This window comes from Streptococcus sp. HMSC062B01 (genome assembly GCF_001811085.1).
GTDB classification, from domain to species: domain Bacteria; phylum Bacillota; class Bacilli; order Lactobacillales; family Streptococcaceae; genus Streptococcus; species Streptococcus gordonii.
The window spans coordinates 259,272-374,614 of the sequence record NZ_KZ672780.1; the positions used below are offsets into that span (position 1 = coordinate 259,272).

Consider the following 115,343-nt stretch of genomic DNA (forward strand, 5'->3'; position numbering starts at 1 on the left):
CTACGAACTGGTTCATGGCCTTAGAAAATGGCACCTACCGGAATCTTTTCTTTTAACCTTAGGAGTAATGATGAGATTTTTGCCAGCTATACCAGCAGATGCGAAAACGATTCATAGAAGTTTACGTCTTCGAGGGATTTTCCTTAGAAAAAGAGATTTTATCTTTCGTCCAGTGACCTACTTTGAGTATCTCCTGGTACCACTACTCATGTCACTCATGCGAACGGTTCAAGAGTTGACCATAGCTAGCCTTACCAAAGGATTGGCACTAGGAAAAAGACCGACAGAAACTTTTTCATCAACCTTTAATTTAGCAGATTGGAGTACCTGTGCATGGATGTTTATCATGACCTTGTGGATGATAAGGGGCTGATTACTGCGACCGGCTTTCGTTTTACTTATGAAAATAGCAGAGCTAGTATCTTGCTGGTTGAAGATTTACAAATCTCATCAGGCCAGTTGGTCGTCTTATGTGGCAAGAGTGGGAGTGGCAAATCAACCTTCTTAAGGTTGATCAATGGCTTAATCCCAGATTACTATGAGGGAAAATTAGATGGTCAATTAGAAATAGCCGATCAGTCAGCAGGAAAACAGACGGTTGAAGAATGTTCCAAGCGAGTTGCTTCAGTTTTTCAAAATCCCTCCAGTCTGTTTTTTCATAAATACGTTAAGCATGAATTGGTTTTGCCTGGTGAAAATCATGGTCAATCAGCAGCAGAAATTTTGAATAAATTAGAAAAATTAACTGCTGACTTTGCTTTAGAAGACTATCTTGAACGTGACATTTCTACTTTATCAGGTGGAGAAAAGCAGAGAATTGCCCTTTTAACGGCCCTGATGCAGGATACAGATATCTTGGTTTTAGATGAACCGACAGCTAATTTGGACAGGTCAGGGATTGAGCAAGTAGCTAGTTATCTTTCTATCTTAAAACAAGAAGGGAAAACGATTCTTATAGCGGAGCATCGCTTGGATTATTTAAAGGACTTGGCTGACCGCTATCTTTATTTTGATCAAGGTGCTCTTAAAAGAGATTATTCAAAAAAGGAGTTTGATAGCTTAACGGAAACAGAACGACATGATTTAGGGCTTCGAAGTCAGGATCTATCTAGCTCTATTTCTAAACTTGAGGCAAAGAAGCAAATTGCTCCTTCACCACTGACGGGGGATTTGACCATAAAAAATCTTTGCTTACAGTCAGGGGACCAGGAATTGAGTTTTCTTGAAGAAGCTAACTTCAAGTCAGGAGTGATTACAGCCCTTGTGGGTCCTAATGGGAAAGGTAAATCGACTCTAGATTTTTATCTGGCTGGTTTATTAGACGATGAAGATGCAACTTTTTCTTTAAATGGGCATGCTCTGTCAGCTCATGAACGTCTGAAAGACACTGCTTTTGTTCTGCAAGAAGTTGCTCTTCAGCTCTTTTCAGACAGCGTCCAAAAGGAGTTGACCTTGGGTTTGAAAAAAGCTGCCGATGCATCAAATATCTTAGAAAACTTAGGATTAAAAGGTTTAGAAGATAGGCATCCAATGACTCTATCAGGCGGAGAGATGCAACGGCTAGTCATAGCAAGTCAAGTCCTTACTAAAAAAAGAGTGTTTATCTTTGACGAACCTAGTTCAGGTTTAGATTACCAGCAAATGTTACAAGTGGCTGACTTACTGAAGGCATTAAAAGAGCAGGGAAAAATTATTCTGCTCATTTCTCATGATGAAGAATTACTTGAGAAAACAGCTGATTACTTTTTTACCTTAAATTAATTACTCGCTATACAAAAAAACTATAGCTTTTACAGTTGTTTATCTAGATTTCCCCTCCTATTTTTGGTATGATTGAAGAACAGTAATGTAGCTTCTGGCTTTGCTATTTTTCTGTTTCTAGAGTTGATTAGACTGGTAGGATAGTAGATAAATAAGTTAAAGTACAGGACTATAAGAGGGAGAATACATGAACAATTTACTTGTATTGCAATCGGATTTTGGTCTTGTGGATGGTGCGGTATCTACGATGATTGGTGTGGCTCTGGAGGAGTCTGCTACATTAAAGATTCACCATTTAACACACGACATTACGCCTTATAATATTTTTGAAGGTAGCTATCGTCTTTTTCAAACGGTCAACTACTGGCCAGAAGGGACAACCTTTGTTTCAGTGGTCGATCCGGGTGTCGGCTCTAAGCGGAAGAGCGTAGTTGCAAAAACAGCGCAAAACCAATACATCGTCACTCCAGACAATGGAACCTTGTCTTTCATTAAGAAACACGTTGGTATTGTGGCTATTCGGGAAATTTCTGAAGTCGAAAATCGTCGAAAGAATACCGAACATTCCTATACCTTCCATGGTCGTGATGTTTATGCCTACACAGGAGCTAAATTGGCTAGTGGCCACATTACTTTTGAAGAAGTAGGGCCAGAATTAAGTGTGGATGAGATTGTCGAGATTCCAGTTGTGGAGACCACCTTTGGCGAAGGTTCTGTCAGCGGTGCTATCGATATTCTAGACGTTCGATTTGGATCTCTTTGGACTTCTATTACTCGCGAAGAATTCCAAGAGTTAGAACCTCAGTTTGGAGAACGTTTTGAGGTAACGATCTACAATAACGATATGTTAGTTTACCAAAATCAAGTGACCTATGGGAAGTCCTTTGCGGATGTTCGCATCGGTCAGCCGATTATTTATATCAATTCGCTCTATCGGGTTGGTCTAGCAATCAACCAGGGTTCTTTTGCCAAAGCCTACAATGTTGGTGTGGGTGCCCAGTGGCATATTGAAATCAAGCGTATTGAAAATTAGCGATTTGTAAAGAGGAGATAAACATGAAAAAAATATTTGATACAACTTTTACGATTAAAGAAGTCGTGGCAACTGGTATTGGTGCAGCACTCTTCGTTGTGATTGGGATGGTCAGCATTCCAACGCCTGTTCCAAACACTAGCATTCAATTGCAATATGCTGTCCAAGCTTTGTTTGGCGTTGTTTTTGGTCCAATCGTTGGTTTCTTAACAGGATTTATTGGCCATGCCCTAAAAGACTCCATCCAATATGGAAACCCTTGGTGGACTTGGGTCTTGGCTAGTGGTTTGTTCGGACTTGTAGTTGGATTGCTTAAGAACTACCTCCGTGTGGCTCAGGGAGTATTTGAATCAAGAGATATCATTACATTTAATGTGGCTCAGTTTGTGGCTAATGCCTTGGTTTGGGTAGTCATTGCTCCACTTGGGGATATCTTGATCTATAATGAACCAAGCAATAAGGTCTTTGCACAAGGTGTTGTCGCAACCCTTGCCAATGGTCTGACTGTTGCAGTTGCCGGAACCATACTTTTAATTGCCTATGCACGTACTCAGACAAAGAGTGGTAGCCTTAAAAAAGATTAAATCACGCGATAAGAATAAAAAGATCGAGAGATATCTCGATCTTTTTCTGTTAAAAATAAAATACTTTTTGCAATTTATATATTGCATTTTGAAAAATATATTGTATAATAGACTTATAAAAATGAAGGGAGAACCGATATGAAAAACATCAAAAATATTTATTCACCACTTATTTGGCTTGTTTTGGGTGTAATTTTTTTGGTTATAGGACTGAACAATCAAAATCATACTTTTCTTATTTTTGCTGGCTGTGATATTGCAATTGGTTGTGCACTTTTAAGCATAGCAACTAAGAAGAAAAATGATAAGGACGATGATCATGGCAAAAAATCTTAAGCTAAAGATGGCGCGAGTGGAGCATGATATGACTCAGGGCGACTTAGCAGATGCTATCGGAGTGACCCGCCAGACCATTGGCTTGATTGAGGCGGGTAAGTACAATCCCAGCCTCAGTTTATGCATAGCGATTTGCAAATGTCTCAATAAAACGCTGGATCAATTGTTTTGGGAGTAAAAATGTCCGGGGGATATTTTTAGCCTGAGCCGAAAAACACGAAAGCGAGGGAATGTCCGGGGGACATTTTTAGCCCGAGCCGAAAAACACGAAAGCGAGGGAATGTCCGGGGGACATTTTTAGCCTGAGCCGAAAAACACGAAAGCGAGGGAATGTCCGGGGGACATTTTTAGCCCGAGCCAAAGAACTCGAAAGCAAGGGAATATCCTAGAATAGTTGAAGAGCAATTTTCGCATAAAGATTAAATGGGGATGAAATTTAAGTAAAAGAGGAGAATGCATATGAAATCTAAAAATAGACAAGAGATCTATAAAGATGAACGAATAGAGAAATTGGACGGAAAAGTTGCAGGAGAATTAGTGTTAGGAATGTTTTTCTTCTTAGCTATATCTGTGTTTTTCAAAGTCTATATTCTCCGTCTAAGCTTGCTAGCTTATCTGCCAGAAGGGACTCTCCTTATCCTAGTAGGTCTCTATGCTTTGCTTCGTCGCTTAAGCCTAGGCATTGATGTTCGTGATATGGTAAGAGAAGAAAAATGGCCAGAACGTGTCGGTAGTGGAATTATTTTTGCTTTAATTCTTGTGGCTATTGATTTCTTTGGACAGCGAGAAAGTATGGCTAGCATGCTGAGTATGTTGTATCTGCTTAAGATGTTTTTTGCAATGGTTCTTTTTATATTTGGAAGCTTGACCATGGACAAGGTTAGTCTTTTCCTAAACGGCAAACGCCAGGCAAAGTTAGAACAGGAATTGGAGGATGAAGAATGACTTGCTGGAAAAGATTGATGTGGGGTGGTTGTGCTTTCTTAGCCTTAGCCTTGTATGTGCTACCTATGGTATTTCAGCAGAAAGCAGAGACTTATCAAATTTCAAAACAGTGGACTATTGGAATTGGTATTTTGCTGATTTTCCTCGCTTTACTGGTCTTTATCGTGGTAGCAAAGAAGATAGGAATCTTATCTCAGACTGGGAAAGTATTTCAAAAAGGAGACGGAAAACGAATTTCTCTTAGCATCTTAGGCATGTTTCTTATATCTATCCTTGGAACGGCTTTATTACGGTGGCTAAATGGAGACGTTACAACGGCTAATCAGGCGTCTTTAATAGAGGAGTTTCAAAGAGGAAATGGGATTTTGTTACCCATCATGCTTGGAGTTTTAGCACCTGTTGTAGAAGAAATTATCTTCCGTGGAATCCTCCCACTAAAAATCTTTAAAGGCTATGAGGGCTGGGGCTATATCGTAGGCGGACTTCTCTTTGCGCTTTTTCACGGGCCAACCAATATCGTGTCTTTTGTGATTTATGCTGTTTCTTCTGTGATTTTGACATTGCTGGCCTATCGAACTCGTCGCTTGGAAGTCAGTATTGCAGTTCACATGATTAATAATGGACTTCCTGCCGTTATCATGTTGTTAATTGGTATTTTTGGAATGGAAGTATAGGAGCTTAAAATGATGATAAAACTAATTCATCGTCAAATTTTAGACGAACGTGAAGAGCAACTTGTCAACAAGGCTGGCATGGAAACTTTTAGTTTCCTGCTGTTTAGTAGTTTGGCCTTATATGTTGGATCGGTGGTTATGAATGCGGGAGCCATTCACTATCAACCATTCTTGATCCTGATTGCGATTGCAGGTCTATATTTTTTCTGTCGAGCTCAGTATCTGGGAGCTAATTATTACAATAGTTTCAGTCTGACTATCTGGGGTGTGCTGGCTGCAACAGGCTTTCTGACCCTTTTAATTGCCTGCCAGAATTTCCAACTGAATCATGCTATTTATCATAATAATGTTTTTCACCCCATGTTTCTATTTGTTATTTTAATTACTTTTGTCATTCACTTTCCCTTGATACTGGTGGTTAATATTTTCTTAGACGCTATAAGCAAGAATCAAAAGAAGCGTTTTGAACGCTATTTGAACCAACTTGAGGAGGAGTGAAGTATTTAGCAATTCAGCTCTGCTATTTTCCAAACAAATTTTTTGCCCAGTTTTTTCAATCAGGTTATAATAAATAGATGAATTAAAAATTCAGAAAATTTTATAGAGAAAAGAGAGTTGAAATCTTATGGCAAAAGATATTCGCGTCCTACTTTACTACAAATATGTTCCGATTGAGAATGCTGAGAAATTTGCAGCTGACCACCTGGCCTTCTGTAAATCTATCGGTCTGAAAGGCCGTATCTTGGTGGCAGATGAGGGAATCAACGGAACGGTTTCTGGTGACTATGAAACCACTCAAAAATACATGGATTATGTGCATTCCTTGCCGGGAATGGAAGACCTTTGGTTCAAGATTGACGAAGAAAATGAGCAAGCTTTCAAGAAAATGTTTGTTCGCTACAAAAAAGAAATCGTGCACTTGGGCTTGGAAGACAATGATTTTGATAATGACATCAACCCCCTGGAAACGACAGGAGCTTACCTATCACCTAAGGAATTTAAGGAAGCCCTCTTGGACGAAGATACTGTTGTCCTAGACACTCGTAACGACTATGAGTATGACCTAGGACACTTCCGCGGAGCCATTCGTCCAGACATCCGCAACTTCCGTGAGTTGCCACAATGGGTTCGTGATAACAAAGAGAAGTTCATGGACAAGCGCGTGGTTGTTTATTGTACCGGTGGTGTTCGCTGTGAGAAATTCTCAGGCTGGATGGTGCGTGAAGGCTATAAGGATGTCGGTCAGCTTCATGGCGGTATCGCGACTTACGGCAAGGATCCAGAAGTTCAAGGTGAGCTTTGGGACGGTAAGATGTATGTATTTGATGAGCGTATCTCCGTTGATATTAACCATGTTGATCCAGTTGTGATTGGGAAAGACTGGTTTGATGGGACTCCTTGCGAGCGCTATGTCAACTGTGGCAATCCAGAGTGTAACCGCCGCATCCTGACTTCAGAAGAAAATGAAGACAAGTATCTCCGTGGCTGTTCTCACGAATGCCGTGTTCACCCTCGCAACCGCTATGTGGCTGAAAACGGGCTGAGCCAGGCAGAAGTAGTGGAGCGTTTGGCTGCGATTGGAGAAAGCTTGGAAACACTGGTAGCTCAGTAATCGCATAGTAAAGACCAAAAACTTTAGACGATTCAAGCGTCTAAAGTTTTTTTCATCATTTATTTACAGGTAAAAGTCTTGTTGGACAGAGATTTGGGAAAGCGGACTATTTCATCATGTTCTTGGGACATCTCGTGGAGCATCACTTGATTTCAGATTTTCTTTCTGCGGTTTTGATTTTTTGTCCTTTCTTTTTGATGTGATATAATGGGCTTAATAAATGGGAAAGGAGCAAGTCTATGTCTAAAGCTATCATGGAAAAAGTGGCAGCCTATTTGCGTCAGCATGCAGATGAAGAGCTGAGTCTGACCGATTTAGCTCAGCATTTCCATTATAGTCCTTCCCATCTATCCAGAACTTTCAAGAAAAAGATGGGCTTTTCTATCAAGCAATATATGGAAGCTCTTAAGATGGAAAAAGGGATTCAGGAAATTGTGGAAGGCCAGCAAAATGTGACTGAGACATCTATGGAAGCTGGTTATGATAGTCTAGGCAGTTTTTCTAATACTTTTAAGCGGCATACTGGACTTTCGCCTAAAAAATATTATCAGGAATCAACCAAGGCTTATGATTTCATGATTAAACAGCTAGATGAGAAGGGAGCTTTCTTGCATCAGGATCCCGACTGTAAAAGTGGCAATCGCTTGACCGTGACGCTATCTTATCCTGAGGGCTATGAACCACGCATTAGCTGTGTTGGGCTTTTTAAAACCCGCATTCCCAAAGAAGAGCCGATTATCGGAGTAGCACTGAGTCAGAAGAGAAAGTTTACTTTTGAAAATGTACCGGATGGCCACTACTATCTTTTGGCCTGTGAATTGCTGGAGGATTTACGCCTAACTAAAAACTATGTCTTGAAGCATAACTTTCGCTGGGGCAGCGATGAGCCTCTAACTTTTTCAGGCGATAGCATCTATCAGGAGGAAATCAGCATGCGCAGGCCCTTGCCCAGTGATCCACCTATTACAGTTAATCTTCCAGTTTTAATCATGCGTTCCCTAGCCAAACAAGCGCAATTGAGAATAAGAAAATTTTTATCCTAATTGATAAACTGATACTAGAGATTTATTCTCAGATATAAAAAATTGGAGGAACAATAATGAAATTAGACGTGTTTTTAAGTTTTAATGGTCAGGCCGAAGAAGCTTTTCGTTTTTATGCAGATCTTTTTCAGACTGAGATAAAGGGACTTGCCCGAGCCAGTGAGATGATGGATCCAGCAGATCTTCTTGCAGAAAAACGGGATAAGCTTGCCTGGATTGCCTTAGATACGGAAAACTTAACTCTGCATGGTGAGGATGTAGGTGTTTTTAATGACCTGTCTATTCCTAGCAATCATCAGCCCAATCAATGGTTGGTTCTAAGCCCAGACGGTAGAGAAGAAGCCGATGAGCTCTTTGCTAAGCTTGCTGAAGGTGGGCAAATTCTCTATCCTTTAGAGGAACAAGCTTTCGCAGAGTTTTATGGCCGCTTGATTGACCGTTTTGGTATCGGCTGGGATGTGATGAAATGAGGTAGGAGGATGGCTTATAGTGAATCCTTAGCTCAACAGATTCGTACCATTTTAGCCACTGAACTGCCTCCTCATGTTTTTGAAGAAGAGGTAGAAGAGAAGAAGATGTTTGGTGGCTTGGCTTTTATGATCCGAGGTAAGATGACCGTGACTGTGAGTTCGAGAGGTCAAGAGCTTGTCATGGTCCGCATCGGTAAGGAAATGGAAAAGCAGGTTCTGCCTAAAAATGGTGCTAGTGTCACAGTGATGAAAGGCAGGCTTTATCATGGTTATATTGATTTAGATGGCGAAGCACAAAAGGAACTGTCTTACTGGATCAAGCTAGCTTTGTCCTACAATCAGGAGTTGAGCCAATTGTCTGAAACTTAATAAAGAAATAATAAAGAAGAAAGTCTATCTAAATTTTGATTCAGTAGGCTTATCTTCTTTTTTAGTACAAATGTTTATATACTTTTGCACTAGATCCCCCGTTAATCGAGAGTCTAGAAGATTATTAGAGTTGCGCTAGTATAAAAAATGAGTTTTATCTTACTATGATACGCTAAGAATAAGCAAAAACTATCCCAATCTCGTGATTTTAGGTATAATAGTAGCTAGAGGTGATCTTATGGGAATTCTAATATTTCTATTTCTTTTAGCTTTGATCTTTTTATTCTATTTTGTAGGTTTTATAATTAAGTTGATTCTAGGGATCGTCGTCTTTGTTATTGGTTTGGTTGTACTTTTATTTCTGCTGAATCGTTTTAGAAAGTAGAATAAATGACTGCTGTGAACCAATGGAAAATGAGAGGAGATCAATGTTAAAAATAGAGCAACCAATTACGATCGTTTCATTTCTCTTTGATGATTTTGAGACCCTAGATTTGATGGGGCCAGTAGAGTTTTTAGCTACTTTACCCAATGTAGAGACGAAATATGTCTCCCTTGCTGGTGGTCTGATTTCTAGTCGTCAAGGTTTTCAAATCATGACGGATAATTTTAAAAGCTTACCTCCCAATTCTCTTCTCTTATTACCTGGTGGTCAAGGTATCAGAAAGATGGTGGAGGATAAGATTTTCCTATCTTCGCTAGAAAAGGCTGTCCAGCAAGCTGAGTTGGTCTTAAGTATTTGTACAGGAGCAGCTCTTTTAGCTCAGATTGGTCAGCTCAAGGGGCGTAAAGCCACTAGCAACAAGCTCGCCTTGTCTTGGGTTGCTTCACATGATAGAGAAGTTCTTTGGCAAGATCAAGCACGCTGGGTCGTAGATGGGAAGTTCTACACTTCGTCAGGTGTCTCGGCTGGTATGGATATGTCCTTGGGCTTTGTAGCTGAATTTTGGGGTCAAGCCTTAGCAGAAGAATTGGCAAAAAAAGCAGAATACGTGTGGCAAAACAAGGCTGACCAAGATCCCTTTTTTAGTAAATAAAGAGCAATCTGAGGAGATAGGATTGTTTTTTGAGTGATTGTGTAATTTGTATTGCCATGTCAAAAGGAAGCATTAAAAATAGAAAAGCTTGTTTCAGATTCTTATTTTTCCCCATAGCAATTTATGATATAATATAGTAAAAATGTAATAGGAAGTTTATTTTATGAGTATAACATTTTCCGTTTCGAATAAACGAGGTTTTCTAGGATTTCAAAAAGTTTTAAAAATCAGTGAATTGCTTGGATTTGTTGATGGACTTGAACCCCACCCTATACAGAAAGAGTTTGTGTACCTTGGACTAGATAAGCTTGCTCTATTGAGATGCTGGGTTCCTGCAAAGTCTGGCCGCTATATTGACTTGGAATATGATAAGACTCAACAAACATACAATGTGCAGATTCTGACTCCTTCAACACTTGCCGATTGGTCTCAGGCTCTTACTTTGGTTTCTAAGTTATCAAGTCGCTTGGGGACAAGCATCCGTGATGAACATGGTAGAGAATATAGCAGTTCAAGTGTCTGGGATTACCCTTATCAAGAGGACATAGTTTTCGGCTTGGAGGACTTTCTAAAATCAGGATATCCCTTAGTGTATCAAGATGGAGTTCGCAGGAGAATTGCTCTGAGCCCTCAGATGGTGGAAGGATTCCTAAAAGAGGATAATCCTGCTCAGAGTTATAGCGATTTCTTCACTCTTAGACAGTACCTCGACGCTTACGATGCGCAAAGTAAATTTTATGGGAATGATCAGAATCAACAAATTTTAGGAGTATATACTCTAACTGCTGGTGTTGACACGATTCTACCCTTTGAACTTAGTCTAGCTCCGGAAGATGTAGAGTATATCGATGAGTCAAAATTAAGATGGTGTTGCAATCTTGTGGGATGTGATGATACGGATCCAGATAATGTTGAAAAGTTCTTCTTTTATAAGAGAATTTCTTATTCAGATTTCTTGGAAAGGCTCCCTAAGGATATGGCTCAAGTATTTGATGGTGAGAAAATTTATGTTCCTGCTATGACTTTTGCCCAAATGAAAGATCTTTTTGATAGCTGTCCTGAGCTTGTGTAAGAGAGACTGGGTCGTTCTACTCGATTCATTTTGCAAAGCCTTGTATAAGATACTCTAAAATTTCTTCCAAGCAGTTCGCTTGTCATATCAAGAAAAGCAATCTGTTCTATTCAGATTGCTTTTTGAGTTTATTTGAGATTACTTTTGTTAGGTTAGAGAGAAATGTTGAAGGTTATCCGACCTTTCTTGTAAGAAGCCCAGATTCTCCCTTTGAAGAGGCTGGTTAGATGTTGGGCCATGGAGAGACCAATGCCATAGCCAGAAACGGCTTGGTTATTGTGGGAAGTTTCGGCTCGGTAAAAGCGGTCAAAGAAACGTTTGTAATCAATCTTTGTTCCAGCAGCATAGTTATTTGAAATTTCAATGCGAATCTTGCGTCTAAAGGATCGACGGTTATTGTAGGCCTTGATCATAATCGTTCCTTTATCATCGCAATATTTACGCGCATTATCCAGGAGAATACTGATTAATTCGTAGCCTTCATCTTCTGACATTATAGCATTTAAATCTGGCTGGATATCTAGTTCTAGATGTTTGTTTTCCTGCTGGATGAGGGATGAATGATCTTTCCCAACTTTTTCAATCAATTCTGAGAGATTGACGCTGGTTAGCTCGAGATTTTCGTGTTCTTCCATCCGAGACAGCCTGATCAAGCGGGCAATTAGTTTGTTTAATCTTTCCGTTTGAGCCTTGGTACTTTCTGTCCATTCGTTTTCACCTGTCATCATCTCTTGCAGTTCAGTGTTGGCTGCGATAATGGCTAAAGGCGTTTTGAGTTCATGACCAGCATTGGTAATGAAAATACGTTGTTTTTCGTAGCTTTTTATATAAGGACGAATTACAATACCAGAGACCAAGGAGATAATGAGCGTTAGGAAAAAGAGGCTTGCAAGAGCAATCCAGGTAGAAAATTGAGCTAAAATACTCCGTTCACGGTTGTAGTTGGTCGTTTCTAAAAAGGCAACTAGGCGTTTTTGGCCTTTGCTACTAATTTGGTAGGAGAAGTAGCGATTGTTGGCTTGCATTTGGCCATATTTACCACCTGTTTTTAAGGCCTTTTGAGCCATCTGATAAATAGTATTTTCACTGAGTGATTGGATATTGCCTAGGTTGATGCTGGTAGCCTGCTTTGTTTGGCTGGCTGAGAAATATTGGAAATTGTAAATAATACCTTCTTGGATGTTTTTATCGGTCAAATCTTGCTTAATTTCTTCTGTCATGGGTAATTGGCCGTCATTATCTGTTAGGACAGACAAGACGGTTTGGATATTGCTCTCCGTTTGAGCGTAGACAGCAGAGTTAATCAAGAGCCAAAACATTCCCAATATTAAGGCGACAACCAGAGTGGCAAGTCCGATAAAACGAAGCTGGAGCTTACGAAACATGATCCTCACCTGCCTTTTCAGTAAGTTGGAATGGACCAGCTTCATCGCCAAGGATTTCTAGATTAGAATGGACGCTTTTCAATTTTTGACGAAGGTAGGATACATAAATAAAAGCAAGCTCTTGGTCTGTTTCTTCATCTGACCAGACTCGCTCAAGGATTTGCCTACGACTTAGTTCTTTATGTGAGTTCTGCATAAAGTATTGAAGAAGTTTGAGCTCTTTTCCGGCTAAGCGGATACTATTGGAAGCACGAAGTTCCTGTTCGTCCAGATGAAGCTCGGTGTTGCCAATCTGGAGCTGGACGGGACTATAATTATCTGCTCGACGAGCCATTGAGCGGAGGCGAGCCAAGAGTTCTTTAAGAGAAAAGGGCTTGGTCAGATAGTCATCAGCCCCAGCATCTAGTCCATTCACTCGGTCATCGACCTCAGCCATGGCAGTCAGCATGATGACATGGGTGGTATTACCGGTTGCTCTTATTTCTTTGAGCGCCTCTAATCCAGTCATGATGGGCATCATAATATCAAGAATAATAACATTGTAGGTGTTTTGATTAGCGAGCTTCAAGGCCTCTTGACCATTAAAGACACTATCAACTTGATAGCCGTCATGCTCAAGAGCAGCTAGGATAACACGGTTAAGTTGGGCTTCATCTTCAGCTAACAAAATTCTCATAACTTAGTCCTCTCTTTCGTTAGATTCTTGAATGAGATTGCGAATCGTCTGCATGGTCAAGTCGCAGGAAGCGAGTTCATCGGCACAGCGTTTTAGTTCCCGCTCGATCCGTTCTGAATTTTTGATCTCGTGCTTGTATTTCATCTGGTGCTCAAGGCTGGCCCAGGAGTCCATGGCAATGGTTCGTAGCTGGACCTCAATAAAGTACTTGCCTGGAGTCTTGCCATAGCAGTCAGGGTAGGGGGTCTCTACTTCTAAAATGAGGTGATAGGAGCGGTAGCCATTAGACTTGACTTGATTGATGTAGTCTTTCTCCTTGAAGATATGAATGCCAGGCATTTGACGGATAAAGTCAATAATTTGGTAAATATCATCCACAAATCCTGTAATAATACGAATGCCGATAGCATCCCGAATCTGTTTGAGAGCCGATTCAGCAGACAGAGGTAGATTTTTTCGTTGGCATTTTTCTGCCATGCTGTCAGCGGTCTTAATACGGGCGTGAAAATGTTCATAGAGTTTGAAAGAAGTTGTTTTTTTGTGCTCTAGTGCAGCTGTTTTGATTTTTTGAGTAAAGTCCTCTAGGATAAGAGGCAGGTACTGCTCGTAAGCTTCATAAATACTCGTCATGATTCTCTCTCTCTTTGCTTGCTTTAGTCTTTCTATTATACCACGAAAGACAGGTAAACATATCAGCCTTTAGCAGGAAGTGATTTACTTTAAGTTTTGTGAAAGGAAAGATTCGTCTTTTGCTCTGTTAATGGATGAATTTAATTGATAAAGCTGAAGGATCCAAGCTTTTTATGATACAATAGAAAGAACAAATGCGAAAGTGAAAGGACCAGGCGTGATACTAGAAGAATTTGACCAAAATCCCAAGGCCATTATCAATCCTGAAGATTTGATTGAGCCTATTCCTGATTTTCCTTCAGTAGCAGTTTCCTGCTTTGCTAGAGAAACTTTCAAAAGACTCTTGGGAAATTTTGATCATGAGCCTATCACAACAACAAGTATGGCCAATATAGAGATTCCAATATACAGAGTTTTTGTGGCTGATCAGGAACTAGCTTTTTTTAATGCTCCGGTTGGGGCCTCGGCCTGCGTTGCCATTCTAGAAGACCTCATTGCTTTTGGCATGAAAAAGCTAGTCCTCTTTGGCACCTGTGGCGTGCTGGACGAGGATATTAGAGAGACTTCCATCATTGTGCCAACAGTTGCCTTACGAGATGAGGGGACTAGTTATCATTACCAAGCAGCATCTGAAGAGATTGTGGTGAATGCTGGTCTGCAGGATTTTCTGCTAGAATTTTTAGATGAGCGAGGTATTTCCCACAGTCGGGGTAAGGTTTGGACCACAGATGGCATTTACCGAGAGACAGCAGCGAAACTCCTAAGAAGAAAAGAAGCGGGAGCTATTTGCGTCGATATGGAATGTTCTGCTGTTGCTGCTCTGGCAGCCTTTCGTTCTGTAACTGTCTGCCAATTTTTCTATGCGGCTGACCATTTGTCAGAGGAAAAATGGGATATGAGAAATCTGTCCAATCATGCCGACTTGGATGAAAAAGATAAGATAGCAAATCTGGCGGTGCAAATCGCCCTAGCTTTATAATGAGAATACAATGAAACAACCTATTATTCAGTTTGAAAATTTCACTTTTCAATATCAGGCCCAGCTGGAGCCGACCTTAAAAGATATTAATCTGACTATTTACGAAGGCGAAAAAGTCTTAATTGTCGGTCCTTCCGGGTCAGGAAAGTCAACTCTGGGCCAGTGTCTAAACGGTATCATTCCTAATATCTATAAAGGCCAAGCTAGCGGTCACTTAAAGGTTCAGGGACAGGATGTCTTTGCGTCTAGCATTTATGACAAGTCCAATTTAGTCAGTACAGTTCTACAAGATACAGATGGTCAATTTATTGGTCTCAGTGTGGCGGAAGACTTGGCTTTTGCTTTAGAAAACGACATGGTTGAATTACCCGTCATGAAAGAAAAAGTTCAGCATTGGGCGGAAAAATTAGACTTGGTGAACTTACTTCAGCATCGGCCTCAGGATTTGTCTGGCGGTCAAAAGCAGCGGGTCAGCCTGGCAGGTGTCTTAATTGATGAGAGTCCCATTTTGCTTTTTGATGAACCGTTAGCCAATCTAGATCCGAAATCTGGCCAGGATGCAATTGATTTGATTGATCAGATTCACAAGGAAGCTGGAACGACCACTATTATTATCGAGCACCGTTTAGAGGATGTCCTTTATCGCTCAGTAGACCGTTTGGTCTTGGTTAATGATGGTCGGATTCTCTTTGATGACCATCCCGATCTGTTGCTGAAGACAACTTTACTGGCTGAAAATGGGATACGAGAGCCCCTCTATCTGACTACCTTGCGCCAGTTAGGTCTTGATATAGCTGAGATGGATCATTTGTCTGATCTGGCCAGTCTAGAGTTACCAGCTTTGCCATTTTCAAAAGAGGCTGTTGTAGAGGCGACTCAAGAAAGGAATTCTAATCTATTTTCTGTTGAGAATATCAGCTTTTCTTATGGCAAGCGACCTGTTTTGCAGGATATTTCTCTTGAGATTGCTAAGGGAGAACGGATTGCTATTGTCGGCAAGAACGGGGCCGGTAAGTCCACTCTAGCCAAGGCTTTCTGTCAATTTATCCAGACAGAGGGTGCCTACAGTTGGCAGGGAAAAGATATCAAGGGTGATTCTATTAAGGAGCGAGCGGAACGGATAGGCTATGTGCTGCAAAATCCTAATCAGATGATTTCAGAAACCATGATTTTTGATGAAGTGGCCCTAGGTCTTCGCTTGCGAGGTCTCCCTGAGGAGGAAATTGAAGAGCGAGTCTTGGCAGTTTTGAAGACTTGTGGCCTGTATGAATTTAGGAATTGGCCTGTTTCAGCCCTGTCTTTCGGCCAAAAGAAGCGGGTGACAATAGCATCTATCTTGGTCTTAGGACCAGAAGTCATCCTGTTAGATGAGCCAACGGCAGGCCAAGATCAGCGCAATTATACGGAAATTATGAACTTCTTGGATGAGCTGAATCAAAAAGGGCATACTATTATCATGATTACCCATGATATGCAGTTGATGCTGGATTATTCTGACCGTGCGATTGTAATAGTGGATGGTCAGGTTTTGGCGGACAAATCACCTGCCCAAGTACTGACTGATAAAGATTTGATTGCGGCAGCGAATCTGAAGGAAACCTCAATTTTTACTCTGGCTAAAAAGTTGGGAGTTGACCCTCTAGTCTTGACAGAGTTTTATATGAAAGTGAAGGGAGCAAGCCATGTTTCAAGATAAGAAAATCATTGGTTATCATGCTGGAACTGGCTTTGTTCATAGTCTGTCAGGTGCCAGTAAATTATTATTTTTCATCCTTGTGTCTGTAGCAGCCATGATTAGCTATGATACGCGACTTTTGCTAGTGATTGCTATTCTGTCTCTATCCCTGTTTCGCTTGTCAGGAATTCGTCTACGTGATGTTAGTTTTGTCTTGGTTTTTGCAGGAGTCTTTGCCATCCTCAATATACTGATGGTTTATCTCTTTGCGCCCCAGTATGGTCAGGATATTTATGGGAGCAGTACGGTTCTGCTGAATGGTTTCGGAATTTATAATGTTTCCTTGCAGGAATTATTTTATCTCTTCAATCTATGTTTGAAGTACCTCTGTACCATTCCTTTGGCAATTATTTTTCTGATGACAACACATCCCAGTCAATTTGCTTCCAGTCTCAATCAGATTGGTATTCCTTATAAAATCGCCTATTCTGTCAGTCTGACTCTCCGCTATATTCCAGATTTACAAGAGGAATTTTACCTGATTAAGATGTCACAAGAGGCGCGTGGTTTAGAATTGTCAAGCAAGGCCAAATTGAGCCAGCGGATTAAGGGAAATTTACAAATTATTATTCCTCTGATTTTCAGCTCTTTAGAACGAATCGAAACGATTGCGACAGCCATGGAACTCCGCCGTTTTGGAAAAAATAAAAAGAGAACCTGGTATACCTACCAAGCCTTTACTAAGTTAGATGTCCTTGTTATTACTCTTTCTCTAGCTTTCTTGTTGATTAGTTTAGTTTTATTCTTTGTCAACCATGGACGATTTTATAATCCTTGGAGATAGAAAATGGAGAACAGAAGGTATGGGGAAAAAGGGACTTAAAGAAGAATACAGGTTACAGATTCAGTTTGTTTTGGTCATTTATCTGATTTGCTTTATACTACGGATTGCAGAATACCTGATTTTGAGGACGGATCAGACATTCTGGGGAGAATCATTTGTCCACAAGCTTCTGGGTCTAATGCTACTGGTTCCGGCTTTACATTTCTACGGTTTAAATTCAAAACAGATCGGCTTTGGGACAAAAGGTTTATTCTCCTATGTTAGTTTAGGTCTAGTCTGGGGGAGTCTGTTTTTTGCCTTAGCTTATCTGATAGAACTAGCTTTGTTGCTGAGTCAAGGCAATCTTTTAGGACTTGATTTCTATGTGTCTGCTTATTCAGTCAATGGTAATATTGGCCAGCAAAGAGGCTTTCTTTTTCTGTTGATCTGTCTGGTAGGCAATCTCATCAATGTCCTCATGGAAGAAGGAATCTTCCGTGGACTTTTTCAAAAAGTTTTTGAAAGAAAATACAGCTTTTTGAAAGCAGCCTTTTTTTCCAATCTTCTTTTTGGTTTTTGGCATATTATGGGGCCATTCAGAAGTTTTCTCGATGGGGAAATGAGCTTGACAGGATTCTGGATTAATAGTTTGATTTTAATTCTCACCAGTTTTCTGATTGGCTTTCAGTTTGCTCTTATGACCAAGATGACAGGTAGCCTTTATATGGGGATGGCTGTTCATTTTGTTAATAATACGGTGGTTAATCTCCTTCACGTCCTATCAAAAGGTGGAGTGGATCAGCTATTGAGTCTTCGAATCACCGTGGCTCAGACCTTGTCATTTTTGGTGCTTTTGATCATCTATCAAATACGAAAGCGATCGCGTAACGAAGTTCTTTAGTACATCGGATTTTTTCAACTAATCTCAACGAGACATTTAAAAAGCAGGCAATTTCTGAATTGCTTGCTTTTCTTCTTATAATGGTCTTTTGTTTGGCATGCCGGCTTTGCGGGGGTATTTATTGGGGGTTTCTTTCTTCTTTTCTACCACTGTGATAAAGCGGGGGTCGCCGTTTGGTAGGGCGTAGCTGAGATTGTCTTGGACCTTGCTAAAGAGTAAGTTGAGGGCGTTTTTTGCTTCATCCAGTTCCTCCGGAGCATTAGAAGCCTTGAGCGCCAGCAATTTTCCGCCAACTTTTAGATAGGGAATGGTCAGTTCAGACAGGACTTGCATGCGAGCGACTGCACGGGCAGTGACCAGGTCAAATTGAGCTCGAAAGGCCTTATCCTGAGCAAGGTCTTCTGCACGACCATGGTAGAAGTGAACCTTGTCCAACTTGAGCTCCTCTGCCAACAGTTTGAGGAAGTTGATTCGTTTATTGAGCGAGTCAATGATAGTCACATCCAGCTGAGGATAGATAATTTTCATAGGGAGGCTGGGAAAGCCGGCCCCAGCACCGATATCCAGCAGCTTAAGTTCTTGATTATCAATCAGGCCTTGCAAAACGGGGGCAATTGAATCATAGAAATGCTTGAGATAGACTTCGTTTTTCTCTGTGATAGCTGTCAGATTGATTTTTTCATTCCATTCGACCAAGAGTTCAAAATAACGCTCAAACTGGTCTTTCTGGCGGTCGGTCAGCTCGATTCCCTGCTGGATCAATAGCTGGTAAAATTCTTGCGGTGTCATAGTTTCTTCCTTGTCTGTCAATGTTCATTCTATTATATCATAAAAAGGAGACCCCAGTTCAAGAGGGAATCTTTTATATCATTCCGTATTAATCTTAGAAACATATTCGAGCTCCTTTATTGCGGGTTGGCGGTAGAGAAAGAGAGCGCTAATACTGATACAAAATCCTGCAAGGATGAGAAGAAGTCCATAACCTCGGCCACTTCCTGTTCCAATGATGGAGCCGATCCAAGTGGTCAATGCTCCTTTAGGTAGGAGGAGTGGTTTAAAGAATCTATCGGCCACCCAGCCCATGCTGGCATAGGCGATGACGTAGCCAAACTGAGAGATGATTCCGATTGTCCCCCAAGCTTTTCCTTGCTCACCCTTATCTATATTTAAGCGAATCAAATAATCAATAGCCGTATTCGCAAAAGGCAGAGACATAAACAGTAAGAAGCCAAAAAAGCAAATCCAGACTAGGTTTTCTTTACTGCCCATACCTGCCATAAAAATTCCCAATAAACCTAATGACAGACTAAGAATCAAATGAAAATGCCTTTTAATGGAAAAGATTCCTAAGATAAGTCCGCCAAGGAGCATACCGCTACTGGAAATGGCCATGGTCCAACCAACTTCCTGACTAGAGGCAAAGCCCAGAATCATAGGAGAAAGCAAAATCTCAACAGTCCCTAGAAAGAAAGAGAAAGCTGTTCCTAGTAGAACCAAGAGCCAGATTCCTCTTTTTTCATAGATGATTTGAAAGCCTCGCATAAATTCACTCCAGAAAGGATGAAATGTAGACTTTCCCGGACTTTTGATGTGACGGCGAGCGATCAGGCTACAAATAACAGTCACAAAAATAGTTGAAAAATCAATTAAGAGGATCTGACCGATTGTCCCCTGAGCTAAGATCAGTCCAGCGAGACTAGGGGAAATGAGATAACGAGCAATGCCGTTGATCTGTGACAGACCGGTTGCCTTGGAAATCTGATCCTCCGGAACCAGGTCGGAAATGGTGGCTCGAAAAGCTGGGTTCACTAAAGCGGAGAATACAGAACTGATTGCAGCACCAAGACAAATGTTTAGTAGGGAGGGTTGGCTAGTCTGTAAGCTAAAGTAAATCCAGAGGACTCCCAGACCTGATAAGCCATCACCCAGAGCCATTAGAATACGGCGGTCATAACGATCGGCTAGAATCCCTGCCAAGGGAGTCATTAAGAGGCCAGGTAAAAAAGCACAAAGGGTAACTAGAGCAGAAGAAGCAGCTTGACCAGTCAGCTGGTAGATGTAAATTCCTAGTGCAAAAGAGGTCATACCTGTTCCGATTTCCGAAATAAAAGTTCCTAGCCATATCAGGAGATAAATTTTAAAGCCACTATGTTTCATAAGGAGCCTCCTTTAGTGGATTAATTGTGCCAAAGAAGAAAAATACCCTTCTTTTGTTTGAAAAATTTTCTCTAATAGGTAGATGAAAGCTTGAATTTTATGATTTTTTTCTGCTTGGTCTAATGTCTGGAAGGAGCTGTTAAAAATCTGCAAGGAGTAAGTTAGCATCATCTCGATAGTCTCGTAAGGATAAGTCGTTTGCATCTCGCCTGTTTGAAAGCCTTCTTGAAAAAGGGGATAGAGGATTTCAGGAACCTTGCTCAATAAGATTTGATTGGTTTTTTCGTGAAGAAGTGCGTTTTGGGGCGCGTGTAAGTGGTCTAAAAGTTCTTGGCCATCTTTTTGCATATTCAATGAAGCTAGAGCACCCATTAATCTTTCAAGTATTGGAAGTTGTTTTTGCTCCACCCAAATGCGCACTTGCTCAAAAGATCGCTCAATCCAACGTTCAATGATGGCATCCATTATTTCTTCTTTTGAGGTAAAGTAATAATAGAGGGTTCCTTTTGCAATCTGGGTTGCATCTAGAATCTGAGCGATAGAAGTTTGGTCAAACCCTTGTTCGATAAACATTTTTTCTGCTACATCTAAGATAAATTCTTTTTTATTTGCCATGAGAAACTCCTAAAGTTTATAAACCGACCGTCGGTCGATTGTTTTCTATCTACAGAATACTCTTTTTGGAAAAGATTGTCAATAATTTAGCCACTTCTTCAAAATTTTGATATAATGACTACAACAGTAGATTTTCTGTTTATTTATATTTCTTAGGGATGGAGACTTACAGTTGCTATTCCATTCCTACAATGTTGTTAAAAAGGAGACTTCTTATGTCATTTATTATTACTATTGCAGTTGTTGTCGTTATAGTCTTGTTTGTGATTTCTGTTTATAATTCGCTTGTTCGGGCACGGATGCAGACACAAGAAGCATGGAGTCAGATCGATGTGCAACTTAAGCGTCGGAATGACTTGCTTCCTAACTTGATTGAAACTGTTAAAGGTTATGGGAAATATGAACAAGCTACTTTAGAAAAAGTGACTCAGTTGCGTGCTCAGGTTGCGTCTGCTTCTTCACCTGCTGATGCGATGAAGGCCAGCGATGCCTTGACTCGTCAGATTTCAGGAATTTTTGCTGTTGCGGAAAGTTATCCTGATTTGAAGGCAAATGAGAATTACTTGAAGTTGCAAGAAGAATTGACAAACACAGAAAATAAGATTTCTTACTCACGCCAGCTTTATAACTCTGTTGCTGGTAACTATAATGTGAAGTTGCAAGCTTTTCCAAGTAATGTTATTGCAGGAATGTTTGCCTTTAGACCTGCTGATTTCTTGTCTACTCCTGAAGAAGAAAAAGCTGTGCCTAAAGTTGATTTTGGTAGCAATGGTTTAGGTGAGTAATATGTTATTTGAACAAATTGCTGCAAATAAAAGGCGGACCTGGTTTCTCTTGGTCGCCTTCTTTGCTCTTTTAGCTCTTATCGGAGCAGCTGCGGGCTATCTTTGGATGAATTCTCCTTTGGGTGGGATGATTATTGCTTTTATTATTGGCCTTATTTATGCGATCACGATGATTTTTCAATCTACCGAGGTAGTCATGTCCATGAATGGTGCTCGACAAGTGTCTGAGCAAGAAGCACCTGAACTTTACCATATTGTTCAAGATATGGCGATGGTAGCTCAGGTTCCAATGCCTAGGGTTTATATTGTGCAAGATGATTCTCCCAATGCTTTTGCGACGGGATCTAATCCTGAAAATGCTGCTGTCGCAGCGACAACCGGTCTTTTAAGACTGATGAATCGCGAGGAATTAGAGGGTGTCATAGGGCATGAAGTTAGCCATATTCGCAACTATGATATTCGTATTTCAACTATTGCAGTCGCCCTAGCTAGTGCTATTACTATGATTTCTAGTATTGCTGGTCGGATGATGTGGTATGGTGGAGGACGAAGAAGGAATGACCGTGATGATGATAGTGGTCTTGGTCTTTTAATGTTAGTCTTTTCATTAATTGCGATTATATTAGCCCCTTTGGCAGCTACCTTGGTTCAGTTGGCCATTTCCCGTCAACGTGAATTTTTAGCAGATGCTTCGAGTGTTGAGCTGACTAGAAATCCTCAAGGAATGATTAGTGCCCTGCAAAAATTAGATAATAGTGAGCCCATGCATCGACATGTGGATGATGCTAGTGCAGCCTTGTATATTAGCGATCCGAAGAAGAAAGGTGGCCTGCAAAAACTTTTCTACACTCACCCACCAATCTCTGAGCGGGTAGAAAGATTAAGAAAAATGTAAAAAAAACTGGGATTTTTCTCAGTTTTTTTATTTTGGCAATGTTTCAAAGATGGGGAGGAGTTATTTGTTGATTGTATGGTCAGTGTTACAGACAGAAATACTTGTCGTAACAAAAAAGGATGAGATTAGCTGATGAATTGTGTAAGTGTTAATTACCTGGTATGTGCAGTTCTTTCTTTTGACTAAGGAAAACAAACAAGATTAGATATCTTTTATTGACGGAGATTAGCAAAAAGTCTTTTATAATACCACGTTTTCAGGTGTTTTAGTATCGAATTTAATAGGTTGGAATCACTGAGAAATCTTTTGTTGCCAGCCCTTAACATAACTGTAAAATAGGACTAGTATATTAAAAATAGATTTTTATTACATATATGCAAGTGAGGTATGCTTATCGTAAAGTCGTCGGGAAAAATTTTAAAAATCATTAGAGAATCAAAGAATATGTCCCTCAAAGAAGTGGCGGCAGGTGATATTTCTGTTGCCCAGCTGTCTCGATATGAACGAGGGATTAGTAGCCTTACAGTTGATTCTTTTTATAGTTGCCTTAGAAATATGTCAGTCTCTTTGGCTGAATTTCAGTATGTTTATCATAACTATAGGGAAGCTGATGATGTTGTGTTGTCTCAAAAACTTTCTGAGGCTCAACGTGAGAATAATATCGTCAAATTAGAAAGTATTTTAGCTGGTTCTGAAGCCATGGCTCAAGAATTTCCAGAAAAAAAGAACTACAAGTTAAATACCATTGTAATCAGGGCTACCTTAACGGCCTGTAATCCAGACTATCAAGTCAGTAAGGAAGACATTGAGTTTTTGACAGATTACCTCTTTTCTGTTGAAGAATGGGGCCGCTATGAGCTTTGGCTCTTTACAAACAGTGTGAACCTATTGACCTTAGAAACACTGGAAACCTTTGCCAGTGAAATGATTAACCGCACTCAATTTTACAATAACCTGCCGGAGAATCGTCGACGGATTATTAAGATGTTACTTAATGTTGTAGGTGTTTGTATAGAGGACAATCATTTACAAGTAGCTATGAAATTTCTTAATTATATTGATAATACAAAAATCCCTGAGACGGATCTTTATGACCGGGTGCTGATCAAATATCATAAGGCTCTTTATTCTTATAAGGTCGGCAATCCTCATGCTCGGAATGATATTGAACAATGTTTGTCAACTTTTGAATATTTAGATTCCTTTGCTCTTGCTCAAAAACTTAAAGAACAATTTGAGCGGATTCAACTAACAGTAGTTGCAGATTTGCAAATAGAATAGAACCTCCTCTGAAAAAGATTAAAATAAGGGTAAAACTTTATACTATTTTCAGAAGGAGGTTTTATGATGGAGAAAAAAGTTCATTATAAAATGCATAAGGTTAAGAAGAACTGGGTAGCGATTGCGGTTACCTCCCTGGCCCTTCTTGTGGCTCCAAAGGCCTTGGGGATTGAATCAGGTGTGATCTATGCGGATGATGCTAATCAAGTGGCCGATGTAAAAGAGCAGTCCGCTGTTCAGAGTAAGGACACGGAGCAAACTACTTCAGACAAAGCAGCTGAACCTTCTCAGCTGGAAGCAAAAGAACAGGCTTCTTCTAGCAAAGAAATCTATCAAGCTAGTGCGGCAACCAATCCAACTGCTAACGAACAGACGACGCAACAGGATAAAGAAGTTGAAACTACAAGAACTGACTCCAGACAGGAATTGACTCAGAAAACGAGTGATGACTCTTCTGAAAAGAATGATTCCTTCCAAGAGCCTAAAGTAGCCGATCAGGCTGAGGCAACTGGCAAAGCTCAAGATGCATTACAGGCTAAACAAGAAAGTAGAGCCAATGATCAGGAAGAAACTACCGAAAATGAAGCAAAAGCTACCGTTTCTGACAGGATTATAGCGACTCCAAAGAAAGGGCGTTTGCCAGAACCAGCCCAAAGAAAAGAATCAATAACCGAGAAAATGCTGGTTGCTCAAGCACAAGCTGCGCCGGTAAATACTGAGCATGATGACGATGTGTTAGCCCATATCAAGACGATTGATGGTAAGAAATACTATGTTCAGGATGATGGCTCAGTTAAGAAAAACTTTGCTGTTGAGCTAAACGGAAAAATTCTTTATTTTGATGCAGAAACCGGGGCTTTGGTTGATTCAAATGAATATCAGTTCCAGCAAGGAACCAGCAGTCTCAATAATGAGTTCACCCAAAAGAATGCTTTTTATGGTACAACTGACAAGGATATTGAGACTGTAGATGGCTATTTGACAGCTGATAGTTGGTATCGTCCAAAGTTCATCTTAAAAGATGGAAAAACATGGACGGCCTCGACAGAAACAGACTTGCGTCCTCTTTTAATGGCTTGGTGGCCTGACAAGCGGACTCAGATTAATTACCTCAACTATATGAATCAAGAAAATCTGGGAATCGGCGCTTTTGAAAGCAAGACCGAGCAAGTTCTTTTAACAAATGCTGTTCAGCAGGTACAGCGAAAAATCGAAGAAAGAATTAGTAAAGAAGGCGACACGAAATGGTTGAGAACTCTGATGAGTGCTTTTGTCAAAACTCAGCCAAATTGGAATATCAAGACAGAATCTGAAACAACTGGGACGAACAAGGACCATCTGCAAGGTGGGGCTCTACTCTATACAAATAGTGATAAGACATCTCATGCCAATTCTAGATATCGTCTGCTTAACCGCACACCAACCAGCCAGACCGGTACGCCTAAATACTTCATCGACAAGTCAAATGGTGGTTATGAATTCCTATTAGCCAATGATTTTGATAACTCTAATCCAGCTATTCAAGCTGAACAGCTTAACTGGCTACACTATATGATGAACTTCGGAAGTATCGTGGCCAATGATCCAACTGCTAACTTTGACGGAGTCCGGGTTGACGCGGTGGACAATGTTAACGCAGACTTGCTTCAGATTGCCTCTGACTACTTTAAGTCCCGCTACAAGGTTGGAGAAAGTGAAGAAGAAGCCATCAAGCATCTGTCTATCTTGGAAGCTTGGTCTGATAACGATCCTGACTATAATAAGGATACCAAGGGCGCTCAACTAGCAATTGATAACAAACTTCGTCTGTCCTTGCTTTATTCGTTCATGCGTAAGCTTTCTATCCGTAGTGGTGTAGAGCCAACGATTACGAACAGTCTGAATGACCGTTCTACTGAAAATAAAAATGGCGAGCGGACGGCTAACTATATCTTTGTCCGTGCTCATGACAGTGAAGTACAAACCGTTATTGCCGACATCATTCGGGAAAATATTAATCCAAATACAGATGGTTTGACCTTTACCATGGATGAGCTCAAGCAAGCATTCAAGATCTACAACGAAGATATGCGCAAGGCCGACAAGAAGTATACGCAGTTCAATATCCCAACTGCCCATGCTCTCATGCTCTCCAATAAAGACTCTATCACTCGGGTCTACTATGGCGACCTCTATACTGATGACGGCCAATACATGGAGAAAAAATCTCCATACCATGACGCTATTGATGCCTTGTTGCGTGCTCGGATTAAGTATGTAGCTGGTGGCCAGGATATGAAAGTCACCTATATGGGTGTGCCTCGCGAGGCTGATAAATGGTCATATAACGGTATCTTGACTTCTGTTCGCTACGGTACGGGTGCTAATGAGGCTACGGATGAAGGTACAGCAGAAACCCGTACCCAAGGGATGGCAGTTATTGCTTCTAATAACCCGAACCTTAAACTGAACGAATGGGATAAACTGCAAGTCAATATGGGAGCAGCCCATAAGAATCAATACTATCGCCCTGTACTTTTGACGACTAAAGATGGTATTTCACGCTATCTAACTGACGAAGAAGTACCGCAATCCCTCTGGAAGAAGACAGATGCCAATGGTATTTTGACCTTTGATATGAATGATATTGCAGGCTACAGTAATGTCCAAGTTTCTGGTTATCTGGCTGTTTGGGTACCAGTTGGTGCTAAAGAGAATCAGGATGCGCGCGTAACAGCCAGCAAGAAGAAAAATGCCAGCGGTCAGGTTTACGAATCTAGTCCTGCTCTTGATTCTCAGCTGATTTACGAAGGCTTCTCTAACTTCCAAGACTTTGCAACTCACGATGACCAGTATACCAATAAAGTCATTGCTAAAAATGTCAACCTCTTCAAGGAATGGGGAGTGACTTCATTTGAGCTGCCGCCTCAGTATGTATCTAGCCAAGATGGTACTTTCCTAGATTCTATCATCCAGAATGGTTATGCCTTTGAAGATCGCTATGATATGGCAATGAGCAAGAACAATAAATATGGTTCTTTAGATGACCTGCTCAATGCTCTCCGTGCTCTTCACAGTGTCAATATCCAAGCCATTGCGGACTGGGTGCCAGACCAAATCTACAACCTGCCAGGTAAGGAAGTGGTAACGGCAACTCGTGTCAATAACTACGGAACCTATCGTGAAGGCGCAGAAATAAAAGAAAAACTTTATGTAGCTAATAGTAAGACCAATGGGACCGACTACCAAGGTAAGTATGGTGGGGCCTTCCTAGATGAGCTTAAAGCTAAGTATCCAGAAATCTTTGAAAGAGTACAGATTTCCAATGGTCAAAAGATGACAACGGACGAGAAGATTACTAAGTGGTCGGCTAAGTACTTCAACGGAACCAATATCTTAGGTCGTGGTGCTTACTATGTTCTTAAAGACTGGGGAAGCAAAGAATACCTGTCTAACAAGAATGGAGAGACAGCATTACCTAAACAGCTGGTCAATAAAGAAGCTTCCACAGGATTTGTAAAAGACACAAATGGCTTTAAGTTCTATTCAACTAGTGGTAATCAAGCTAAAGACACTTTTATCCAGGATGAAAATGGCAATTGGTATTACTTTGATAATCAAGGCTATCTAGTAACAGGAGCTCGTGAGATTGATGGCAAGCAGCTTTACTTCATGAAGAATGGGGTTCAGTTGCGTGATGCTTTACAAGAAGATGAAAATGGCAATCAGTACTACTATGATAAGACTGGTGCCAAGGTTCTCAACCGTTACTACACTTCTGATGGCCAAAACTGGCGTTATTTCGATGCTAATGGTGTTATGGCTAGGGGTCTCGTCAAGATAGGCGATGGACAGCAATACTTTGACCAAAATGGTTATCAAGTTAAGGGTAAGGTTGTACGTGCTAAGGATGGCAAACTTCGATACTTTGACAAGGATTCAGGAAATGCTGTCATCAATCGTTTTGCTCAGGGTGACAATCCAAGTGATTGGTACTATTTCGGAGCAGATGGTGTCGCTCTAACAGGCCTTCAAAAGATTGGTCAGCAAACTCTTTACTTTGACCAAGATGGCAAGCAGGTCAAGGGTCAAGTAGTGACTTTAGCTGATAAATCTATCCGTTACTTCGATGCCAATTCAGGAGAGATGGCCGTCAACAAATTTGCAGAAGGTGCTAAAAATGAATGGTATTACTTTGACCAAGACGGCAAAGCTGTAACAGGTCTCCAAACGATCAACAGGCAGGTTCTCTACTTCGGTCAAGATGGCAAGCAAATCAAGGGTCAAGTAGTGGCGTTAGCAGACAAGAGTATTCGTTACTTTGATGCCAATTCAGGAGAGATGGCCGTCAACAAATTTGCAGAAGGTGCTAAAAATGAATGGTATTACTTTGACCAAGACGGAAAGGCTGTAACAGGACTTCAAACGATCAACAATCAAGTTCTCTATTTCGGCCAAGACGGTAAGCAGGTCAAGGGTCAAGTTGTCTATGTTAATGGTGCTGAACGATACTTTGATCCGAAGTCAGGTGATATGGTTCGCAACAAATGGATTCGTCTAGAAGACGGAACCTGGATGTACTTTGACCGAAATGGTAGAGGCAGACACTTTGGCAGAAACTAATCAAGAAAGAGCATAAGCCAAATGACACTTGATCTTTTAGCTTTCCATGACTCAAAAAAACGATAACTCCTTATTTGGAAGTTGTCGTTTTTTACTGTCTAAAATAAGACTGCTTTTAACTCAAAGTCAATAGAATTGCATTCATCGGATTTATTTTATCTCTTTCTTTTTTCAATAGATAAGAGCAGAGCGATTACGCCGATAAAGCTGAAGATTAGCCAGCTAGCATTCATATTCCAAAGAGCTAGACTGGAGAAAATCATAGTTCCCAGAGGAACGGAGAAGGAAAAGAGCAAACTTAGAAAGCTGGACGTCTGAGCGAGAACATCGGAAGGTAGCTTACTTAGCAAGAGGGTGTTGATTTTGGGATTGATCTTGCCGGAAGCATAAGCAAGAAAAAATCCAAAAATAATACCGACGAAAACGGGCAGATGTAAGAAGTTGCTGATAGCAAGCAGAATCATCATAACAGCGGCCCATATGATGAGCTGATTTAGTGATAGACGGCTGAAGTAATCGTTGGGAGTCAAACTAGCAATGATCATAGCTAGGACAAGCGTCGTCTGAAGAATCAAGAGCGACTGGCTAAAAGATAGATGAAAGATGGGGTTGTCTAGCAAATAGAGATTATAAAGTGCTATAAGAGAACCTGCCATAGCGTTAATGACCAAGATTTGAGCCAGCAACTTGAGAAAGTTGTTAGAGCCCTCCTGCTCAAAGATGAGTTTAGAAGATGTATACATTTTTTTCAGTTCTTCCTTGAGAGGAGGTTTATTCTCAGAAATGGTTACCGGATCATGGGTCAATCGACGTCGGACTAGATAGAGGGTAGTAGAGGAGAGTAGGAAGGTTAAAGAATTGACTAAAGCTACTAGGAAAAAGTTTTGCTGGCTGATCGCTAAGAGCCAAACTCCTAAAGCCTGACCAGCTAGACTACAAAGAAAACTGATAAGCTGGGTAAAGGAGAAGGCCTCCATTAGATCTTGCTCGGGAATGTTCTTTTTCAAAATTGGCATTTGCAGACCACTTCGATAGTCGCTGATAATATCAGAAAGAATATTCATGAAGCAGACCACTGAAAAGGCTAGATATGAGCTAGAGCGAGTCATAAAGGCGACAAGAACAAATAGCAGGGCTTGTACATAACCAAAATGAATCAGCCAGCGAGCTTTATGGATGGTCTTATCTGCTTTGATGCCGACGAAAATAGTAAAGAAGGTCGGAACCAGGACGATAAAATTAGCCACAGCAATAGCAAACTTGGGGCTAGGCATGCTGGAGGCAAATACAACAAAAACAATATTGAAAATAGAAGCTCCCAGGGTGTTGAAGATTCGGGAGAGGCTAATAAAAGAAAATAATTTATTCCGTAAGGCAAGTTTCATAAAAATCTCCTTTAGTAATGAATGGTTTGAAAGATTTTTCAAAAATAGTCAATAACTACAAGGCCTTGATAGTTTTGATTATAGCAGGAAAAGTCTTGATTTCAATAGCTTTTCCGCAAGTGGTCAAGTCTCCTAGGTAAGTGGTCAGGTTCTAAAAGTGACTTGCGAGAGCTCTTTCTAGTTTTAGTATAAAATAAAAGATTTAAGAAGCAGAAAATGTTGCATATATTCAACGAATTTGATGGAAGTTATTGAAATTAGTAAGCTAGAGATCGTCTAGTATCAAAAAATCTCCACTTTTTAACTCAAAATCGTCGAGTTTAAAAGTGGAGGTTCGTTTTATTTACTATATTTTTGAAAAGCAGCTTCAAGAGCTTCTTGGTAGTAGTCGGCGCTATGCTGGCAGTCTAAGATATGGAAGATATCAACTGCCTTTTCCATCTGGGCGAGCCCTTCTTTCTTTTGTCCTTTCAAACAAGCTAACTCTCCCTGAGCAAAGAGGTAGACAATTCGAAAGTAAGTCTCATTTTCTTCATAAAAGTGTCGCTCGATTACTTGTTGAAAAAAGTCTGCATGGGTGATATTTTCCTGACTGATGGCTAGAAGATAGCCATTTAAAAAAGTGGTATGCAAGGTGTTGCGATTGTTGGCAAATAAGGCTGTAAAATCATTTCTTGAGAGGATTTCTTTGGTGTATTGGGAAAACAAGTCTAGAGATAAAACCGGAGTGCAGATAGAAAAAAGCTTCAGTTCATAGCGACCCCAAATATCAACTGAAAAGAGATAATCATGGAGGAAATCTAGCTCGTCTGGACTAGCTTTTCAGATTCCTTGAGGGCACAGAGGTAGGCCTTTACAATCAGGCGCTCAACCCAATCATTTGCCTCTTTAGAATTTTGACTAATTTTTTTCTTCTCTAGATAGAGTTCTTCTAATAAGTCATGCTGATTAGCTTGGAGTAGATCTTGAATGTGACTTAGGAGTTCCTTGTGAGAATGATGATCCTGGATGCCAGCTGCAACTGTGAATTCTTCTGTTTCTGTGTGGATAGCGCTGAGAGCGCTGAAAAGTTTCTGAGCTGATAGCTCGCTCTGACCATTTTCAAAGCGGGAAAGCATGGACTTGGAGAATTCTCCGCCAGTGGCTTCAGATAAAGAGATGTGCCTTGCCTCTCGAAAAAACCTAAAAACTTGTCCTAGTTGTTTCATTGTCTTCCTCCTTGCCATTTATTATAACAAAATAATTTTCAATAACATCGGAGCGCTTAAACATGATATAATAAAAGAAAAAAACAAAGAGGAACTTATGTTAAATATACAAGAAATTCGCAAAAATCCAGATGGTTTGGCTTTTGAAAAGAAGCTAGACTTGGCTGAAGAATTAAAAGAACGCAATGCTGAGATTTTAGACGTTCAGGATATTGTTGCTAGTGGTAGAGCCCAGTATGAGGATGGACTCTATTTCTTAGATTATGAACTTTCTTATACCATTACATTGGCTTCTAGTCGCAGTATGGAGCCCGTAGAGAGGAAAGAGTCTTATCTGGTTAATGAAATTTTCATGGAAGATGGACAAGTTGCTTCTCAGGAAATGATTGACCAGGATCTGGTGCTTCCCATTGAAAATGGCGAGATAAATGTTGCAGAAAGTGTAGCTGACAATATCCTTTTGAATATTCCCCTAAAAGTTTTGACAGTTGCTGAAGAGGCTGGCTCAGACTTGCCAACAGGAAGAGATTGGCAGGTTATGACGGAGGAAGATTATCAGAAATACCAAGCGGAAAAAAAAGAAGAGAATAGTCCATTTGCAGGTTTACAAGGTCTTTTTGATGAATGAGGAATAAAATTTTCTAGAAAAAAATTGGAATTAAAAGATAATTTGGTATACTAAGATAATAAAATAAATTGGACAAGCTTTCTTGTCGAAAAAGGAGTTATTATGGATACATTTTTCTTTCCAACTTGGCTGATCCTCGGTGCAATTATTTTAGTTATTGTACTTGTTCTTTTGGCTAAGGGATATGTCAATGCTCGCCCTAACGAAGTAGTCGTCATCACAGGTCTTCGCAAACAACGCCATTTGCGAGGTAAGGCTGGATTTATGATTCCTTTTGTTGAACAACGCTCTTATCTGGATATTGAGCAGTTCTCAACAGATGTTCGTACGTCTGAGGCGGTGCCAACTCTAGACTTCATTAATGTTCGTGCTGATGCAGCAGTTAAGCTGAAAATCGGAACGACTGACGAAATGATTGCTCGCGCGGCAGAAAACTTCCTTAATTGGAATACAACTGATATTTCTAACTCTGTTCAAGATGTCTTGGAAGGAAATCTTCGTGAAGTAATCGGTCAGATGGAATTACGCAAGATGGTCAATGACCGTCAGGAATTTGCCTCAAAAGTTCAGGACAACGTAGCTCCGGATCTGGCTAAGATGGGATTAGAAGTCATTGCCTTTACCGTTCAGTCTTTCTCTGACGAAGGTGGTGTGATTGATAATCTCGGTATCGAAAATGTCGAAACCATCAAAAAAGATGCCCTAATTGCAAAAGCCAAAGCGGAACGTGAGCGCAAGGAAGTAGAAGCTGAGCAAGACAAATTGGCTAACGATAAGCGCGTAGCTGCTGACTTAGAAATCGCTCAAAAGCAAAATGAGTTGAAACTGAAGCAAGCAGCCCTCAAGCAGGAAGCAGACATTGCGCAAGCTAAGGCTGATGCAGCTAAAGGGATTGAGGCAGAAATTCAACGTCGTGAGCAAGAGCGCGTGGCTGCTGAAGCTAACATCATGAAGCAAGAGAAAGAAGCTGAAGTCAAGGAACGTGAAGTTAAGGTTCGTGAGCAAGAACTGGATGCTAACATCCGCAAACAGGCTGAGGCTGAAAAATACTCTCGCCAACAAGCGGCAGAAGCACAATTGATTGAGCGTCAACGTCAAGCCGAGGCAGAACTCTTTGAAACACAAAAAGAAGCAGAAGCCCGCAAGGCTCAAGCCGAGGCAGAAAAATTTGCGCAACTGCAAGAAGCCGAAGCTATTGAAGCTAAAGGACGTGCTGAAGCGGAAGCTATTCGTCTTAAGCTAGAAGCAGAAGCTCAAGGTTTGGATAAAAAAGCTGAAGCCATGAAGAAGATGCAAGAAGCAGCCATTACTGAGATGATTGTAGACAAACTGCCAGAAATTGCCCGTGCTGTAGCAGAGCCGCTTACTAAAGTGGACAAAATCACCATGTATGGTGAAGGCAATGCTTCTAAGATGGTTGGTGATATCATGCAGAGTATTGACCAAGTATCGCAAGGTGCAGGCTTCGACATCCGTCAACTCCTAGCAGGCGCTCTTGGTGTTAATATGACTGTCAATAAGCTTAAACAAGATGAACAGCCAGTGATTGAAGCTAAAGAAATTACGACTGATGACAAGAAATAAAAAATGATTAGGATGAGGCTCGCCTTCATCCTATTTTTACCCAGGGGATTTTCTTCTTCGAACATTTCAAGATAAATTCTTTATTTTATAGCTTAAACATGATAAAATAAAACAAACTAACTATAGGAGAAAAAAATGACTAAAGCAAATTTTGGTGTTGTTGGTATGGCCGTTATGGGTCGTAACCTTGCTCTCAATATTGAATCTCGTGGCTATACAGTAGCCATCTACAATCGTTCAGCAAACAAAACAGAAGATGTAATTGCTTGCCATCCAGAAAAGAACTTTGTGCCAAGCTATGACGTTGAAAGCTTTGTAAATTCAATCGAAAAACCTCGTCGTATCATGCTGATGGTTCAAGCTGGACCTGGTACAGATGCAACCATCCAAGCCCTTCTTCCACACTTGGATAAAGGCGATATCTTAATTGACGGAGGGAACACTTTCTATAAAGATACTATCCGTCGTAACGAAGAGTTAGCAAACTCAGGCATCAACTTTATCGGTACTGGTGTCTCTGGTGGAGAAAAAGGTGCCCTCGAAGGTCCTTCTATCATGCCTGGTGGACAAAAAGAAGCTTATGAATTGGTAGCAGATGTTCTCGAAGAAATCTCTGCTAAAGCACCAGAAGATGGTAAACCATGTGTGACTTACATCGGTCCTGACGGAGCTGGTCACTATGTGAAAATGGTCCACAACGGTATCGAGTATGGTGATATGCAATTGATTGCAGAAAGTTACGACCTCATGCAACACTTGCTCGGTCTTTCTGCAGAAGACATGGCTGAAATTTTTACTGAGTGGAACAAGGGTGAATTGGACAGCTACTTGATCGAAATCACAGCTGATATCTTGAGTCGCAAAGACGATGAAGGTCAAGATGGTCCAATCGTAGACTACATTCTTGATGCTGCAGGAAACAAAGGAACTGGTAAATGGACCAGCCAATCAGCACTTGACCTCGGTGTGCCATTGTCACTCATTACTGAGTCCGTGTTTGCCCGCTATATTTCAGCTTACAAAGAAGAACGTGTACATGCTAGCAAAGTCTTACCAAAACCAGCTACTTTCAAATTTGAAGGAGATAAAGCTGAGTTGATAGAAAAGATCCGTCAAGCTCTTTATTTCTCAAAAATCATCTCATATGCACAAGGTTTTGCTCAATTGCGTGTGGCTTCTCGTGAAAACAATTGGAACCTACCGTTTGCGGATATCGCTTCTATCTGGCGCGATGGCTGTATCATCCGTTCACGTTTCTTGCAAAAGATTACAGATGCTTATAACCGTGATGCTGACTTAGCTAACTTGCTTTTGGATGAATACTTCCTTGATGTAACAGCTAAATATCAGCAATCTGTGCGTGATATCGTAGCTCTTGCCGTTCAAGCAGGTGTTCCAGTGCCAACTTTCTCAGCAGCCATTACTTACTTTGATAGCTACCGTTCGGCAGATCTACCTGCTAACTTGATCCAAGCACAACGTGACTACTTTGGTGCTCACACTTACCAACGTAAAGATAAAGAAGGTACCTTCCACTATTCTTGGTACGACGAAAAATAGGACGACAGGTCAATGGCGAAGCGGATTTTATTAGTTGAAAATGAAAAGAATCTAGCACGATTTATCATGCTGGAATTACAAAAGGAAAGTTATCAAGTAGACCTAGCGGAAACAGGACAAGAGGGACTAGCTCTAGCAAAGGAAAACGATTATGATTTACTTTTACTAAATAATCAGTTTGCTGATGGAACAGCCTTTGCCTTTGCTCAACAATTAAGTTTATTAAAACCAGCTGCAGTAATCATTGTAATGGTGAGCCGAGAGGAGATTGCGGATTCGGCTGAAGAGATTCAGCAGTTTGCAGTTTCTTATATGGTAAAACCCTTTATTATTAGTGATCTGGTTGATAAAATATCTGCTATTTTTCGTGGTCGAGATTTTATTGATCAGAAATGTAGCCAGTTAAAAGTTCCTACTGCTTATCGTAATTTGCGGGTTGATTTGAAAAATCATACGGTTTATCGAGGAGAAGAAATTATTGCTTTGACGAGACGAGAGTACGATTTACTAGTGACTCTAATGAGCAGTAATAAGGTGATGAGCCGTGAGCAACTGTTAGACCGAGTGTGGAAGTATGAAAGTGCATCTGAGACTAATATAGTGGATGTATATATTCGTTACCTCCGTAGTAAAATCGATCTTCCAGGACAAGAAAGTTATATTAAAACCGTTCGTGGAATTGGTTATTCCATGCAGGGTTAATCTATAAAAACTCTAATTCTTTGAGAATTGGAGTTTTTTAATATGATTTTTAGTAGAAATTAGACTAATTCACGCAATCGTTTGCTTAAAATTTATAGACTGGGTTTACTTGTTGAAAGACAAAAAAGAAGTCACAATCTATATTATTATGTTGACTATAGACCTCGCGCAGCCTGGTAAATCAGCTTTTTTTGCGAGTAGATGAAAATTAGGGTAAAAAAAGTGATAATAAAAGAGGAAATAATAAAATTTAAAATTTTTTTATGAAAACCCTTTACAAAATTAAAAAAAGTGATAAAATAGTAGTGTGCAATGCAAACGATTTCATATAGAAGTTTGTAAAAAAGAAGGAGGTCTGGATGATGAAAAATTCATTCAAGAACATTTTTAGCTTTGAATTTTGGCAGAAATTCGGTAAAGCTTTAATGGTGGTCGTTGCGGTTATGCCCGCAGCTGGTCTAATGATTAGTATTGGTAAGTCGCTTCCAATGATTAATCCTAATTTTGGTGTGTTGGTAACGACAGGTGGCGTTTTAGAGCAAATTGGTTGGGGTGTTATTGGGAACCTCCACGTTCTATTTGCTCTTGCAATTGGGGGAAGCTGGGCTAAAGAGCGTGCCGGTGGTGCCTTTGCTGCAGGTTTATCTTTTATCCTGATTAACCGTATCACTGGTGTGATGTTTGGTGTTACTAGTGACCTGCTAAAAAAACCAGATGCAACTGTTCACACTCTTTTAGGTGGAACAATTAAAGTTTCTGATTATTTTATCAGCGTTTTAGAATCGCCTGCCCTAAACATGGGTGTATTTGTCGGAATTATCGCTGGTTTTGTTGGAGCAACTGCTTACAACAAATACTATAACTTCCGTAAATTGCCAGATGCACTTTCATTCTTTAACGGGAAACGTTTTGTTCCGTTTGTTGTAATTCTTCGTTCTGCGATTGTTGCGATTGTACTTTCATTTGTATGGCCAGTTATCCAAACTGGAATCAATAACTTTGGTATTTGGATCGCCAACTCACAAGATACCGCGCCGGTTTTTGCGCCATTCTTGTATGGTACTTTGGAACGTCTCTTGCTTCCATTTGGATTGCACCATATGTTGACAATCCCAATGAACTATACTGCTCTTGGTGGAACATATGAGGTGTTAACTGGTGCAGCAAAAGGTACACAAGTATTCGGACAAGACCCACTTTGGCTTGCTTGGGTAACTGACCTTGTTAACCTTAAAGGTTCAAATATGGCAAGCTACAATCAATTACTTGAAGCATACCATCCAGCCCGCTTTAAAGTTGGACAAATGATTGGTTCATTTGGTATTTTGATTGGGGTAGCTGCAGCTATCTACCACAATGTGGATGCTGACAAGAAGCACAAATATAAAGGTATGATGATTGCGACTGCATTGGCAACCTTCTTGACTGGGGTTACTGAGCCAATCGAGTACATGTTCATGTTTGTTGCGACTCCGCTTTACTTGATCTACTCACTTGTTCAAGGTGCTGCTTTTGCAATGGCAGACATCGTTAACCTTCGTGTACACTCATTCGGTTCTATCGAATTCTTAACTCGTACACCATTGGCAATCAATGCTGGTTTGGGAATGGATATCATTAACTTTATTTGGGTAACAATCCTCTTTGGAGTTATCATGTACTTCATTGCAAACTTCATGATTAAGAAATTCAACTACGCAACTCCAGGACGTAACGGTAACTATGAAACTGCAGATGGATCAGATGAAGCTTCTTCAGCAGAAGCTGGCAGTGGCAAGGTTGCAGAAGCATCTCAAGCAGTCAATGTTATCAATTTGCTAGGTGGTCGTGCTAATATCGTTGACGTAGATGCATGTATGACTCGTCTTCGTGTGACTGTCAAGGATGCTGAAAAAGTTGGAACTGAAGAGCAATGGAAAGCTGAAGGCGCTATGGGCTTGGTTATGAAAGGTCAAGGTGTTCAGGCTATCTATGGACCAAAAGCTGACGTTCTTAAATCTGATATCCAAGACTTGCTGGATTCTGGTGAAGTGATTCCTGAAACTCTTCCTAGCCAAAAAGCAGAATCAGCAGCTACTGAAGTTGCCTACAAAGGTGTAACAGAAGAAGTAGAAACTGTTGCAGATGGTCAAGTCATTGCAATTGATGATGTTAAAGATCCAGTATTCTCACAAAAGATGATGGGTGATGGATTTGCTGTTGAGCCAGAAAATGGTAAGATTTACTCACCTGTTTCTGGTACTGTAACAAGTGTATTCCCTACGAAACATGCTTTAGGTCTTTTGACAGAAAATGGTTTAGAAGTGTTGGTTCACATCGGTTTAGACACTGTCAGCTTAGAAGGTCAACCATTTGAAGTTCATGTTTCAGAAGGCCAAAAGGTTGCTGCAGGTGATCTACTTGTGACAGCTGATTTGGAAGCTATCAAGGCAGCTGGTCGTGAAACTTCAACAGTTGTTGTCTTCACAAACGCGGCGGCTATTAAGTCTGTGACTGTAGAAAAACTTGGTCAAGCATCTGCTAAGACAGTTGTTGCCAAGGTTGAATTGTAAAATAGAAAAGAGAAATCATGGCGAAATTCCTGACATTAAATACTCATAGTTGGATGGAAGAAGAGCAAGAAACTAAGCTAAATCAGCTTGCAGAACGCATTCTTCAAGAAAAATATGATGTCATTTGCCTGCAGGAAGTCAATCAATTAATGGAGTCTGAACAGGTTGTTCAGGCTCCTTTCTATAAGGCGGTGGAAGGAACGATTGTGATTCATCAAGATCACTTTGCCCTTTGCCTAGTAGAAAAATTGGCAAAAGCAGGACTGGACTATCATTGGTCCTGGGCTTATAACCATATTGGGTTTGACATTTATAATGAAGGTGTGACGATTCTATCCAAGAATCCTTTGACTCCTAAAGAAGTTTTGGTCTCAGAGGTGAATGATCCTAGGGATTACCACACCCGCAAGGTCTTGTTAGCGGAGACTGAGGTAGAGGGTCAATTGATGACTATCGCCTCTTGCCATCTATCTTGGTGGGACAAGGGCTTCCAAGGGGAATGGTCAAAGCTTGAAGAAGAGCTTCTCAAGGTCAAAACCCCTCTGATCCTCATGGGTGACTTTAATAATCCTGTTGATTACGAAGGCTATCAGCATATCTTAAAAAGCCCGCTCAAATTGCAGGATAGTCATAAGGTTGCTCAAAAGATTAGTGGTAGAGCAACAGTTGAAGGCGCCATTGCTGGCTGGGATGGCAACCAAGACGCTCTGAAGATTGATTATATCTTTACCAGCCAAGGCATCCAAATTGAAAGCTCTGCTGTGGTCTTTGACGGAAAGGAAACCCCTGTTGTCAGCGACCATTTCGGTTTAGAAGTAGAAGCAAAATTTTAGAAAAAAATAGTTCCAAGTTAAATGAACTGTACTAGCGAGGTTAGCTTAAAAGCCTAACTTTCGAGTTTCAGTTCAACTTGGAACTTTTTTATTTAAGAGAATATCTTTTTGGGAGAAATTGTCAAATGTTTTTAAATTGCTGTTACTCATCTCTATCCCATCCTCCATTTTTTAATATGCTAGGTGGGTTTAACATTCCAATCAAATCTATTGAAGGTATGTCGGTCTCTTTTTTTAGTATGAAATGTAGGGGAAATACTTTTAACTCTTCTGCGTACTAATTTAGATTTGCCTTACTTTTGTTATGGGCAAAATTATGGTAAAATAGAGTATTAAGATTTGAGGAGGAAATCGTATGCGTTGTCCAAAATGTGGCGGGAGCAAATCCAGTGTTATCGATAGTCGTCAAGCTGAGGATGGAAATACTATTCGTCGCCGTCGTGAATGCGAAGATTGCCAGCATCGATTTACAACTTATGAACGGGTAGAAGAGAGAACCCTAGTTGTTGTCAAAAAGGACGGGACACGTGAGCAATTTTCTCGGGATAAGATTTTTAATGGTATTATTCGCTCTGCTCAAAAACGGCCAGTATCTAGTGATGAGATAGAAGCTTTGGTCAATCGTATTGAACAGAAAGTACGAAGTAGCAGTGAGAATGAAATTAGCAGTGACTTTATCGGGAATCTTGTTATGGATGAACTAGCTGAATTGGATGAGATTACCTATGTTCGTTTCGCCAGTGTTTATCGTAGTTTTAAAGATGTTGGTGAATTAGAAAGTCTGCTCCAGCAAATTACTAAGGGTGTAAAAAAGAAGAGAGAAGAATAGATGAGGCCAAACGATCAGTTTTCTTATTTGAAAAACAATCTGGTTAGTCAAGATACAAACAATCTGATCCGTCTTTATCTGCCGATTATTGGTCGAGAAGCAGTCAGTCTCTATCTGTACTGTCTGGCTTTTTGGGACAACGGTCATCAGGCTTATACATTTGGTCATATTTTGAATCATCTGAATATGGGAATGGAAGTCTTAAAGACGAGCTTTGAACGCTTAAGTGCCATGAACTTGCTAGAACTCTATCAAGGAGAGTCAACTTATCAGATCAAACTTTTTAGTTTGCTTTCGGCGGATGAATTTTTCCAGCATAACGTTTACAAACGACTTTTAGAAAAGAAAATAGGGGAAACGGCAGTTGAAGCTTTAATGGGAAGTCATCCTCAGGGACAACCTTTGGCCAGGAAATTATCGACAGTCTTTGATGTGGAAGATGAAGTCGGAGTGATTAAGAAGAAGCAAGCAGACTTTGATCTGACTAACTTTAAGCGAAGAATGGCTCAGGAAAATTTACGTTTTGCTGATGAAAAAGAAGATTTACTAGATTTGTTTGCTATTGCTGAGCAACAAAATTGGACCTGGTATGAAACCTATGTCTTGGCTAGAGAAACCGCGATTTCACATGTTATTTCTGTCAAGCGTATGAAGCAAAAATTGGCTCAAAAACGTGTCGATGAGAAATTTACTCAGGATGAACAAATCATAATCCGCGCTGCCAAAAGTAAGGTGCCAATGCTTTTCTTAGCAGAGCTTAAAAAAAAGCGTCAGGCAACAATTACCCAATCAGAAAGACAGCTTTTATTGGACTTGGCTAAGTTAGGTCTTTTAGATGAGGTCATCAATATTGTCTTACTTCTGACTTTAAATAAGGTTGATTCAGCCAATCTAAATGAGAAGTACGCTCTAAAAGTCGCCAATGATTTTGCCTATCAAAAGGTGACTAGTGCTGAAGAAGCTGTGATGAAAATTCGCGAGCGCAATCAGCAAATCCAGAGCAGACCAGCTAAATCTAGCCAGCCAGTTGCTAAAAGCAATGTTCCTGACTGGAGCCAGCCGGATTATAAAAATGAAACGAGTGCAGAGAAGCAGGCCGAGCTTGAGGAGCAAAAACGCCGCTTGCTTGCTAAATTAGAACAAGGAGGTGACTAAATGGAAAAGATTGGAGAGACCCTTTCACATAAAAATCCTGCCCGCCAATTCAACTATGAGGAGTTAGTCCGTCAAATCGTAGAAGATCCTGACGTAGCGGATTTTATCCAACAGGAGAAACTTAGTCAATCTGAAATTTCCCGTAGCATCTCGAAGTTCAATCAGTACATCAGTGAACGAAATCGATTTCTACTGGGGGATGAAGCCTATATTGCTAAAGGCTATAAGCCGATTTTGATTAAAAATGCAGGCTATGCGGATGTTTCCTATGAAGAGACAGCTGAGCTGGTCGAGCAGCAAAAGAACGAAGCAATTAAGAGTAGACTAAACCTGATCAATCTGCCTAGTAGCCTCAAGGAAGCTAGTCTGGCACAGGTAGATCTCGATGATGTTGGTCGCTATAAAGCTTTTGAACTGTTGACCAACTTTGTTGCTGAGTTTCCTCATTATCAGAAGGCTGTTTATCTTTACGGAGATTTTGGGGTCGGCAAGAGCTACATGATGGCTGCTCTGGCGCATGATTTGTCAGAAAAACGCAGTGTATCAACAACTCTGCTTCACTATCCGAGCTTTGTTTTGGATGTTAAGAATGCGATCAGTTCCGGCTTGGTCAAGGAGAAGATTGACCAGGTCAAGACAGCTCAAGTGCTGATTTTGGATGATATTGGTGCAGAGCAATCCAGTCCTTGGATGAGGGATGAGATTTTGCAGGTCATTCTCCAGCACCGCATGCAGGAAAATCTGCCAACTTTCTTTACTTCTAACTTTAGTTTTGCGGATTTGGAGCGTCACTTTGCCAGCTCTAAGAATGGCGATGAGACTTGGCAGGCCAAGCGAGTTATGGAGCGAATTAAGTTTCTGGCTCAGGAGGTACGCCTAGAAGGAGAGAACCGCCGATGAATGAAACGATTAACTTGATGAAGTCTCACACGTCTGTTCGCCGCTTTACGGAGGAGCAGATTTCGGATAAGGAATTACGTGCCATCATTGATGCTGGACGGGCTGCTTCCAGTTGGAAGAATTTCCAGTCCTACTCTATCATTGTGGTGCGAAGCAAAGAGAAAAAAGAAGCCCTCTTTGACTTGGTGCCCCAAGAAGCCATTCGGCAGTCTTCGGCCTTCCTGCTTTTTGTTGGCGACCTCAATCGAGCTCAAAAGGGTGTTTGCTTGCATACGGAGGAATTTTACCCTGAAGGGACAGAGAATCTCCTGATTAGCTCAGTAGATGCCGCTTTGGCGGGGCAAAATACTCTCTTAGCAGCTGAAAGTTTGGGTTATGGCGGAGTAATCATTGGACTGGTTCGTTATGCTGCCAGTCAAATAGCGGAGCTTTTTAAGTTACCAGACTACACTTACCCGGTTTTTGGGATTGCTCTGGGGACTCCCAACCAGAACCATGCAGTTAAGCCACGTTTGCCTTATGAAGCAGTGGCCTTTGAGGAAGAATATCGTGAACAGGATGATTCCATTATTCAAGCCTATGACCGCGTTCAGACTGAATATGCCGGCGAGCGAGCTAAGGAAACTTGGAGTCAGCGCCTAGCTGCTCAATTTGGTCAGGAGCCTAATCAGGCTATTGATCAACTATTCAAAGAAAAGAAATTAGAAAAATAGGACGGAGTTTGGCTCTGTCCTAAAGAATGAAAGAGGAAAAACATGGCCTTACCAACTATTGCCATTGTCGGCCGTCCCAATGTCGGCAAGTCAACGCTTTTCAATCGGATTGCCGGTGAGCGGATTTCCATTGTGGAAGATGTCGAAGGGGTGACCCGCGACCGAATCTATGCGACAGCAGACTGGCTTAATCGTAAGTTTAGTATTATTGATACGGGCGGAATAGACGATGTTGACGCGCCTTTTATGGAACAAATCAAACACCAGGCTGAGATCGCCATGGACGAAGCAGATGTCATCGTTTTTGTCGTATCTGGCAAGGAAGGTATTACAGATGCAGACGAGTATGTGGCTCGCATGCTTTACAAGACCCATAAGCCGATTGTTTTAGCAGTCAACAAGGTGGACAACCCCGAAATGCGTAATGAGATTTTTGATTTCTATGCGCTGGGCTTGGGCGATCCATTCCCGGTTTCTTCAGTCCACGGGATTGGTACAGGGGATGTTCTCGATGCTATCGTTGAAAATCTGCCAAATGAAGAAGTGGCAGAAAATCCTGATATGATTAAGTTTAGTCTGATTGGTCGTCCTAATGTCGGAAAGTCTAGCTTGATCAATGCCATCTTGGGCGAGGAGCGTGTTATTGCCAGTCCTGTTGCCGGTACTACGCGTGACGCTATTGATACAGTCTTTACTGACAGTGAAGGTCAGGAGTTTACCATGATCGATACGGCTGGTATGCGCAAGTCAGGGAAGGTCTATGAAAACACAGAGAAATACTCTGTCATGCGGGCTATGCGGGCGATTGACCGGTCGGATGTTGTTCTGATGGTACTCAATGCTGAAGAAGGAATTCGTGAGTACGACAAGAGAATCGCTGGCTTCGCCCATGAAGCAGGAAAAGGAATAATCATCGTTGTCAATAAGTGGGACACACTGGAAAAAGACAATCATACCATGAAAGACTGGGAAGAGAATATTCGTGACCAGTTCCAGTACCTATCTTATGCGCCAATTATCTTTGTTTCTGCCCTGACCAAGCAGCGTCTCCATAAGCTGCCGGATATGATTAAGCAAATCAGTCAGAGTCAGAATACCCGTATTCCGTCAGCGGTGCTCAACGATGTCATCATGGATGCTATCGCGATTAATCCGACGCCAACTGACAAGGGCAAACGTCTCAAGATTTTCTATGCGACTCAGGTAGCTACCAAACCGCCAACCTTTGTCATCTTTGTCAATGAAGAAGAGCTTATGCACTTCTCTTATCTGCGTTTCTTGGAAAATCAAATCCGCAAGGCCTTTGTCTTTGAAGGAACCCCGATTCACTTGATTGCAAGGAAGCGGAAGTAGAGACAGATTTCCTCTAGTTTAATGGTTCATAGCTTTCTTTGTAGAACATTAATTTTGTCTCTTACATTTTTGGGGGTGTCTGAGTTCCAAAGAAATTATTTTATTGGCTAAGCTATGAAGGTTGTCGAGAAATAATATTTTGAATGGAGTCACTGGATCTTGTCGCTATTTATCAAGGTTTAGACTACCAAATAAGCAAAAATGAGAATCAAGAATCCAGTTTGATTATTAAACTGTTTAGAACAAAAGAAGTAAGCAAAAAGGCTTACTTTTTTCTTTGCCTGAAAACTATGGTATAATGGAGAGATAAACATAAGGTGGTAAGTATGGCGAAATTAATTCCAGGGAAAATTCGAACCGAGGGAATAAGCTTTTATGAAAAAGGTCAAATCAGTATTAGTGAAGTCAAAAATCGTATTATCTATAGTCGAGTTTCAGACTATAATTTGAGATACAGTTTGGCTGATGATGCTGTGTTCTGTTCTTGTGAATTTTTCCAGAAAAAACAGTATTGCGCCCATTTAGCTGGACTAGAGTATTTCCTAAAAAATGACGCAGAAGGCAAGGAAGTATTGGCTAAGTTGGAGTTGGAGGAAACGAGTCAGCAAGAGACACAAGGAAAGGTTTCATTTGGGAGTCTCTTTTTAGATAAAATTTTACCGCTGGATCAAGAAAATCCTAAGTACCAATTATCAGCAGTTGGACAAGAAGATGCTTATACAGGAGAATTTTTGTGGACTTTGCGTCTCAGTCGTTTACCAGATGAGAAATCTTATGTGGTAAGGGATATTCGCGCTTTTTTACAAACTATCCAAAAAGAAGCTCCTTACCAGATTGGTAAAAGCTACTTTGAACCCCTTCGTTTTGAGGAATTTGACAGACCTAGTCAAGACCTATTAATGTTCTTACGGGGATTCTTGACGACTAAGGATGATTCTTTGATTTTTCAAAATGCTGGCCGACATATAGCCTTTCCTGCTTCTTTGCTCGAAGAGGGAGTGACACGATTGATGGAGTTAAACAGTTTCCATTTGGCGTATAGTGTCTTTGATTTCCAGCAGGTCTTTTTCCAAGATCTACATGAAGATGCAGGCATTTTCTCCTTTGAACTAGAGGAGTCTGCTGATTACTTAGAACTTGTGATTTCTGAGCAGTACTATAAACTTTTATACAATGGTGAATTCTTATTTTATGGAGATACTTTCTTTCAACTCAACCATCAGCAGCAACGTATACTGGCTGCCCTGAGAGATTTGCCTATAGATTCAGATAGGAAAAAACGTTTGCAATTTGATAGTTCTGATCAAGGTAAGCTGGCTACTAGTCTGTTAGAATTCAAGAAAATGGGTAGTTTATCAGCACCTAAAGAACTCATGATTCATGAGTTTCAGCCTCATTTCTCTTTTGATCTGCTGGCTTCAGGTGAGATTGAAGCTAAGCTTGTCTTTGTCTACGAATCTCTAACTGTAGCTAGTCAAGAAGAACTAGATAACCTTCCTTTTGCCAGTGACTTCAGACTAGAACAAAAGGTGTTTCAAAATTTACTACAAGCAGGATTTGAAGCAGCTTTTGAAAGTCGTAGACCTGCTTTATTACCTCAGGATGTCTACACTTTCTTTACTCATACCATGGAAAAGTTCCGCTCCTTAGGAAGAGTAGAGATTAGCCCTAGTTTATTAGCTCTTTATCAGGTAGAAAAACCGAAGATCGCTATTGAAACAAAAGGAAGCCTGTTGGAAATTGGTTTTGATTTTGCCAATATTGACCCAGCAGAAGTGGACGATGCCTTATCTGCCCTATTTGAATCTCGTGATTATTTTGTCAGTCAATCGGGCAAGGTATTGGTTTTTGATGAAGAGACTAAGAGAGTTAGTCAAACCCTGCAAAAGTTAAGGGCCAAAAAGTTAAAGGGTGGTCAGATAAGGACTAGTCGTTTGGCTGCCCTTCAACTGACAGATATCCTAGAAGATCAAGAAAACGTTTCTTTCTCAGAAGGATTTCGACAGTTAGCTTATGATCTGAGACACCCAGAAGAATTTCAACTACCATCCTTACAGGTTGAAGTCGAATTGAGAGATTATCAAGAGCTGGGAGTGAAATGGCTCAGCATGCTTAATCATTATGGCTTTGGAGGGATACTAGCTGATGACATGGGGCTTGGGAAAACCTTGCAAACTATTGCTTTTTTGACGGCAGTATTAAGAGAGTCTAAAAATGCTTTGATCTTGGCACCGTCAAGCCTGGTTTACAACTGGCAGGATGAATTTGGTAAGTTTGCTCCACATTTGGATATAGCAGTTGTCTATGGGCCCAAGCCTCTTCGGGATAATCTAATAGCTGAAAAACATCAGGTGATGATTACCAGTTATGCATCTTTTCGTCAGGATATAGAAGAATATGGCCGTCTGACTTTTGATTATCTGATTTTAGACGAAGCGCAGGTCATGAAAAACGATCGAACAAAGATTGCTCAGCACTTACGAAACTTTGAGGTGAAAAACACTTTCGCCTTATCTGGGACGCCAATTGAGAACCATATGGGTGAATTGTGGTCTATTTTTCAAATTGTCCTCCCTGGTTTATTACCTGCTAAAAAGGAATTTTTAAAAATGCCAGCAGATCTGGTAGCGCGTTATGTTCAACCTTTTATCATGCGCCGTAAGAAAGAAGATGTTCTTCAAGAATTGCCGGATCTGACAGAAGTCGTTTATCGAAACGACTTACAGGATAGCCAAAAGGCGATTTACCTGGCACAATTGCAGCAAATGCAGGAACGCGTGCGCTCTGCAACGGATGAAGAACTGAACCGAGATAAGATAGAGATCCTATCTGGTCTCATGCGCCTGCGTCAAATCTGCGACACCCCAGCTCTCTTTTTAGAGGATTATCAGGGGGATAGCGGAAAACTAGATAGTTTGAGAGAGCTTTTAGAACAAATTCACTCCAGCAATCATCGGGTATTGATTTTTTCTCAATTTAGAGGTATGTTAGATCTGATTGAGCAGGAACTTCAAAGTCTTGGAATGGAATCATATAAAATAACCGGTTCTACTCCGGCTAAGGATCGTCAAGAAATGACAACCGCTTTTAATGATGGTCAAAAGGATGCATTTCTAATTTCCTTGAAAGCTGGTGGTGTAGGTCTCAATCTGACAGGTGCTGATACCGTTATTCTGGTCGACCTTTGGTGGAATCCAGCTGTTGAAGCCCAAGCGATTGGGCGGGCGCATCGAATGGGGCAGGAGAGAAATGTGGAAGTTTACCGCCTGATTACTCGTGGAACTATTGAAGAAAAAATTCAAGAGTTGCAGGAAAGTAAGAAAAATTTAATTTCTACTATTTTGGATGGAACGGAATCACGTTCAAGTCTGACGCTAGCAGATATCCGAGAAATCCTAGGAATTTCAATAGAATAGTTTTCAAATTGACCAGAATAGTTTATAATGAAGTGTTGAAAGGAAAAAAGCATGACAAAGACCAAGTTTCCTCTAATCTCTGACAACGAAGCAATTTTTTCAGAAGTTCCTCATATGGATCTCTATGATGAATTTGACTTTATTAGTAATATCAAAGGTGACTATCAGGAGAAGACTTTTGCTGATTCTTCTTCGTCGAGTAAAACGGTAGCTCAGCCTATTCCATCTTCACAGTCAGAAAAACGAAAACAAGTAATTGCCGACAAGGTGAATCAATCCATCTCGCCTAAAGTTCAAGAAAAAAGTTATGCCGAGGTGGCAAGAGAAGAGGCTAGAGCTGATTTGAAAAAGAAACGCTCTGCTTCCTACTTGACCAGTGATGCCGTTTCAAAAAAACATCGTAGCAAAATTGGCTTTTCTGCGCGGAAGTATACAACGACAAAAGCTCAGCCAACTGCCTTTTTCCAAAAAGAAAACCCAGGTGAATTTGCAAAGTACGGTCAGCACTTGAAGCAAGAAGACTATATTGTGGCTGATTTGTCTGCAGAGCCAGTTGTCCAAGTCGAAGCACCAAAGACTGAAAAGAAAAACAACTATGATTTTTTGAAGACTAGCCAAGTCTACAATAAAAAAGAGTTGCGCGATAAAAAAGAAAATAAAGTTGCGGCTGAATTGAATTTGACACGCTTTGATCAAGCTTAGTAGCAATAGACCTTAATATCTATCTAGAAGATTACTAGCTAAATTTTTAACTAGAGCATATGCTTTCTAGTTTCTTCGTTTTGCCTTTAAGAGGCATTCGAATTATTCGAAGTTTGGGGGTAGGACTCCCTCAACAGGAAAGGAAAGAATCATACTCATGACAAAAATCTATCATTTTATCGGAATTAAGGGCTCAGGTATGAGTGCCTTGGCTTTGATGTTGCACCAAATGGGCCACAAGGTTCAGGGGAGTGATGTGGACAAATACTATTTCACTCAAAGAGGACTTGAGCAGGCAGGGATAAAAATTCTGCCTTTTGACGCAAAGAATATTCAAGCTGATTATGAAATCATTGCTGGAAATGCCTTTCGTCCAGATAATAATGTAGAAATTGCCTATGCAAATGAACACGGAATTAGCTATAAACGTTACCACGAATTTTTGGGTAGCTTTATGCGTGATTTTGTCAGCTTTGGTGTGGCCGGAGCTCACGGAAAGACTTCTACAACAGGAATTCTCTCTCATGTTTTATCCAACATTACCGACACGAGTTATTTGATTGGAGATGGAACAGGTCGCGGTTCAGCAGGTGCTAAGTACTTTGTTTTTGAGTCTGATGAGTACGAGCGTCACTTCATGCCTTATCATCCAGAATACTCTATTATTACGAATATTGACTTTGACCATCCTGACTACTTTACTAGTCTAGAAGATGTCTTTAATGCTTTTAATGATTATGCCAAGCAAATTACTAAGGGTCTTTTCATTTATGGAGAGGATGAGCAATTACGTCGTATCACTTCAGAAGCACCAATCTATTATTATGGCTTTGAAAAGGAAAACGATTTTGTTGCCCATGATTTGTTACGTTCAACAACAGGTTCTACTTTTAAAGTTTCATACCGTGGTCAAGAGTTAGGTGAATTCCACATCCCGACTTTCGGACGTCATAATATTATGAATGCGACAGCTGTTATTGGACTCTTGTATGTATCAGGTTTTGACTTGAACTTGGTCAGAGAACACCTGAAAACATTTGCTGGTGTAAAACGTCGCTTCACTGAAAAGGTTGTTAACGGTACTGTCATTATTGATGATTTTGCTCATCACCCAACTGAAATTATTGCGACTTTAGATGCAGCTCGTCAGAAATATCCAAGCAAGGAAATCGTGGCAATCTTCCAACCGCACACCTTCACTCGCACTATTGCCCTTTTGGATGAATTTGCTGATGCCTTGAATCAGGCGGATGCCGTTTATTTAGCTCAAATCTACGGCTCAGCTCGTGAGGTGGATCATGGAGATGTTAAAGTCGAAGACCTAGCTGAAAAAATTGTTAAACGTGTTCAGGTTGTAAGTGTGGATAATGTATCTCCACTTTTAGACCATGACAATGCTGTCTATGTCTTTATGGGAGCTGGAGATATCCAGACCTATGAATATTCATTTGAACGTCTCTTGTCTAATTTGACTAGCAATGTTCAATAAGAAGGAGTCGTCATGGAATCACCAATGCGAATTCGACAGGTCAACTTGCTCGATTTGGAGGAAATAGTTCGGATTGAACAAGTCAATTTCTTGGGAGAAGAAGCTACCAGCCCTGAGAAGCTAAAAGAACAAATTGAAAAGATTCCAAATACTTTTTTAATCGCTGATTTGAATGGAGAAATCGCTGGCTACATCATTGGGTCAGCGGTTTCTTCACATCACCAGTCAGCAGATTGCCTAGTAAAGGGAATGAGAAATTTAGACAAATCTAACTTCATATTTCTTCAGAGACTTTCGATTAATCCAGATTTTAAGGGTCAGGGAGTTGGTACTCTCTTGCTTGCAGCTATGAAAGAAGTAGTAGTTGAACTCCAAAAGCAGGCAATCTATCTGGCTTGTAAGGATCATTTGCTTTCCTATTTTGTCATGAATGGTTTTTCTGATTCAGGAATTTTTGAGGCTACTTATGGAGACGGAGCACATATTGAGATGATTTGGGTGAATCCCTATTTTAAGGAGTAAATCATGAAGATAAGGACTGCTGACTTAACGGATTTACCTGCCATTTACAAGATTGAATGTGAAAATTTTAGTTCTGAAGAGGCTATGAGTCAGGAATTGTTGGCTAGGCACATCGAACTCTTACCTGAAACATTTCTTGTTGCTGAGAAAGATAATCAGATTTTAGGCTTTCTTGAAGGTCCAGTAAGACCGGAACGCTACCTCATGGATATCTCCTTTACAATGGAGATTGAAGATTTCAGCCATCAAGCTGGGGGCTATATCTCAATAACTAGTCTCTCGGTTTCTAAAGAAGCTCATAGTATGGGGGTTGGTCGTAGGCTTCTGGAAGCAATGAAAGAAATCGCCATTTCAAATGGACGTGATGGCATCAATCTGACCTGTCATGATTATTTAACGGCCTATTATGAAAGGCATGGCTTTAGGAATCATGGACTATCTAAGTCAACTTATGCAGATGAGGTTTGGTATGATATGGTCTGGGAAGTTTCTTCTAAGGACTAAATAGTTTAATATATTATGAAAGAAAGCCTAATCTTATTGCATTTATCAAAGTTTTAAGATATAATGTTAAGGATTATGAAGAAGGAGGTCAAATTTTTGACTGAAAATTCACAAGATAACGAAAAAAAATTGAGCTTTAAAGAGCAGATTTTAAAAGAGTTTGCTAACTCTCAAAAAAATGAAGTATCTTCCCATGAAGAGGGTCCTTCTCTATCTGAACAAGTAGATAAAGCATTAGCGGAAGAAAGAACCAAAGAGGATCCTTCTCTATCTGAACTACTGCAGAAGGGAGATTCTTCACTAGCTGAGGTTCTAGGAAAAGATTCTCTATCAGCTGATTCAGCAAGTGAAAGTCAAGCTGAGACAACGACTTCGCAAAAATCAGATAGTTTTTTGGATGAGCCTGAATCCGTTAAAGTTCCAGTAAAGGTTTCCTATAAAAACCAATCTAAAGAGCCAAATGTGTCAAAAGAAGAGCCATTGGCGAAGACTGCGACGTATAGAAGAGATGATTTAGCTTCTAAAGAAACCTTGTCTCGATCTGCAAAAGAAAGACAAGCTAATAAGAAAAAACGTCAAAACAATGTAGCGAAAAAAATTGTATGGACGATTATTGCCCTCTTATTGGTTACTTTGGCAGTGACAGGTGTCTTTGTATACAGCTATATTGATTCCGCCTTGAAGCCAGTCAATGCTAATGATACTGAATATGTAACTCTTGAGATTCCTGCCGGATCAAGTGCTAAGGAAATTGGTTCGATTTTGGAGAAGAAAGGACTGATTAAGAGCGGTCAAGTCTTCAATTACTACAGTAAGTTTAAGAGCTATGCTAACTTCCAATCTGGCTACTATAATCTTCAAAAGAGTATGGACCTAGACACCATTGCGAAAGCTTTGCAAAAAGGTGGGACTGATACTCCTCAGCCACCAACTCTTGGCAAGGTAGTTGTCCCAGAAGGATATACTTTGAATCAAATAGCTGAAGCGGTTGAGAAAAGTGGTAATAAAAAGGTATCCATTAGTGCGAAGGATTTTCTATCCAAAGTGCAGGATGAAAGCTTTATTAGCAAAATGGTGGCCAAATATCCTAAATTATTGAGCGGACTTCCGACCAAGGATAGTGGGGTCAAATACCGTTTGGAAGGCTATCTCTTCCCAGCAACCTATAATTACACGAGTGACACAACAGCAGAAACTCTGATTGATCAAATGCTGGCAACTATGGATAGCAAGTTGAGCACCTATTACGAAGTGTTAGAAAGTAAAAATCTAACAGTGAATGATGTTCTAACCTTGGCTTCCTTAGTTGAAAAAGAAGGCTCAACGGATGAAGACCGCAAGAATATTGCAAGTGTCTTCTATAACCGGTTGAACCAAGGTATGCCACTTCAAAGTAATATTGCGATTCTTTATGCGGAAGGCAAACTTGGCAAAAAAACGACCTTAGCAGAAGATGCGGCGATCGATACTAATATTGATTCAGCATTTAATGTTTATAAAAATCCAGGTTTGATGCCAGGACCTGTAGATAGTCCAAGTCTTTCAGCGATTGAAGCAACTGTTAATCCAAACAAGACAGATTACCTTTACTTTGTTGCCAATACTGAGACTGGAACAGTCTACTTTGCAACAACCTATGAAGAGCATGCAAAAAATGTTGAAGAGCATGTCAATAGCAAATTAACACAATCAAGCAGTTCAAATTAAAAATTGGGAGTGGGACAGAACTCTAAGGCTTATTAGTTTGTTGTGTCCACCCTCAATTTTATTTTAAAGATTTTATAGAAACGAGATAAAAATAAAAATGGCAGAAAAAACATATCCAATGACCCTTGCGGAAAAGGAAAAACTAGAAAAAGAACTAGAAGAATTGAAATTAGTCCGTCGACCTGAGGTAGTAGAGAGAATAAAAATTGCTCGCTCATACGGTGACTTGTCTGAAAACAGTGAGTACGAAGCAGCTAAAGATGAGCAAGCCTTTGTAGAAGGTCAAATTTCAAGTTTAGAAACTAAGATTCGCTATGCAGAAATTGTAGATAGCGATGCAGTTGCTAAAGATGAAGTAGGAATCGGTAAAACTGTAACGATTCAAGAAGTCGGTGAAACTGAAAAAGAGGTTTATATCATTGTAGGTTCAGCCGGTGCAGATGCCTTTGCCGGTAAGGTTTCAAATGAAAGTCCTATTGGCCAAGCTTTGATTGGTAAGAAAAAAGGGGACATCGCAACTGTTGAAACGCCAGTTGGAAGCTACGATGTTAAAATCCTTAAGGTTGAAAAAACTAAATAACTTTAAAAAAACGGGCAGAAGCTCGTTTTTTTTTCGTCTTGAACTTTCATGCAAAAAGAGTATAATGTTCTTAGAAAAATCTTTAACGAAAGGGATACTGATGCTAGTCAAGCTTGTCTTCTTGTTCTCACTTATTTTATGGATCCTCAATAGATATTTTCCAAGTCGAAATGCAGCGATAGGACTGCGTTTTCCTACGGCTTTTTCTTCGCTCAAAAAGTGGCAACAAATACAGGGAGAATTTTATCGTTTACTAATCCTCAGTAATGGCGTTCTTTTGCTGTTATCCTGCTTTTATAAGATCAGTCCTTCAAAGTTAAACGCCTTTAGCCTATTAACGGTATTTGCTTCCGGCATGCTTGTCCTAATCAAATCCAATCGATAAGGAGCAGGAGCTGATTGTAAAAAAATTTTCTACAATTGGAAGAGGTCTATGTGTCATATTTTCATGTATTGGGGTAAACAGACGCTAGCTCCACTTCTTTTTAGGATCGGGTCAATTCTTAGTGGTCGCTAGTCGAATCGACAATTTTCTTAATAGTTCTCTCGCTTAAAAAAAGGAAATTACTTACCATTTTGGGGTATCTATAGACAATGCCATCCAGTCAGCGGCTTGTGTAAAGAAAAAACCTTTCCGCTACTAACGGAAAGGTTTTTCTTTATCTTGAACGTTGTTTGCCAGCGTTACGATTCTTTTTCTTTTTGTTATTGTTAGGACGGTTATCAATAGCCTGGTTTGCTTTTGGTGTAACGTCTTTCAAATAAGCATTGGCTGACATGGTTTTAGGTGGGTTCTTTTCGTACTCCTCTGCTACCCGTTTCTTCATATAAGGGCGGATAAAGAAGTTAATGATGAACTGTTGCAAGATTTGAACAAAACCACCGACTACCCAGTAAAGAGTAACTCCAGCTGGCGCAGTGAGGGAGAAGATGACAATCATGAGTGGGCTCACATAGATCATTTTCTTCATTTGTTCTTTTTGTTCTTCATCTAGTCCAACGAGTGATAGAAGTGATTGAACATAGTAAAGAACTCCGACGACAACTATAAGAATCATACTTTGTTGACCAAGATTGATTCCTAAGAATGAACTTTCGGCAATTCCCTTAGTATAGCGAGCTGCATAAAAGAGGGCTGAGAAGAAAGGCATTTGGATTAAGAGAGGTAAACATCCAACACCACCCAACATGCTGATGCCATTTTCTTTTTGAGCGGCCATTAAAGCTTGTTGGGCTGCTAATTTCTCTTCCTGAGTTTCCGCATTTTTCATGCGCTCATTGATAGGAGTGAAAATTGGACTTAAATAATTTCTCTTTTCGGACTGATAAGTTGCATTCCAAGATTGATAAAGCCCAAGTGGTAAAATGATCAAGCGGACGATAACTGTTACCAAAATGATAGCAAGACCAAAGCCCAGTCCTAAATCACTTGCAAAGTATTTGATGACTTGGCTCATAGGAGCAACCAAGAATTGATAAACAAAGCCTTGACCTGTTGGTTGACCTTGTTTATTGGTCTGGACACAGCCAGAGAGAATCAGAAGAAGGGTTAAGCCCATTCCTGAAAATAATAAACGTTTAAATGTTTTCACGATTCTATATTCCTTTTTTAAATGATACCTTTCTATTCTACTGTTTTTTTCTTAAATATACAATAGTTCCCTAGACCTAATTTGAAATTTTGAAATCTGAGAAAGAATCAAAATTGGCCATTGTTACATCCAGATAGCTTACCTTAGAAAATGGTGTGGGACCTTTTCGGATTTCTTGAATAAACTTAGCCATAGAAGCGGGGCTGTCTGCCTGGGCAAGAATACTGACAGTCCCATCCTCATTATTCCATACACGCCCTGTAATGCCACCGATTTCTAAAGCAAGGGAATAGACTCCCCAGCGAAAACCAACTCCTTGGACCCGTCCTTGAGCAATCATTTTAACTTTTTGCATGTCAGCCTCCTTTTTATATCCGACTTGAGCATGAGTTTTATTCTTAAAATTTATGCTATACTATTCTTATGAATATTATAACCTCTAAAGCTAATAATGTGGTAAAAAAAGCTAAAAAACTCCATCAAAAGAAATACAGAACAGATTCCTATTTGATAGAAGGTTGGCATTTGTTTGAAGAGGCTCTTTCGAGTGGGGCTGAAATTATCTCTATTTTTGCTTTGTCAGAATATGCGGATCGCCTGTCTGGGTGTAAACAAGTATATTGGTTGAGCCCTGACTTACTGAGGGATTTAGCTGATAGTAAGACCCCGCAAGGAATCGTGGCTGAGGTTAGACTCCAGCAAGAAGTCTTACCAGAGAAACTCTCAGGCAAATATCTTTTTCTAGAAGATGTTCAGGATCCGGGGAATCTAGGGACGATTATTCGGACAGCAGATGCAGCAGGTTTTGATGGGATTTTTATCTCTGAACATTCAGCTGATTTGTATAATCTGAAGACCTTACGGTCCATGCAGGGGAGTCATTTTCATCTTCCAATCTATCGTCTAGCAACAACTGACTTGATTGACTTGGCAAAAAAATCAGATCTTCCTATTTTTGCTTCTACCCTTTCTGATGATTCAATCGATTACCAAAAATTAAAAGGGAGCCAAAACTTTATCTTAGTGATGGGCAATGAAGGGCAGGGGATTAGTTCTATGATAGAAGCTGCAGCCGATCAGTTGGTCCATATCCCTATGAAGGGGAAGGCTGAAAGTTTAAATGTGGCGGTAGCAGCTGGAATTCTAATCTTTTATTTAAGCTAAAATTTAGGAATTAGGTTATAATAAAGGCAAATGGAGGTGATTCTATGCCTTATCAAAATGATGATGAGTTTATGGCCTACGTGGGACATTTGATTGAGAAGCCCGGCGTCCAGCGCTTGAAGGGTATTCCACATCATTTGCATTCCAATCGGCTTGAACATTCTATCAATGTAAGTTATACTAGTTATAAGATTGCGAAAAAATTGGGCTGGAATAAGCGCAGTACAGCTAGAGGAGCTCTTCTTCATGATTTGTTCTATTATGATTGGCGGGTGACTAAATTTAAGAAAAGCCATGCTTGGGTTCATCCCCGTTTGGCGGTTCGAAATGCTCGGAAGCTAACCAAATTGAATAAAGTCGAAGAGGATATTATCATTAAGCATATGTGGGGCTTAACAATTGCGCCACCACGTTATAAGGAAGCTTATATTGTAACTCTTGTTGATAAATACTGGGCAATCAAAGAAGCAACCTCTCCATGGAGACAAAAGCTTCGCAATCGAAAGTTATTTCATCGTAAGATGTTAAAGAATTAAAAAGGAGACGAGATGTTATGAACAATCGTACAATCATTCAAGATGCAAGTGGCATCAATACTTTTTATGCAAAAATTTATTCTCTTGTTGGAGTCGGACTTGGAATTTCAGCGCTAGTGTCGGCACTGATGTTGAGTATGTTTCAGTCAGTTATTGTTTCTGTATTGATGGGCTCTACTTGGATATTCTATGTGGCTATTGCTGCTGAACTTATTTTAGTCTTTGCTGCTTCTGGTATGGCTGTTAAAAATAGCCCTGCTGCCTTACCTCTCTTTCTGGTTTATTCTGCATTAAATGGCTTTACCTTGAGTATTGTTCTTGCTCTTTATACTCAATCATCTGTCTTATCTGCATTTGTAACGGCGTCAGCTATGTTCTTTGCGATGGCCTTTATCGGAAAGGTGACTAAGAAAGATCTTTCTGGAATGGGCCGAGCATTGAGGGCTGCCTTGTTTGGTTTGATTATTGCTAGTGTAGTGAATATCTTCTTAAGAAATGGAAGTTTTGACTTCTTGATTAGTATTGCAGGTGTCATTATCTTCTCTGGTTTGATTGCATGGGATAATCAAAAAATTCGTTACGTGTATGAACGGTCAAATGGTCAAGTTGAAAATGGCTGGGCAGTATCCCTTGCTTTGAGTCTTTATCTTGATTTTATCAACCTCTTCCTCAGCCTTCTTCGTTTATTTGGTCGAAACGACTAATTAATGAACAATGGATTTCTCCTTGCTTGAGATTACCAGTAGAGAATTCCATACTGTATGAGAAGAGATCTTTCTCATTGCTATATGAATAACGGAGTTAGGACTAGTTTTTAGTCCTGACTCTTTTTTGTGTGTAGGGGAAGGAGTCTAGTGGTTTTAGAATTTCTTAACTAGGGGCAAATCAAAGTTTGTGAAAAAACAATCTGTCCCAAAATACTAAATTTTCTGAAAATTCCTTGACATTATGGTGAAAAATGGTAACATAAAGTATACGTTTTTGAAAAAAGTGATGTCAAAATAGGACTAAGAGCTTGAGAGATATATCTATAAAGACTTTTAGGATGTGAGACTTGCTTCTGTGCTTTATTAAAAATAAAAAGAATAGCTACTTTTTTCTTGATTTATTGGGGAAAAATGTTATTATTGGTAGCAGAAGTTAGAATTTTTTGACAATTCGGAATTTATCTATGAGGGAGGAACTTGTGAAGCAAATCAAATTAAAAGAACCTAAAAATGGTTCTGAACTGGTTTTAGAAACCTTGTTAGAACTTGGTATAGACACAGTTTTTGGTTATCCTGGTGGTGCAGTCTTGCCTTTGTATGATGCGATTTATAATTTTAAAGGCATTCGTCATATTCTAGGTCGCCATGAGCAAGGTTGCTTGCATGAAGCTGAAGGTTATGCCAAATCAACTGGAAAGTTGGGTGTCGCCATTGTCACTAGTGGACCTGGAGCAACAAATGCTATTACAGGGATTGCAGATGCTATGAGCGATAGCGTTCCTCTTTTAGTCTTTACTGGACAAGTTGCTCGAGCAGGGATTGGGAAGGACGCCTTTCAGGAGGCGGATATTGTTGGTATTACGATGCCAATTACCAAATACAATTACCAGGTACGTGAGACGGCTGATATTCCACGAATTATCACTGAAGCTGTTCATATTGCAACAACTGGTCGTCCTGGTCCAGTCGTCATTGACTTGCCCAAGGATGTATCAGCTTTAGAGACAGACTTCATCTATTCACCAGAGGTGAATTTACCAAGTTACCAACCAACGCTTGTTCCGAATGATATGCAGATCAAGAAAATCTTGAAACAACTATCTAAAGCCAAGAAACCAGTTTTGTTGGCAGGTGGGGGTATCAGTTACGCAGAAGCTTCTAAAGAATTAAATGAATTTGCAGAACGCTATCAAATCCCTGTGGTGACCAGTCTTTTGGGTCAAGGTACTATTGCAACTAGCCACCCACTTTTTCTTGGAATGGGGGGGATGCATGGTTCCTTTGCGGCTAACATTGCCATGACTGAAGCGGACTTTATGATTAGCATCGGTTGTCGTTTTGATGACCGTTTGACAGGAAATCCCAAGACTTTTGCTAAGAATGCCAAGGTTGCTCATATCGATATTGATCCTGCTGAGATTGGTAAGATTATCAGTGCAGATATTCCTGTAGTGGGCGATGCTAAAAAAGCTTTACAGATGCTTCTAGCAGAACCAACAGTTCATAATAATACTGAAAAGTGGATTGAAAAAGTTACGAAAGATAAAAATCGTGTTCGGTCTTATGATAAGAAGGAGCGCGTGGTTCAACCTCAAGCAGTAATTGAACGCATCGGTGAGTTGACAAATGGGGATGCCATTGTTGTAACAGACGTAGGGCAACACCAAATGTGGGCAGCTCAATATTATCCATATCAAAACGAGCGTCAATTGGTTACTTCTGGTGGTTTAGGAACCATGGGATTTGGAGTTCCTGCTGCTATTGGTGCCAAGATTGCTAACCCAGAAAAGGAGGTTATCCTTTTTGTTGGTGATGGTGGCTACCAAATGACAAACCAAGAGATGGCTATTCTCAATATCTATAAGGTTCCGATTAAGGTCATCATGCTAAACAATCATTCACTAGGAATGGTGCGGCAGTGGCAGGAAGCTTTCTATGATGGTCGTACCTCTGAGTCAGTCTTTGATACTTTGCCAGATTTCCAGCTCATGGCTCAGGCCTATGGTGTTAAATCTTATAAATTTGACAATCCAGAGACTATTGCTCAGGATTTGGAAGTGCTGAAGGAAGATATACCAATGTTTATCGAGGTGGACATTTCTCGTAAGGAGCACGTTTTGCCAATGGTACCAGCTGGTAAGAGCAATCATGAGATGTTGGGGGTGAAGTTCCATGCGTAGAATGTTGACCGCTAAACTCCAAAACCGTTCGGGTGTTCTAAATCGCTTCACTGGTGTTCTTTCCAGACGTCAGGTTAATATTGAGAGTATATCAGTCGGAACGACGGAGAATCCTGAAGTATCACGTATCACCATCATCATTGATGTGGCCTCATTGGCAGAAGTAGAGCAGATTATCAAGCAGCTTAATCGTCAAATTGATGTGATTCGAGTTCGTGATATCACAGACCGTCCTCACTTAGAGCGTGAAGTGATTCTGGTTAAGGTTTCAGCTCCAGCTGAGAAGCGTGCAGAGATCCTAGCCATTATCCAACCTTTCCGTGCAACGGTAGTGGATGTGGCTCCAAGCTCAATCACTATCCAGATGACAGGAAATGCTGAAAAGAGTGAAGCTTTATTGCGAGTGATTCGGCCATATGGGATCAAAAATATCGCTCGTACGGGTGCAACTGGATTTACCCGCGACTAATACTCTTAGATTTTCATTGAGTAAAAAATCCAGCTTAAATTTGTTAAACCAGCCTATAAGGCAATAAAAAAATAGAAAAGAGAGAAAAACTATGGCAGTTCAAATGGAATACGAAAAAGATGTAAAAGTAGCAGCACTTGACGGTAAGAAAATTGCCGTAATCGGCTATGGTTCACAAGGTCATGCTCATGCACAAAATCTGCGTGATACAGGCCATGATGTGATTATCGGTGTTCGCCCTGGTAAGTCATTCGATAAGGCTAAAGAAGATGGCTTTGATACTTACACAGTAGCAGAGGCAGCTAAGTTGGCTGATGTAATCATGATTTTGGCGCCAGATGAAATTCAACAAGAACTCTACGAAGCAGAAATCGCTCCAAACTTGGAAGCTGGTAATGCAGTTGGATTTGCCCATGGTTTCAATATCCATTTTGAATTTATCAAAGTTCCTGCTGATGTAGATGTCTTTATGTGTGCCCCTAAAGGTCCAGGTCACTTGGTTCGTCGTACTTTTGAAGAAGGATTTGGTGTTCCAGCACTTTACGCAGTCTACCAAGACGCTACAGGAAATGCGAAAAATATTGCTATGGACTGGTGTAAAGGTGTTGGTGCAGCTCGTGTTGGTTTGCTTGAAACAACTTACAAAGAAGAAACAGAAGAAGATCTCTTTGGTGAACAAGCTGTCCTTTGTGGTGGTTTGACTGCCCTTATCGAAGCAGGTTTTGAAGTCTTGACAGAAGCAGGTTATGCTCCTGAATTGGCTTACTTTGAAGTTCTTCATGAAATGAAATTGATCGTTGACTTGATCTACGAGGGTGGATTCAAGAAAATGCGCCAATCAATTTCAAATACTGCTGAATATGGTGATTACGTATCAGGCCCACGTGTAATTACTGAGCAAGTCAAAGAAAACATGAAGGCTGTTTTAGCAGACATTCAAAATGGTAAATTTGCAAATGACTTTGTAAATGACTACAAGGCTGGCCGTCCAAAACTCACTGCTTACCGTGAACAAGCAGCCAACCTTGAAATCGAAAAAGTAGGTGCTGAATTGCGTAAAGCAATGCCATTTGTTGGTAAAAATGACGACGACGCATTTAAAATCTACAACTAATCGGTAAAGAAAGAAACAGATGGGGCAGAGAAATGAATTTCCTGCCTCCTTTCTTATCAAATGAAAACTTGCTGTATTTAATGATGCCAGATTCCTTGTTAAAAAAATGGTAACAGCTGGGATTGGCTTTGGTGTGGTTAATTGATTTCCACGCTTACAAGGATAATACATAAAGAAGGGAATTGTATGCTTGCAGCTAGAGATATTTTTAAAGCCCATCAAGTATTAAAAAATGTAGTTGAACGGACTCCGCTGGATTTTGACCGTTATTTATCTGAAAAATATGGGGCGACTGTTTATCTGAAACGCGAAAATATGCAAAAGGTACGCTCCTTTAAGATTCGTGGTGCGTATTACGCCATTCACCAGCTATCTGAAGAGGACAAAAAAAGAGGAGTGGTCTGTGCTTCGGCGGGAAATCACGCGCAGGGAGTAGCTTTTACTTGCCATGAGATGAAAATTCCGGCGACTATATTTATGCCTGTTACGACACCTCAGCAAAAGATTGGACAAGTGCGATTTTTTGGTGGCGATTATGTAACCATTAAGTTGGTAGGAGATACGTTTGATGCCTCTGCTAAGGCCGCACAAGAATTTACCAAATCAGAAAAACTAACCTTCATTGATCCTTTTGATGATCTTAATGTTCAGGCCGGTCAAGGAACGGTGGCTTACGAAATCCATGAACAAGCCCAAGAAGAAGGTGTTGATTTTGATCAGATCTTCGTTCCAGTTGGTGGGGGAGGTCTGATTTCAGGAGTTTCAACTTATATTAAGTATGTTGCACCTGGAATGGAAGTGATTGGAGTTGAGGCTTCAGGTGCTCAGAGTATGCAAGCCGCCTTTGATCACGGAGAGCCAGTTAAGTTAGAGGAGATTGACAAATTCGCGGACGGGATTGCTGTCCAAAAGGTTGGGCAATCAACTTATGAAGTGGCTCGTAAATATGTCGATAAACTAGTTGGCGTGGATGAAGGCCTGATTTCAGAGACCTTGATTGATATGTATTCCAAACAAGGAATCATTGCTGAACCAGCAGGTGCAGCTTCCATTGCAGCGTTAGAGGTAATGAAAGAAGAAATCAAAGGAAAAAACGTTGTCTGCATTATTTCAGGGGGAAACAATGATATCAACCGGATGCAGGAAATGGAAGAACGTGCTCTTATTTATGACGGGATTAAGCACTATTTTGTGGTTAATTTCCCGCAACGCCCAGGAGCTCTTCGAGAATTTGTGAATAACATTTTAGGTGTCAATGATGATATCACGCGTTTTGAATATATAAAACGTGCCAACAAGGGAACAGGTCCGGTTTTAATCGGTATTGCTCTGGGCGATAAGAATGATTATCAAGCTTTGCTTTCACGCTTATCAGAGTTCGACCCTGGATATATTAATCTTCATGGTAATGAGAGTTTGTATAACCTCTTAGTCTGATTGAGTCTTTGATTACGATTAGGAAAGGAAGGTTTGGTTTTGTTGCATACAAGGCCAGATCTTTTTTTGATCTTCTAAGTTTTTTGAACATTGAAAAACACCACAAAATCTCTGTCTTGTGGTGTTGATTTTTATTTATAGGTTAGAGGCTTAAAGGAATAATCTCATTAGTTCATGGGCCACACCGTCCTGATCGTTTGTTAGCCCCAGTTGTTGATCAGCAAAAGGCAGAAGACTAGTATTAGCATTTTTCATAGCATAACCAGTACCAGCGAACTCTAGCATTTCAGTGTCATTGTGTTCGTCACCAAAAGCAATCAAATCTTTACGATCAGCATTCATGATGTTTAAAAGATACTTCAAGGCAAAGGCCTTGTGGACTCCTTTGGGAGTACATTCAAGAATGTTGAGTGGTCCGCCCCAGGTATTGATGGTCAGCTCGTGTTGATAAAATGAACTCATTTGATCAGCTAGAGCATATTTATCTTCTGCTCGTGTCTGCAAGAGAATGACACTAGGATTCTTAGTGACGAGCTGAGGGTTAAACTGATTCTCGGGAACAAAAGCATTTACGCCAAATAATTGAGGATTGGCAATTTCTTCGTTAGTGTTGGTAATATAAAATTTATTGCGGTACTCACCGGCAATAAAGTCTGCTTCAATTTCATCTTCTCGAGCAACCATGTCAATCAGATATGATTTGTCGACTGTCAAAGATTTTTCAAATTTCCATTTCTTACCTGGTAGATGTGTCAGAGAACCATTAAAGTTAATCATAGGAGTGTCCAGTCCTAATTCTTCATAGTACTGTTGGGCCATACGGTATGGGCGTCCGGTTGTAATGATGACCTTATGTCCTTTTTGAGCGACTTTTTTTATGGTTTCTTTAGTAAAATCTGACAATTGGCTTTGCGAATTGAGCAAAGTACCATCTAGGTCTACAGCAATAATTTTATGCGCCATGTTATTTCCTCTTCAAGTATGATAGTTCCTATTATAGCAGATTTTATGTTTAATGGTAGTGATTTGTGTTATAATGTACTTCCAAAGGTCGAGGTAGATGCTTGTAATGAACAATTGCATCTGGTTGGACTTTTTATTTCTAAGTGAGGAGTTTTCTTGTATGCGTAAAATTTTCATGATTCATTTCTTTTTTCTATTGATTTCCTTGTTAGTATACATGGAAGGAATAACTAAGTCAGGTCCTGACTTAGTCTGGAACATGATGCTGGCTTTGATTGCTTATGATTTTGCTATTTTGACTCGTTATTTTAAACAGGCTTGGTTATTTCCCGTATTTTTCATCCTTTGGCTGGTCTTTTATCCCAATACTTTTTATATGATAACTGATATTGTCCATATGCATTGGGTTGGAGATACCTTGTGGAATAAGACCAGTTTGCACTTGTTTATGGCTTTTGTTCCGAGCATCTTATTTGGTGTATACTGTGGAATTGAAAGTTGGATCATTATTAGAGAGCGTTTGAGATTAACTTGGTGGCTGGACTTACTCGTAACAGGTGGCCTCTCTTTTATCTCTAGTCTAGCAATTTATATCGGTCGTTATGACCGCTTAAATACTTGGGATTTAATTAATAATCCCAGTCAAGTAGTTGAGAAGTTATTAGCTACTTTTCAAAGGGAACGCTTGTTTTTTATACTTGGGTTTACATTTATTCAATTCATGAGTTTGGTTTTTATGGCAAGGGATGATAAAAAATAATAAAAATATAAACATTTGTCTTGAAAAGATGAATGTTTTTTTGTTATAATGGATCCGTTGTTCGTTTAAAACGAACTAAAATCTTTGTCTATAGATGGGAGTTATGAATTGGACAAGCTTTTTAAATTAAAGGAGAATGGTACGACCGTTCGTACAGAAATTCTCGCTGGCTTAACAACATTCTTTGCGATGAGTTATATTCTCTTTGTCAATCCAGCAATGCTATCTCAAACTGGTATGCCAGCACAAGGAGTATTTTTAGCAACAATTATTGGTGCTGTGGCTGGTACCTTGATGATGGCCTTTTATGCTAATCTGCCCTACGCACAAGCACCTGGGATGGGTCTGAATGCCTTTTTCACCTTTACAGTTGTCTTTAGTTTAGGCTATACTTGGCAAGAAGCCTTGGGAATGGTCTTCATCTGTGGAATCATTTCTTTGATTATTACCTTGACCAAGATTCGGAAGACCATTATTGAGTCTATTCCAGGATCCTTAAGAGCTGCAATTTCAGCAGGTATTGGTGTTTTCTTAGCTTATGTAGGGATTAAAAATGCAGGCTTATTGAAATTTTCTATTGATCCAGGGGCTTATACAGTTGCTGGCGAAAGTGTAGAGAAAGCTCAATCAGCTATCACCGCTAACTCATCTGCTACACCAGGCCTAGTTGCTTTTAATGACCCTGCTGTTTTAGTTGCCTTGGTAGGTTTAGCGATTACTGTCTTTTTTGTGGTAAAAGGAATTAAGGGTGGAGTTATCCTATCCATCTTTGCTACAACTGTGGTTGCCATTTCTGTTGGTTTGGTAAACCTATCCTCAATTGACTTGAGTCAAAATAATCTTGGTACTGCCTTTAAAGAGTTAGGAGAAATTTTTGGTGTAGCAATTGGTCCAAAAGGTTTAGGTGCTCTCTTTACTGATACGGCTCGTTTACCTCAGACTTTTATGGCTATTTTAGCTTTCTCATTGACAGATATTTTTGATACGATCGGAACCCTAATCGGTACAGGAGAAAAAGTTGGGATTGTTGCAAGTTCTGGAGAAAACCATGAATCTGAGAGATTGGATAAGGCTTTGTATTCAGACTTGATTGGGACTTCTATTGGGGCTATTGCAGGAACTTCAAACGTTACTACTTATGTAGAGTCAGCTGCGGGTATTGGAGCAGGTGGACGGACAGGTCTAACAGCTCTAGTTGTGGCAATCTGTTTTGCTATATCTAGCTTCTTTAGTCCTCTCTTGGCAATCGTTCCAACTGTTGCGACAGCTCCAATCTTGATTGTTGTTGGGATTATGATGCTGGGCAGTCTGAAAAATATTGAATGGGATGATTTGACTGAAGCGATTCCTGCTTTCTTCACTTCAATATTCATGGGATTCAGCTACAGCATTACTCATGGTATCGCAGCTGGTTTTATCATGTACGCTCTGGTTAAGACAGTAAAGGGACAAGCCAAAGAAGTTCATACTATGATTTGGATTCTGGATGCTCTCTTCATTTTAAATTTCGTCAGTCTGGCTTTGGCAAAATAATCAGAGAAGTTGGATTTATCCAGCTTCTTTTTTATGTTGTGATTTTATGCATGAAAAAAATTTTTCTGGTATAATAAGACTTATGTTTAGTCATAATGAAAATGAGCTGATTGCTATTGGTCAAAAAATAGGGCGATTGTTGCGAGCGCGTAATGTGCTGATTTTGTCAGGTGATTTGGGGGCTGGTAAAACAACCCTGACCAAGGGGATTGCTCAAGGCTTGGATATTAGGCAAATGATCAAAAGTCCTACCTATACCATTGTTCGAGAGTACGAAGGGCGGTTGCCACTCTATCATCTGGATGTTTACCGGATTGGAGAAGATCCAGATTCAATAGACCTAGATGACTTCCTCTATGGTGATGGGGTTACTGTTATCGAGTGGGGAGAGCTTTTAGAAGATAGTTTGCCACAAGATTACCTGAAGATTCAGCTTGTCAAAGAAGAAGACGGAAGGCGAATTTTGTTCGAGGCTGTTGGACAAGCTTCAAAGGATCTATTGCAAAAGATAGAAAGCGAAGCCCGTTAATGCCAAGAGAATATGACTTGCTACTGAGGGAAGCTGAAGCTAGTGATGCGGAACTTCTGACTGACTTTCTCAGCCAGATTGGTCAAGAGTCTGATTATACGACTTTGGATGAGGAGGGAGTCATGATGAGTGTGCAGCAAATGGCTGAATTTTTAGACTTGCAGGCTTCCTTGGAGAATCGAATTTCAATTCTGGCTTTCCTAGATGAAAACTTGGCCGGACTAATCAATATTACTGCTGATCGTCATGCGCGTGTTTGTCATATTGGCGATCTGTTCATTGCTGTAAGAAAATCATACTGGAACCAAGGTTTGGGTAGGATTCTCATGGAGGAAGCCATTGATTGGGCTAGCCAGTCTGGTGTGATCCGCAAATTAGCTCTAAGTGTGCAAGTAAGAAATGAACGAGCAGTACATCTCTATCAAAGTTTAGGCTTTGAGATTGAAGGCTTACAAAAACGTGGAGCCTATCTAGACGAAGGGGAATTTCTAGATGTTTACCTTATGGGAAAACTGATAGATTAAAAATATATGTTTAAAAAGACCTTATTAATGTTTTTAAGTTTATTGCTGGTGACAGTCATGGGAGTGGGGGCCTATGCCTGGACTATTTATGATCAATCTACTGGGGAACTCTCGAAGACCTATAAGAGTCTGGGAGGAGAAACAGATGTTATCTCTGCTACGAAACCTATGACGATTCTCCTGATGGGAGTGGATACAGGTAGTGGCTCTCGTGAAGATACATGGGCTGGAAATAGTGATAGTATGATTCTACTGTCTGTCAATCCAACAACTAAGAAGACAGTTATGATGAGTTTGGAAAGAGATATTCTTACCAAGTTCAAGGATAAAGATGGTGAAACAGTTGAGGCAAAATTAAACTCAGCCTACGCTTCAGGCGGTGCTAAGTTGGCTATTTCCACTATCCAGGAGATGATGAATATTCATATCGATCGCTATGTTTTGATTAATATGAAGGGCCTTGTTCAATTGGTGGATGCTGTCGGGGGCATTACAGTTAATAATACCTTTGATTTTCCTATTTCCATCGAAGAAAACGAACCAGAATACACAGCTAAGATTGAGCCGGGTGTTCAAAAGATTAATGGGGACCAAGCCTTGGTATACGCTCGGATGCGCTATCAAGATCCAGAAGGAGACTATGGTCGTCAAAAACGCCAACGTGAAGTTATCAAAAAAGTTGTTGAGAAGGTTCTCAGTTTAAATAGTGTGAGTCACTACCAGGCCATTTTGAAGGCAGTTAGTTCAAATATGCAAACCAATATTGAATTAACATCTGGAAGTATACCTCAGCTTTTAGGCTACAAGGATGCTTTCAGACGAATTGATAGCCAGCAATTACGAGGCGAAGATGCGACTCTAGCTGATGGTGGAAGTTACCAAATCGTGACACGAGACCACTTGTTAGAAATGCAAAATATCTTGCGTAAGTCACTTGGATTAAGTACTTTGTCAAAATTAGAGACCAATGCAGTCTTGTATGATGAAATAGATGGAAGTGGTGGGCCTTCAACAAGTTCTTCTGCTGGCTATTCTTCGTCCTTATCGGATGCGACGGACACAGAAACGACTTATTCAAATAATACTTACTCTTATTCAACTCCGGCTAGTACCAGTCAGGGGAATACAATTACATCACCTAGTTCAGTGGATCAGACGGCAACAGCAACGCCTACGACCCAGGAACAATCTACTGCGACTGGAACAGAAGCGCAATAATAACAAAGAGTCAAGCTTTCAGCATTTGAAAACTTGACTCTTTTTAAATCTAATTATTTTTTTGTTTGATAGGAGAAGATTCCCAAATATCTTGAATTTCAGCAAATCTTGCTTGCGCTTCTTGGTTAAAAACATTGATCTTATATTGGAGGTCTTTGCTTATATCTTCCAGTGTGCTTTTTTGCTCTCTTAGGTAACTTAAGTTAGCTTGGATTTCAGATAGGCTGTCTTGTGCTTTGTGTAATAGTTGGCCAGTATCACTGATTTCGTCTGTAATGCTTTCGCGATTTTTTACCAGTAAGTAACTAGTGACGGCTGCTCCGGTAAAGAGAAAGAGGTTAGATAATTTCATTATAAGCCTCCTAATCTATAGCTTGAGAAATTTCTGCTGCCAAGCGACTTAGTTCAGAAAAGTCAGGTTCATGAGCAACAAAGGTTAGTTTTAAATCGTCATTTTCATCATAGCGTGGCGCTAAATGAACATGGGTATGAAAAACAGTTTGGCCAGCAATTTCTTCGTTATTATTAATGATATTCATGCCTGTCGCACCAGTTGCCTTCATAACTTTACGGGCGATTTGAGGCACACGTTCGAAGAGTTGACTAGAACTGCTTCCGTCCATCTCCAGAAGGTTACGAAAGTGTTGCTTTGGGACAACAAGTGTGTGACCAGGCGTTACTTGTGAAATATCAAGAAAGGCTAGGACGGCTTCGTCTTCATAGACTTTAGCCGCAGGGATGTCTCCTGCAATAATTTTACAAAAAATACAATCTGTCATAAAATGCACCTCTTTGGCTAGATTTTGATATAATAGAGGAGACTGCAATACTGAGCTTATCGTCTTAAAAAGGAGACGTCTTGTTGGCTCAAAAGCAGTACCCACAATACAGTTATTATACCAGAAATTGGAGAAAAAATGTTAGAAATAAAAGGGCTTACAGGTGGCTATGTCAATATTCCTGTTTTGAAAGATATCAGTTTTGAAGTTGGAGACGGTCAGCTTGTCGGACTGATTGGTCTAAACGGAGCTGGAAAATCAACAACCATCAATGAAATAATCGGCCTATTGACGCCTTATCAAGGGGAGATTTTGATAGATGGTTTGAGTCTGAAGTCAGACAGGACAGCCTATCGCAAAAAGATTGGTTTTATCCCTGAAACACCGAGTCTCTACGAAGAATTAACCTTGAAGGAACATATCGAGACGGTTGCTATGGCCTATGACATTGACTCGCAAACAGCTATGGATCGAGTGGATAAATTGCTTCAGATCTTCCGTCTTAAAGACAAGTTAGATTGGTTCCCGGTCAATTTCTCAAAGGGAATGAAGCAGAAGGTTATGATCATCTGTGCCTTTGTGATTGACCCTAGTTTGTTTATTGTGGATGAACCCTTTTTAGGATTGGATCCTCTGGCCATCTCTGATTTGATCGAGCTCTTAGCAGAAGAAAAGGCTAAAGGAAAGTCTATCCTGATGAGTACTCATGTGCTTGATTCGGCAGAGAAAATGTGTGATTCTTTTGTTATCTTGCACAAGGGTCAGGTACGGGCTAAAGGAAATTTAGCTCAGTTGCGAGAAGAATTTTCATTGCCAGATGCAAGTCTCAATGAAATCTATCTAGCTTTGACAGAAGAGGCAACCCTATGAGAGAAGTATTTGCTAAGCGCAAACTGGATTTTCGGAATCAGTGTGTCAAATATCTGCGCTATGTTCTGAATGACCACTTTGTTCTATTTTTAATGGTTTTCTTGGGTTTTACAGCGGTTCAATACAGCCAGTTGCTTCGCAATTTTCCTAAAAATCATTTGCCTATCTGGCTAGCCTTAGTCTTCCTATCATTAGGCCTGATTTTTATGGGCAGGATTGCTACCTATCTTGAAAAGCCAGATAGCCTCTTTCTTTTGGCTAAGGAAGAAGAAGTCCGTGTCTATGTCGGAAAACAAAGGCGAAATTCTTTTATTCTTTGGGGAATTTTGCAAACCTTGGTTTTGCTTCTCTTGGCACCTCTTTTTCTAGCTTTAGGTATGCCTATATGGGGATTTGCTCTATATTGTTTGTTCCTATTTGCTTTGAAAGCTCTAGTATTTCAATGGAAAAGTCGGAAATTCTATTTGCAGGAAGGGCTTGATTGGAAGTCTCTAATTGCCTACGAAGAGAGACGCAAACAGCGAATTTTGCAATTTTTTGCTCTCTTTACGAATGTTAAGGGAATATCAAGTAGCGTAAAAAGACGAGCTTATTTAGATTTCTTGACCAACCGCCTGTCCAAGAACCAAGAGAAAGTTTGGGACAATCTCTTCTTGCGTTCTTATTTGAGAAATGGGGACTTTTTTGCTCTTAGTCTACGTTTGTTGATTTTATCATTGCTGATTATTATTTTTCTACCTCAAAGCATGATTGCAACAGTCTTTGTCGGTCTTTTTCAATATCTCTTGCTCTTTCAGCTTCTAGCCCTGTATGATGCTTATGATTATCAATATTTAATCAAACTCTTCCCTCTAGAGGAAAGTGCAAAGGTTAAAGGAGCTAAACGAGTTATCACTAGCATTGGAGCAGTCGTATTGCTCGTAGAATTATTGGCAGCTCTGCTATTCTTTAAAGAAAAAATAATGGTCCTTTTTATCTTGCTTGTATTCCTGATACTTTACGCAGTTTATCTACCTTACAAGCTTAAAGGATTGGTTGACGAAAGGGCTTAAAACTAGTAAAATAGATTGGAAACTTTGATGGAGGGTAAGAATGGACTTGAACGATAATGAACTGACCCTAACGCCTATAAATGGTAAGAGCGGGAAGGCTTATATGGGCAGTTATCCTGATGGAGAGCGTGTATTTGTGAAGATGAATACGACTCCGATTTTAGCAGGGCTTGCTAAGGAACAAATTGCTCCGCAACTTCTATGGAGCCGCCGTCTTCCTGATGGCAATGTGATGACTGCACAAGAATGGCTGTCTGGTGAAATTTTAGGGCCGGATGGTTTGGAAAGAAAGCAAATTTTTGATATTTTAATCCGTCTGCACCGGTCACGGCCACTAATGACTCAGTTGACAAAACTAGGTTACGCTTTAGAGCATCCTAATGATCTCTTAGATAACTGGGTAGAAAAAGTGCCTATGGCCTTGAAGAGCAACCAGTATTTACAGTCCATCATTGCAGACTTACGTAAAAACTTGCCTGCCTTCCGAGAAGATTACGCAACCATTGTGCATGGAGATGTGCGTCATAGTAACTGGGTAGAAACAAGGAGTGGATTGATATACCTCGTTGATTGGGACTCTGTCCGCTTAACAGATAGAATGTTCGACGTGGCGCATTTGCTCAGTCACTATATTCCAGAAGCACGTTGGGAAGAATGGCTGATTTATTATGGCTATAAATACAATGAAAAGGTTTTAGAAAAGCTCTACTGGTACAGTCAGTATAGCTACCTTTGCCAAGTCGCTAAGTATTATGAGAATAACGATTTAGAAAATGTGAACCGTGAAATTTATGCTTTGCGCAATTTCCGGGCCAAATACAGAAAGGAATCATGAGAGTAAGAAACCGCAAGGGGGCAACTGAGCTTCTAGAAGCCAATCCCCAATATGTCGTCTTAAACCCAGCTGATGCCAAAGGGAAATGGCAGGAGCTTTTTGGTAATGATCACCCGATTCATATTGAAGTTGGAAGTGGTAAAGGAGCCTTTATTACTGGTATGGCCAAGGGCAATCCAAATATCAATTATATCGGAATTGATATCCAAAAATCAGTTCTCAGTTACGCTCTTGATAAGGTCTTGGCAACCGATGTTCCTAATATCAAATTGCTCTGGGTGGACGGTTCTGATTTGACCAACTATTTTGCTGACGGGGAGATTGATCGACTGTATTTGAATTTCTCTGATCCCTGGCCCAAAAAACGCCATGAGAAACGTCGCTTAACCTATAAGTCTTTTCTGGACACCTTTAAGCAGATTTTACCTGAAAAAGGAGAAGTCCATTTTAAGACAGACAATCGTGGTTTGTTTGAGTACAGCCTGGTCAGCTTTTCTCAGTATGGTATGAAGCTGAAGGGAGTCTGGCTTGACTTGCATGCGAGCGACTTTGAAGGAAATGTTCTGACAGAATATGAACAAAAGTTTTCTAGCAAAGGGCAGGTTATTTACCGAGTAGAAGCAGTATTTTAATAAAAAATGCTGAAAAGGCCTCTATCTCTTGCTTTTTAAAGAGAGGAGTGCTATAATACAGTTTAGTGAATATTAGAAAGTGAGGCGGAGATCATTCTTCGCCTCTTATCTATGAGGAGGTGCAGTCTTATCGCAACAATTGTAGAGTTAGTAACAGCAGTGATTGAGCCAGCTATTACAGCGCCATTTGAATTGGTAGATGTAGAGTATGGCAAGATTGGGAGCGACTATGTCCTAAGTGTTTTTGTGGACAAGCCAGAAGGAATCACCGTCAATGATACAGCTGATTTGACGGATATTATCAGTCCCTTACTGGATACGATTAAGCCGGATCCCTTTCCTGAGCAGTACTTCCTTGAAGTGACTAGCCCCGGCTTAGAAAGGCCGCTTAAGACCAAAGAGCAGGTCGAAGCAGCAGTTGGTCAATATATTCATGTTGGTTTGTATAAATCCTTGGACAAACAAAAGGTATTTGAAGGGACCTTGCTCCAGTTTAAAGAGGATGTTCTGACCTTAGAATATATGGACAAAACTCGTAAGAAAGAAATTGACATTCCCTATAGTCTTGTTTCCAAGGCAAGACTCGCTGTTAAGTTTTAGAAATAAAAGAAAGGATTGCTTTTGCCTAGCAAAAGCTAAGAGAACATGAGTAAAGAAATGCTAGATGCTTTCCGCATCTTAGAAGAAGACAAAGGTATCAAAAAAGAAGACATTATTGACGCAGTTAAAGAATCTCTTCGTTCTGCTTATCGTCGTCGTTATGGTCAAGCGGATAGTGCTTTGATTGATTTCGATGAGAAAAAAGGAGACTTCCACGTTTATACAGTTCGTGAAGTAGTTGACGAAGTCTTTGACAGTCGTTTAGAAATCAGCTTGAAAGATGCGCTTGCTATTAGTTCTGCTTATGAACTAGGAGATAAGATTAAATTTGAAGAAGCTCCTGCTGAGTTTGGTCGTGTGGCCGCTCAGTCTGCTAAACAGACTATTATGGAAAAGATGCGCAAGCAAACTCGTACCATTACTTATAACACTTATAAGGAACATGAAAATGAAATCATGTCAGGTACAGTAGAACGCTTTGACAACCGCTTTATCTATGTGAACCTAGGTAGTATCGAAGCCCAACTTTCTAAACAAGATCAGATTCCTGGCGAAGTCTTTGCTTCACATGATCGAATCGAAGTTTTCGTTTACAAGGTTGAAGACAACCCACGTGGAGTGAATGTCTTTGTAAGTCGTAGCCATCCTGAAATGATTAAACGTCTGATGGAACAAGAAATCCCAGAAGTTTACGACGGAACTGTAGAAATCATGAGTGTGGCTCGTGAAGCAGGAGACCGTACAAAGGTTGCTGTGCGTAGTCATAATCCAAATGTAGATGCGATTGGTACAATCGTTGGTCGTGGTGGAGCTAATATCAAGAAAATCACTAGCAAATTCCACCCAGCAAAATACGATGCTAAGAGCGACCGTATGGTTCCTGTTGAAGAAAATATTGATGTTATCGAATGGGTAGCAGATCCAGCTGAATTCATCTACAATGCTATTGCACCAGCTGAAGTGGACCAAGTTATCTTTAACGCAGAAGATAATAAACGTGCTCTAGTGGTCGTTCCAGATAATAAACTATCATTGGCCATTGGTCGTCGGGGACAAAACGTTCGCTTGGCAGCTCACTTGACAGGCTATCGTATTGATATCAAATCAGCCAGTGAGTTTGAAGCTATGGAAGCAGCTAATGAATTGGGTGGCTTTGGAGAAGTGGCAGAGGAAGTTGTCTACGAAGATGATGCAAATCAGACCTATACGGACCAGGCAATGGAAGAAATGGCTGCAGCAGCACTAGCAACAGACCTTGAAGAAAGCGAAGTTACAGAGCTAGACTAAGGGGGCAAGCATGGCAAAAACACGAAAAATCCCTTTAAGAAAATCAGTTGTTTCAAACCAAGTGATTGACAAACGTGATTTACTGCGAATTGTTAAAAACAAGGAAGGTCAAGTATTTATTGACCCAACCGGTAAGGCAAATGGCCGCGGCGCTTATATCAAACTGGATAACGAAGAAGCGCTTCAAGCTAAAAAGAAACAAGTCTTTAATCGCAGTTTTAATATGGAAGTGGACGAAGCTTTCTATGATGAATTGATTGCTTATGTTGATCACAAAGTGAAAAGAAGAGAGTTAGGTCTTGAATAAACAACAAGTCGCAAATCTACTAGGTCTGGCACAAAGAGCAGGACGGATTATTTCTGGTGAAGAATTAGTCGTTAAGGCCATTCAAGAAGGAAAGGCCAAACTGGTTTTTCTAGCCCATGACGCTGCTCCAAATTTGAGTAAAAAAATTAAAGATAAAAGCCACTATTACCAAGTAGATGTATCAACCGTGTTTTCAACACTGGAATTGAGCTCTGCGATTGGTAAAGCAAGAAAAGTGCTTGCCATCACAGATGCTGGTTTTACAAAGAAAATGAGGTCTATTATGCAATAGAACAGGAGGACAAGGATTTGTCTAAAAAAAGATTATACGAAATCGCAAAAGAACTGGGAAAAGAAAGTAAGGAAATTGTTCAGCGGGCAAAAGAGCTAGGCTTGGATGTTAAAAGTCACTCATCTAGTGTTGAAGCTGCTGCTGCGGATAAGATTGTGGCCAGTTTTGCTTCTGTAAAAAAGGCAGTTACTGGTGCTTCTGATGCCAAAGCAAAACCAAGTACTGAACCAATAAAAACAGAGGTGACACCGTCTAAGCCTGCAAAGGATAAGACTGAACAGGCAACAAACAAGCCGTCACCTAGCCCAGCATCATCTCCTAAGCCTGTGGAAAAAGCTCCAGCACCTAAGCAAGAGCAAGCACAAGGAACTGCTGCTCCAAAAGTTACACGTCCACAAAGCCGTAACTTTAAAGCGGAAAGAGAGGCACGGGCGAAAGAGCAAGCAGAGCGTCGTAAACAACAGGGTCAACAAAGACCGCAAGGAAACCGCAATGATTGCAACGATCGCCGGAATAACCAAAACGATCGTAATGACCGTAATAGTCAAAATCGCAATGATCGCCGTAATCGTCAAGAGCAAGGCAATCAACATCGCAATCAAGGTCAATCACAATACAATCAACAACGCCAGTCCTTTAACCAAGGGCCTAAGATTGACTTTAAAGCGCGGGCAGCAGCCTTGAAAGCTGAGCAAAATGCTGAGTATGCCCGTTCTAGTGAAGAGCGCTTCAAACAGGCTAAGGCTAACAAGGAAGCTTTGCGGGAGCAGAATAAGCGTAAAGAACAAGCTAAATTGGAAGATTTATTTGTAGAAGTAGAATCTCCAAAACCTACAGCGCAAGCACCAGCAGCACCGGCTCCAACAACTCAAGAGCCTGCTGTAGATACGCGTCGGAAGAAACAAGCACGACCAGATAAGGAACGTGATAACTTTGATCACGAAGAAGATGGTCCAAGAAAACAACAAAAGAATCGAAGCAGTCAAAATCAAGTGAGAAATCAAAAGAATAGTAATTGGAATAACAATAAGAAAACGAAAAAAGGCAAAAACAATCGGAATAATAATGCGACTCCAAAACCTGTTACAGAGCGTAAATTCCATGAATTGCCAACAGAATTTGAATATACAGACGGCATGACCGTGGCAGAAATTGCAAAACGGATCAAACGTGAACCAGCAGAAATCGTTAAGAAGCTCTTTATGATGGGCGTTATGGCAACACAAAACCAATCTCTTGATGGCGATACTATTGAACTCCTTATGGTAGACTATGGTATCGAAGCTAAGAAGAAGGTCGAAGTTGACACTGCTGATATTGAACGTTTCTTTGTCGAAGAAGGCTACATCAATGAAGATGCTTTAGAAGAACGTCCACCGGTTGTAACTATCATGGGTCACGTTGACCATGGTAAAACAACGCTCTTAGATACACTTCGTAATTCACGCGTTGCGACAGGTGAAGCGGGAGGAATTACTCAGCATATCGGTGCCTACCAAATCGTCGAAGGTGGCAAGAAGATTACCTTCCTAGATACGCCAGGACACGCGGCCTTCACATCTATGCGGGCTCGTGGTGCTTCTGTTACGGATATCACTATCCTGGTCGTTGCAGCTGATGATGGCGTTATGCCTCAGACTATTGAAGCAATCAACCACTCAAAAGCAGCGAACGTTCCAATCATTGTTGCTATCAACAAGATTGATAAGCCAGGTGCCAATCCTGAACGTGTTATCGGTGAATTGGCAGAGCATGGTGTTATGTCAACAGCTTGGGGAGGAGACTCTGAGTTTGTAGAAATCTCAGCTAAGTTTAACCAAAATATCGATGAATTGTTGGAAACAGTCCTTCTTGTAGCAGAGATCCAAGAACTTAAGGCTGATCCAACAGTCCGTGCCATTGGTACCGTTATCGAAGCCCGTTTGGATAAAGGAAAAGGTGCTGTTGCGACCTTGCTTGTCCAACAAGGTACCTTGAACGTTCAAGACCCTATCGTTGTCGGTAATACCTTTGGTCGTGTCCGTGCGATGACAAATGATTTGGGTCGTCGTGTCAAAGTGGCTGGTCCATCTACACCAGTTTCTATCACAGGTCTGAACGAAACACCAATGGCTGGGGATCATTTCGCTGTTTATGAAGATGAAAAAGCTGCGCGTGCAGCCGGTGAAGAACGTGCCAAACGTGCCCTTCTCAAGCAACGTCAAGCTACTCACCGTGTCAGCCTTGAAAATCTATTTGATACCCTTAAAGCGGGTGAAGTGAAGTCTGTTAATGTCATCATCAAAGCCGATGTACAAGGTTCTGTTGAAGCCTTGGCTGCTTCCCTACAAAAGATTGAAGTAGAGGGCGTGAAGGTAACCATCGTCCACTCAGCAGTTGGTGCTATCAATGAATCAGACGTAACCTTGGCTGAAGCTTCAAATGCCGTTATTATCGGTTTCAATGTCCGCCCTACTCCACAAGCTCGTCAGCAAGCGGAGTCTGATAGCGTTGAAATTCGTCTCCACAGCATCATCTACAAGGTTATCGAAGAAGTGGAAGACGCCATGAAGGGAATGCTGGACCCTGAATACCAAGAAAAAATTATCGGTGAAGCCCTTATCCGTGAAACATTTAAGGTTTCTAAAGTTGGTACCATCGGTGGATTTATGGTTGTCAGCGGTAAAGTTACCCGTGACTCTAAGGTCCGTGTGATTCGTGACGGCGTCGTGATCTATGACGGCCAGCTGGCTAGTTTGAAGCACTTCAAAGACGATGTCAAAGAAGTTACGAACGGTCGTGAAGGTGGTCTCATGATTGAAGGCTATAATGATATTCAAGTAGATGATACCATTGAAGCCTATATCATGGAAGAAATTAAAAAATAAAAGAGAAACCCTGAAGCTTTTAAGTCCGTATTCATGAGATAATTCTTGATGGGAATGGCTGATTCTACGGAAATCTTACATCAAGTCATTTCTCAAAATGAGACGGCTAGCTTCTATCACCAAATAAAAATAAGCTAGGCTCAGCCTAGCTTATCTTACAGAGAAAGAAATAGAAAGGAAATCCAATGGCAAATCATTTCCGTGTGGACCGGGTTGGGATGGAAATCAAGCGCGAAGTCAATGAGATTTTGCAGAAAAAAGTCCGCGATCCGCGTGTCCAAGGCGTGACCATCACTGATGTGCAAATGCTGGGTGATTTATCAATGGCCAAGGTCTACTATACTATTATGAGTGATCTGGCATCAGATAATCAAAAAGCACAGTTGGGACTTGAAAAAGCAACTGGAACCATCAAACGTGAGTTGGGCCACAATTTAAAAATGTATAAGATCCCTGACCTGACTTTTGTAAAAGATCAGTCAATTGAATATGGTAACAAGATTGACCAAATGTTGCGGGATTTAGATAAATAATAGAGAAAAGACCTTCTGTGGTCTTTTTTTCTTGCACAAAATAGTATAGTTTTTTCATTTTTTTTGAAAAAGGTCTTGTGACTTTGATGATTATTCTATAAAATATAAAAGGAATACTTCGAAAGAGGTTTTAGGAGGCAAAGGATGTCCATTAATTGGCAAGATATTATTTTTAACTTTTTAGGTGGTTTGGGACTATTTCTTTATAGTATCAAGATGATGGGTGATGGTCTGCAACAAGCCGCTGGTGATCGCCTACGTTATTTTATCGATAAATATACCAGCAATCCTATCTTAGGTATCCTGGTTGGAATCGGGATGACAGCTCTTATTCAATCCAGCTCAGGCGTGACAGTCATCACTGTCGGGATGGTAAGTGCTGGGCTTCTGACCTTGCGCCAGGCCATCGGGATTGTCATGGGGGCAAATATTGGAACAACAGTGACTTCCTTCATCATTGGTTTTAAGCTGGGGGAATATGCCCTTCCAATTCTCTTTGTCGGTGCTGTCTGTATATTCTTTACTAAAAACCGTACTATAAACAATATCGGTCGGATCCTCTTCGGGGTCGGAGGGATATTCTTTGCACTAAATCTGATGAGCGGAGCGATGGAACCTCTTAAGGATTTACAGGTCTTCAAAGATTATATGATTCAGCTCAGCAAAAATCCAGTCTTGGGAGTCTTTGTCGGAACAGGATTGACTTTGCTGATTCAGGCTTCATCTGCTACGATTGGTATCTTGCAAAATCTATATGCTAGTGATTTGATTAGTCTTCAAGGAGCCCTACCGGTGCTTTTTGGGGACAATATCGGGACGACCATAACAGCTATTATTGCTTCCTTGGGTGCTAATATTGCTGCCAAACGTGTTGCAGCATCTCATGTGCTTTTTAACGTTTTTGGGACCTTGGTCTGTCTACTCTTTCTTGGGGCCTTTACCAATATGGTTCAGTGGTTCCAATCGACCTTGCATCTATCGCCTGAGATGACGATTGCTTTCTCTCATGGTGCCTTCAACATTACCAATACCATTATTCAATTCCCACTGATTGGTTTTCTTGCTTATATAGTGACCAAACTAATCCCTGGTGAAGATGAAGTTGTTAAGTACGAACCGCTATATCTGGATAAGATCCTAATCAAGCAAGCGCCGTCACTAGCCTTAGGAAATGCTAAGAAAGAATTGCTTCATTTGGGAAGCTACGCTGTCAAATCTTTTGAACTGTCCTATGATTATTTGATCAACCATACTGAAAAATCTGCAGACAAGGGTCATAAGACGGAAGTGGCCATCAATGCTATTGACGAAGAACTGACACGTTATCTCATTGATCTTTCTGGAGAACAGCTGAATCAAAAAGAAAGTGAAGTCTTAACCAATATCCTAGACTCTTCTCGAGATTTGGAGAGAATTGGGGACCACGGTGAAGCCTTGCTTCAACTGACAGACTACCTGATCAAGAAAAAAGTTATCTTTTCAGAAGCTGCCTTGGAAGAATTAGAAACGATTTACCAAATGACCTTGGATTTTATCAAGGATGCCTTGCAGTCGGTCGAAGATAATAATATTGAACTGGCTGACAGTCTAGAAGAAAAGCATACGAAAATTGATCAGCTGGAGCGTAAGCTTCGCAAAACCCACATTTCGCGTCTCAACCGCGGAGAATGTACACCACAAGCTGGGGTCAATTTTATCGATATCATTTCTCACTATACAAGGGTTGCGGACCATGCTATGAATTTGGCTGAAAAGGTCCAAGCAGAACAAATATAGACAGGAAAAGCTTCCTGTCTTTTTAATATAATAATTTTTTATAAAATAGGTCTATACCATTTACAAATAAATGGGAAAGGTTTATAATATAGATGACATAATCAATGAGTACCAAATAGGGAGAAAGTTAGTCTATTTGGACAAAATCTGGAGGTTATATTATGCCTAAATATATTAAAGCTGATCAATTTTTCTATCCTCAAGGAATCCGTCAAGGCGGTTATTTAGAAATCAAAGATGGCAAATTTGGAAAGTTGGTCAAAGAAGTTCCTGCTGATGCTGAAGTGATTGATTACACTGGTTATTCTATTGCACCTGGTCTAGTAGATACCCACATTCATGGCTTTGGCGGAGTGGACGTCATGGACAATAACATCGAAGGCACCCTTCATACCATGAGTGATGGTCTTTTGACAACAGGGGTTACGAGCTTTTTACCAACTACTTTGACTTCGTCTTATGAGCTTTTGCTGGCTGTGACAGAAAATATCGGTGCCCGCTACAAAGAGGCTACTGGTGCCAAGATTCGTGGTCTATATTTTGAAGGACCTTATTTCACAGAGAAATATAAGGGAGCGCAAAATCCTTCCTACATGAAAGATCCTTGTATGGATGAATTTCGTGCTTGGCAAAAGGCCTCAAATGGCTTGCTGAATAAGATTGCCCTTGCGCCTGAACGGAATGGTGTCGAAGAGTTTGTTCGCACGATTACTGACGAAGGTGTGACAGTAGCACTCGGCCACTCTGATGCAACCTTTGACCAAGCCAAGGCGGCAGTGGAAGCTGGTGCTAGCGTATGGGTACATGCCTATAATGGTATGCGTGGCCTGACTCACCGGGAGCTAGGTATGGTTGGCGCCATGTATGAGCTTCCTCATACCTACGCAGAGTTAATCTGTGATGGCCACCATGTGGATCCTAAGGCTTGCGATATTCTGATCAAGCAAAAGGGCCATGAAAATATCGCTCTCATTACGGACTGTATGACAGCTGGTGGTCTGGAAGACGGTGATTATATGCTGGGTGAATTTCCAGTGGTTGTGGCAGATGGGACTGCCCGCCTTAAATCAACAGGCAACTTAGCTGGTTCAATCTTGAAATTAAAAGATGGCTTGAAGAATGTTGTCAAATGGGGCATTGCCAATCCTCACCAAGCCGTCATGATGGCTAGCCTGATTCCAGCTAAATCTGTTCATATTGATGATGTTTGCGGTCAGATCAAAGAAGGTTATGATGCAGACTTTATCGTATTAAATGATGACTTGGACCTAATTGCCACATACTTGGATGGTGAGAAAAGATTTGAAGTCTAATCATACAAAAGTCTCCTAACTAATTAAAGAAAGAGCAGGTCTGCCTGTTCTTTCTATTTTTTTAAGCTGAGAAAATAAATTTGAATCAATATGAAATGATGTATTCATGATATAATGATATCAACGAAATAAACAGGAGTGAAACATGAAAAAGATTGATTATAAATTTACCCTCATGGGTGTGGTCTTTCTTCTTTTTGGCTTAGCGATGAGTCGTATTCTGATGATTGTTGCTGGAGCCGCTTTTATCATCTATAGTTTTATTAGCAAGGGCATGGCACCGACCAAGAAAAATATCTTTAAACCAGGGCCTATAGTCCCTAAGAAGAAAAAGAAGGACTAGCTCGAATAATAGACGACTATTTCTCAACAGAGCGATTTAGCTCTTTGAGGATCTCATAAATAATAGATGGAGGATACCTATGGAAACGTACCTTTTAAACAATGGCGTGAAAATCCCAGTGCTTGGTTTTGGGACATGGAAGGCTAAGGATGGTGAAGAAGCTTATAAGGCAACCTTAGCCGCTCTCAAGGCAGGCTATCGTCACATCGATACGGCAGCTATCTATAAGAACGAAGAGAGTGTCGGACGGGCAATCAAAGACAGTGGCATTCCACGGGAAGAGCTCTTCATCACGACCAAGCTTTGGAATGACAACCATACTTATGAGGAGGCTCAGGAGGCCTTTGCCCAATCAATGGAGCGGTTGGGACTGGACTATCTGGATCTCTATCTCATCCACTGGCCTAATCCCAAACCTTTGAGAGAGAACGATGCTTGGAAAAAGCGCAATGCTGAAGTCTGGCGTGCCATGGAAGATCTCTATGAAGCTGGGAAGATTCGTGCAATCGGCGTCAGCAATTTCCTCCCTCACCACTTAGAAGCCTTGCTTGAAACAGCGCGCATCAGGCCAGCAGTCAATCAAATCCGCCTGGCTCCAGGTGTCTATCAGACAGAAGCGGTGAATTTCTGCCGTGAGAGCAACATTTTACTGGAAGCTTGGGGACCATTTGGCCAAGGTGAACTCTTCCAAAATCCTGACGTACAGGCTGTGGCTGACAAGTATGGCAAGACCATTGCTCAAATCGCCCTAGCTTGGAGCTTGCAGGAAGGCTTCCTGCCTCTTCCTAAGTCGGTCACTCCGAGCCGAATTGCCAGCAACCTGGACTGCTTTGACATTGAGCTAGATGCTGCTGACTTAGAAGTCCTCAAAAATATCAGTGGCCTGGCCGGTGGCGCACCAAATCCTGATGAAATGGATTTTTAGATGAAAATCCGATTCTATCGCAGCTCAGATAGAGAGGCCTTGCAGGCTTACCAATTAACGGACTTGAGATTTACCAATCATCCTAAGGAGGCTGTAGCTGACTTAGAAAATCGCTATGCCATCGTAGGCCTTGAAGAAGATCAAATCGTAACCTTTCTGATCTTGGATGCTGGAGAAAAGAAGTACACTTATGGCGGTCAGCCAGATAGCCTGCTCCTTCGGAACTTTTCGACGGATGAAGACTTTCAGATGCGAGGATACGGTAGTCAGACTTTAAAGCTCCTGCCGGACTTCATAAGAGAGCATCTGCCCATGTATAAAAGTATCATCCTAGGCGTCAATGAGAGAAATCAAGTCGCTTCCTATCTCTACCGAGAGACCGGCTTTAGCAAACAGCCCCAGCGCATATTAGGACCAGCAGGCTGGCAAGAAGTCTATGAATTAAAAATATAAAGTCATCCCCAGCTTGAAAAGAGCTGGGGATTTTCTTACCAGGCCATGGAAACGCTATAAAATCAAGCCTTTCTATGCTATAATGAAACATAGAAGAATAAAGTGAAGATCCTCATGTAAAGCAAAAGGAAATCAAATGAAAACAAGCCAAGAATTAGAAATTGAAAAACAGTTGATCCAGCAGTTGGCATCTGGAGAAAGCCAGTGGACCTATCGGAAAGATCTTAAGACAGAGGACCAGTTGTGGGAGAATTTTTTTGAGAAACTAGCTCAAAATAATGTCGCCATGTTAGCGGATCATCCCTTGACTGATCAAGAAAAACACCAAATCAAGAATCAGCTCAACTTTGTCAGCTATTATGAGGCGGCCAAGTGGCTAGCGGGAGAAAATGGCATTGCCAAGGTAGAGGTTCAGCGCGAAGATGCTAGTCTAGGTACCATCCGTCTAGCGGTCATCTGGCGGGACAATATCGCTGCTGGAAAGTCTAGCTATGAAGTAGTCAACCAAGTCGAGCGAGACAAGGCATACCCTCAAGATCAAGACAGACGAATGGATGTGACTCTTCTGATTAATGGACTTCCTATGATTCACATTGAGCTCAAGAGTCCAGGAGTTGGATTTTTGAAAGCTTTTTATCAGATAGAAAAATACGACCGTGAAGGCAAGTTCCGTGGCATCTACTCGAGTTTGCAGATGTTTGTCGTGACCAATAAGGTCGACACTCGCTATATCGCTGCAGCCCGTGAAAATAAGCTAAACAAACAGTTTCTGACCAAGTGGGTGGATAAGGACAACCGGCCTGTGACGGATCTGACTAGCTTTGCCCATGAGGTCCTCTCTATCCCTCGGGCCCATCAGATGGTCATGCAGTACTCGGTCATCGACGATAGCAAGAAAGCCCTTATCCTCCTGCGTCCTTATCAGATCCATGCCATTGAGGCAGTACAGGACGCTTCTCGCCGTCAAGAGTCGGGCTATATCTGGCACACGACAGGTTCAGGGAAGACCCTGACCTCTTACAAGGTGGCCCGCAATCTCTTGCAAATCCCTGCCATCCAAAAGACCATCTTTGTCGTCGACCGTAGAGATCTGGATCAGCAGACAACCTCGTCCTTCCTTTCTTATGCGGCCAATGATGTCATTGATATTGATGAGACGGATAATACTCACGAACTAGTCAAGCGTCTAGGGGGCAATGACAAGCGCGTGGTAGTCACGACCATTCAGAAAATTACGACCATGATGCGCAAGTTTGAAGAAGGCAAGTACCAGCGGGATGCTGGGAAAATCAAGGACCTGCGAGTGGCCTTTGTCGTGGATGAGTGTCACCGAGCTGTCACTCCGCAAATGCAAAAGGAGATCAAGGCCTACTTCAGAAACTCTCTCTGGTACGGCTTTACAGGGACTCCGATTTTCAAGGAAAACAAACGAAAACAAGTGGGAGACTTGGCTCAAACAACCCACCAACAGTATGGCAACCGCCTACATGAATACACAGTTAAAGAAGCCATCCATGATGGAGCGGTTCTGGGCTTTAAGGTAGACTACCGCAATACTATCATCTCTGATATGCTGGAGGAGGAGATTCCTGATAGTGCTTATGAGGACAAGGAACACATGCTAGAAGTCCTGTATGCTATCCTCAATAAGAGCCAACAACAGCTCAATATCCCTAAAGGAGTTGGAAAAAGCTATGACGCTATTTTGACGGTCAAGTCCATCCCACAAGCACAGGCTTATTATAATCTGCTCAAGAGTATCATGGCTGGCAAGGAGCGGATCAAAGTCTCCGAGCGGGTCAGACGTCATTTGCCGGATTTTCCAAAGTTTACCATCACTTACTCAGTGTCTGAAAATGAGGAAGAGTCTATCGGCTACCAAGACCATATGAAGCAGGTCATGGAGGACTACAACCAAGAGTTTGGTACGCATTTTAGACTAGCGGATCTGCGGGGCTTTAATACCGATGTCAATAATCGTCTGGCCAGAAAGCAGGACAAGTACCTCTATCGCAATGAGCAGTTGGATCTGGTCATCGTGGTTGATCGTCTCTTAACCGGCTTTGATGCTCCTTGTCTCTCCACTCTCTTTATCGACCGCAAGCCTATGCGTCCACAAGACTTGATCCAAGCCTTTAGCCGGACCAATCGCATCTTTGATGACAAGAAGCGCTTCGGCCATATCATCACCTTCCAGCGCCCTCAGGCCTTTAAGGAAGCTGTCGACAATGCCCTCAAGCTCTACTCCAATGGGGGAGAAAATGAGGTTTTGGCTCCAAGCTGGGAAGAAGAAAAAAGCAACTTTCTATCAGCTTGCGGAGAATTTCAAGCGCAAGTTACGGACCATGAAGAAGAAGGAATCGCTATCGAGCAAGCTAGTACGGCTCAGCTACGTAAAATAGCGAAATCTTACCAAGCCTTTGATAAATATCTGGCCTCTATCCGAGTCTACAATGAATACAAAGAAGAGGAGATTTACCAAGAGACTGGCTTGACGAATGCCAAGCTAGAAAGCTACCTAGGTCTCTATCAAAACATTCTAGCGGAGCTTAAAAGCCGTGTAGATGACGATGATCAAGATGATCCGCTGGATATTCACTATGAACTAGAGTCAGTCCAGGTCGATGAGATCAACTATGCCTATATCTTGACTCTCATCCAGAGTATGATCCAGCAGGATGACAATGTAGCAGAGCCCCTTAGTGACAAGGATATTGCTGCCGTGGATGGTTATATCCAAGGCTTGAATAGAACCAATCCAGGACTTGCGACAATCATCCAAAATCTTTGGACAGAAGTGCAGGCAAATCCAAAACTTTACCGTGGTTTGTCCATCACAGGTGTCTTAGATAATATGATTGAGACGGTGATTGATAAACATATCTCTAACTTTGTCAAAAAATGGTATGTCGGAGAGGACGAGCTTCGCTACTATGTCCAGCATTACCGCAAAGGCGCTAAGAAGCAAACAGGTGAAAGCCAGCTGACCAAGAGCCAACGCTATAAAGACTATAAGGTAGAAGTAGCAGACGCCCTCAATCCACTCAGCTACAAAAAACAAATCAAAGAAGCCTATACCCAACTGATCGAAGAGGTAATTGAACCTCTAAGAGTGGGGAGGTAGGGGGGAAAATATGCTGAACTTTGATGTTGAAAATTTTTAAATAATCTAAGATAAAATCAGTTAAAAACTGAAACGAGGATAAATTTATGGTTACTACTATTATAGATTTGGAACAAATTAAATTTGAAGATTCTGAGACTCCACTTTTTGAGGGTAAAGAATTAGAACTGTCTTCAAAAAATTTTATTTTTGCAAGAAACGGATCGGGTAAATCAACATTAAGTAAAGCAATTTATAATCAAAAACAATCGGAATTTGAAGTACATATTTTTAATGGCTTTGATTCTTTGATAGGAGAAAATGAGAATCTAGATGCTTTTTCATTAGCGGTTAATGCAAGTGAAAAAGAAGCAGAAATAAAAGAGTTAAAAGAAAAAATTACAAAAACAGAACAGGACTTGTCTTTTGTTAAAAAAATACTTGTTGAAAAAAATGGTGAGAATGAAGAACCAACTTTGCATGATGAGTGCATAGAGAAAAGAAGAGTGTTTAATGAACAAGATAGGAAAATTCAAAATTTTTATAAAGATTCGGCCAGAACTATTTCATTAAAAACGGATCCTGTTATTGTAGATAACCCAAGGTCGTATAATAAAAAAATTTTTGAATCAGAAATTAAAAATGCCTGTCGTTTAGAGGAAACTGATATAAATCTTTATAGGAAGATATTGCAGAGCGTTCCGAAAGAAATTGCTCCCATTAGCGAGAAGAAAATTAATTTTGAAAATTATATAAAAGCTGTCAATGAAATTATTTCAAGTAAAGTCGTTGAACGAGTCCTTATTGGTAGATTAGACAACCAAAGAAAAATTAACTTCGCTAAAGAAGGATTGGAAATCCATAAAGAAGAAAACATATGTTCGTTTTGTGGGAATGAACTTTCTGATGAAGTATTGATGGAGTTGGAGAGATATTTTTCAGCAGATGAGGTGAAGGAACTACAAAATCGGATTAAAGTTGGTAAAGAAAAAATCTCTAACTTGCTTAATGAGATTGCGACAAGTGACAAGATAAGTACCGATGATTTTTTTCCAGATCTTAAAGACGAGGTTGAAAAAGAAAGTGAGAAAGTGAATGAGTCTTTAGCAGAGCAGAAATCCTATTTAGAGATATTACTTAAAACATTAGAACAGAAAGAGAGCAATCTCTTTGTAGAAAGTGAAGAGTTAGAGTTATTTGTGCCCAATAATGTGAATTATGGTGAAATAAATAGACTTATTGAAATACACAATAAAAATGTTTTAGATATTAAAAATAAACAGAAAGACGCTAGAGATGCAATTCGATATCATGAAATAAAATTGTTACTTGAGGACTTCCAATATGATTTAAGAATAGAGAGACTAACTGTTCTTAAGAGAGAAAAAGAGGAAAAAGAATTAGTTTATAGTCAAAAAGAAATTGAAAAGAAAGAATTGGAACAAAATTTAGCTGAATATCGAAGTCAGGTTGATAAATTAAAACCAAAAGCAGAAAAACAAGCTATTGAGAGAATAAATAAAAAACTTCGGTTAAAAGTTTCTTGGGAATTAGATCATGTAGACAATGAAAACCTTGGTTATTACAGAATAAAAGAAGGGGAACGATATAGAAGTGTAAAACAATTGTCAACGGGTGAGAAAAATGTCATTGCATTTTTATATTTTATTGAGCGTTTGGAGGAAGTTAAAGAAGGGAGTAGGAAGAAAAAAATAATAGTTTTTGATGATCCAATGAGTTCGAATGATGATAAAATGCAATATCTAATTATTTGGGAACTACAAAAACTTTATCAATGTAAAGACAAGGATAAATTCGATGTAAATAGAGATTTAATGGTGATCTTAACTCATAATATCCATTTTTATTTAAATGTTCAACCTCATGGTTATTTTAAAGATGAATCTGGTAGGACAAAATATGATAAGAATAATTTTTATCGTATTGATCATCACGAGTTTATCAAAATTTTAAATGAAAAGGAAGATTTTAAAACAGGGTATGAGGCTCTTTGGGTAGAACTGAAGGATTTGTATGAATGTGGTCATGAACTCTCAATGTTGAATACGATGAGAAGGATAATAGAAACTTTTATGAAGTTTAATGCATTGAAACAGGATATTTTTTATCAAGACAATGAGCAGTATTTGAAATTGTTTAATGTCAATTCTCATGGAATAGATGATCCATCTGCAGTTCAATATACAGAATCTAAAGATGAAATGAGAAATCTTTTTTATCAAATTTTTAAAGATAATCAATATGAAGAGCATTTCAAACACTATTGGAATTTTGATACTAGCTGTTAAATAAAGTTTGGGAGTATGAATGAAATTAAAAGAAAAGTATAATGTGCCTTTAATTAGGTTCGATTATTTTAAAGAAGAATGGGATGAAAAGCGGTTTAAAGATTTTACCAAATTGTCTCAAGGTCTACAAATTGCAATTTCTAGTAGATTTTTAGAAGATGGAGAGCATAGATATTTTTATATTACAAATGAATTTTTAAATCCAAATTCTACAAAGAAATATTATATAGAGTCTCCATCTGAGAATGTTATTTGCACTGTAGATGATATTTTAATGACTAGAACTGGAAATACTGGGAAAGTAATTACAAATATTTCTGGTGCATTTCATAACAATTTTTTTAAGGTTGATTATGATAAATTTGAAACTTCTAAAATGTTTTTATATTATTTGTTAACATCAAATGATATTCATAAAGAGATCATAATTAGAGCAGGGAACTCAACTATACCGGATTTAAATCATAGCGATTTTTACTCTATAAAAACCTCAGTTCCATCTTTAGACGAACAATCCGCTATCGGCTCCCTCTTCCGTACCCTCGACGACCTTCTTGCTAGCTACAAGGATAATCTCGCCAACTACCAATCCCTCAAGGCGACCATGCTCTCCAAGATGTTTCCCAAAGCTGGACAGACAGTACCTGAGATTCGTTTGGATGGATTTGAAGGTGAGTGGGAAAGGGTGAATCTTGAAACTTCTACAGTACGTTTAAAATCTTTTTCACTTTCAAGAGATGTTGAAACAAAGGAGAATACTGGTATGAGGTATATTCATTATGGAGATATTCATACTGGTAGAGCATCCTATATAAACGATGAAAATGTGCTCCCATTTATTTCAAAAGATTTAAAAATTACTGAGTTCTTAAAAAAAGGTGATTTAACTTTTGCAGATGCCTCTGAGGATTATAAAGGGATAGCGGAAGTTTCGTTATTAGCTGTGGATCCAAAAGATAATGTAATAGCTGGACTTCATACAATTTCATTAAGACCGAACAAAAATTTGGACTCCACATTCTTATATTATTTGTTTAAAACTCAAACATTTAGAAAATATGGTTATAAAGTTGGAACAGGTATGAAAGTATTTGGAATTAGTCCGACTAATTTAATGAAATATGAATACTATCATCCTTCTCTTGATGAACAACAAGCCATCGGTTTCTATTTCTCTAACCTCGATAATCTTATAAAATCTCACCAAGAAAAAATTTCTCAGCTAGAAACACTCAAAAAGAAACTCTTGCAGGATATGTTTATATAAGGAAAAGATATGAATAGACCTATTGAAGAATTGATTGAAAAATTAGAATCTGAAAAGCAACGACTTAAACAAAATTTTGAAGATTTTATTTTTTATAGTCATTTACGTGATTATGAGGAAGTTGAATATAATAACCAATATAATGAAGTAAATGGTTCGTTATCAGATCTAATCGAAATAATTAAGAAACAATTAAATGATGAATTTTTATCTGATAATGTAACAGAAAAGTACAAAAATCTACGTGATAATTGGCTAAAAAGAATATCTAGTTGTTATGGTAAAGATATTCATACTTACGAATCAAACTTACCTCAAATTTTAGAAGATTTTAAAATAATTAAACTTTTCTCTTTCATTGCTAAAATAGATTCTACTACTGTTATTATAGGGGCTAATGGAGCAGGAAAAACAAGTCTTATTAATGAATTACGGAAGAATAGTATAGATGAGATGTATGTTTTACCTGCCCAGAAGCTACTGTATTTTGTTTTAAAGATTCATGATCGTAATGAAATTACTAGAGAAAGATATATTCAAGATTTAAAAGAAGTTGATCTTAAATATGAAACAATTGATTTGTATCCAGCAAAAATTGAAAATGATTTTTCAAATACGTTTACTAAATTGATAACATTGTTGGTAAAAGACTACACAAACATAGTTACTCGTAGATCAAGAAAAGAAAAAAATTTACCTTTAACTTTATTGGATAGAGTGGAACAAATATGGAATCAAATTTTCCCAGAAATAACATTTAATCCTGAACCTGATAATAGAGTTTTAGAAGTTGTAAGAAATGGGTCTAAATATAGTATAAATGGGCTTAGTGATGGAGAACGTTGTATATTGTTTTATATTGGGAATGTCCTTTTAGCTCCAGAAAATAGCTATATTGTTGTTGATGAACCTGAGACTTTCTTAAACGCTGCTGTCTATAATGAATTGTGGGATTTGCTTATATCAGAGCGATCGGATTGTCAATTTGTTTTTGCTTCACATAATATGGACTTTGTCCAATCTAGAACAAATGCAAGTTACATTTGGTGTAAGAAATTTGAAGCGCCATATGATTTGGAGTATCAAGTTTTGGAAGGTACACAAGAAATGCCTTTATCCTTATTAACTGAAGTATCTGCTACAAAGAAGCCTATTCTATTTTGTGAGGGAACTAAAACTAGCATAGACTATCAGATTTATTCTAAATTATTCAGCGAATTTTGTTTTGTAAAACCTGTAGAGGGACATAAACAGGTCATCCAGCATACAAAAGCTTATAATAATTTAAAAAAAATGCATGGAAATAAAGCATATGGTATTATTGATGATGATTGGATGGAGAAGGCACGAATTGAAAAATATAAAAAGAATAATATTTTTGTTCTACCTCTTAATGAGATAGAGATGTTTCTAGTAGATGAAGCAATAGTGCAATCGGTTTTGGAGTCTGATGATCAGGATAAAGAGCAAAAATTTAATAAATTCAAAGAAGCTACTATAAATTCGTGTATAAAAAATAAAGATAAGATAATAAGTATCGCCTTAAAAAAGAAACTTGATGAATTTATGGAAGGCCATTTTATAGAGAAAAATAAACCAACAAAACATGATGCTCAAAAATTTTTAGAAGGTTTAGTAACTAGATTCGATGTAATTTCAACAGTTGAAACTATAACTTCTATTGTTGAAGAAGCTTTAGGTTCATCGAATTTCTCATCAATTTTAAAGATTTGTAACCTAAAAAAAGAAATAATCAATCAACTAGGAAATACTGTAATCACTCGCGATTTTAAAAATAAGGCATTAAGTAAGATTGCAACAGATTCTGAGTTACAAAATATATTGAGAACTAAATATTTTAGTGAACTTGTAACTCTACTAAGTCATAGATAAACATGGTTTATTTGTATTATTCTCCAGCTTTAATACTAAAGAAACTCTTACAAGATATGTTTATCTAACCTTCAAAAATTCTCCTTATCAGCATCCATAAGCTCACCATTTTTCGAATGGCATAAGTGAGCCCCTTTGATTCGTCAAAGGGCGCTCCTTAGTGTTTAATAACTTAAAAGTATTTACTTTTAATAACTTTAGAGTTATAATAAATTCGAAAAGAGGTTGCTTTGTGCACGCTATTTATTTTTATAAGGACAAACAGGGGAATCAACCGGTCCTGGACTACATGAGGGAGCTAGCTCGTCGCGATAGCAAGGACAGCCGGATCAAACTCAACAAGCTCAATGACTATATCGAGCTTTTGAGCCAGCATGGAACGCGTGCTGGCCAACCCTATATCAAGCATCTGGATGCGGAGATTTGGGAGTTGAGACCTTTGCGGGACCGGATTTTATTCGTGGCTTGGCTGGATGGAAGCTTTGTCTTACTGCATCATTTCGTCAAAAAGACGCAAAAGACACCTAGACGAGAGTTCGAGAAAGCCAAGCGAGCGTTGCAAGATTTGAAGGAAAGAGGGCTAAGAGATGAAGAATAGTGCCATCGGTAGCAATTGGAAAGATGTGAGAGCAGAGCTCTTCACCAAGGAAGAAATCCTGGAAAGTGATCTGCGGGTCGCGATTATGACAGAGCTGATCGAGGCTCGGCATGAAAAGGGCATTAGCCAAAAGAAACTAGAAGAACTCAGTGGAGTCAGTCAACCGGTCATCGCTAGGATGGAGACAGGCAAGACCAGTCCTCAATTGGACACGGTCTTGAAAGTCTTAGCTAGCCTAGGCAAGACCCTCGCCGTCGTCCCACTGGAACAAGAAAAGGTCTAAAAGAAATCAGAAAGAATTACTATGGAAACAACACAAACCTCACAGTCGCTTTACCAAGCCCTGTGGAACTCGGCGGATGTGCTCCGCTCTAAGATGGATGCCAATGACTATAAGTCTTACCTTTTGGGGATGATCTTTTATAAATACCTCTCAGATAAGTTGCTCTTTTTCGTGGCTGAGACCATGGAGGAGGAGACAGAGAGTCTGGATGAAGCCCTGGCTCTTTACCGATCCTACTATGAGGATCTGGACTCTCAAGAGGACCTCATCTCCGTCATCAAGGATGAGCTCAACTATGTCATCAAGCCAGACTTGACCTTTACGGCCTTGGTGGACCGGGTCAATGAAGGCACCTTCCAGCTGGAAGATCTAGCTCAGGGCTTCCGAGATATTGAGCAATGTGATGAACTTTATGAAAACCTCTTTGAGGACATTGATCTCTATTCCAAGAAACTAGGGGCAACTCCTCAAAAGCAAAACCAGCTAGTAGCTGCGGTCATGAAAGAGCTAGCAGTCCTGGAAGTAGCAGGTCATGCGGGAGATATGCTTGGGGATGCCTATGAGTATCTGATCGGTCAGTTTGCGACCGACTCGGGTAAGAAGGCAGGTGAGTTCTATACGCCTCAGCCTGTGGCCAAGCTCATGACCCAGATTGCCTTTTTAGGGCGTGAAGACGAGCAGGGCTTTACACTCTACGATGCCACCATGGGATCAGGCTCCCTCTTGCTCAATGCTAAGAAGTATTCTCATCAACCTCAAACCGTCCAATACTTCGGCCAGGAGCTCAATACTTCGACCTATAACCTGGCTCGGATGAACATGATCCTCCACGGGGTTCCTGTTGAAAACCAGTTCTTGCACAATGCGGATACGCTGGATGAAGATTGGCCGACCCAGGAGCCGACCAACTTTGATGGGGTCCTCATGAACCCTCCATACTCAGCCAAGTGGTCCGCAAGCTCAGGCTTCCTCCATGATCCTCGTTTCTCTCCTTTTGGGAAACTCGCGCCTCAGTCCAAAGCTGACTTTGCCTTCCTCTTACATGGGTATTACCACCTCAAGCAGGACAAGGGAGTCATGGCGATCGTTCTACCTCACGGGGTCCTTTTTCGTGGCAATGCCGAAGGAACCATCCGCAAGGCCTTGCTGGAAGAAGGAGCTATTGATACGGTGATCGGTCTACCTGCTAATATCTTCTTTAATACCAGCATTCCGACCACAGTCATCATTCTTAAAAAGAATCGCACCAATCGAGACGTTTACTTTATCGATGCTTCTAAGGAATTTGATAAGGGCAAAAACCAGAATATCATGACTGATACTCATATCGAGAAGATCCTGGAAGCCTACAAGTCTCGTGAGGAGATTGACAAGTTTGCCCACCTAGCAAGCTATGAAGAAATTGTCGAAAATGACTATAACCTCAATATTCCTCGCTATGTAGATACCTTTGAGGAAGAAGAAGTCGAACCCCTGACAGAAATTGTCAGCAAGATTAACGAGACAAATAAAGCAATCGAAAGCCAAACAGCATCGCTACTTGAAATGCTGAATCAACTCCAAGGAACCACACCAGAAGCAGATGCTGAGCTCAAACAGTTTCTGAAGGAGTTCAAAGGGTGATGGTAAAGTAATTAGATACGTCAAACCGATTTAAAATCCCAGCCAAATTACTTTTGGCTGGTTTTTATTGTCTAAAGATGCTATAATTAAATTACCTAAAAGGTAATTTAATTTAACGGAAAGGGATTTATGAAGCTTATCTATACAAACAAAACTGTTAAAAAGCAGTGCACAGAGCTGAGGCGAGCGAAAAAAGATTTTTCGGATAAGGTTGCTGTAAAGTTGCATCAGTTGATCACCTTTTTGGAAGCGGCGGATTCTTTGGCTAGTGTGACGGCTTTTCCTAAGTATCACTTTCACCAACTCAAGGGAAAGAGACAAGGACAGTTTGCTTTAGATATAGATGGCCGAAAGAGTTCCTATCGGTTGATTGTAGAATTTCGTGAGGAGGATCTAGAAAAGGTATTTCCTAGTCCTGTTGAAATCGAAATTCTAAAAATAGAGGAGGTCAGCAATCACTATGAGTAATAAAATTGTTGAATACAAAGACCTGATTGCTTTTCATCCAGGTCAGTATGTTGAAGAGTTGATTGAAGATTATAACGTAACGCAGAAAGAATTTGCGGAGCGTTTGGGAGTTTCAGCAAAGACTGTCAGCAAGCTCGTTAATGCTGAGGAGTCTATTAGTAAGGAGACGGCTCATAAGTTAGCCAAGCTAAGCGGAGTTTCCATGCAAACTTGGCTCAATCTTCAGAATGCTTACGATGTAAAAGTGGCAGAGATCGTAGAACAAAAAGAGCTAGAAGAAGGTAGTGAGAAAGAAATCTGTGAGATGATTGATTTCAAGTATTTTAAGGAAGAAGGCTATGTTCCAGACAAACGCTATACTGTGAAAGAAAAGATTGTCGAGCTTCGCAAGATTCTAGGCGTGGCGAATTTAAAAAACCTCACGACTTTCAACCATCTAGTCAGCTATCGGAATACACGTGAGTTTACGCCTAAAAGTATAGTGAATTCCAATATCATGCTGGAGCTGGCTTCTAAAAAAGCACGTGATAAAACGACTACTAAGCTCAATCGTAGAAAGCTAGAGAGAAGCCTGCCTGCTTTGAGAAAGTTGACCAGACAAGATTCAGAAGTTTTTCCTCAACGCTTGTCTGATATCTTGCTAGACTGTGGTATTGTCCTAGTCAGTCTACCTGCTTTGCCAAATGCCAATCTGAATGGTGCTACGAAAAAATTTGGAAACGGCAGTGCCATGCTATTACTCACGGATCGAAATAAAGCATTAGATATTTTCTGGTTCTCCCTTTTCCATGAGATTGGGCATATTTTGGAGAATGATTTTTCATCTGATGCTGGAAATAGTGAGTCATACCTTCGTTCCGAGGAGCGGGCAGATCAGTTTGCAAAAGATCTCTTGATTAGACCTGAAGACTATCAAGCTTTTGTTGAAAAAGGGAATTTCGATAAGTCAGATATCCTTTGCTTTGCTGAGGAAATAGATATTCATCCTAGTATTGTTTTAGGAAGATTACAAAATGAGGGCATTCTCAGTTTTGACCGATTCCGAGAACTAAAAGAAAATTATTACTTTGTGTCCTGAGACATTGTGACTTGTAGAAGATGAAAAAAGCTTAATACATCGAGTGAGAAATTCGAATTATTCGCTCATTTTTTAAAGGAAGTTAGTTTCGGCTATGAATAGTAAGGACTAATGGGCAATTTGTCAGAAACTTTGTGCGGAAAATAAGGATCTTGCTTTGAGCTATCCTGGCAACATTTACCAAGAAATCCGTCGATATTTGAAGAATGAACAGGTGGAGTTGAGTCAGGTTCAAATCATGATTTCGCATACCTGTCAAACCCCAGAACACAGGGGGAGGAGTGCAAAGAAGTTTTGCCTGCTAATACTCGAGATTTGCTTGCCCCTTATCTAAATGCTTACTTGCAAAAATTAACTTTACTGAAAGGAGACTACTATGAGACTTTGGCATGAGGCCTTGATTCCTCAACTTCCCCGACCTCAACTTTTGGGGCAACATCGGGAGTGCTGTGCTCTGCGTGGCAATGGCTGGGGAAGAAGGCATGCGACAGTTGACTATGTCTTTACCCACTCGCCCTATCGTCTCTATGTCTATCATCGTTTGATCATGGAGGAAATGGCTAGTCGTGGTTATCGGGTCGGCCCAGAATGGCTGGACAAGAACTACCGTGGAAAGACCTGCCCTCCCTATGAAGACTTGCCTGAGGAGAAGCTAGGCAATCCTATCTATAGTGAACATGATGACGCCTACTATGAGGAGTGCTTAGATAATCTCCGTGAGAAGGGGATAGAGCTGGAGTAACGGCGTGAAAGGTTTGCGATGCAAAATTCTTCTTTGTATTTTTGAGTCATAAAGATGAGACCTAAGGATTATTCCCTAGGTCTTATGCTTTAGTATTATGATGTATTTTCAGTTATAAAGTGATGAAAAAGAGCTTGTTGCTCGCTATTTCATAAACAGGGTGATAGATCTGTTTTCTTCATAAATAGTGAGATCTTTTTTGCAACCAATCTTAAGAACCCTATACCGTAAAAGTATCAATAAAAAAAACGAACTAAACATAGAGTAGTCCGTTTTTTGTTTATTAATAGAAAGAGGCATTAGTGAGTGAAGTCAAGTACCATACGTCCTTGGATAGTACCAGCTTCCATTTCATCAAAGACATCTACGGCATCTTCAACAGGGCGTTTTTCAACGACTGGAACAACTAAGCCTTCAGCACCAAATTGGAAGGCTTCTTCCAAGTCTTTACGAGTACCTACAAGAGAACCTATGACTTGGATACCGTCTAGAACAGTCTTGACAATGCTGAGGTCCATCATTTCAGATGGCAAACCAACAGCTACTACACGACCACCTGCACGTACAGAATCAACAGCTTGGTTGAAGGCCACTTTAGAAACGGCTGTTACGACTGCAGAATGAGCACCGCCGTTTGTCTTTTCTTTGATGAGGCCAGGAACATCATCAACTTCACGTCCATTGATGACAATATCAGCACCAACTTCTTTGGCTAATGCAAGTTTGTCATTGTTGATGTCGACTGCGATAACATGGGCATTGAAAACTTTCTTAGCATATTGAACAGCTAGGTTACCCAAACCACCTGCACCATAAAGGACGATCCATTGGCCTGGTTGGAGTTGAGCTTCTTTGATGGCTTTGTAAGTAGTTACACCGGCACAAGTGATAGAAGAAGCTTGTGCAGGATCAAGACCTTCAGGAACTTTGACAGCATAGTCAGCTGTTACGATACATTGTTCAGCCATACCACCGTCAACAGAATAACCAGCATTTTTTACTGTACGGCAAAGAGTTTCACGTCCTGTAGTACAGTATTCACATGTGCCACAACCTTCAAAGAACCAAGCGACACTGACACGGTCACCGACTTTCAAGTTCTTCACATCAGGAGCCAATTCTTTGACGATACCGATCCCTTCGTGACCAAGGATACGGCCTGGGACCTTGCCGAAGTCACCATGTGCAACGTGCAAGTCAGTGTGGCAGACACCACAGTATTCAATTTCTACAAGAGCTTCACCTGTTTCAAGCGGACGGAGTTCTTTGTTTTGGATAATTTCCACACCAGTGCTTTCTGGATTAACAACAACTGCTTTCATAAGTAGTTCCTCCTGTTTAGTTATTATTATTAATATGTTAATTATATCACAAAGTTTTTAGGTAGGCAAGCGTTTTCAGCAAAGAGTAATTCCCTGCTAGATTGCTAGGAGGACTATTTTTCACGACAAAGGTGGTAAAAACCGTATATTATTCTAATTTTGTTCTATATTTCAAACAAATTGACTCATCAAACTTTATAAAATAGGTATTAAGTAGAAAAACATTCGGGAATATTACATTTTCGTTACATTTTATAACAAAGTATGAATTTTCAGACAATTTTTATTATAATATGATTTAAAAAATATTGAGGAGTTTTGTATGAAAAGACAACAACGTTTTTCACTTCGGAAGTTCAAATTTGGTTTGGCTTCGGCTTTGTTGGGAACTGTTTTGATTTTTGGTTCAGGCCAAGTCAATGCGGACGAACAGACAGCCGTTAGCACAGCAGAAGCGAGTCAGCAGTCAAGCCTAGTTACGACAGCTGATCCGTCAGAGCAGGAGTCTCTTTCTGCGGATAAGGCGACAGTAAAAGAGGACAAGTCGCAAACTTCTGAAGAAGTAGACAAATCCTCAAGTTCAGAGCCAGCAAATGCTCAAGCTCCATCAGCAGGAGAAACTAAGGAAGAAAAGCAAGTAGCTAGCGAAACAACTGTAGCTATAGAGCCAAAACAGACTGTTTCGACAGCAGAGGGAACAAGCCCTTCATCTGAGAAGAAAGATGATAAGCAGGAGGTTAGGACTGAAAATCCTGAAAGAAAGCCAGCGACTACAGAAGCTGTAGCGTCAGAAAATACAGGTCAGCCAGTTGCTACTGCGACTTCTGCAGAAGAAGATAAAGTCAGCAAGGACGAGCAACCAACTAGCATCAGTAGTAATGAAATCATCAAGGTTCCTCAAACTTGGTCTCAAGGTTATAAAGGGGAAGGTCGCTTGGTTGCTGTTATCGACTCTGGTTTAGACGTCCACCATGAAGTCTTGCGTATTTCAGATCCTTCAAAGGCCAAATACCAAACGGAAGCTGCTCTTGAAGAGGCAAAGAAGAAGGCCGGAATTGATTATGGTAAATGGTATAACAGCAAGGTTGTTTATGCCTATAACTATATTGATGGCGATGATAGCATCAAGGAAAAAGATAGCTATTCTCACGGGATGCACGTTACTGGTATCACGGCTGGAAATCCAGACAAGAAGGATAGCAATGGAGAATACATCTATGGGGTTGCTCCTGAAGCTCAAGTGATGTTCATGCGGGTCTTCTCAGACCGTCAAAAAACTACGAGTGACGCCATTTATATCAAGGCCATTGAAGATGCAGTAGCCTTGGGGGCAGATTCCATCAATATGAGTTTGGGTTCAGCAACAGGATCAGTCGTAAACATGAGTCCTAGTCTCTCTGCGGCGATTGAACGAGCTCGAGCTAAAGGAGTCAGTGTCGTGATTGCGGCTGGTAACGAAAATACTTTCGGAAGTGGCCATTCCAAACCTCTGGCTGAAAATCCAGACTATGGTTTAGTCGGAAATCCTTCAACTGCAGAAGGAGCTATTTCTGTTGCCTCTGTTGATAATACGGTAGTGACTGAGGAAGTCATGGAAGTTCGTGGTCTGGAAGACAACGCTGAATTAAGCAACGGAAAATTCACATTTGCCAAAGCAGATAGCAAGGCTGATTTTGAAAAAGGCAAGGAATATGAGTATGTCAATGCTGGTCAAGGACGCGAAGAAGATTTTAATGGCCTAGATTTGACAGGGAAGTTGGCCCTTATTCAGCGTGGTTCGATTACATTCTCTGAAAAGATTAAAAATGCGATCCAGCATGGTGCAGCTGGTGCCCTCATTTACAATAATGTTGAAGGGGCTAATATCCAGATGGCCTTGGATAAGGATTCAGAATCAGCTCCATCAGCCTTTATCAGCAAACAGTATGGTGAAGCCTTGGCTGCTGGTAATTATAAGATTGCCTTCAACGGATTGAAAGATAATCGTCCAAATCCAACAGCTAAAGAACTATCTGACTTCTCTAGCTGGGGTGTTACAACCGATGGGCAGCTGAAGCCAGATGTGTCAGCTCCTGGTGGATCTATCTATTCTTCACTCAATGACAATACCTATGGTAGCATGAACGGAACCAGTATGGCCTCTCCACATGTGGCTGGTGTTGCAGCCTTGGTGAAAGAATACCTGCTCAAACATTATCCAAACCTAACTCCAGCTCAGAATTCTGAATTGGTTAAGGCTTTGATCATGTCAACTGCGAAGTTGCATATTGATAAAGAAACAGGCGCTTATACCTCTCCGCGTCAGCAAGGTGCAGGAATCGTTGATACAGCTGCCGCAGTGTCTACTGGACTTTATGTTACTGGGGAAAACCAATACCCAAGCGTATCCTTAGGCAATGTCGAAGATAGCTTTACATTTGACGTGACGGTTCATAATATTACTGATACTGACCGAACCCTGAAAATGATTGTCAATACCAATACGGATACTGTTAAGGATGGTCAATTTGATCTGACACCTCGTAAATTGACTGAGACAGTCTGGCCTGAAGTTACGGTCAAGGCTCATAGTAGTCAGACTGTAACTGTGAAGGTTAATGTGGCTAAATTTGCAGAAGAGCTGACCAAGTTAATGCCAAACGGCTACTTCTTGGAAGGTTTTGTTCGCTTTGTTGATCCAGCAGATGACGGTGATGTAGTGAGCCTTCCATTTATGGGCTTCCGTGGTCAATTCCAAAATCTGCCAGCTGCTGAAAAACCAATTTATAAATTAGTTCGCGATGGGAAATCTGGCTTCTATTATCAGGTGCCAGAGGATAAAAGTATTGATTCTAAAAGCAATGTGACGAGCCTCGTAACAACGTCTAAAGATACCCTTTATTCAACTGGCAAAACTGTAGACCGCAGTTCAGTTGTCTTAGGAACAGCAGAAAATGCCGATGGGAAACATATCTTACAGCTGGATGCTGATGGCAATATTCGTTTAGCCTTCTCACCAAATGGTGATGGCAATAAAGATGTAATCCAGTACCGCTCTGTCTTCTACCGGAACGTGAACAATCTGACAGCTAGTGTGTATACAACAGATGATACTGACTACCGCTTCCCAATCTGGCAAAGTAGCAATGCTTGGGATGGCCGTAAGAATTTCTATAGCGGTGATGCGAGAAAACCGAAGTCTTATCTTTTGACAAATACTGTTTGGGATGGTCGCGATAGCAAGGGCAACCCGTTAGAAGATGGCCGCTATACCTATGTCGTTCGCTACACACCTGATGTGCCTGGTGCAGAAGAGCAAACTGTAAGCTTCGATCTTCAAATTGATACCCAAAAACCTCAGATTACTTCAGGTTATATCACGAATAAAGACGGTGTTGAGACTTTAACAGTCCGTAAGCCAAAGGATGTAGGAAACGGTGGTATCCTGCGCGAACAAGTCTTCTACTTGAAGGCAGACGAAGAAGGTTCAATCACTTATAAGGACGTGGATTCCCATGGGAAAGAACGGGAATACGAGCATAGAGTTTATCTTTCAGCCAATGAAGATGGTACTTACACTTTGCCAGAAGGAGTGGACAAGTCCCAGATTTTCTATGCGGTAGAAGATTATGCAGGCAACAAAGATGTTCTTGCCTTGTCTGAATTTGTCAGCTCTGAAAATTCAGGCCGGATCCGAGTTTCCATGGTGGATGCAACCACACATAAAGATGTTGACACGACCTTTGTCTATCGAATCAAGGATGACAAAGGAAAATACGTTGATTTGGACAAAGGAAAAGATATCAACTTCTTGCCGTTCGGTCGTTATACAGTAGAAGTCTTCACCTATGATAGAGATGAAATCAAGTTCTACGGTTCCAAGACGCAGGAATTTGAATTAACAGCACAAGATAGCTTTAAGACAATCGAGTTCCTTGTTAAGGAAGTTGTCTTTGCGCCAGTCAGTGTTGCTTTTGATCAGCCTGTACCAAAAAATACTCAAGTACTTCTCAAGAACAACAATGGCGATGTATATACTTTGCCTGCTACTAAATTTGGCAAGAATTCCTTTGGACGATCAGTAGGGGCAGGATTCTACTCTGTCTTTGTCAATCTCCCAACTGGTTATGAGCTTGTGGAAACAGATCCAACTGTTGAAGTTCTTGAAGGTAAGAACAATCTTCTTAAACTAGGAGTTGTTGTTAAAACCCTTCTTATGGCAGCGGTTAATCAGCAATCAAATCTAGTATCGACAGTTCAATATTACAATGCTTCTAGCGCAAAACGTCTGGCTTATGATCAAGCTTATCAATCTGCTAAAGATGCTTTAGCTGGTAAATTGACGCAGGCAGAAGTGGATGCTGTTGTTGCCAAGTTGCAAGCTGCAACAACTGATCTTGACGGTAAAGAATCCGATGTGGCAGCTGTTAAAGCGGCAGTAGAGGCTTATGCTGCAACAACGAAAACAGGTGCTTATGCCAATGCTAAGGACAGAAACCGCCGTGCCTATGACCAAGCCTTCCAAGAAGTTACTCTTCTCTTACTCCAAGAGAAGGTAACCCAAGAGCAAATCGATACAGCACTGGCTAAACTGGCAACTGCTGAGAAAAAATTAGATGGTAAGCCAACGAACTTTACTGATTTACAAAAATTAGTAGAATACGACATGCACTATCAAGCAATCAGCAATAAGTTTATCTATGCTAGCGAGAATGTTAAAGCAGCGTACTTAGAGGCCTATGCACAAGCTAAGGCAGTTCTGGAAGATCCAGGCGCTAGCCAAGCAGAGGTTAAGGAAGCTATTGCGAATTTGAAGGTAGCTAGGAGAAAACTTGATGGCAGAAAACCAAGAGTTGTGAAGCCTAGAAAGCCAAGACAAGCTTAAAACTTTCAAGCTTACTTTAGAATCAGAATCCCTTGGGTTTATACTTGAGGGATTTCTTTTATTATGGGCGTATAAGTGTTTTACAATAGTTAGGATTTCTGCTATAATCTTTTTTAGAAAGAAATCACTTTGTCTACTTTTTAGCGAGTCTGGGATAGTGTGAGCCAGATAGGGAAGCAGAGCAGATGGCGCTTTTGGTTAACATTTTTAAACGTAATGAAGTAATAAATTAGGGTGGAACCGCGTTTTTGACGCCCCTAGGTCGCAATAGCCTAGGACTGTCGGATGTGGTTCTTTTGTTTGTTCAAACGGAGCGAAAGATAGTCCCTGAGCTAAAATGAAAAAATAAAGGAGTAACTAATGTCTAAGAAACTTACCTTTCAGGAAATAATTTTGACTTTACAGCAGTTCTGGAATGATCAGGGCTGTATGCTTATGCAGGCTTATGATAATGAGAAGGGGGCGGGAACGATGAGTCCTTATACCTTCCTGCGAGCTATTGGGCCAGAGCCTTGGAATGCGGCCTATGTAGAGCCGTCTCGCCGACCAGCAGATGGGCGTTATGGGGAAAATCCTAACCGTCTTTATCAGCATCATCAATTTCAGGTGGTCATGAAGCCATCTCCGAGCAATATCCAAGAACTTTACTTGCAGTCTTTGGAGCTTTTGGGCATCAATCCGCTGGAGCACGATATCCGCTTTGTTGAGGATAACTGGGAAAATCCGTCAACTGGATCAGCTGGTCTGGGCTGGGAAGTATGGCTGGATGGTATGGAAATCACTCAGTTCACTTACTTCCAGCAGGTTGGAGGGCTACCAACTCAACCAGTGACTGCTGAGGTGACTTATGGTCTGGAGCGTCTGGCTTCTTATATTCAAGAAGTGGACTCTGTCTATGACATTGAGTGGGCTGATGGCGTTAAGTATGGCGAAATTTTCACTCATCCTGAGTATGAGCATTCTAAATACAGCTTTGAGGTCAGCGACCAAGACTTGCTCTTGGGGAATTTTGAGAGGTTTGAAGCAGAAGCTAAGCGCTGTCTGGATGAGCATCTGGTACACCCAGCCTATGACTATGTTCTCAAATGCTCACATACCTTTAACCTCTTGGATGCGCGTGGAGCCGTATCTGTGACAGAGCGGGCTGGTTATATCGCTCGGATTCGTAATTTGGCGCGTGTTGTGGCCAAGACCTTTGTGGCTGAGCGCAAGCGTCTGGGCTACCCACTTTTGGATGCAGAGACTCGCGAGAAACTCTTGGCAGAGGAGGGAGAATAATCATGGTGAAAAATTTATTAGTTGAGTTAGGCTTGGAGGAAATGCCAGCCTATGTCGTGACACCTAGCATGAAGCAGCTGCGCGACAAGATGGGAGCCTTCCTGACAGACCATCGTCTGACCTTTGAGAAAATTGAAATGTTCTCCACGCCGCGTCGTCTGGCGGTGCGCGTGGTTGGCTTAGCGGACAAGCAGTCTGATTTGACCGAAGATTTCAAAGGTCCTTCTAAGAAAATTGCTCTGGACGCAGATGGCAACTTTACCAAGGCTGCCGAAGGCTTTGTTCGTGGCAAGGGATTGACAGTTGAGGACATTACTTTCCGCGAAATCAAGGGGGAAGAATACGTCTATGTGACCAAGGAAGAAGTCGGTCGCCCGGTAGAGGAAATCATTCCAGCAGTGACGGAAGTGCTGCAAGCACTGACCTTCCCTGTCAGCATGCACTGGGCTAACAACACTTTTGAATACATCCGTCCAGTTCATACTTTGACTGTGCTCCTAGATGAGCAGGCCTTTGACTTGGATTTCTTGGACATCAAGAGCGGACGTACTAGCCGTGGACACCGTTTTTTGGGGAAAGAAACAGAGATTGCTTCCGCGGATTCCTATGAAGATGACCTACGGGCTCAGTTTGTTATTGCCAGCCCTCTTGAACGTGGAGATATGATTGTCGAGCAGATTCGAGCACTGGAAGAGGATCACGGAGTTTCTATCGAGATTGACGAAGACCTGCTCAATGAAGTGTTGAATCTGGTAGAATATCCAACTGCTTTCTTGGGTAATTTTGATGCTAAATACTTAGAGGTGCCAGAGGAAGTGCTGGTAACTTCTATGAAAGAGCACCAGCGTTACTTTGTTGTGCGCGATGCTGAAGGCAAACTTTTGCCACACTTTATCTCAGTCCGCAACGGAAATGCAGAGCATCTGGAAAATGTCATCAAGGGGAATGAGAAAGTCTTGGTGGCTCGTCTGGAAGATGGGGAATTCTTCTGGAGAGAAGACCAAAAGCTGGCTATTGCTGACTTGGTTGAAAAGCTGAGCAATGTGACTTTCCACGAAAAGATTGGCTCTCTGGCAGAGCACATGGAGCGGACTAGTAAGATTGCTGCTCTCTTGGCGCAAGAAGCAGGATTGGATGCTGATGAGACAGCCGATTTGGCTCGTGCAGCGGCTATTTATAAGTTTGACCTGCTGACTGGTATGGTTGGTGAATTTGATGAGCTGCAAGGTATCATGGGTGAGAAGTATGCTCTTCTGGCTGGTGAGAATGCTGCAGTGGCAGCTGCTATTCGGGAGCACTATATGCCGACTTCAGCCGATGGCGAATTGCCTGACACCAAGGTCGGAGCAGTCTTGGCACTGGCTGATAAGCTGGATACCATTCTGTCCTTCTTCTCAGTTGGCTTGATTCCAAGCGGTTCCAATGACCCTTATGCGCTGCGCCGTGCGACTCAGGGTGTTGTGCGTATCTTGGACAAGTTTGGCTGGAACATTGACTTGGCTCAGCTGGTTAGCCGACTTTACGAACTCAAGTTTGATAGTCTAAGCTATGAAAATCAAGAGGCCGTGCTAGACTTCTTCCGTGCCCGTGTTGAGAAAATGATGGATCGCAACATTCCAAAAGACATCGTGACGGCTGTTCTTCAAAGCACAAACTTTGTCGTACGTGATTTGGTGGAAACAGCAGCGCTTCTAGCAGAAAAAGCTCTGGAAGACAACTTCAAGTCAGCAGTCGAAAGCCTATCTCGGGTCTTTAATCTAGCTGAGAAAGCCCAAGGGCAGACAGCTGTCAATCCAGCTCTCTTTGAAAATCAAGAGGAAAAAGACTTGGCTGCTGCCATTGAAAAAGTGGAGCTGACATCTGACTTGGCTACCAATCTCGACCAACTCTTTGCACTCAGTCCAGTTATCGATGCTTTCTTTGACAATACCATGGTCATGGCAGAAGATGAGGCTGTGCGTAACAACCGTCTAGCTCTCCTGTCTTCTTTGACAGCCAAGGCGGGACAAATGGCGCAGTTTAATCAGATTAATACCAAATAAAAGGTAAGAGAGAGGTAGAATCATGGATCCTAAAAAAATTGCCCGTATTAATGAACTGGCTAAAAAGAAAAAAACGGAAGGCTTAACTGCTGAGGAAAAAGTGGAACAAGCCAAGCTTCGTGAAGAGTATATCGAGGGCTACCGTCGCTCTGTTCGTCATCACATTGAAGGCATCAAGATTGTCGACGAGGAAGGCAATGATGTGACGCCTGAAAAATTGCGTCAAGTTCAGCGTGAGAAAGGTCTTCACGGTCGCAGTCTAGATGATCCAAATTCATAAAAAAATAGTTGTCATTTCAGTGCATAAGCTGAAATGACAACTATTTTATTTTTTCTTCCTTTTTAAGAGTTTATAGCTGATGTAGAGAATGGCGACGCAAGTGAAGGTTAGAATCCAAAAAAGAACTGGATCTGTTGTGGTCCTCAGAAAGAAGAAGCAGACTAGAAAAATAGCAAATAATAGAATTAAGATAGTATTTCTATAAGATTGAAGGTTCATTCTTCTTCCTCCCTTTTTTGTGCTTGACGAATCTTTCCTTTGGAAATAAAATGCATAATCAGTCCAAATCCAAGACCAGCAGCTAATCCAGCTATAATAAGTTTTGGCTGAAGCAAAACTTGTAGGATATCTTTCTTTTCCATGACAGCTATCATGATGCTGAAGAGAGGGTAAAAGAGCAGCCAATAAGAGAAGCCTGCTTTGAGACCAGCATGTTTCATAGCTTTTTCTTCTTTTTCATCCTGAAGTCCTAGCTCTAGATTATCAATTCCTTTGCGCCGTGCTTGAATGACTATATAGACACAGAATCCGAGGATAAGGATTTCCAGCAGGATAGGATAGGTAACAGCAATAATTTTAGGCCATCGAAAAGCCAGTGGAAAGACGATGGCATTGCCAAAAATCAGAATAAAGAAAAGCCAGATAAAGCCTTTATTTCCTAGATGCTCAGCCTGTTGTCGCTTTTGCTCGTCCAAGGGTCCAGTAATGCCATAAAATCGTTTGATCATCTTGTCTGAGAATGTTTCTTTTTTCATGTTTGCTTCCTTTCTTTAGGTATGAATGTTGCTGCAAGGAAAAATTCTTAGTCCTCAGAATCTTCATCAGTCAGCTGGGAATCCCAAAAGAGGGCGTTGAGGTCAGTATCCAGTGTTTTTGCTAGATTGATGCAGAGCTCGAGGGTGGGGTTGTATTTGTTGTTTTCAATCATATTGATAGTTTGCCGCGATACCCCGATGGACTTGGCCAACTCTAGCTGAGACATCTTTTTTTCTTTTCGAAATTCTTTGACACGATTCATTACACCCTTCCTTTCTATTTTTTATCACCAATCAAATGTCGTGTATATTTGACTTTTAAAATAGTATAATCTTTTTTGGAGATTATGTCAAGTATATACGACAAAAACTTAGGATTATTTTTCCTGGTCCTACTTTTTCTTTAAAATTTTTTTTTGCTTTTGATTATGGTATAATAGATAAGATATGACAAATGAATTTCATCATGTAACCGTTCTTCTTCATGAAACTATTGATTATTTAGATGTTAAACCTGATGGGGTGTATGTTGATGCGACCTTAGGTGGGGCAGGCCATAGTGAATATTTACTAAGTAAGTTAAGTCCCAAGGGCCATCTCTATGCTTTTGATCAGGATGCGACAGCTATTAAACATGCCAAAAAACGTTTAGCACCATACATCGAAAAAGGCATGGTTACTTTTGTGCAGGATAATTTCCGCCATCTCAAACTACAGTTAGAAAAACTTGGTGTAGATGAGATTGATGGTATTTGTTATGATTTAGGGGTCTCAAGTCCCCAATTAGATGAGCGAGAACGTGGTTTTTCTTATAAACAAGATGCACCATTGGATATGCGTATGAATCGTCATGCGGATTTTAACGCTTATCAAGTAGTCAATGACTACGATTATCATGATTTAGTGCGTATTTTCTTTAAATACGGTGAAGATAAATTTTCAAAGCAAATTGCTCGTAAAATTGAGCAAGCTAGGCAGATCAAGCCGATTGAGACGACAACGGAGCTTGCAGAGATTATCAAATCTGCCAAGCCCGCCAAGGAATTAAAGAAAAAAGGGCATCCAGCCAAGCAGATTTTTCAAGCCATTCGGATTGAGGTCAATGATGAGCTGGGCGCAGCTGATGAGTCTATTCAGCAAGCAATTGATTTATTGGCGGTAGATGGTCGGATTTCAGTCATCACCTTCCATTCTTTGGAAGATCGCTTGACCAAGCAACTTTTTAAAGAGGCTTCGACAGTAGACGTGCCAAAGGGCTTGCCTTTTATTCCAGATGACTTGAAACCTAAACTGGAATTAATCAGTCGCAAGCCAATTTTGCCGAGTGCAGAAGAGCTTGAGCTGAATAATCGAGCACATTCAGCCAAATTGCGCGTGGCGCGAAAAGTACACAAGTGAGGGAATAAATGCCAAATAACAGCCAAGAAACGAGAGGACAGCAGCTCCAATCACGGATTAAAAAGTTCACTCGTATCGAGAAAGCATTTTATGCTTCGATTATCTTGACAGCGATTATTATTGCAGTTAGTGTTGTCTTTATGCAGACAAAACTTTTGCAAGTTCAGCATGATTTGACGGACTTGAATGTCCAAGTCAGCACTAAGCAGGTTGAAATTAATAACGCCAAGCAAGAGATTAATGATTTAACGCGTAAGGAAAGACTGTCTGGACTAGCTAGTTCTCAGGAAATGACCTTACAGAATGCAATCGTAAAAACGGCGGAATAAAGCATGAAGAATAAGATTTTAAGGTATGCTTTAAAAAATCGAAAAACAGCTAATATGAATCGAAAACAAGTGGGGAAAAATCTGAGTATCCTGACTGTTTTTCTTTTCTTTGTTTTTTTGATTAACTTTGCTATCTTGATTGGGTCTGGTCGAAAATTTGGAGTGGACCTGGTGGCAGAGGCTAAAAAAGTTTACCAGATTCAAAAAACAGTACAGGCTAAGCGGGGAACGATTTATGATCGGAACGGCAATGCCATTGCAGAAGATTCAACGACTTATAATCTCTATGCCATTATTGATAAAAAGTATAAGTCAGCTACAGGAGAGATTCTCTATGTAGAGCCCTCTCAGTATGAGACGGTTGCTCAAATTCTACACGATAAGTTAGACATTGAGACTGATTATGCCAAGAGCCAGCTATCACAGGAAAAATTGACTCAGGTCTATTTTGGTGCTAAAGGAAATAATATTCCTTACGCAACGATGACAGATATTAAGAAGTCCATGGAAGATGCTGGCGTTAAAGGAATCAGTTTTGATACCAGTCCTAGTCGAAGCTATCCAAATGAAACCTTTGCCTCTCAGTTTGTCGGTATTGCCCAATTGGTAGAAAATGAGGATGGATCTAAGAGCCTACGTGGTTCAACAGGCTTGGAATATTCCTTGGATAAAATCTTGGCTGGACGGGATGGTTTGGTGACCTATGAGCGCGATAAAAACGGAAATATTGTGCCTGGTTCAGACCAAGTTTCTGTGGCAACAGAAAATGGTAAAGATGTCTATACGACTATTTCTAGCCATCTGCAAAGCTATCTAGAGACAAGAATGGACATCTTCCAAGAAAAGGTCAAAGGGAAATTTGTATCTGCAACACTGGTTAGTGCTAAGACAGGTGAAGTTTTGGCAACAACTCAGCGCCCAAGTTTTAATGCAGATACCAAGGAAGGTCTGTCTAAAGACTTCAATTGGTCAACCTTGCTTTATCAAAGCCCTTATGAGCCTGGATCAACTATGAAAGTATTTACCTTGGCTAGTGCTATCGATAATCATACTTTCCCTGCCAATGAAACCTACTTTAATGACGAGTTTCAAATCGAGGATACAATCATCAAAGACTGGGGAGTCAATATGGGGCTCTCAACTGGTCAGACCCTGACTTATGCTCAAGGATTTGCCTATTCAAGTAATATCGGTATGGCCCGTCTGGAGAAAAAGATGGGAGATGATAAGTGGCGTGATTATTTAGATAAATTCAAGTTTGGTGTTCGTACACGATTTGGTATGATGGGTGAAGACGTCGGTAATCTTCCGGATAAAAATGTCGTTACAACCGCAATGAGTTCCTTTGGTCAAGGGATTAACGTAACACAAGTTCAAATGCTACGTGGATTTACAGCAATTGCTAACGACGGTGTTATGTTGGAACCTAAATTTATCAGTGCTATTTATGATTCAGCGACTAACAGTGCCCGCAAGGGAACAAATGAGATCATAGGAAATCCGGTTTCTAAAACAGCGGCTCAAGAGACCCGGAAGTATATGGTGACAGTCGGAACTGATCCTAACTTTGGAACCTTGCAGACAGATGGAGTACCAATCATTCAAGTTCCGGGACAAGATGTGGCTGTTAAATCAGGTACGGCCCAAATTGCGGCAGAAGCTAAAGATGGGGGCGGGTACTTGGAAGGTGAGTACATCTATTCGGTAGTTGCTATGACGCCGGCTGAAGATCCTGATTTCATCATGTATGTGGCAGTGAAGCAGCCTGAAGAGAAGTTCTATCCAGATTTATGGAAAGAAGTCGTTAATCCTCTTTTGGAAGAAGCAGTTGCCATGAAAGATACCCTTGGTTTAACGACTCTAACGCATGTTTTGGATAATGTGATTACTGAAACCAAGTACACTATGCCTAAAACAAAAGAAAAGGGCAAAGATAAATCACCGGGTTCTTATGCTGAAGAGCTACGTCGTAATTTGGTTCAGCCGATTATCCTTGGTACAGGAAGTGGCATCACTAAATTATCTGTTGAAGCAGGTAAGAATGTTGCTTCTAACCAGCAAGTCCTTCTTCTAACAGATGAGCTGGATGACATGCCAGACATGTATGGTTGGACCAAAGAGAACGCGTCAACCTTTGCCAAATGGTTAGATATAAAGATTACCTACAAAGGTGAAGGTTCGAAGGTTGTTGGACAGAGCGTAAAAGCCAATACCTCTATCAAGAACCTCAAAGAAATAACAATAACACTAGGAGAGTAAGATGCTTACAGCTATAATTGCAGGAATTACTACTTTGATTTTAACAATTATTGGGATACCTGCCTTTATTCGTTTTTATCAAAAAGCCCGCATTTCCGGGCAACAAATGCACGAAGATGTCAAACAGCACCAGGCCAAAGCTGGAACACCCACTATGGGAGGGACTGTTTTCCTCTTGGCTTCGATTGTGGCGAGTTTTGTCATTGCATTATTTTCAGGAAATCTTTCTAGTAGCGTTACAACTATTTTGTTTATTCTGTTCTTGTACGGTTTAGTTGGTTTTTTAGATGATTTCTTAAAAGTTTTCCGCCGAATCAACGAGGGACTGAATCCTAAGCAAAAACTATTCTTGCAGCTGGTTGGCGGTGTGGTTTTTTATCTCTTTTTTGAACGCCACGGCGGTGGGGATATGCTGAACGTTTTCGGTTTTCCACTAGAATTAGGTTTTCTTTATATTTTCTTTGTTCTCTTTTGGTTGGTTGGCTTTTCCAATGCAGTCAACCTAACTGATGGAATTGACGGTCTTGCAAGTATTTCCGTCGTGATCAGCTTGGGAGCTTATGCGGTTATTGCTTTAGAACAAAAACGTTTTGATCTTCTAATCGTGATCTTTAGTATGATTGGTGGCCTACTTGGTTTCTTCGGATTTAACCATAAGCCGGCTAAGATCTTTATGGGAGATGTGGGAAGTCTGGCTCTAGGAGGTATGCTGGCAGCTCTCTCTATTGCCCTCCACCAAGAATGGACCCTTCTTTTGATTGGGATTGTCTACGTATTTGAAACGGCTTCAGTCATGCTCCAAGTTACTTACTTTAAGATGACAGGAGGCAAACGAATCTTCCGTATGACTCCAGTTCACCATCATTTTGAACTTGGTGGTTTTTCTGGCCGTGGTAAAGCTTGGAGTGAATGGAAGGTAGATTTTCTCTTCTGGGGAATAGGCCTTGTTGCAAGTTTGATTACTCTAGCAATTTTGTATTTGTAAGAAAAAGGAGAACGATTGTTCTCCTTCTTTTCATATAAATGGCTATAAATCCATAATTTCTGTTATAATAGATAGGACTACTAAGGATAAGAGGAAAAAATGAAATTTACAGAATTTACTTTTAAAAATTATATCCAGGAGGCTTTAGAGGACCTGAAGTTTGTTGAAGCAACAGAGGTACAGGAAAAGTTGATTCCAGTTGTTTTGTCTGGGCGCGACCTTGTCGGTGAATCAAAGACAGGTTCTGGGAAGACCCATACTTTTCTGCTACCGATTTTTCAAAAGTTGAATGAAGATGAGGATCATGTACAAGTTGTGATTACGGCACCAAGCCGTGAGTTAGCCACTCAGATCTATCAAGCGACTAGACAGATTGCTTCTTTTTCTGATCAGGAAATTCGTGTTGCTAATTATGTGGGTGGGACTGACAAGGCCCGTCAAATTGATAAGCTAGAATTTAGCCAACCTCATATTGTTATCGGGACACCAGGCCGAATCTATGATTTGGTCAAGTCAGGAGATTTAGCTATTCATAAGGCCAAGACCTTTGTCGTGGACGAGGCGGATATGACACTAGATATGGGCTTCTTGGAAACAGTGGATAAAATCGCCTCAAGCTTGCCAAAAGATTTGCAGTTTTTGGTATTCTCAGCGACTATTCCGCAGAAGCTACAGCCTTTCTTGAAGAAATATCTGTCTAATCCGGTCATGGAGCAAATCAAGACCAAAACGGTGATTTCAGATACAATTGAAAATTGGCTGGTTTCAACAAAGGGGCGCGATAAAAATGCGCAGATTTATGAAATTAGCCGCATCTTACAGCCTTATTTGGCTATGATTTTTGTGAATACTAAGACAAGAGCAGATGAGCTACATAGTTATTTACTTGCTCAAGGCTTGAAAGTGGCTAAGATTCACGGTGATATTGCACCTCGTGAGCGTAAGCGGATTATGAATCAAGTAAAAAATCTTGATTTTGAATATATTGTTGCGACTGATCTAGCAGCAAGGGGAATTGATATTGAGGGGGTCAGTCATGTCATCAATGATGCTATTCCGCAGGACCTGTCTTTCTTTGTCCATCGAGTGGGAAGAACAGGACGCAATGGACTTCCTGGTACGGCCATTACGCTATATCAGCCAAGTGATGACTCTGATATTCGTGAATTAGAGAAACTGGGCATTAAGTTCATTCCTAAGATGATAAAGAACGGTGAATTTCAGGACACTTATGATCGAGATCGACGAGCCAACCGTGAAAAGTCTTATGAGAAGCTCGATACAGAAATGATTGGTTTGGTTAAAAAGAAAAAGAAGAAAATCAAACCTGGCTATAAGAAAAAAATTCAGTGGGCTGTCAATGAAAAACGTCGTAAGACCAAGAGGGCTGAAAATCGTGCTCGAGGTCGTGCAGAACGCAAGGCCAAGCGCCAAAGCTTCTAGTCATAAAATTTTCTTATACCCTTGATAAATAATTTATACTGTTCGATATAAAAATGGTGTGATAGACTAGAGTATACTGGTCTATCTTTTTTCTTGTGTTATTCAGATACAGTAAACCGAGTAAAAGAGCATAGACCTTCTTAAATGAGAATGATGAAAGGATTGAATGATGAACGCAAGTTTAGTTATATTAGCTTCTAACTGGTATCAGGAATTAATGAAGTCCATTCCAGATGGCCAAAATTTTAGTTTAAGATCTGTTTTTGATGCCCTGCCAAGAATTATTGAAAAATTACCAACAACTTTATTTTTAACCCTGGGCGGTGCCCTTTTTGGTTTGGTTTTGGCTCTGCTGTTTGCTATTGTCAAAATCAACCGTGTCAAAGTTCTGTACCCTATTCAGGCTTTGTTTGTCAGTTTTTTAAGGGGGACACCTATCTTAGTCCAATTGATGCTTACCTACTATGGGATTCCTATAGCCCTAAAGGTTATTAATCAACGTTTTGGAACGGCCTTTAATATCAATGCAATCCCAGCCTCAATCTTTGCTGTTGTTGCTTTTGCTTTTAATGAGGCAGCTTATGCTAGTGAAACTATCCGGGCAGCAATCCTTTCTGTTAGTGAAGGAGAAATTGAAGCTGCTAGAAGTCTGGGAATGACCAATGCCCAAGTATACCGTCGTGTGATTATTCCTAATGCAGCAGTGGTAGCTACACCAACCCTGATCAACTCCTTAATTGGTTTGACCAAAGGAACTTCACTGGCCTTTAGTGCTGGAGTGGTAGAAGTATTTGCCCAAGCCCAGATTTTAGGTGGTTCGGATTACCGTTATTTTGAGCGCTTCATCTCTGTCGCTCTAGTCTATTGGGTTGTCAATATTATGATTGAGCAATTTGGTCGCTTTATCGAAAGAAAAATGGCCATTCAAACGCCGGCTGCAATTGATTCAGCAATTCAAGCGAAAGGAGATATCCTTTAATGATTCACATTTTTAACCTCAGTAAATCTTTCTCCGGTCAGGCAGTACTAGACAATCTTAGTTTGGATATCCAAAAAGGAGAGGTTATTGCCTTGATTGGTTCCTCCGGGGCTGGTAAATCAACCTTTCTTCGTAGTCTGAATTACTTGGAAACTCCAGACAGCGGTATCATTGAGATTGATGACTTTAGGGTTGATTTTTCCCAAATTACTCAGGAGGAAGTCTTAACACTTCGTAGAAAATTGGCCATGGTTTTCCAGCAGTTTAATCTATTTGAAAGACGGACTGCTCTGGAAAACGTAAAAGAAGGCCTGCTCGTTGTCAAGAAACTATCGGATGAAGAAGCTACTAAAATAGCTAAAGAAGAATTGGCCAAGGTAGGTTTATCAGATCGAGAAAATCATTATCCCCGTCATTTATCAGGTGGTCAAAAACAACGGGTAGCTTTGGCAAGAGCTCTGGCCATGAAACCTGATGTTCTCCTGCTAGATGAGCCTACATCTGCTCTGGATCCTGAACTTGTCGGCGAAGTAGAAAAATCCATTGCTGATGCTGCAAGATCTGGTCAAACAATGATTTTGGTTAGTCATGATATGTCCTTTGTTTCACAGGTTGCTGACAAGGTTCTCTTTTTAGATAAGGGGCATATTATTGAAGGTGGTAAGCCTGATGAGATTATGAATAATCCGAAAGAAGAACGGACGAAAGAGTTTTTTGCTAGTTACAAACGAACCTATATTTGATATAATAGATGAAAGATAACTCGGTTGGTTCTGCCAGCTGAGTTTGTTTTGAGCAAAATAAGCATGACTTATTGGACATAAATAGACCAAAACATAGGAGATTAAATGTTAAAGCAAATTTTTTCTCTCTATATAGAGAGTCTTCTTTTGACAACAGCACTTATTGGAGGTTTGTCAGGGATTTTAATTTTAGCCAGAATGGCTAGTCGCAAGGATAAGACAGCAAAGGCACGACAGGCGCATTTGTTTGATGTACTTTTGATTGATATTATGACTATCCCTATTTTATCTTTTGCGGTTATGGGCATTCTCTTAGTGCTGAAAGCATAATGCTTGCAAAAGTTTTTTATTGGCGTTAGAATAATTATTATTACAACAAAAGAAGGTGGAGTCATGTACGATACAATTATTATTGGAGCAGGTCCTGCAGGAATGACAGCGGCGCTTTATACTGCAAGAAGCAACCTAAAAGTTGCCTTACTGGAAGCTGGTATTCCAGGCGGACAAATGAACAATACAGCGGATGTTGAAAACTATCCTGGCTACGCCCTGATTAGCGGTCCAGAATTGGCTGAAAAGATGTTTGAGCCATTGGAAAATCTCGGAGTAGAGCATGTCTTTGGTCATGTTCAAAGAATTGAAGATCAGGGTGATTTTAAAAAAGTTATCACAGAAGACGAAGTTTATGAAAGTAAGACTGTTATTATTGCAACAGGAGCCTTTCACCGTCAGCTCAATGTACCGGGTGAGGCTGAATTTAATAGTCGGGGTGTTTCTTATTGTGCAGTTTGTGATGGAGCTTTTTTCCGTGATGAAGACTTACTAGTTGTTGGTGGAGGCGATTCAGCGGTTGAGGAAGCCATTTTCTTGACCCAGTTTGCTAAAAGTGTGACCATTGTTCACCGTCGTGATCAATTACGCGCACAAAAAGTTTTGCAAGATCGTGCCTTTGCTAATGAAAAAATTAGTTTTGTCTGGGATTCAGTCGTAGAAGCTATTCATGGTGACGAGCGTAAGGTGACTGGAGTAACCTTTAAAAATATCAAGACT

At 40.6% G+C, this 115,343-nt stretch carries 105 protein-coding genes and 3 pseudogenes (2 of these 108 cut by a window edge); 92 read left to right on the forward strand and 16 right to left on the reverse strand.

Going from position 1 to position 115,343, the window contains the following annotated elements; all coding sequences use genetic code 11:
- The 15 genes from HMPREF2780_RS04565 to HMPREF2780_RS04635 all read left to right on the forward strand — a co-directional run.
- Window positions 1-373 carry the 3' portion of an energy-coupling factor transporter transmembrane component T gene (locus tag HMPREF2780_RS04565; protein WP_045772885.1) on the forward strand. Its footprint begins 308 nt before the window's first position, so the window shows 373 of its 681 coding nt (coding positions 309-681); its start codon lies off the left edge, out of view; its stop codon occupies window positions 371-373.
- Window positions 334-1,761, forward strand: a complete 1,428-nt coding sequence (locus HMPREF2780_RS04570; protein WP_105026243.1) for an ATP-binding cassette domain-containing protein — start codon at window positions 334-336, stop codon at window positions 1,759-1,761. The genes HMPREF2780_RS04565 and HMPREF2780_RS04570 overlap by 40 nt, the downstream gene beginning before the upstream one ends.
- A 187-nt stretch (window positions 1,762-1,948) precedes the next feature.
- Window positions 1,949-2,794, forward strand: a complete 846-nt coding sequence (locus tag HMPREF2780_RS04575) for an SAM hydrolase/SAM-dependent halogenase family protein (RefSeq protein WP_105026244.1) — start codon at window positions 1,949-1,951, stop codon at window positions 2,792-2,794.
- Window positions 2,795-2,817: 23 nt separating this feature from the next.
- Entirely contained in the window at window positions 2,818-3,378 is a 561-nt protein-coding gene (locus HMPREF2780_RS04580) for an ECF-type riboflavin transporter substrate-binding protein (RefSeq protein WP_008808475.1), read from the forward strand.
- Between the two features lie 138 nt (window positions 3,379-3,516).
- Window positions 3,517-3,714 carry a hypothetical protein gene (locus tag HMPREF2780_RS04585; protein ID WP_045634269.1) on the forward strand — a complete coding sequence of 66 codons (198 nt, stop codon included), beginning with the start codon at window positions 3,517-3,519 and terminating at the stop codon, window positions 3,712-3,714.
- Window positions 3,698-3,892 (forward strand): helix-turn-helix transcriptional regulator, encoded by a 195-nt coding sequence (locus tag HMPREF2780_RS04590; RefSeq protein ID WP_020992784.1) that lies wholly within the window; start codon window positions 3,698-3,700, stop codon window positions 3,890-3,892. Before HMPREF2780_RS04585 ends, HMPREF2780_RS04590 begins: the two co-directional genes overlap by 17 nt.
- 281 nt (window positions 3,893-4,173) lie before the next feature.
- Complete coding sequence (locus HMPREF2780_RS04595) at window positions 4,174-4,659, forward strand: DUF6773 family protein (RefSeq protein ID WP_233994378.1); 486 nt, start codon at window positions 4,174-4,176, stop codon at window positions 4,657-4,659.
- The gene (locus HMPREF2780_RS04600; protein ID WP_105026245.1) at window positions 4,656-5,333 is read left to right on the forward strand and encodes a CPBP family intramembrane glutamic endopeptidase; all 678 of its coding nucleotides are present in this window, start codon (window positions 4,656-4,658) and stop codon (window positions 5,331-5,333) included. Before HMPREF2780_RS04595 ends, HMPREF2780_RS04600 begins: the two co-directional genes overlap by 4 nt.
- Window positions 5,334-5,342: 9 nt before the next feature.
- Window positions 5,343-5,831 (forward strand): DUF6773 family protein, encoded by a 489-nt coding sequence (locus HMPREF2780_RS04605; RefSeq protein ID WP_105026246.1) that lies wholly within the window; start codon window positions 5,343-5,345, stop codon window positions 5,829-5,831.
- Window positions 5,832-5,958: 127 nt separating this feature from the next.
- On the forward strand, window positions 5,959-6,945 hold the full coding sequence (trhO, locus tag HMPREF2780_RS04610) for an oxygen-dependent tRNA uridine(34) hydroxylase TrhO (RefSeq protein WP_002898096.1): 987 nt from the start codon (window positions 5,959-5,961) through the stop codon (window positions 6,943-6,945).
- A 239-nt stretch (window positions 6,946-7,184) separates the two neighbouring features.
- Complete coding sequence (locus HMPREF2780_RS04615) at window positions 7,185-7,988, forward strand: helix-turn-helix transcriptional regulator (RefSeq protein WP_105026247.1); 804 nt, start codon at window positions 7,185-7,187, stop codon at window positions 7,986-7,988.
- 56 nt (window positions 7,989-8,044) lie between these two features.
- Window positions 8,045-8,458: a VOC family protein gene (locus HMPREF2780_RS04620; protein WP_105026248.1), complete on the forward strand. Its 414-nt coding sequence runs from the start codon at window positions 8,045-8,047 to the stop codon at window positions 8,456-8,458.
- Window positions 8,459-8,467: 9 nt separating this feature from the next.
- Entirely contained in the window at window positions 8,468-8,827 is a 360-nt protein-coding gene (locus HMPREF2780_RS04625) for a TfoX/Sxy family protein (protein ID WP_105026249.1), read from the forward strand.
- A 428-nt stretch (window positions 8,828-9,255) separates the two neighbouring features.
- Window positions 9,256-9,864 (forward strand): DJ-1/PfpI family protein, encoded by a 609-nt coding sequence (locus tag HMPREF2780_RS04630; protein ID WP_105026250.1) that lies wholly within the window; start codon window positions 9,256-9,258, stop codon window positions 9,862-9,864.
- Between the two features lie 163 nt (window positions 9,865-10,027).
- Entirely contained in the window at window positions 10,028-10,936 is a 909-nt protein-coding gene (locus tag HMPREF2780_RS04635) for a DUF4299 family protein (protein ID WP_105026251.1), read from the forward strand.
- A 152-nt stretch (window positions 10,937-11,088) separates the two neighbouring features.
- On the opposite strand, the gene HMPREF2780_RS04640 is transcribed toward HMPREF2780_RS04635, so the two are convergent.
- From HMPREF2780_RS04640 to HMPREF2780_RS04650, 3 genes are read right to left on the reverse strand one after another with little or no spacing between them, the layout of a single operon-like run.
- Window positions 11,089-12,321 (reverse strand): sensor histidine kinase, encoded by a 1,233-nt coding sequence (locus tag HMPREF2780_RS04640; RefSeq protein ID WP_105026252.1) that lies wholly within the window; start codon window positions 12,319-12,321, stop codon window positions 11,089-11,091.
- A complete protein-coding gene (locus HMPREF2780_RS04645) occupies window positions 12,311-12,997 on the reverse strand; it encodes a response regulator transcription factor (protein WP_045505761.1) in 687 nt (228 codons plus the stop codon). Before HMPREF2780_RS04645 ends, HMPREF2780_RS04640 begins: the two co-directional genes overlap by 11 nt.
- Window positions 12,998-13,000: 3 nt before the next feature.
- On the reverse strand, window positions 13,001-13,627 hold the full coding sequence (locus tag HMPREF2780_RS04650; RefSeq protein WP_105026253.1) for a GTP pyrophosphokinase: 627 nt from the start codon (window positions 13,625-13,627) through the stop codon (window positions 13,001-13,003).
- A 217-nt stretch (window positions 13,628-13,844) separates the two neighbouring features.
- Here HMPREF2780_RS04650 and HMPREF2780_RS04655 point away from each other — a divergent pair, with 217 nt between their 5' ends.
- From HMPREF2780_RS04655 to HMPREF2780_RS04670, 4 genes are read left to right on the forward strand one after another with little or no spacing between them, the layout of a single operon-like run.
- A complete protein-coding gene (locus HMPREF2780_RS04655; protein WP_105026309.1) occupies window positions 13,845-14,606 on the forward strand; it encodes a nucleoside phosphorylase in 762 nt (253 codons plus the stop codon).
- Window positions 14,607-14,616: 10 nt separating this feature from the next.
- The gene (locus tag HMPREF2780_RS04660; RefSeq protein ID WP_105026254.1) at window positions 14,617-16,302 is read left to right on the forward strand and encodes an ABC transporter ATP-binding protein; all 1,686 of its coding nucleotides are present in this window, start codon (window positions 14,617-14,619) and stop codon (window positions 16,300-16,302) included.
- On the forward strand, window positions 16,289-17,125 hold the full coding sequence (locus HMPREF2780_RS04665) for an energy-coupling factor transporter transmembrane component T family protein (RefSeq protein ID WP_105026255.1): 837 nt from the start codon (window positions 16,289-16,291) through the stop codon (window positions 17,123-17,125). The genes HMPREF2780_RS04660 and HMPREF2780_RS04665 overlap by 14 nt, the downstream gene beginning before the upstream one ends.
- Window positions 17,126-17,144: 19 nt before the next feature.
- Window positions 17,145-18,005 (forward strand): CPBP family intramembrane glutamic endopeptidase, encoded by an 861-nt coding sequence (locus HMPREF2780_RS04670; protein ID WP_105026256.1) that lies wholly within the window; start codon window positions 17,145-17,147, stop codon window positions 18,003-18,005.
- Window positions 18,006-18,080: 75 nt separating this feature from the next.
- Here the strand turns inward: HMPREF2780_RS04670 and rsmG are convergent, their stop codons facing one another.
- The 3 genes from rsmG to HMPREF2780_RS04685 form a co-directional block, all read right to left on the reverse strand.
- Entirely contained in the window at window positions 18,081-18,794 is a 714-nt protein-coding gene (gene rsmG, locus HMPREF2780_RS04675; protein ID WP_048777456.1) for a 16S rRNA (guanine(527)-N(7))-methyltransferase RsmG, read from the reverse strand.
- A gap of 78 nt (window positions 18,795-18,872) precedes the next feature.
- Complete coding sequence (locus tag HMPREF2780_RS04680) at window positions 18,873-20,162, reverse strand: MFS transporter (RefSeq protein WP_061596103.1); 1,290 nt, start codon at window positions 20,160-20,162, stop codon at window positions 18,873-18,875.
- Between the two features lie 12 nt (window positions 20,163-20,174).
- Window positions 20,175-20,777 (reverse strand): TetR/AcrR family transcriptional regulator, encoded by a 603-nt coding sequence (locus HMPREF2780_RS04685; RefSeq protein WP_061596102.1) that lies wholly within the window; start codon window positions 20,775-20,777, stop codon window positions 20,175-20,177.
- Between the two features lie 215 nt (window positions 20,778-20,992).
- Here HMPREF2780_RS04685 and HMPREF2780_RS04690 point away from each other — a divergent pair, with 215 nt between their 5' ends.
- The 4 genes from HMPREF2780_RS04690 (at window position 20,993) to HMPREF2780_RS04705 (ending at window position 28,340) form a co-directional block, all read left to right on the forward strand.
- A complete protein-coding gene (locus tag HMPREF2780_RS04690) occupies window positions 20,993-21,562 on the forward strand; it encodes a LemA family protein (protein WP_008808499.1) in 570 nt (189 codons plus the stop codon).
- Between the two features lies 1 nt (window position 21,563).
- On the forward strand, window positions 21,564-22,457 hold the full coding sequence (htpX, locus tag HMPREF2780_RS04695) for a zinc metalloprotease HtpX (protein WP_061598477.1): 894 nt from the start codon (window positions 21,564-21,566) through the stop codon (window positions 22,455-22,457).
- Between the two features lie 387 nt (window positions 22,458-22,844).
- The gene (locus HMPREF2780_RS04700; protein WP_199774044.1) at window positions 22,845-23,738 is read left to right on the forward strand and encodes an XRE/MutR family transcriptional regulator; all 894 of its coding nucleotides are present in this window, start codon (window positions 22,845-22,847) and stop codon (window positions 23,736-23,738) included.
- Between the two features lie 63 nt (window positions 23,739-23,801).
- Window positions 23,802-28,340, forward strand: coding sequence for a glycoside hydrolase family 70 protein (locus tag HMPREF2780_RS04705; protein WP_105026257.1), 4,539 nt, complete (start codon window positions 23,802-23,804; stop codon window positions 28,338-28,340).
- 155 nt (window positions 28,341-28,495) lie between these two features.
- Here HMPREF2780_RS04705 and HMPREF2780_RS04710 read toward each other — a convergent pair whose 3' ends face one another.
- Together HMPREF2780_RS04710 and HMPREF2780_RS04715 are read right to left on the reverse strand one after the other, a co-directional pair.
- The gene (locus HMPREF2780_RS04710) at window positions 28,496-29,725 is read right to left on the reverse strand and encodes an MFS transporter (RefSeq protein WP_061598473.1); all 1,230 of its coding nucleotides are present in this window, start codon (window positions 29,723-29,725) and stop codon (window positions 28,496-28,498) included.
- Between the two features lie 339 nt (window positions 29,726-30,064).
- A pseudogene (locus tag HMPREF2780_RS04715) lies at window positions 30,065-30,933 on the reverse strand (Rgg family transcriptional regulator).
- 97 nt (window positions 30,934-31,030) lie between these two features.
- Between HMPREF2780_RS04715 and HMPREF2780_RS04720 the strand changes: the two are divergent.
- The 18 genes from HMPREF2780_RS04720 (at window position 31,031) to greA (ending at window position 52,662) form a co-directional block, all read left to right on the forward strand.
- Window positions 31,031-31,561 carry a YceD family protein gene (locus HMPREF2780_RS04720; RefSeq protein WP_105026258.1) on the forward strand — a complete coding sequence of 177 codons (531 nt, stop codon included), beginning with the start codon at window positions 31,031-31,033 and terminating at the stop codon, window positions 31,559-31,561.
- Between the two features lie 102 nt (window positions 31,562-31,663).
- Entirely contained in the window at window positions 31,664-33,145 is a 1,482-nt protein-coding gene (locus tag HMPREF2780_RS04725) for a flotillin family protein (RefSeq protein WP_012000008.1), read from the forward strand.
- 135 nt (window positions 33,146-33,280) lie between these two features.
- On the forward strand, window positions 33,281-34,705 hold the full coding sequence (gene gndA, locus HMPREF2780_RS04730; RefSeq protein WP_060970749.1) for an NADP-dependent phosphogluconate dehydrogenase: 1,425 nt from the start codon (window positions 33,281-33,283) through the stop codon (window positions 34,703-34,705).
- A 12-nt stretch (window positions 34,706-34,717) separates the two neighbouring features.
- A complete protein-coding gene (locus tag HMPREF2780_RS04735; RefSeq protein WP_012000010.1) occupies window positions 34,718-35,407 on the forward strand; it encodes a response regulator transcription factor in 690 nt (229 codons plus the stop codon).
- A 359-nt stretch (window positions 35,408-35,766) separates the two neighbouring features.
- Complete coding sequence (locus HMPREF2780_RS04740; RefSeq protein WP_105026259.1) at window positions 35,767-37,959, forward strand: PTS transporter subunit IIBC; 2,193 nt, start codon at window positions 35,767-35,769, stop codon at window positions 37,957-37,959.
- Window positions 37,960-37,976: 17 nt separating this feature from the next.
- Window positions 37,977-38,792 carry an endonuclease/exonuclease/phosphatase family protein gene (locus HMPREF2780_RS04745; protein WP_105026260.1) on the forward strand — a complete coding sequence of 272 codons (816 nt, stop codon included), beginning with the start codon at window positions 37,977-37,979 and terminating at the stop codon, window positions 38,790-38,792.
- A 355-nt stretch (window positions 38,793-39,147) separates the two neighbouring features.
- Window positions 39,148-39,621 (forward strand): transcriptional regulator NrdR, encoded by a 474-nt coding sequence (nrdR, locus tag HMPREF2780_RS04750; RefSeq protein ID WP_008808512.1) that lies wholly within the window; start codon window positions 39,148-39,150, stop codon window positions 39,619-39,621.
- Window positions 39,622-40,776 (forward strand): replication initiation and membrane attachment family protein, encoded by a 1,155-nt coding sequence (locus tag HMPREF2780_RS04755; RefSeq protein WP_105026261.1) that lies wholly within the window; start codon window positions 39,622-39,624, stop codon window positions 40,774-40,776.
- On the forward strand, window positions 40,777-41,676 hold the full coding sequence (dnaI, locus tag HMPREF2780_RS04760) for a primosomal protein DnaI (protein ID WP_105026262.1): 900 nt from the start codon (window positions 40,777-40,779) through the stop codon (window positions 41,674-41,676).
- Window positions 41,673-42,389: an NADPH-dependent oxidoreductase gene (locus HMPREF2780_RS04765; protein WP_105026263.1), complete on the forward strand. Its 717-nt coding sequence runs from the start codon at window positions 41,673-41,675 to the stop codon at window positions 42,387-42,389. The genes dnaI and HMPREF2780_RS04765 overlap by 4 nt, the downstream gene beginning before the upstream one ends.
- Before the next feature lie 42 nt (window positions 42,390-42,431).
- Window positions 42,432-43,742, forward strand: a complete 1,311-nt coding sequence (der, locus tag HMPREF2780_RS04770) for a ribosome biogenesis GTPase Der (RefSeq protein WP_105026264.1) — start codon at window positions 42,432-42,434, stop codon at window positions 43,740-43,742.
- A 326-nt stretch (window positions 43,743-44,068) separates the two neighbouring features.
- Window positions 44,069-47,158, forward strand: coding sequence for a pilus expression-regulating Snf2 family helicase (locus tag HMPREF2780_RS04775; protein WP_105026265.1), 3,090 nt, complete (start codon window positions 44,069-44,071; stop codon window positions 47,156-47,158).
- A 51-nt stretch (window positions 47,159-47,209) separates the two neighbouring features.
- Complete coding sequence (locus HMPREF2780_RS04780) at window positions 47,210-47,860, forward strand: divisome accessory protein ZapJ (RefSeq protein WP_105026266.1); 651 nt, start codon at window positions 47,210-47,212, stop codon at window positions 47,858-47,860.
- Between the two features lie 157 nt (window positions 47,861-48,017).
- Window positions 48,018-49,349: a UDP-N-acetylmuramate--L-alanine ligase gene (murC, locus tag HMPREF2780_RS04785; RefSeq protein ID WP_045505826.1), complete on the forward strand. Its 1,332-nt coding sequence runs from the start codon at window positions 48,018-48,020 to the stop codon at window positions 49,347-49,349.
- Window positions 49,350-49,361: 12 nt separating this feature from the next.
- Complete coding sequence (locus tag HMPREF2780_RS04790; RefSeq protein WP_105026267.1) at window positions 49,362-49,871, forward strand: GNAT family N-acetyltransferase; 510 nt, start codon at window positions 49,362-49,364, stop codon at window positions 49,869-49,871.
- Window positions 49,872-49,874: 3 nt separating this feature from the next.
- Window positions 49,875-50,375: a GNAT family N-acetyltransferase gene (locus HMPREF2780_RS04795; RefSeq protein WP_105026268.1), complete on the forward strand. Its 501-nt coding sequence runs from the start codon at window positions 49,875-49,877 to the stop codon at window positions 50,373-50,375.
- 63 nt (window positions 50,376-50,438) lie between these two features.
- Window positions 50,439-52,082 (forward strand): endolytic transglycosylase MltG, encoded by a 1,644-nt coding sequence (gene mltG, locus HMPREF2780_RS04800; protein ID WP_233994379.1) that lies wholly within the window; start codon window positions 50,439-50,441, stop codon window positions 52,080-52,082.
- A 97-nt stretch (window positions 52,083-52,179) separates the two neighbouring features.
- Window positions 52,180-52,662 carry a transcription elongation factor GreA gene (gene greA / locus HMPREF2780_RS04805; protein WP_008808523.1) on the forward strand — a complete coding sequence of 161 codons (483 nt, stop codon included), beginning with the start codon at window positions 52,180-52,182 and terminating at the stop codon, window positions 52,660-52,662.
- A gap of 659 nt (window positions 52,663-53,321) precedes the next feature.
- On the opposite strand, the gene yidC is transcribed toward greA, so the two are convergent.
- Window positions 53,322-54,254: a membrane protein insertase YidC gene (gene yidC, locus HMPREF2780_RS04815; RefSeq protein WP_045772923.1), complete on the reverse strand. Its 933-nt coding sequence runs from the start codon at window positions 54,252-54,254 to the stop codon at window positions 53,322-53,324.
- Between the two features lie 76 nt (window positions 54,255-54,330).
- Window positions 54,331-54,609, reverse strand: a complete 279-nt coding sequence (locus tag HMPREF2780_RS04820) for an acylphosphatase (protein WP_008808525.1) — start codon at window positions 54,607-54,609, stop codon at window positions 54,331-54,333.
- Window positions 54,610-54,677: 68 nt separating this feature from the next.
- Between HMPREF2780_RS04820 and HMPREF2780_RS04825 the strand changes: the two genes are divergently transcribed.
- The 7 genes from HMPREF2780_RS04825 (at window position 54,678) to ilvA (ending at window position 61,861) form a co-directional block, all read left to right on the forward strand.
- On the forward strand, window positions 54,678-55,418 hold the full coding sequence (locus HMPREF2780_RS04825) for a TrmH family RNA methyltransferase (protein WP_061598467.1): 741 nt from the start codon (window positions 54,678-54,680) through the stop codon (window positions 55,416-55,418).
- Window positions 55,419-55,462: 44 nt separating this feature from the next.
- The gene (locus tag HMPREF2780_RS04830; protein WP_061598465.1) at window positions 55,463-55,954 is read left to right on the forward strand and encodes an HD domain-containing protein; all 492 of its coding nucleotides are present in this window, start codon (window positions 55,463-55,465) and stop codon (window positions 55,952-55,954) included.
- A 17-nt stretch (window positions 55,955-55,971) separates the two neighbouring features.
- Window positions 55,972-56,658, forward strand: a complete 687-nt coding sequence (locus HMPREF2780_RS04835; RefSeq protein ID WP_053794098.1) for a Bax inhibitor-1/YccA family protein — start codon at window positions 55,972-55,974, stop codon at window positions 56,656-56,658.
- Between the two features lie 467 nt (window positions 56,659-57,125).
- Complete coding sequence (locus tag HMPREF2780_RS04840) at window positions 57,126-58,841, forward strand: acetolactate synthase large subunit (RefSeq protein ID WP_263285592.1); 1,716 nt, start codon at window positions 57,126-57,128, stop codon at window positions 58,839-58,841.
- The gene (ilvN, locus tag HMPREF2780_RS04845; protein ID WP_048778851.1) at window positions 58,834-59,310 is read left to right on the forward strand and encodes an acetolactate synthase small subunit; all 477 of its coding nucleotides are present in this window, start codon (window positions 58,834-58,836) and stop codon (window positions 59,308-59,310) included. Before HMPREF2780_RS04840 ends, ilvN begins: the two co-directional genes overlap by 8 nt.
- 91 nt (window positions 59,311-59,401) lie before the next feature.
- Window positions 59,402-60,424: a ketol-acid reductoisomerase gene (ilvC, locus tag HMPREF2780_RS04850; RefSeq protein ID WP_008808531.1), complete on the forward strand. Its 1,023-nt coding sequence runs from the start codon at window positions 59,402-59,404 to the stop codon at window positions 60,422-60,424.
- 186 nt (window positions 60,425-60,610) lie between these two features.
- Window positions 60,611-61,861 (forward strand): threonine ammonia-lyase IlvA, encoded by a 1,251-nt coding sequence (gene ilvA / locus HMPREF2780_RS04855; protein ID WP_012000033.1) that lies wholly within the window; start codon window positions 60,611-60,613, stop codon window positions 61,859-61,861.
- A 150-nt stretch (window positions 61,862-62,011) separates the two neighbouring features.
- Here the strand turns inward: ilvA and HMPREF2780_RS04860 are convergent, their stop codons facing one another.
- The gene (locus HMPREF2780_RS04860; RefSeq protein ID WP_105026270.1) at window positions 62,012-62,824 is read right to left on the reverse strand and encodes a Cof-type HAD-IIB family hydrolase; all 813 of its coding nucleotides are present in this window, start codon (window positions 62,822-62,824) and stop codon (window positions 62,012-62,014) included.
- 160 nt (window positions 62,825-62,984) lie between these two features.
- Here HMPREF2780_RS04860 and HMPREF2780_RS04865 point away from each other — a divergent pair, with 160 nt between their 5' ends.
- The 5 genes from HMPREF2780_RS04865 to lytR all read left to right on the forward strand — a co-directional run bounded on the left by HMPREF2780_RS04865 (window position 62,985) and on the right by lytR (window position 67,388).
- Window positions 62,985-63,584 carry a DUF1361 domain-containing protein gene (locus HMPREF2780_RS04865; protein ID WP_061600152.1) on the forward strand — a complete coding sequence of 200 codons (600 nt, stop codon included), beginning with the start codon at window positions 62,985-62,987 and terminating at the stop codon, window positions 63,582-63,584.
- A gap of 108 nt (window positions 63,585-63,692) precedes the next feature.
- Window positions 63,693-65,117 carry an NCS2 family permease gene (locus HMPREF2780_RS04870; RefSeq protein WP_105026271.1) on the forward strand — a complete coding sequence of 475 codons (1,425 nt, stop codon included), beginning with the start codon at window positions 63,693-63,695 and terminating at the stop codon, window positions 65,115-65,117.
- A gap of 82 nt (window positions 65,118-65,199) precedes the next feature.
- Window positions 65,200-65,646: a tRNA (adenosine(37)-N6)-threonylcarbamoyltransferase complex ATPase subunit type 1 TsaE gene (gene tsaE / locus HMPREF2780_RS04875; RefSeq protein ID WP_105026272.1), complete on the forward strand. Its 447-nt coding sequence runs from the start codon at window positions 65,200-65,202 to the stop codon at window positions 65,644-65,646.
- Window positions 65,646-66,170: a GNAT family N-acetyltransferase gene (locus HMPREF2780_RS04880; protein WP_105026273.1), complete on the forward strand. Its 525-nt coding sequence runs from the start codon at window positions 65,646-65,648 to the stop codon at window positions 66,168-66,170. The genes tsaE and HMPREF2780_RS04880 overlap by 1 nt, the downstream gene beginning before the upstream one ends.
- Before the next feature lie 6 nt (window positions 66,171-66,176).
- Window positions 66,177-67,388 (forward strand): glycopolymer--peptidoglycan transferase LytR, encoded by a 1,212-nt coding sequence (lytR, locus tag HMPREF2780_RS04885; protein ID WP_045634227.1) that lies wholly within the window; start codon window positions 66,177-66,179, stop codon window positions 67,386-67,388.
- A gap of 49 nt (window positions 67,389-67,437) precedes the next feature.
- Here the strand turns inward: lytR and HMPREF2780_RS04890 are convergent, their stop codons facing one another.
- Both HMPREF2780_RS04890 and HMPREF2780_RS04895 read right to left on the reverse strand, forming a co-directional pair.
- Window positions 67,438-67,740, reverse strand: coding sequence for a hypothetical protein (locus HMPREF2780_RS04890; protein ID WP_008808540.1), 303 nt, complete (start codon window positions 67,738-67,740; stop codon window positions 67,438-67,440).
- 10 nt (window positions 67,741-67,750) lie between these two features.
- Window positions 67,751-68,167: an HIT family protein gene (locus HMPREF2780_RS04895; protein ID WP_045634226.1), complete on the reverse strand. Its 417-nt coding sequence runs from the start codon at window positions 68,165-68,167 to the stop codon at window positions 67,751-67,753.
- 138 nt (window positions 68,168-68,305) lie between these two features.
- On the opposite strand from HMPREF2780_RS04895, the gene HMPREF2780_RS04900 reads away from it, so the two are divergent.
- From HMPREF2780_RS04900 to HMPREF2780_RS05025, 26 genes and pseudogenes are all read left to right on the forward strand, one after another.
- Window positions 68,306-69,037 (forward strand): ABC transporter ATP-binding protein, encoded by a 732-nt coding sequence (locus HMPREF2780_RS04900; RefSeq protein WP_105026274.1) that lies wholly within the window; start codon window positions 68,306-68,308, stop codon window positions 69,035-69,037.
- A complete protein-coding gene (locus HMPREF2780_RS04905) occupies window positions 69,034-70,089 on the forward strand; it encodes an ABC transporter permease (RefSeq protein ID WP_105026275.1) in 1,056 nt (351 codons plus the stop codon). The genes HMPREF2780_RS04900 and HMPREF2780_RS04905 overlap by 4 nt, the downstream gene beginning before the upstream one ends.
- 40 nt (window positions 70,090-70,129) lie before the next feature.
- The gene (ccrZ, locus tag HMPREF2780_RS04910; protein WP_008808544.1) at window positions 70,130-70,924 is read left to right on the forward strand and encodes a cell cycle regulator CcrZ; all 795 of its coding nucleotides are present in this window, start codon (window positions 70,130-70,132) and stop codon (window positions 70,922-70,924) included.
- Entirely contained in the window at window positions 70,921-71,556 is a 636-nt protein-coding gene (gene trmB, locus HMPREF2780_RS04915) for a tRNA (guanosine(46)-N7)-methyltransferase TrmB (RefSeq protein ID WP_105026276.1), read from the forward strand. Before ccrZ ends, trmB begins: the two co-directional genes overlap by 4 nt.
- A gap of 111 nt (window positions 71,557-71,667) precedes the next feature.
- Window positions 71,668-72,156, forward strand: a complete 489-nt coding sequence (gene rimP / locus HMPREF2780_RS04920; protein ID WP_012000044.1) for a ribosome maturation factor RimP — start codon at window positions 71,668-71,670, stop codon at window positions 72,154-72,156.
- Between the two features lie 45 nt (window positions 72,157-72,201).
- Window positions 72,202-73,443 carry a transcription termination factor NusA gene (nusA, locus tag HMPREF2780_RS04925; protein WP_105026277.1) on the forward strand — a complete coding sequence of 414 codons (1,242 nt, stop codon included), beginning with the start codon at window positions 72,202-72,204 and terminating at the stop codon, window positions 73,441-73,443.
- Window positions 73,444-73,453: 10 nt separating this feature from the next.
- The gene (gene rnpM / locus HMPREF2780_RS04930; RefSeq protein ID WP_008808548.1) at window positions 73,454-73,750 is read left to right on the forward strand and encodes an RNase P modulator RnpM; all 297 of its coding nucleotides are present in this window, start codon (window positions 73,454-73,456) and stop codon (window positions 73,748-73,750) included.
- On the forward strand, window positions 73,743-74,042 hold the full coding sequence (locus tag HMPREF2780_RS04935; RefSeq protein ID WP_008808549.1) for a YlxQ-related RNA-binding protein: 300 nt from the start codon (window positions 73,743-73,745) through the stop codon (window positions 74,040-74,042). Before rnpM ends, HMPREF2780_RS04935 begins: the two co-directional genes overlap by 8 nt.
- A gap of 17 nt (window positions 74,043-74,059) precedes the next feature.
- Window positions 74,060-74,189 (forward strand): annotated as a pseudogene (locus HMPREF2780_RS11905) (translation initiation factor IF-2 N-terminal domain-containing protein); the annotation flags it as partial.
- 491 nt (window positions 74,190-74,680) lie between these two features.
- Window positions 74,681-76,909, forward strand: a pseudogene (gene infB, locus HMPREF2780_RS04940) (translation initiation factor IF-2); the annotation flags it as partial.
- A 185-nt stretch (window positions 76,910-77,094) separates the two neighbouring features.
- On the forward strand, window positions 77,095-77,442 hold the full coding sequence (gene rbfA, locus HMPREF2780_RS04945; protein ID WP_008808551.1) for a 30S ribosome-binding factor RbfA: 348 nt from the start codon (window positions 77,095-77,097) through the stop codon (window positions 77,440-77,442).
- 144 nt (window positions 77,443-77,586) lie between these two features.
- Window positions 77,587-79,218 carry a Na/Pi cotransporter family protein gene (locus tag HMPREF2780_RS04950; RefSeq protein WP_105026279.1) on the forward strand — a complete coding sequence of 544 codons (1,632 nt, stop codon included), beginning with the start codon at window positions 77,587-77,589 and terminating at the stop codon, window positions 79,216-79,218.
- A gap of 161 nt (window positions 79,219-79,379) precedes the next feature.
- Window positions 79,380-80,531 (forward strand): N-acetylglucosamine-6-phosphate deacetylase, encoded by a 1,152-nt coding sequence (nagA, locus tag HMPREF2780_RS04955; RefSeq protein WP_105026280.1) that lies wholly within the window; start codon window positions 79,380-79,382, stop codon window positions 80,529-80,531.
- Between the two features lie 145 nt (window positions 80,532-80,676).
- Window positions 80,677-80,874 (forward strand): hypothetical protein, encoded by a 198-nt coding sequence (locus HMPREF2780_RS04960; RefSeq protein ID WP_008808554.1) that lies wholly within the window; start codon window positions 80,677-80,679, stop codon window positions 80,872-80,874.
- Between the two features lie 79 nt (window positions 80,875-80,953).
- Window positions 80,954-81,799, forward strand: a complete 846-nt coding sequence (locus tag HMPREF2780_RS04965; RefSeq protein WP_105026281.1) for an aldo/keto reductase — start codon at window positions 80,954-80,956, stop codon at window positions 81,797-81,799.
- On the forward strand, window positions 81,800-82,252 hold the full coding sequence (locus HMPREF2780_RS04970) for a GNAT family N-acetyltransferase (RefSeq protein WP_105026282.1): 453 nt from the start codon (window positions 81,800-81,802) through the stop codon (window positions 82,250-82,252).
- A 136-nt stretch (window positions 82,253-82,388) separates the two neighbouring features.
- Entirely contained in the window at window positions 82,389-85,376 is a 2,988-nt protein-coding gene (locus tag HMPREF2780_RS04975; RefSeq protein ID WP_105026283.1) for a type I restriction endonuclease subunit R, read from the forward strand.
- An 86-nt stretch (window positions 85,377-85,462) separates the two neighbouring features.
- Window positions 85,463-87,664, forward strand: coding sequence for an AAA family ATPase (locus HMPREF2780_RS04980; RefSeq protein ID WP_105026284.1), 2,202 nt, complete (start codon window positions 85,463-85,465; stop codon window positions 87,662-87,664).
- 19 nt (window positions 87,665-87,683) lie between these two features.
- Window positions 87,684-88,931: a restriction endonuclease subunit S gene (locus tag HMPREF2780_RS04985; RefSeq protein ID WP_105026285.1), complete on the forward strand. Its 1,248-nt coding sequence runs from the start codon at window positions 87,684-87,686 to the stop codon at window positions 88,929-88,931.
- Window positions 88,932-88,940: 9 nt separating this feature from the next.
- Window positions 88,941-90,824, forward strand: coding sequence for a DUF4435 domain-containing protein (locus tag HMPREF2780_RS04990; protein WP_105026286.1), 1,884 nt, complete (start codon window positions 88,941-88,943; stop codon window positions 90,822-90,824).
- Window positions 90,825-91,056: 232 nt separating this feature from the next.
- Entirely contained in the window at window positions 91,057-91,422 is a 366-nt protein-coding gene (locus tag HMPREF2780_RS04995; protein ID WP_105026287.1) for a type II toxin-antitoxin system RelE/ParE family toxin, read from the forward strand.
- Entirely contained in the window at window positions 91,412-91,705 is a 294-nt protein-coding gene (locus HMPREF2780_RS05000) for a helix-turn-helix domain-containing protein (RefSeq protein WP_021144391.1), read from the forward strand. The genes HMPREF2780_RS04995 and HMPREF2780_RS05000 overlap by 11 nt, the downstream gene beginning before the upstream one ends.
- Window positions 91,706-91,726: 21 nt before the next feature.
- The gene (locus HMPREF2780_RS05005; protein WP_105026288.1) at window positions 91,727-93,328 is read left to right on the forward strand and encodes a type I restriction-modification system subunit M; all 1,602 of its coding nucleotides are present in this window, start codon (window positions 91,727-91,729) and stop codon (window positions 93,326-93,328) included.
- Window positions 93,329-93,457: 129 nt separating this feature from the next.
- Window positions 93,458-93,796 carry a type II toxin-antitoxin system RelE/ParE family toxin gene (locus HMPREF2780_RS05010; RefSeq protein WP_105026289.1) on the forward strand — a complete coding sequence of 113 codons (339 nt, stop codon included), beginning with the start codon at window positions 93,458-93,460 and terminating at the stop codon, window positions 93,794-93,796.
- Window positions 93,789-94,874 (forward strand): HigA family addiction module antitoxin, encoded by a 1,086-nt coding sequence (locus HMPREF2780_RS05015; protein ID WP_105026290.1) that lies wholly within the window; start codon window positions 93,789-93,791, stop codon window positions 94,872-94,874. The genes HMPREF2780_RS05010 and HMPREF2780_RS05015 overlap by 8 nt, the downstream gene beginning before the upstream one ends.
- A 376-nt stretch (window positions 94,875-95,250) precedes the next feature.
- The gene (locus HMPREF2780_RS05025; RefSeq protein WP_105026291.1) at window positions 95,251-95,616 is read left to right on the forward strand and encodes a TIGR02328 family protein; all 366 of its coding nucleotides are present in this window, start codon (window positions 95,251-95,253) and stop codon (window positions 95,614-95,616) included.
- Window positions 95,617-95,915: 299 nt separating this feature from the next.
- Here the strand turns inward: HMPREF2780_RS05025 and adhP are convergent, their stop codons facing one another.
- Window positions 95,916-96,938, reverse strand: coding sequence for an alcohol dehydrogenase AdhP (gene adhP / locus HMPREF2780_RS05030; RefSeq protein ID WP_048778796.1), 1,023 nt, complete (start codon window positions 96,936-96,938; stop codon window positions 95,916-95,918).
- A 322-nt stretch (window positions 96,939-97,260) separates the two neighbouring features.
- Between adhP and HMPREF2780_RS05035 the strand changes: the two genes are divergently transcribed.
- The 4 genes from HMPREF2780_RS05035 (at window position 97,261) to HMPREF2780_RS05050 (ending at window position 105,402) form a co-directional block, all read left to right on the forward strand.
- Window positions 97,261-101,802, forward strand: coding sequence for a S8 family serine peptidase challisin (locus tag HMPREF2780_RS05035; protein ID WP_105026292.1), 4,542 nt, complete (start codon window positions 97,261-97,263; stop codon window positions 101,800-101,802).
- Window positions 101,803-102,162: 360 nt separating this feature from the next.
- Window positions 102,163-103,080, forward strand: a complete 918-nt coding sequence (gene glyQ, locus HMPREF2780_RS05040) for a glycine--tRNA ligase subunit alpha (protein WP_002911276.1) — start codon at window positions 102,163-102,165, stop codon at window positions 103,078-103,080.
- Window positions 103,081-103,082: 2 nt separating this feature from the next.
- A complete protein-coding gene (glyS, locus tag HMPREF2780_RS05045) occupies window positions 103,083-105,122 on the forward strand; it encodes a glycine--tRNA ligase subunit beta (RefSeq protein ID WP_105026293.1) in 2,040 nt (679 codons plus the stop codon).
- 22 nt (window positions 105,123-105,144) lie between these two features.
- Window positions 105,145-105,402, forward strand: a complete 258-nt coding sequence (locus HMPREF2780_RS05050) for a DUF896 family protein (RefSeq protein WP_048778781.1) — start codon at window positions 105,145-105,147, stop codon at window positions 105,400-105,402.
- A gap of 215 nt (window positions 105,403-105,617) precedes the next feature.
- On the opposite strand, the gene HMPREF2780_RS05055 is transcribed toward HMPREF2780_RS05050, so the two are convergent.
- Window positions 105,618-106,157: a DUF3278 domain-containing protein gene (locus tag HMPREF2780_RS05055; RefSeq protein ID WP_048778778.1), complete on the reverse strand. Its 540-nt coding sequence runs from the start codon at window positions 106,155-106,157 to the stop codon at window positions 105,618-105,620.
- A 47-nt stretch (window positions 106,158-106,204) separates the two neighbouring features.
- Entirely contained in the window at window positions 106,205-106,420 is a 216-nt protein-coding gene (locus tag HMPREF2780_RS05060) for a helix-turn-helix transcriptional regulator (protein WP_048778776.1), read from the reverse strand.
- Between the two features lie 184 nt (window positions 106,421-106,604).
- Here HMPREF2780_RS05060 and rsmH point away from each other — a divergent pair, with 184 nt between their 5' ends.
- The 9 genes from rsmH to trxB form a co-directional block, all read left to right on the forward strand.
- Window positions 106,605-107,555 carry a 16S rRNA (cytosine(1402)-N(4))-methyltransferase RsmH gene (gene rsmH / locus HMPREF2780_RS05065; RefSeq protein ID WP_105026294.1) on the forward strand — a complete coding sequence of 317 codons (951 nt, stop codon included), beginning with the start codon at window positions 106,605-106,607 and terminating at the stop codon, window positions 107,553-107,555.
- 8 nt (window positions 107,556-107,563) lie between these two features.
- Window positions 107,564-107,884: a cell division protein FtsL gene (gene ftsL, locus HMPREF2780_RS05070; protein WP_012000070.1), complete on the forward strand. Its 321-nt coding sequence runs from the start codon at window positions 107,564-107,566 to the stop codon at window positions 107,882-107,884.
- A 3-nt stretch (window positions 107,885-107,887) separates the two neighbouring features.
- Complete coding sequence (pbp2x, locus tag HMPREF2780_RS05075) at window positions 107,888-110,143, forward strand: penicillin-binding protein PBP2X (protein ID WP_105026295.1); 2,256 nt, start codon at window positions 107,888-107,890, stop codon at window positions 110,141-110,143.
- Window position 110,144: 1 nt separating this feature from the next.
- Window positions 110,145-111,128: a phospho-N-acetylmuramoyl-pentapeptide-transferase gene (gene mraY, locus HMPREF2780_RS05080; RefSeq protein WP_045634202.1), complete on the forward strand. Its 984-nt coding sequence runs from the start codon at window positions 110,145-110,147 to the stop codon at window positions 111,126-111,128.
- Window positions 111,129-111,227: 99 nt separating this feature from the next.
- Window positions 111,228-112,571, forward strand: a complete 1,344-nt coding sequence (locus HMPREF2780_RS05085; RefSeq protein ID WP_045634201.1) for a DEAD/DEAH box helicase — start codon at window positions 111,228-111,230, stop codon at window positions 112,569-112,571.
- A gap of 169 nt (window positions 112,572-112,740) precedes the next feature.
- On the forward strand, window positions 112,741-113,550 hold the full coding sequence (locus HMPREF2780_RS05090) for an amino acid ABC transporter permease (RefSeq protein ID WP_053794877.1): 810 nt from the start codon (window positions 112,741-112,743) through the stop codon (window positions 113,548-113,550).
- Window positions 113,550-114,293 carry an amino acid ABC transporter ATP-binding protein gene (locus tag HMPREF2780_RS05095; RefSeq protein WP_061596066.1) on the forward strand — a complete coding sequence of 248 codons (744 nt, stop codon included), beginning with the start codon at window positions 113,550-113,552 and terminating at the stop codon, window positions 114,291-114,293. Before HMPREF2780_RS05090 ends, HMPREF2780_RS05095 begins: the two co-directional genes overlap by 1 nt.
- 105 nt (window positions 114,294-114,398) lie before the next feature.
- Window positions 114,399-114,623, forward strand: a complete 225-nt coding sequence (locus tag HMPREF2780_RS05100) for a DUF4059 family protein (RefSeq protein ID WP_045772959.1) — start codon at window positions 114,399-114,401, stop codon at window positions 114,621-114,623.
- 63 nt (window positions 114,624-114,686) lie between these two features.
- Window positions 114,687-115,343, forward strand: partial view of a thioredoxin-disulfide reductase gene (gene trxB / locus HMPREF2780_RS05105; protein ID WP_048778762.1) — the 5' portion only. Its footprint extends 258 nt past the window's final position; the window shows 657 of its 915 coding nt (coding positions 1-657); it begins with the start codon at window positions 114,687-114,689; the stop codon falls past the right edge of the window.

Coding starts and splice junctions, on each gene's coding strand:
- HMPREF2780_RS04570 (WP_105026243.1), top strand. CDS start 334: ATGGATGTTTATCATGACCTTGTGGATGATAAGGGGCTGATTACTGCG.
- HMPREF2780_RS04575 (WP_105026244.1), top strand. CDS start 1,949: ATGAACAATTTACTTGTATTGCAATCGGATTTTGGTCTTGTGGATGGT.
- HMPREF2780_RS04580 (WP_008808475.1), top strand. CDS start 2,818: ATGAAAAAAATATTTGATACAACTTTTACGATTAAAGAAGTCGTGGCA.
- HMPREF2780_RS04585 (WP_045634269.1), top strand. CDS start 3,517: ATGAAAAACATCAAAAATATTTATTCACCACTTATTTGGCTTGTTTTG.
- HMPREF2780_RS04590 (WP_020992784.1), top strand. CDS start 3,698: ATGGCAAAAAATCTTAAGCTAAAGATGGCGCGAGTGGAGCATGATATG.
- HMPREF2780_RS04595 (WP_233994378.1), top strand. CDS start 4,174: ATGAAATCTAAAAATAGACAAGAGATCTATAAAGATGAACGAATAGAG.
- HMPREF2780_RS04600 (WP_105026245.1), top strand. CDS start 4,656: ATGACTTGCTGGAAAAGATTGATGTGGGGTGGTTGTGCTTTCTTAGCC.
- HMPREF2780_RS04605 (WP_105026246.1), top strand. CDS start 5,343: ATGATGATAAAACTAATTCATCGTCAAATTTTAGACGAACGTGAAGAG.
- trhO (WP_002898096.1), top strand. CDS start 5,959: ATGGCAAAAGATATTCGCGTCCTACTTTACTACAAATATGTTCCGATT.
- HMPREF2780_RS04615 (WP_105026247.1), top strand. CDS start 7,185: ATGTCTAAAGCTATCATGGAAAAAGTGGCAGCCTATTTGCGTCAGCAT.
- HMPREF2780_RS04620 (WP_105026248.1), top strand. CDS start 8,045: ATGAAATTAGACGTGTTTTTAAGTTTTAATGGTCAGGCCGAAGAAGCT.
- HMPREF2780_RS04625 (WP_105026249.1), top strand. CDS start 8,468: ATGGCTTATAGTGAATCCTTAGCTCAACAGATTCGTACCATTTTAGCC.
- HMPREF2780_RS04630 (WP_105026250.1), top strand. CDS start 9,256: ATGTTAAAAATAGAGCAACCAATTACGATCGTTTCATTTCTCTTTGAT.
- HMPREF2780_RS04635 (WP_105026251.1), top strand. CDS start 10,028: ATGAGTATAACATTTTCCGTTTCGAATAAACGAGGTTTTCTAGGATTT.
- HMPREF2780_RS04640 (WP_105026252.1), bottom strand. CDS start 12,321: ATGTTTCGTAAGCTCCAGCTTCGTTTTATCGGACTTGCCACTCTGGTT.
- HMPREF2780_RS04645 (WP_045505761.1), bottom strand. CDS start 12,997: ATGAGAATTTTGTTAGCTGAAGATGAAGCCCAACTTAACCGTGTTATC.
- HMPREF2780_RS04650 (WP_105026253.1), bottom strand. CDS start 13,627: ATGACGAGTATTTATGAAGCTTACGAGCAGTACCTGCCTCTTATCCTA.
- HMPREF2780_RS04660 (WP_105026254.1), top strand. CDS start 14,617: ATGAAACAACCTATTATTCAGTTTGAAAATTTCACTTTTCAATATCAG.
- HMPREF2780_RS04665 (WP_105026255.1), top strand. CDS start 16,289: ATGTTTCAAGATAAGAAAATCATTGGTTATCATGCTGGAACTGGCTTT.
- HMPREF2780_RS04670 (WP_105026256.1), top strand. CDS start 17,145: ATGGGGAAAAAGGGACTTAAAGAAGAATACAGGTTACAGATTCAGTTT.
- rsmG (WP_048777456.1), bottom strand. CDS start 18,794: ATGACACCGCAAGAATTTTACCAGCTATTGATCCAGCAGGGAATCGAG.
- HMPREF2780_RS04680 (WP_061596103.1), bottom strand. CDS start 20,162: ATGAAACATAGTGGCTTTAAAATTTATCTCCTGATATGGCTAGGAACT.
- HMPREF2780_RS04685 (WP_061596102.1), bottom strand. CDS start 20,777: ATGGCAAATAAAAAAGAATTTATCTTAGATGTAGCAGAAAAAATGTTT.
- HMPREF2780_RS04690 (WP_008808499.1), top strand. CDS start 20,993: ATGTCATTTATTATTACTATTGCAGTTGTTGTCGTTATAGTCTTGTTT.
- htpX (WP_061598477.1), top strand. CDS start 21,564: ATGTTATTTGAACAAATTGCTGCAAATAAAAGGCGGACCTGGTTTCTC.
- HMPREF2780_RS04700 (WP_199774044.1), top strand. CDS start 22,845: ATGCTTATCGTAAAGTCGTCGGGAAAAATTTTAAAAATCATTAGAGAA.
- HMPREF2780_RS04705 (WP_105026257.1), top strand. CDS start 23,802: ATGATGGAGAAAAAAGTTCATTATAAAATGCATAAGGTTAAGAAGAAC.
- HMPREF2780_RS04710 (WP_061598473.1), bottom strand. CDS start 29,725: ATGAAACTTGCCTTACGGAATAAATTATTTTCTTTTATTAGCCTCTCC.
- HMPREF2780_RS04720 (WP_105026258.1), top strand. CDS start 31,031: ATGTTAAATATACAAGAAATTCGCAAAAATCCAGATGGTTTGGCTTTT.
- HMPREF2780_RS04725 (WP_012000008.1), top strand. CDS start 31,664: ATGGATACATTTTTCTTTCCAACTTGGCTGATCCTCGGTGCAATTATT.
- gndA (WP_060970749.1), top strand. CDS start 33,281: ATGACTAAAGCAAATTTTGGTGTTGTTGGTATGGCCGTTATGGGTCGT.
- HMPREF2780_RS04735 (WP_012000010.1), top strand. CDS start 34,718: ATGGCGAAGCGGATTTTATTAGTTGAAAATGAAAAGAATCTAGCACGA.
- HMPREF2780_RS04740 (WP_105026259.1), top strand. CDS start 35,767: ATGATGAAAAATTCATTCAAGAACATTTTTAGCTTTGAATTTTGGCAG.
- HMPREF2780_RS04745 (WP_105026260.1), top strand. CDS start 37,977: ATGGCGAAATTCCTGACATTAAATACTCATAGTTGGATGGAAGAAGAG.
- nrdR (WP_008808512.1), top strand. CDS start 39,148: ATGCGTTGTCCAAAATGTGGCGGGAGCAAATCCAGTGTTATCGATAGT.
- HMPREF2780_RS04755 (WP_105026261.1), top strand. CDS start 39,622: ATGAGGCCAAACGATCAGTTTTCTTATTTGAAAAACAATCTGGTTAGT.
- dnaI (WP_105026262.1), top strand. CDS start 40,777: ATGGAAAAGATTGGAGAGACCCTTTCACATAAAAATCCTGCCCGCCAA.
- HMPREF2780_RS04765 (WP_105026263.1), top strand. CDS start 41,673: ATGAATGAAACGATTAACTTGATGAAGTCTCACACGTCTGTTCGCCGC.
- der (WP_105026264.1), top strand. CDS start 42,432: ATGGCCTTACCAACTATTGCCATTGTCGGCCGTCCCAATGTCGGCAAG.
- HMPREF2780_RS04775 (WP_105026265.1), top strand. CDS start 44,069: ATGGCGAAATTAATTCCAGGGAAAATTCGAACCGAGGGAATAAGCTTT.
- HMPREF2780_RS04780 (WP_105026266.1), top strand. CDS start 47,210: ATGACAAAGACCAAGTTTCCTCTAATCTCTGACAACGAAGCAATTTTT.
- murC (WP_045505826.1), top strand. CDS start 48,018: ATGACAAAAATCTATCATTTTATCGGAATTAAGGGCTCAGGTATGAGT.
- HMPREF2780_RS04790 (WP_105026267.1), top strand. CDS start 49,362: ATGGAATCACCAATGCGAATTCGACAGGTCAACTTGCTCGATTTGGAG.
- HMPREF2780_RS04795 (WP_105026268.1), top strand. CDS start 49,875: ATGAAGATAAGGACTGCTGACTTAACGGATTTACCTGCCATTTACAAG.
- mltG (WP_233994379.1), top strand. CDS start 50,439: ATGTTAAGGATTATGAAGAAGGAGGTCAAATTTTTGACTGAAAATTCA.
- greA (WP_008808523.1), top strand. CDS start 52,180: ATGGCAGAAAAAACATATCCAATGACCCTTGCGGAAAAGGAAAAACTA.
- HMPREF2780_RS04820 (WP_008808525.1), bottom strand. CDS start 54,609: ATGCAAAAAGTTAAAATGATTGCTCAAGGACGGGTCCAAGGAGTTGGT.
- HMPREF2780_RS04825 (WP_061598467.1), top strand. CDS start 54,678: ATGAATATTATAACCTCTAAAGCTAATAATGTGGTAAAAAAAGCTAAA.
- HMPREF2780_RS04830 (WP_061598465.1), top strand. CDS start 55,463: ATGCCTTATCAAAATGATGATGAGTTTATGGCCTACGTGGGACATTTG.
- HMPREF2780_RS04835 (WP_053794098.1), top strand. CDS start 55,972: ATGAACAATCGTACAATCATTCAAGATGCAAGTGGCATCAATACTTTT.
- HMPREF2780_RS04840 (WP_263285592.1), top strand. CDS start 57,126: ATGAGGGAGGAACTTGTGAAGCAAATCAAATTAAAAGAACCTAAAAAT.
- ilvN (WP_048778851.1), top strand. CDS start 58,834: ATGCGTAGAATGTTGACCGCTAAACTCCAAAACCGTTCGGGTGTTCTA.
- ilvC (WP_008808531.1), top strand. CDS start 59,402: ATGGCAGTTCAAATGGAATACGAAAAAGATGTAAAAGTAGCAGCACTT.
- ilvA (WP_012000033.1), top strand. CDS start 60,611: ATGCTTGCAGCTAGAGATATTTTTAAAGCCCATCAAGTATTAAAAAAT.
- HMPREF2780_RS04860 (WP_105026270.1), bottom strand. CDS start 62,824: ATGGCGCATAAAATTATTGCTGTAGACCTAGATGGTACTTTGCTCAAT.
- HMPREF2780_RS04865 (WP_061600152.1), top strand. CDS start 62,985: ATGCGTAAAATTTTCATGATTCATTTCTTTTTTCTATTGATTTCCTTG.
- tsaE (WP_105026272.1), top strand. CDS start 65,200: ATGTTTAGTCATAATGAAAATGAGCTGATTGCTATTGGTCAAAAAATA.
- HMPREF2780_RS04880 (WP_105026273.1), top strand. CDS start 65,646: ATGCCAAGAGAATATGACTTGCTACTGAGGGAAGCTGAAGCTAGTGAT.
- lytR (WP_045634227.1), top strand. CDS start 66,177: ATGTTTAAAAAGACCTTATTAATGTTTTTAAGTTTATTGCTGGTGACA.
- HMPREF2780_RS04890 (WP_008808540.1), bottom strand. CDS start 67,740: ATGAAATTATCTAACCTCTTTCTCTTTACCGGAGCAGCCGTCACTAGT.
- HMPREF2780_RS04895 (WP_045634226.1), bottom strand. CDS start 68,167: ATGACAGATTGTATTTTTTGTAAAATTATTGCAGGAGACATCCCTGCG.
- HMPREF2780_RS04900 (WP_105026274.1), top strand. CDS start 68,306: ATGTTAGAAATAAAAGGGCTTACAGGTGGCTATGTCAATATTCCTGTT.
- HMPREF2780_RS04905 (WP_105026275.1), top strand. CDS start 69,034: ATGAGAGAAGTATTTGCTAAGCGCAAACTGGATTTTCGGAATCAGTGT.
- ccrZ (WP_008808544.1), top strand. CDS start 70,130: ATGGACTTGAACGATAATGAACTGACCCTAACGCCTATAAATGGTAAG.
- trmB (WP_105026276.1), top strand. CDS start 70,921: ATGAGAGTAAGAAACCGCAAGGGGGCAACTGAGCTTCTAGAAGCCAAT.
- rimP (WP_012000044.1), top strand. CDS start 71,668: ATGAGGAGGTGCAGTCTTATCGCAACAATTGTAGAGTTAGTAACAGCA.
- nusA (WP_105026277.1), top strand. CDS start 72,202: ATGAGTAAAGAAATGCTAGATGCTTTCCGCATCTTAGAAGAAGACAAA.
- rnpM (WP_008808548.1), top strand. CDS start 73,454: ATGGCAAAAACACGAAAAATCCCTTTAAGAAAATCAGTTGTTTCAAAC.
- rbfA (WP_008808551.1), top strand. CDS start 77,095: ATGGCAAATCATTTCCGTGTGGACCGGGTTGGGATGGAAATCAAGCGC.
- HMPREF2780_RS04950 (WP_105026279.1), top strand. CDS start 77,587: ATGTCCATTAATTGGCAAGATATTATTTTTAACTTTTTAGGTGGTTTG.
- nagA (WP_105026280.1), top strand. CDS start 79,380: ATGCCTAAATATATTAAAGCTGATCAATTTTTCTATCCTCAAGGAATC.
- HMPREF2780_RS04960 (WP_008808554.1), top strand. CDS start 80,677: ATGAAAAAGATTGATTATAAATTTACCCTCATGGGTGTGGTCTTTCTT.
- HMPREF2780_RS04965 (WP_105026281.1), top strand. CDS start 80,954: ATGGAAACGTACCTTTTAAACAATGGCGTGAAAATCCCAGTGCTTGGT.
- HMPREF2780_RS04970 (WP_105026282.1), top strand. CDS start 81,800: ATGAAAATCCGATTCTATCGCAGCTCAGATAGAGAGGCCTTGCAGGCT.
- HMPREF2780_RS04975 (WP_105026283.1), top strand. CDS start 82,389: ATGAAAACAAGCCAAGAATTAGAAATTGAAAAACAGTTGATCCAGCAG.
- HMPREF2780_RS04980 (WP_105026284.1), top strand. CDS start 85,463: ATGGTTACTACTATTATAGATTTGGAACAAATTAAATTTGAAGATTCT.
- HMPREF2780_RS04985 (WP_105026285.1), top strand. CDS start 87,684: ATGAAATTAAAAGAAAAGTATAATGTGCCTTTAATTAGGTTCGATTAT.
- HMPREF2780_RS04990 (WP_105026286.1), top strand. CDS start 88,941: ATGAATAGACCTATTGAAGAATTGATTGAAAAATTAGAATCTGAAAAG.
- HMPREF2780_RS05000 (WP_021144391.1), top strand. CDS start 91,412: ATGAAGAATAGTGCCATCGGTAGCAATTGGAAAGATGTGAGAGCAGAG.
- HMPREF2780_RS05005 (WP_105026288.1), top strand. CDS start 91,727: ATGGAAACAACACAAACCTCACAGTCGCTTTACCAAGCCCTGTGGAAC.
- HMPREF2780_RS05010 (WP_105026289.1), top strand. CDS start 93,458: ATGAAGCTTATCTATACAAACAAAACTGTTAAAAAGCAGTGCACAGAG.
- HMPREF2780_RS05015 (WP_105026290.1), top strand. CDS start 93,789: ATGAGTAATAAAATTGTTGAATACAAAGACCTGATTGCTTTTCATCCA.
- HMPREF2780_RS05025 (WP_105026291.1), top strand. CDS start 95,251: ATGAGACTTTGGCATGAGGCCTTGATTCCTCAACTTCCCCGACCTCAA.
- adhP (WP_048778796.1), bottom strand. CDS start 96,938: ATGAAAGCAGTTGTTGTTAATCCAGAAAGCACTGGTGTGGAAATTATC.
- HMPREF2780_RS05035 (WP_105026292.1), top strand. CDS start 97,261: ATGAAAAGACAACAACGTTTTTCACTTCGGAAGTTCAAATTTGGTTTG.
- glyQ (WP_002911276.1), top strand. CDS start 102,163: ATGTCTAAGAAACTTACCTTTCAGGAAATAATTTTGACTTTACAGCAG.
- glyS (WP_105026293.1), top strand. CDS start 103,083: ATGGTGAAAAATTTATTAGTTGAGTTAGGCTTGGAGGAAATGCCAGCC.
- HMPREF2780_RS05050 (WP_048778781.1), top strand. CDS start 105,145: ATGGATCCTAAAAAAATTGCCCGTATTAATGAACTGGCTAAAAAGAAA.
- HMPREF2780_RS05055 (WP_048778778.1), bottom strand. CDS start 106,157: ATGAAAAAAGAAACATTCTCAGACAAGATGATCAAACGATTTTATGGC.
- HMPREF2780_RS05060 (WP_048778776.1), bottom strand. CDS start 106,420: ATGAATCGTGTCAAAGAATTTCGAAAAGAAAAAAAGATGTCTCAGCTA.
- rsmH (WP_105026294.1), top strand. CDS start 106,605: ATGACAAATGAATTTCATCATGTAACCGTTCTTCTTCATGAAACTATT.
- ftsL (WP_012000070.1), top strand. CDS start 107,564: ATGCCAAATAACAGCCAAGAAACGAGAGGACAGCAGCTCCAATCACGG.
- pbp2x (WP_105026295.1), top strand. CDS start 107,888: ATGAAGAATAAGATTTTAAGGTATGCTTTAAAAAATCGAAAAACAGCT.
- mraY (WP_045634202.1), top strand. CDS start 110,145: ATGCTTACAGCTATAATTGCAGGAATTACTACTTTGATTTTAACAATT.
- HMPREF2780_RS05085 (WP_045634201.1), top strand. CDS start 111,228: ATGAAATTTACAGAATTTACTTTTAAAAATTATATCCAGGAGGCTTTA.
- HMPREF2780_RS05090 (WP_053794877.1), top strand. CDS start 112,741: ATGAACGCAAGTTTAGTTATATTAGCTTCTAACTGGTATCAGGAATTA.
- HMPREF2780_RS05095 (WP_061596066.1), top strand. CDS start 113,550: ATGATTCACATTTTTAACCTCAGTAAATCTTTCTCCGGTCAGGCAGTA.
- HMPREF2780_RS05100 (WP_045772959.1), top strand. CDS start 114,399: ATGTTAAAGCAAATTTTTTCTCTCTATATAGAGAGTCTTCTTTTGACA.